108 protein-coding genes, 1 tRNA gene and 3 pseudogenes (2 of these 112 cut by a window edge) are annotated in these 111,847 nt (G+C 63.1%); 69 read left to right on the top strand and 43 right to left on the bottom strand.

The annotated features are described in order from the left end of the window. Positions 1-971, bottom strand: the 5' portion of a protein-coding gene (locus SS05631_RS15145) for an ABC transporter transmembrane domain-containing protein (RefSeq protein ID WP_095678008.1). It extends 829 nt beyond the left edge of the window; only the first 971 of its 1,800 coding nucleotides appear in the window; the start codon lies at positions 969-971; its stop codon lies beyond the left edge, outside the window. Positions 972-1,169: 198 nt separating this feature from the next. On the opposite strand from SS05631_RS15145, the gene rpmE reads away from it, so the two are divergent. Continuing rightward, positions 1,170-1,391 (top strand): 50S ribosomal protein L31, encoded by a 222-nt coding sequence (gene rpmE / locus SS05631_RS15140; protein ID WP_012709319.1) that lies wholly within the window; start codon positions 1,170-1,172, stop codon positions 1,389-1,391. A 565-nt stretch (positions 1,392-1,956) separates the two neighbouring features. Here the strand turns inward: rpmE and SS05631_RS15135 are convergent. The 3 genes from SS05631_RS15135 to SS05631_RS15125 all read right to left on the bottom strand — a co-directional run bounded on the left by SS05631_RS15135 (position 1,957) and on the right by SS05631_RS15125 (position 4,301). Next, the gene (locus SS05631_RS15135) at positions 1,957-2,475 is read right to left on the bottom strand and encodes a DUF1465 family protein (RefSeq protein WP_037420109.1); all 519 of its coding nucleotides are present in this window, start codon (positions 2,473-2,475) and stop codon (positions 1,957-1,959) included. Between the two features lie 349 nt (positions 2,476-2,824). After that, entirely contained in the window at positions 2,825-3,013 is a 189-nt protein-coding gene (locus tag SS05631_RS15130) for a DUF1192 domain-containing protein (RefSeq protein ID WP_037420106.1), read from the bottom strand. Continuing rightward, the gene (locus tag SS05631_RS15125) at positions 3,000-4,301 is read right to left on the bottom strand and encodes an MFS transporter (protein WP_037420103.1); all 1,302 of its coding nucleotides are present in this window, start codon (positions 4,299-4,301) and stop codon (positions 3,000-3,002) included. The genes SS05631_RS15130 and SS05631_RS15125 overlap by 14 nt, the downstream gene beginning before the upstream one ends. Before the next feature lie 179 nt (positions 4,302-4,480). On the opposite strand from SS05631_RS15125, the gene SS05631_RS15120 reads away from it, so the two are divergent. Continuing rightward, positions 4,481-4,636, top strand: coding sequence for a hypothetical protein (locus SS05631_RS15120; protein ID WP_083854097.1), 156 nt, complete (start codon positions 4,481-4,483; stop codon positions 4,634-4,636). A gap of 161 nt (positions 4,637-4,797) precedes the next feature. Continuing rightward, entirely contained in the window at positions 4,798-6,705 is a 1,908-nt protein-coding gene (locus tag SS05631_RS15115) for a tetratricopeptide repeat protein (protein WP_083854096.1), read from the top strand. 119 nt (positions 6,706-6,824) lie between these two features. Here the strand turns inward: SS05631_RS15115 and SS05631_RS15105 are convergent, their stop codons facing one another. The 6 genes from SS05631_RS15105 to tkt form a co-directional block, all read right to left on the bottom strand. Then, positions 6,825-7,742, bottom strand: coding sequence for a PhzF family phenazine biosynthesis protein (locus SS05631_RS15105; protein ID WP_037420100.1), 918 nt, complete (start codon positions 7,740-7,742; stop codon positions 6,825-6,827). Between the two features lie 274 nt (positions 7,743-8,016). Next, entirely contained in the window at positions 8,017-9,042 is a 1,026-nt protein-coding gene (locus SS05631_RS15100) for a class I fructose-bisphosphate aldolase (protein ID WP_037420097.1), read from the bottom strand. A gap of 344 nt (positions 9,043-9,386) precedes the next feature. Next, complete coding sequence (locus SS05631_RS15090) at positions 9,387-10,586, bottom strand: phosphoglycerate kinase (protein WP_037420094.1); 1,200 nt, start codon at positions 10,584-10,586, stop codon at positions 9,387-9,389. Further along, entirely contained in the window at positions 10,586-11,176 is a 591-nt protein-coding gene (locus SS05631_RS15085; RefSeq protein WP_037420091.1) for a putative glycolipid-binding domain-containing protein, read from the bottom strand. The genes SS05631_RS15090 and SS05631_RS15085 overlap by 1 nt, the downstream gene beginning before the upstream one ends. A 4-nt stretch (positions 11,177-11,180) precedes the next feature. Continuing rightward, positions 11,181-12,191: a type I glyceraldehyde-3-phosphate dehydrogenase gene (gene gap / locus SS05631_RS15080; protein ID WP_037420088.1), complete on the bottom strand. Its 1,011-nt coding sequence runs from the start codon at positions 12,189-12,191 to the stop codon at positions 11,181-11,183. A gap of 72 nt (positions 12,192-12,263) precedes the next feature. After that, positions 12,264-14,240, bottom strand: a complete 1,977-nt coding sequence (tkt, locus tag SS05631_RS15075) for a transketolase (protein ID WP_037420085.1) — start codon at positions 14,238-14,240, stop codon at positions 12,264-12,266. Between the two features lie 415 nt (positions 14,241-14,655). Between tkt and SS05631_RS15070 the strand changes: the two genes are divergently transcribed. Next, a complete protein-coding gene (locus SS05631_RS15070) occupies positions 14,656-14,925 on the top strand; it encodes a DUF4164 domain-containing protein (RefSeq protein ID WP_012709307.1) in 270 nt (89 codons plus the stop codon). 12 nt (positions 14,926-14,937) lie between these two features. Further along, the gene (locus SS05631_RS15065; RefSeq protein WP_037420080.1) at positions 14,938-15,315 is read left to right on the top strand and encodes a cell division protein ZapA; all 378 of its coding nucleotides are present in this window, start codon (positions 14,938-14,940) and stop codon (positions 15,313-15,315) included. Positions 15,316-15,577: 262 nt separating this feature from the next. Here SS05631_RS15065 and SS05631_RS15060 read toward each other — a convergent pair whose 3' ends face one another. Further along, entirely contained in the window at positions 15,578-16,477 is a 900-nt protein-coding gene (locus tag SS05631_RS15060; protein ID WP_037420077.1) for a LysR family transcriptional regulator, read from the bottom strand. A 73-nt stretch (positions 16,478-16,550) separates the two neighbouring features. Between SS05631_RS15060 and SS05631_RS15055 the strand changes: the two genes are divergently transcribed. Further along, positions 16,551-16,775, top strand: coding sequence for a hypothetical protein (locus SS05631_RS15055; RefSeq protein ID WP_097526654.1), 225 nt, complete (start codon positions 16,551-16,553; stop codon positions 16,773-16,775). Here SS05631_RS15055 and SS05631_RS15050 read toward each other — a convergent pair. Beyond that, positions 16,770-16,979 (bottom strand): hypothetical protein, encoded by a 210-nt coding sequence (locus SS05631_RS15050; protein ID WP_037420072.1) that lies wholly within the window; start codon positions 16,977-16,979, stop codon positions 16,770-16,772. The genes SS05631_RS15055 and SS05631_RS15050 overlap by 6 nt on opposite strands. Before the next feature lie 268 nt (positions 16,980-17,247). Between SS05631_RS15050 and SS05631_RS31685 the strand changes: the two genes are divergently transcribed. The 6 genes from SS05631_RS31685 to SS05631_RS15025 all read left to right on the top strand — a co-directional run bounded on the left by SS05631_RS31685 (position 17,248) and on the right by SS05631_RS15025 (position 25,155). Then, positions 17,248-17,829 carry a 5-formyltetrahydrofolate cyclo-ligase gene (locus SS05631_RS31685; protein WP_037420070.1) on the top strand — a complete coding sequence of 194 codons (582 nt, stop codon included), beginning with the start codon at positions 17,248-17,250 and terminating at the stop codon, positions 17,827-17,829. 6 nt (positions 17,830-17,835) lie between these two features. After that, on the top strand, positions 17,836-18,660 hold the full coding sequence (locus SS05631_RS31680) for a YmdB family metallophosphoesterase (protein WP_037420064.1): 825 nt from the start codon (positions 17,836-17,838) through the stop codon (positions 18,658-18,660). Between the two features lie 341 nt (positions 18,661-19,001). Then, complete coding sequence (locus tag SS05631_RS15040; protein WP_037388998.1) at positions 19,002-20,159, top strand: efflux RND transporter periplasmic adaptor subunit; 1,158 nt, start codon at positions 19,002-19,004, stop codon at positions 20,157-20,159. Then, the gene (locus SS05631_RS15035) at positions 20,156-23,332 is read left to right on the top strand and encodes a multidrug efflux RND transporter permease subunit (RefSeq protein WP_037420060.1); all 3,177 of its coding nucleotides are present in this window, start codon (positions 20,156-20,158) and stop codon (positions 23,330-23,332) included. Before SS05631_RS15040 ends, SS05631_RS15035 begins: the two co-directional genes overlap by 4 nt. 110 nt (positions 23,333-23,442) lie before the next feature. Further along, positions 23,443-24,282, top strand: coding sequence for an MBL fold metallo-hydrolase (locus SS05631_RS15030; RefSeq protein WP_037420057.1), 840 nt, complete (start codon positions 23,443-23,445; stop codon positions 24,280-24,282). A 126-nt stretch (positions 24,283-24,408) separates the two neighbouring features. After that, a complete protein-coding gene (locus SS05631_RS15025; RefSeq protein WP_037420167.1) occupies positions 24,409-25,155 on the top strand; it encodes a YebC/PmpR family DNA-binding transcriptional regulator in 747 nt (248 codons plus the stop codon). Between the two features lie 244 nt (positions 25,156-25,399). Here SS05631_RS15025 and SS05631_RS15020 read toward each other — a convergent pair whose 3' ends face one another. Continuing rightward, a complete protein-coding gene (locus SS05631_RS15020; RefSeq protein WP_037420054.1) occupies positions 25,400-26,401 on the bottom strand; it encodes an LLM class flavin-dependent oxidoreductase in 1,002 nt (333 codons plus the stop codon). A gap of 169 nt (positions 26,402-26,570) precedes the next feature. On the opposite strand from SS05631_RS15020, the gene ruvC reads away from it, so the two are divergent. From ruvC to SS05631_RS14995, 5 genes are all read left to right on the top strand, one after another. After that, a complete protein-coding gene (ruvC, locus tag SS05631_RS15015) occupies positions 26,571-27,083 on the top strand; it encodes a crossover junction endodeoxyribonuclease RuvC (RefSeq protein ID WP_037420052.1) in 513 nt (170 codons plus the stop codon). Between the two features lie 249 nt (positions 27,084-27,332). Next, positions 27,333-27,950, top strand: coding sequence for a Holliday junction branch migration protein RuvA (gene ruvA, locus SS05631_RS15010; RefSeq protein WP_037420048.1), 618 nt, complete (start codon positions 27,333-27,335; stop codon positions 27,948-27,950). Positions 27,951-28,097: 147 nt separating this feature from the next. Next, positions 28,098-29,138, top strand: a complete 1,041-nt coding sequence (gene ruvB / locus SS05631_RS15005) for a Holliday junction branch migration DNA helicase RuvB (protein WP_037420045.1) — start codon at positions 28,098-28,100, stop codon at positions 29,136-29,138. Between the two features lies 1 nt (position 29,139). Beyond that, on the top strand, positions 29,140-30,042 hold the full coding sequence (locus SS05631_RS15000) for a metallophosphoesterase (RefSeq protein ID WP_037420042.1): 903 nt from the start codon (positions 29,140-29,142) through the stop codon (positions 30,040-30,042). A 180-nt stretch (positions 30,043-30,222) separates the two neighbouring features. Beyond that, entirely contained in the window at positions 30,223-31,122 is a 900-nt protein-coding gene (locus tag SS05631_RS14995) for a metallophosphoesterase (protein WP_037420039.1), read from the top strand. 316 nt (positions 31,123-31,438) lie between these two features. Here SS05631_RS14995 and SS05631_RS14990 read toward each other — a convergent pair whose 3' ends face one another. Genes SS05631_RS14990 through SS05631_RS14980 form a run of 3 tightly spaced genes read right to left on the bottom strand, consistent with a single transcriptional unit; the run spans position 31,439 to position 34,421 of the window. Continuing rightward, positions 31,439-32,329: an NAD(P)-dependent oxidoreductase gene (locus SS05631_RS14990; RefSeq protein ID WP_037420036.1), complete on the bottom strand. Its 891-nt coding sequence runs from the start codon at positions 32,327-32,329 to the stop codon at positions 31,439-31,441. Beyond that, positions 32,326-33,204, bottom strand: coding sequence for a glycosyltransferase (locus tag SS05631_RS14985; RefSeq protein ID WP_037420034.1), 879 nt, complete (start codon positions 33,202-33,204; stop codon positions 32,326-32,328). The genes SS05631_RS14990 and SS05631_RS14985 overlap by 4 nt, the downstream gene beginning before the upstream one ends. Continuing rightward, positions 33,201-34,421 (bottom strand): NAD-dependent epimerase/dehydratase family protein, encoded by a 1,221-nt coding sequence (locus SS05631_RS14980; protein WP_037420031.1) that lies wholly within the window; start codon positions 34,419-34,421, stop codon positions 33,201-33,203. Before SS05631_RS14980 ends, SS05631_RS14985 begins: the two co-directional genes overlap by 4 nt. A 126-nt stretch (positions 34,422-34,547) precedes the next feature. Here SS05631_RS14980 and ybgC point away from each other — a divergent pair, with 126 nt between their 5' ends. Then, a complete protein-coding gene (ybgC, locus tag SS05631_RS14975; protein ID WP_037420028.1) occupies positions 34,548-35,012 on the top strand; it encodes a tol-pal system-associated acyl-CoA thioesterase in 465 nt (154 codons plus the stop codon). Here the strand turns inward: ybgC and ligD are convergent. Beyond that, positions 35,009-36,776 (bottom strand): annotated as a pseudogene (gene ligD, locus SS05631_RS14970) (DNA ligase D). The gene ybgC and the pseudogene ligD overlap by 4 nt on opposite strands. A gap of 314 nt (positions 36,777-37,090) precedes the next feature. Between ligD and tolQ the strand changes: the two are divergent. From tolQ to serA, 13 genes are all read left to right on the top strand, one after another. After that, the gene (tolQ, locus tag SS05631_RS14965; protein ID WP_037420024.1) at positions 37,091-37,810 is read left to right on the top strand and encodes a protein TolQ; all 720 of its coding nucleotides are present in this window, start codon (positions 37,091-37,093) and stop codon (positions 37,808-37,810) included. A 27-nt stretch (positions 37,811-37,837) separates the two neighbouring features. Beyond that, positions 37,838-38,290, top strand: coding sequence for a protein TolR (tolR, locus tag SS05631_RS14960; protein ID WP_037420021.1), 453 nt, complete (start codon positions 37,838-37,840; stop codon positions 38,288-38,290). A 9-nt stretch (positions 38,291-38,299) separates the two neighbouring features. After that, positions 38,300-39,370, top strand: a complete 1,071-nt coding sequence (locus tag SS05631_RS14955; protein ID WP_037420019.1) for a hypothetical protein — start codon at positions 38,300-38,302, stop codon at positions 39,368-39,370. 79 nt (positions 39,371-39,449) lie between these two features. Beyond that, positions 39,450-40,757 carry a Tol-Pal system beta propeller repeat protein TolB gene (tolB, locus tag SS05631_RS14950; protein WP_086022754.1) on the top strand — a complete coding sequence of 436 codons (1,308 nt, stop codon included), beginning with the start codon at positions 39,450-39,452 and terminating at the stop codon, positions 40,755-40,757. A 259-nt stretch (positions 40,758-41,016) separates the two neighbouring features. Next, positions 41,017-41,547: a peptidoglycan-associated lipoprotein Pal gene (gene pal / locus SS05631_RS14945; RefSeq protein WP_037420017.1), complete on the top strand. Its 531-nt coding sequence runs from the start codon at positions 41,017-41,019 to the stop codon at positions 41,545-41,547. Positions 41,548-41,739: 192 nt separating this feature from the next. Beyond that, the gene (ybgF, locus tag SS05631_RS14940) at positions 41,740-42,765 is read left to right on the top strand and encodes a tol-pal system protein YbgF (RefSeq protein ID WP_037420015.1); all 1,026 of its coding nucleotides are present in this window, start codon (positions 41,740-41,742) and stop codon (positions 42,763-42,765) included. 10 nt (positions 42,766-42,775) lie between these two features. After that, complete coding sequence (gene tilS, locus SS05631_RS14935; protein WP_095678007.1) at positions 42,776-44,113, top strand: tRNA lysidine(34) synthetase TilS; 1,338 nt, start codon at positions 42,776-42,778, stop codon at positions 44,111-44,113. Between the two features lie 98 nt (positions 44,114-44,211). Beyond that, positions 44,212-46,149 (top strand): ATP-dependent zinc metalloprotease FtsH, encoded by a 1,938-nt coding sequence (gene ftsH, locus SS05631_RS14930; protein ID WP_012709279.1) that lies wholly within the window; start codon positions 44,212-44,214, stop codon positions 46,147-46,149. A 468-nt stretch (positions 46,150-46,617) separates the two neighbouring features. Then, entirely contained in the window at positions 46,618-47,970 is a 1,353-nt protein-coding gene (glmM, locus tag SS05631_RS14925; protein ID WP_037420011.1) for a phosphoglucosamine mutase, read from the top strand. Between the two features lie 377 nt (positions 47,971-48,347). Next, positions 48,348-49,175: an outer membrane protein gene (locus SS05631_RS14920; RefSeq protein ID WP_037420010.1), complete on the top strand. Its 828-nt coding sequence runs from the start codon at positions 48,348-48,350 to the stop codon at positions 49,173-49,175. 257 nt (positions 49,176-49,432) lie between these two features. Then, entirely contained in the window at positions 49,433-50,269 is an 837-nt protein-coding gene (locus tag SS05631_RS14915; protein WP_083854091.1) for an outer membrane protein, read from the top strand. Between the two features lie 151 nt (positions 50,270-50,420). Then, the gene (locus SS05631_RS14910) at positions 50,421-51,599 is read left to right on the top strand and encodes a phosphoserine transaminase (protein ID WP_037420009.1); all 1,179 of its coding nucleotides are present in this window, start codon (positions 50,421-50,423) and stop codon (positions 51,597-51,599) included. Positions 51,600-51,677: 78 nt separating this feature from the next. Next, the gene (serA, locus tag SS05631_RS14905) at positions 51,678-53,273 is read left to right on the top strand and encodes a phosphoglycerate dehydrogenase (RefSeq protein ID WP_037420008.1); all 1,596 of its coding nucleotides are present in this window, start codon (positions 51,678-51,680) and stop codon (positions 53,271-53,273) included. A 103-nt stretch (positions 53,274-53,376) separates the two neighbouring features. Here the strand turns inward: serA and SS05631_RS14900 are convergent, their stop codons facing one another. Further along, on the bottom strand, positions 53,377-54,267 hold the full coding sequence (locus SS05631_RS14900) for a DMT family transporter (protein ID WP_037420159.1): 891 nt from the start codon (positions 54,265-54,267) through the stop codon (positions 53,377-53,379). Between the two features lie 205 nt (positions 54,268-54,472). Between SS05631_RS14900 and SS05631_RS14895 the strand changes: the two genes are divergently transcribed. Next, the gene (locus SS05631_RS14895; protein ID WP_037420007.1) at positions 54,473-55,771 is read left to right on the top strand and encodes an adenylosuccinate synthase; all 1,299 of its coding nucleotides are present in this window, start codon (positions 54,473-54,475) and stop codon (positions 55,769-55,771) included. A gap of 62 nt (positions 55,772-55,833) precedes the next feature. Further along, positions 55,834-58,191, top strand: a complete 2,358-nt coding sequence (locus SS05631_RS14890; protein ID WP_037420006.1) for a hypothetical protein — start codon at positions 55,834-55,836, stop codon at positions 58,189-58,191. A gap of 78 nt (positions 58,192-58,269) precedes the next feature. Here SS05631_RS14890 and rpoH read toward each other — a convergent pair whose 3' ends face one another. Continuing rightward, entirely contained in the window at positions 58,270-59,175 is a 906-nt protein-coding gene (rpoH, locus tag SS05631_RS14885) for an RNA polymerase sigma factor RpoH (RefSeq protein ID WP_037388791.1), read from the bottom strand. Positions 59,176-59,370: 195 nt separating this feature from the next. Continuing rightward, positions 59,371-60,399 (bottom strand): RluA family pseudouridine synthase, encoded by a 1,029-nt coding sequence (locus tag SS05631_RS14880; RefSeq protein WP_037420005.1) that lies wholly within the window; start codon positions 60,397-60,399, stop codon positions 59,371-59,373. Between the two features lie 29 nt (positions 60,400-60,428). Here SS05631_RS14880 and SS05631_RS14875 point away from each other — a divergent pair, with 29 nt between their 5' ends. After that, positions 60,429-60,812 (top strand): hypothetical protein, encoded by a 384-nt coding sequence (locus SS05631_RS14875; protein ID WP_037420003.1) that lies wholly within the window; start codon positions 60,429-60,431, stop codon positions 60,810-60,812. A gap of 4 nt (positions 60,813-60,816) precedes the next feature. Beyond that, positions 60,817-61,650, top strand: coding sequence for an RNA methyltransferase (locus SS05631_RS14870; protein ID WP_037420000.1), 834 nt, complete (start codon positions 60,817-60,819; stop codon positions 61,648-61,650). Between the two features lie 19 nt (positions 61,651-61,669). Here the strand turns inward: SS05631_RS14870 and SS05631_RS14865 are convergent, their stop codons facing one another. Further along, the gene (locus SS05631_RS14865; protein WP_037419992.1) at positions 61,670-62,827 is read right to left on the bottom strand and encodes a hypothetical protein; all 1,158 of its coding nucleotides are present in this window, start codon (positions 62,825-62,827) and stop codon (positions 61,670-61,672) included. 158 nt (positions 62,828-62,985) lie between these two features. After that, positions 62,986-63,579 (bottom strand): DUF1134 domain-containing protein, encoded by a 594-nt coding sequence (locus SS05631_RS14860; RefSeq protein ID WP_050988267.1) that lies wholly within the window; start codon positions 63,577-63,579, stop codon positions 62,986-62,988. Between the two features lie 311 nt (positions 63,580-63,890). Between SS05631_RS14860 and SS05631_RS14855 the strand changes: the two genes are divergently transcribed. Together SS05631_RS14855 and SS05631_RS14850 are read left to right on the top strand one after the other, a co-directional pair. After that, complete coding sequence (locus tag SS05631_RS14855) at positions 63,891-64,535, top strand: histidine phosphotransferase family protein (RefSeq protein WP_037419989.1); 645 nt, start codon at positions 63,891-63,893, stop codon at positions 64,533-64,535. A gap of 259 nt (positions 64,536-64,794) precedes the next feature. Then, positions 64,795-65,157, top strand: coding sequence for a response regulator (locus SS05631_RS14850; RefSeq protein WP_037388773.1), 363 nt, complete (start codon positions 64,795-64,797; stop codon positions 65,155-65,157). Positions 65,158-65,350: 193 nt separating this feature from the next. Here the strand turns inward: SS05631_RS14850 and ctrA are convergent, their stop codons facing one another. Next, positions 65,351-66,052: a cell cycle two-component system response regulator CtrA gene (gene ctrA / locus SS05631_RS14845; protein WP_012709262.1), complete on the bottom strand. Its 702-nt coding sequence runs from the start codon at positions 66,050-66,052 to the stop codon at positions 65,351-65,353. 443 nt (positions 66,053-66,495) lie between these two features. Between ctrA and SS05631_RS14840 the strand changes: the two genes are divergently transcribed. Next, complete coding sequence (locus tag SS05631_RS14840; RefSeq protein ID WP_037419987.1) at positions 66,496-66,846, top strand: hypothetical protein; 351 nt, start codon at positions 66,496-66,498, stop codon at positions 66,844-66,846. Positions 66,847-66,965: 119 nt separating this feature from the next. On the opposite strand, the gene SS05631_RS14835 is transcribed toward SS05631_RS14840, so the two are convergent. Further along, entirely contained in the window at positions 66,966-67,247 is a 282-nt protein-coding gene (locus SS05631_RS14835; RefSeq protein WP_037419985.1) for a GNAT family N-acetyltransferase, read from the bottom strand. 161 nt (positions 67,248-67,408) lie between these two features. Further along, positions 67,409-67,684 carry a DUF1153 domain-containing protein gene (locus SS05631_RS14830; protein ID WP_003527546.1) on the bottom strand — a complete coding sequence of 92 codons (276 nt, stop codon included), beginning with the start codon at positions 67,682-67,684 and terminating at the stop codon, positions 67,409-67,411. Between the two features lie 431 nt (positions 67,685-68,115). Between SS05631_RS14830 and mnmA the strand changes: the two genes are divergently transcribed. The 3 genes and pseudogenes from mnmA to SS05631_RS31900 all read left to right on the top strand — a co-directional run. Next, entirely contained in the window at positions 68,116-69,312 is a 1,197-nt protein-coding gene (mnmA, locus tag SS05631_RS14825) for a tRNA 2-thiouridine(34) synthase MnmA (RefSeq protein WP_037420153.1), read from the top strand. Between the two features lie 134 nt (positions 69,313-69,446). Next, positions 69,447-69,523 (top strand) — tRNA-Met (locus SS05631_RS14820). 175 nt (positions 69,524-69,698) lie between these two features. Next, a pseudogene (locus tag SS05631_RS31900) lies at positions 69,699-69,931 on the top strand (transporter substrate-binding domain-containing protein); the annotation flags it as partial. 7 nt (positions 69,932-69,938) lie between these two features. On the opposite strand, the gene SS05631_RS14810 reads toward SS05631_RS31900, so the two are convergent. The 4 genes from SS05631_RS14810 to SS05631_RS14790 all read right to left on the bottom strand — a co-directional run bounded on the left by SS05631_RS14810 (position 69,939) and on the right by SS05631_RS14790 (position 72,389). Continuing rightward, entirely contained in the window at positions 69,939-70,313 is a 375-nt protein-coding gene (locus SS05631_RS14810) for a VOC family protein (protein WP_037419983.1), read from the bottom strand. A 474-nt stretch (positions 70,314-70,787) separates the two neighbouring features. Continuing rightward, the gene (locus SS05631_RS14800; RefSeq protein ID WP_037419976.1) at positions 70,788-71,093 is read right to left on the bottom strand and encodes a hypothetical protein; all 306 of its coding nucleotides are present in this window, start codon (positions 71,091-71,093) and stop codon (positions 70,788-70,790) included. A gap of 369 nt (positions 71,094-71,462) precedes the next feature. Then, on the bottom strand, positions 71,463-71,804 hold the full coding sequence (locus SS05631_RS14795; protein ID WP_037419973.1) for a 4a-hydroxytetrahydrobiopterin dehydratase: 342 nt from the start codon (positions 71,802-71,804) through the stop codon (positions 71,463-71,465). A 150-nt stretch (positions 71,805-71,954) separates the two neighbouring features. Continuing rightward, positions 71,955-72,389: a pyridoxamine 5'-phosphate oxidase family protein gene (locus SS05631_RS14790; protein ID WP_037419970.1), complete on the bottom strand. Its 435-nt coding sequence runs from the start codon at positions 72,387-72,389 to the stop codon at positions 71,955-71,957. Between the two features lie 442 nt (positions 72,390-72,831). On the opposite strand from SS05631_RS14790, the gene SS05631_RS14780 reads away from it, so the two are divergent. The 3 genes and pseudogenes from SS05631_RS14780 to SS05631_RS14770 form a co-directional block, all read left to right on the top strand. Then, positions 72,832-73,233 carry a GFA family protein gene (locus SS05631_RS14780; protein ID WP_037420150.1) on the top strand — a complete coding sequence of 134 codons (402 nt, stop codon included), beginning with the start codon at positions 72,832-72,834 and terminating at the stop codon, positions 73,231-73,233. Positions 73,234-73,374: 141 nt separating this feature from the next. Beyond that, positions 73,375-74,106, top strand: coding sequence for an adenylate/guanylate cyclase domain-containing protein (locus SS05631_RS14775; RefSeq protein ID WP_037420145.1), 732 nt, complete (start codon positions 73,375-73,377; stop codon positions 74,104-74,106). Between the two features lie 193 nt (positions 74,107-74,299). Beyond that, positions 74,300-74,994: pseudogene (locus SS05631_RS14770) on the top strand (helix-turn-helix domain-containing protein); the annotation flags it as partial. A 108-nt stretch (positions 74,995-75,102) separates the two neighbouring features. Here SS05631_RS14770 and SS05631_RS14765 read toward each other — a convergent pair. Beyond that, complete coding sequence (locus tag SS05631_RS14765; protein WP_037419965.1) at positions 75,103-75,774, bottom strand: protein-L-isoaspartate(D-aspartate) O-methyltransferase; 672 nt, start codon at positions 75,772-75,774, stop codon at positions 75,103-75,105. Positions 75,775-76,104: 330 nt separating this feature from the next. On the opposite strand from SS05631_RS14765, the gene SS05631_RS14760 reads away from it, so the two are divergent. Then, positions 76,105-78,018, top strand: coding sequence for an adenylate/guanylate cyclase domain-containing protein (locus tag SS05631_RS14760; protein WP_037420142.1), 1,914 nt, complete (start codon positions 76,105-76,107; stop codon positions 78,016-78,018). Positions 78,019-78,072: 54 nt separating this feature from the next. On the opposite strand, the gene msrA is transcribed toward SS05631_RS14760, so the two are convergent. From msrA to SS05631_RS31675, 3 genes are all read right to left on the bottom strand, one after another. Next, positions 78,073-78,579 carry a peptide-methionine (S)-S-oxide reductase MsrA gene (msrA, locus tag SS05631_RS14755; protein ID WP_037419963.1) on the bottom strand — a complete coding sequence of 169 codons (507 nt, stop codon included), beginning with the start codon at positions 78,577-78,579 and terminating at the stop codon, positions 78,073-78,075. Then, positions 78,580-79,023: a peptide-methionine (R)-S-oxide reductase MsrB gene (gene msrB / locus SS05631_RS14750; protein WP_037419961.1), complete on the bottom strand. Its 444-nt coding sequence runs from the start codon at positions 79,021-79,023 to the stop codon at positions 78,580-78,582. It abuts the gene before it with no gap. A gap of 182 nt (positions 79,024-79,205) precedes the next feature. After that, positions 79,206-79,376: a hypothetical protein gene (locus SS05631_RS31675; RefSeq protein WP_176536628.1), complete on the bottom strand. Its 171-nt coding sequence runs from the start codon at positions 79,374-79,376 to the stop codon at positions 79,206-79,208. Between the two features lie 395 nt (positions 79,377-79,771). On the opposite strand from SS05631_RS31675, the gene SS05631_RS31670 reads away from it, so the two are divergent. The 4 genes from SS05631_RS31670 to SS05631_RS31660 all read left to right on the top strand — a co-directional run bounded on the left by SS05631_RS31670 (position 79,772) and on the right by SS05631_RS31660 (position 83,452). Beyond that, complete coding sequence (locus SS05631_RS31670) at positions 79,772-80,320, top strand: MFS transporter (protein WP_202947947.1); 549 nt, start codon at positions 79,772-79,774, stop codon at positions 80,318-80,320. Beyond that, positions 80,317-81,111 (top strand): hypothetical protein, encoded by a 795-nt coding sequence (locus SS05631_RS31665; RefSeq protein ID WP_202947946.1) that lies wholly within the window; start codon positions 80,317-80,319, stop codon positions 81,109-81,111. The genes SS05631_RS31670 and SS05631_RS31665 overlap by 4 nt, the downstream gene beginning before the upstream one ends. Positions 81,112-81,219: 108 nt before the next feature. Continuing rightward, the gene (locus tag SS05631_RS14735; RefSeq protein WP_037419957.1) at positions 81,220-82,668 is read left to right on the top strand and encodes an inorganic triphosphatase; all 1,449 of its coding nucleotides are present in this window, start codon (positions 81,220-81,222) and stop codon (positions 82,666-82,668) included. Positions 82,669-82,762: 94 nt separating this feature from the next. Then, the gene (locus tag SS05631_RS31660; RefSeq protein ID WP_176536627.1) at positions 82,763-83,452 is read left to right on the top strand and encodes a hypothetical protein; all 690 of its coding nucleotides are present in this window, start codon (positions 82,763-82,765) and stop codon (positions 83,450-83,452) included. A 26-nt stretch (positions 83,453-83,478) separates the two neighbouring features. Here SS05631_RS31660 and SS05631_RS14725 read toward each other — a convergent pair whose 3' ends face one another. Further along, a complete protein-coding gene (locus tag SS05631_RS14725; protein ID WP_037388718.1) occupies positions 83,479-83,832 on the bottom strand; it encodes a hypothetical protein in 354 nt (117 codons plus the stop codon). 141 nt (positions 83,833-83,973) lie between these two features. Here SS05631_RS14725 and ppk2 point away from each other — a divergent pair, with 141 nt between their 5' ends. The 4 genes from ppk2 (at position 83,974) to SS05631_RS14705 (ending at position 88,215) form a co-directional block, all read left to right on the top strand. Then, complete coding sequence (ppk2, locus tag SS05631_RS14720; protein WP_037419955.1) at positions 83,974-84,894, top strand: polyphosphate kinase 2; 921 nt, start codon at positions 83,974-83,976, stop codon at positions 84,892-84,894. A 218-nt stretch (positions 84,895-85,112) separates the two neighbouring features. After that, a complete protein-coding gene (locus tag SS05631_RS14715; protein ID WP_037419953.1) occupies positions 85,113-85,574 on the top strand; it encodes a truncated hemoglobin in 462 nt (153 codons plus the stop codon). A gap of 156 nt (positions 85,575-85,730) precedes the next feature. Then, positions 85,731-86,804 (top strand): polysaccharide pyruvyl transferase family protein, encoded by a 1,074-nt coding sequence (locus SS05631_RS14710; protein ID WP_037419950.1) that lies wholly within the window; start codon positions 85,731-85,733, stop codon positions 86,802-86,804. Beyond that, on the top strand, positions 86,791-88,215 hold the full coding sequence (locus SS05631_RS14705; RefSeq protein WP_083854088.1) for a Coenzyme F420 hydrogenase/dehydrogenase, beta subunit C-terminal domain: 1,425 nt from the start codon (positions 86,791-86,793) through the stop codon (positions 88,213-88,215). Before SS05631_RS14710 ends, SS05631_RS14705 begins: the two co-directional genes overlap by 14 nt. Here SS05631_RS14705 and SS05631_RS14700 read toward each other — a convergent pair. From SS05631_RS14700 to SS05631_RS14690, 3 genes are read right to left on the bottom strand one after another with little or no spacing between them, the layout of a single operon-like run. Then, entirely contained in the window at positions 88,155-89,132 is a 978-nt protein-coding gene (locus SS05631_RS14700) for a beta-xylosidase (RefSeq protein ID WP_037419944.1), read from the bottom strand. The genes SS05631_RS14705 and SS05631_RS14700 overlap by 61 nt on opposite strands. Positions 89,133-89,192: 60 nt before the next feature. Beyond that, positions 89,193-89,792, bottom strand: a complete 600-nt coding sequence (locus tag SS05631_RS14695; protein ID WP_037419941.1) for a histidine phosphatase family protein — start codon at positions 89,790-89,792, stop codon at positions 89,193-89,195. Beyond that, complete coding sequence (locus SS05631_RS14690) at positions 89,789-90,892, bottom strand: inositol-3-phosphate synthase (RefSeq protein ID WP_037419938.1); 1,104 nt, start codon at positions 90,890-90,892, stop codon at positions 89,789-89,791. Before SS05631_RS14690 ends, SS05631_RS14695 begins: the two co-directional genes overlap by 4 nt. 142 nt (positions 90,893-91,034) lie before the next feature. On the opposite strand from SS05631_RS14690, the gene SS05631_RS14685 reads away from it, so the two are divergent. After that, a complete protein-coding gene (locus SS05631_RS14685) occupies positions 91,035-92,792 on the top strand; it encodes a hypothetical protein (RefSeq protein ID WP_037420134.1) in 1,758 nt (585 codons plus the stop codon). Positions 92,793-92,801: 9 nt separating this feature from the next. Here SS05631_RS14685 and SS05631_RS14680 read toward each other — a convergent pair whose 3' ends face one another. After that, positions 92,802-93,827: a Gfo/Idh/MocA family oxidoreductase gene (locus SS05631_RS14680; protein WP_095678006.1), complete on the bottom strand. Its 1,026-nt coding sequence runs from the start codon at positions 93,825-93,827 to the stop codon at positions 92,802-92,804. Next, a complete protein-coding gene (locus SS05631_RS14675) occupies positions 93,820-94,812 on the bottom strand; it encodes a zinc-binding dehydrogenase (RefSeq protein WP_037419931.1) in 993 nt (330 codons plus the stop codon). Before SS05631_RS14675 ends, SS05631_RS14680 begins: the two co-directional genes overlap by 8 nt. 346 nt (positions 94,813-95,158) lie before the next feature. Between SS05631_RS14675 and SS05631_RS14670 the strand changes: the two genes are divergently transcribed. The 12 genes from SS05631_RS14670 (at position 95,159) to SS05631_RS14615 (ending at position 107,476) form a co-directional block, all read left to right on the top strand. Beyond that, on the top strand, positions 95,159-96,265 hold the full coding sequence (locus SS05631_RS14670) for an NAD-dependent epimerase/dehydratase family protein (RefSeq protein WP_037419928.1): 1,107 nt from the start codon (positions 95,159-95,161) through the stop codon (positions 96,263-96,265). Beyond that, entirely contained in the window at positions 96,262-97,389 is a 1,128-nt protein-coding gene (locus SS05631_RS14665; protein ID WP_037419925.1) for an NAD-dependent epimerase/dehydratase family protein, read from the top strand. The genes SS05631_RS14670 and SS05631_RS14665 overlap by 4 nt, the downstream gene beginning before the upstream one ends. Before the next feature lie 71 nt (positions 97,390-97,460). After that, positions 97,461-98,534, top strand: a complete 1,074-nt coding sequence (locus tag SS05631_RS14660; RefSeq protein WP_037420131.1) for a glycosyltransferase family 4 protein — start codon at positions 97,461-97,463, stop codon at positions 98,532-98,534. A gap of 3 nt (positions 98,535-98,537) precedes the next feature. Further along, a complete protein-coding gene (locus SS05631_RS14655) occupies positions 98,538-99,671 on the top strand; it encodes a glycosyltransferase (protein WP_037419922.1) in 1,134 nt (377 codons plus the stop codon). Then, positions 99,668-100,756, top strand: a complete 1,089-nt coding sequence (locus SS05631_RS14650; RefSeq protein WP_037419919.1) for a glycosyltransferase — start codon at positions 99,668-99,670, stop codon at positions 100,754-100,756. Before SS05631_RS14655 ends, SS05631_RS14650 begins: the two co-directional genes overlap by 4 nt. Further along, on the top strand, positions 100,753-101,871 hold the full coding sequence (locus SS05631_RS14645; protein ID WP_037419916.1) for a glycosyltransferase: 1,119 nt from the start codon (positions 100,753-100,755) through the stop codon (positions 101,869-101,871). The genes SS05631_RS14650 and SS05631_RS14645 overlap by 4 nt, the downstream gene beginning before the upstream one ends. Before the next feature lie 18 nt (positions 101,872-101,889). Beyond that, positions 101,890-102,930, top strand: coding sequence for a UDP-glucuronic acid decarboxylase family protein (locus SS05631_RS14640; RefSeq protein ID WP_037419913.1), 1,041 nt, complete (start codon positions 101,890-101,892; stop codon positions 102,928-102,930). Between the two features lie 2 nt (positions 102,931-102,932). After that, entirely contained in the window at positions 102,933-103,700 is a 768-nt protein-coding gene (locus SS05631_RS14635) for a TIGR04290 family methyltransferase (protein WP_037420129.1), read from the top strand. A gap of 112 nt (positions 103,701-103,812) precedes the next feature. Further along, complete coding sequence (locus tag SS05631_RS14630) at positions 103,813-104,802, top strand: PQQ-dependent sugar dehydrogenase (RefSeq protein ID WP_037420126.1); 990 nt, start codon at positions 103,813-103,815, stop codon at positions 104,800-104,802. A 171-nt stretch (positions 104,803-104,973) separates the two neighbouring features. Further along, on the top strand, positions 104,974-105,981 hold the full coding sequence (locus SS05631_RS14625; RefSeq protein WP_037419910.1) for an aldo/keto reductase: 1,008 nt from the start codon (positions 104,974-104,976) through the stop codon (positions 105,979-105,981). Between the two features lie 510 nt (positions 105,982-106,491). Beyond that, positions 106,492-106,728 (top strand): hypothetical protein, encoded by a 237-nt coding sequence (locus SS05631_RS14620; RefSeq protein WP_037419907.1) that lies wholly within the window; start codon positions 106,492-106,494, stop codon positions 106,726-106,728. 169 nt (positions 106,729-106,897) lie between these two features. Further along, the gene (locus tag SS05631_RS14615) at positions 106,898-107,476 is read left to right on the top strand and encodes a hypothetical protein (protein WP_037419900.1); all 579 of its coding nucleotides are present in this window, start codon (positions 106,898-106,900) and stop codon (positions 107,474-107,476) included. A 32-nt stretch (positions 107,477-107,508) separates the two neighbouring features. Here SS05631_RS14615 and SS05631_RS14610 read toward each other — a convergent pair whose 3' ends face one another. Next, the gene (locus tag SS05631_RS14610; RefSeq protein ID WP_244412178.1) at positions 107,509-107,814 is read right to left on the bottom strand and encodes a hypothetical protein; all 306 of its coding nucleotides are present in this window, start codon (positions 107,812-107,814) and stop codon (positions 107,509-107,511) included. A gap of 419 nt (positions 107,815-108,233) precedes the next feature. Between SS05631_RS14610 and SS05631_RS14605 the strand changes: the two genes are divergently transcribed. The 3 genes from SS05631_RS14605 (at position 108,234) to SS05631_RS14595 (ending at position 109,180) form a co-directional block, all read left to right on the top strand. Then, complete coding sequence (locus SS05631_RS14605; RefSeq protein WP_037419897.1) at positions 108,234-108,629, top strand: low affinity iron permease family protein; 396 nt, start codon at positions 108,234-108,236, stop codon at positions 108,627-108,629. A 79-nt stretch (positions 108,630-108,708) separates the two neighbouring features. Next, on the top strand, positions 108,709-108,897 hold the full coding sequence (locus SS05631_RS14600; protein WP_037419894.1) for a hypothetical protein: 189 nt from the start codon (positions 108,709-108,711) through the stop codon (positions 108,895-108,897). A gap of 34 nt (positions 108,898-108,931) precedes the next feature. Next, positions 108,932-109,180 (top strand): hypothetical protein, encoded by a 249-nt coding sequence (locus tag SS05631_RS14595; RefSeq protein ID WP_037419891.1) that lies wholly within the window; start codon positions 108,932-108,934, stop codon positions 109,178-109,180. Here the strand turns inward: SS05631_RS14595 and SS05631_RS14590 are convergent. The 3 genes in view from SS05631_RS14590 to SS05631_RS14580 are tightly spaced (each overlapping or abutting the next) and all read right to left on the bottom strand, a layout consistent with a single transcriptional unit that may run on beyond the window. Further along, a complete protein-coding gene (locus SS05631_RS14590; RefSeq protein ID WP_037419888.1) occupies positions 109,177-109,752 on the bottom strand; it encodes a HutD family protein in 576 nt (191 codons plus the stop codon). The genes SS05631_RS14595 and SS05631_RS14590 overlap by 4 nt on opposite strands. Continuing rightward, positions 109,749-111,236 carry a histidine ammonia-lyase gene (hutH, locus tag SS05631_RS14585; protein ID WP_037419885.1) on the bottom strand — a complete coding sequence of 496 codons (1,488 nt, stop codon included), beginning with the start codon at positions 111,234-111,236 and terminating at the stop codon, positions 109,749-109,751. The genes SS05631_RS14590 and hutH overlap by 4 nt, the downstream gene beginning before the upstream one ends. Beyond that, positions 111,229-111,847, bottom strand: the 3' portion of a protein-coding gene (locus tag SS05631_RS14580; RefSeq protein ID WP_050988266.1) for a betaine/proline/choline family ABC transporter ATP-binding protein. The gene runs 209 nt beyond the window's last position; 619 of the gene's 828 nt are visible here — the last part of the coding sequence; its start codon lies off the right edge, out of view; it ends in the stop codon at positions 111,229-111,231. Before SS05631_RS14580 ends, hutH begins: the two co-directional genes overlap by 8 nt.

The raw sequence follows: 111,847 nt of genomic DNA, 5'->3' as shown, positions 1-111,847 counted from the left end.
TCGTTCAGGCGCTCGGCGGCGCCTGCGGCCTGCGAGATCTCGCCCCAGACTTCCGAAAGCGCTCCGAGGCTGCCGGCGGCAAAGACGGAATAGAGTAGAAACTGGCTGAGCGTGCCAGCCGAAAGCGTGCCGTCCAGCACGTCGCGGGCTCCGAACCAGAGCACCGCAACGACGCTGCCGAACACCATGGTGATGGCAAAGGCGGTGAGCGCCGAGCGGGCTCGGATCGCCGCACGGGCGGCGCCATAGGCCTCCTCCACAGCGGCGCCGAAGCGGTTATTGGCGCTCGCCTCGCCATTGAAGGCCTGTAGCGTGCGGGTGGCGGCGATCGCTTCGCCGGCATAGGCGGAGGCAGCGGCGAGCGTGTCCTGCGCCTGACGGGCGCGGCGCCGGACGGAACGGCCGAAGCCGACGAGCGGGAAGACGATGAGCGGAATGGCGGCGATCACCAGGCTCGACAGCTTCGGACTGGTATAGACCATCATGCCGATCGCGCCCAGACAGAGGATCAAGTTGCGCAGCGCAACGGATGCCGTGGCGCCGACCGCCGACTTGATCTGCGTCGTGTCCGCGGTCAGCCGCGAGACGATCTCGCCGGACTGGTTGACGTCGAAGAAGGAGGCGGAAAGGCCCGTGACCCGGGAGAAGACGTCGCGCCGGAGATCGGCGACGATGCGCTCTCCCAGCGAAATGACGAAGTAGTAGCGGGCGGCGCTCGCCAGCGCCAACACGATCGCCAGCACCATCAACATGGTGAAATAGGTGTTGATGAAGGCGGAATCGGAATTGGAGAAGCCGTGATCGATCATCCGGCGGACCGCCAGCGGCAGCGTCAGCGTCGTCACCGCGGCGATCGTCAGCGAGATGGCGGCGCCGATCGCAAAGTGGCGATAGCGCCTGACATAGGGCAGCACGGCTGCAAGCGGCCGGACGGACTTGCGCTCTCGTACTTGGTTCTCTTGTCTTGGCACGTGACCCCCGATCGCCTGCCACGGAGGGTCGATTAGTCTTCCGCGCGGCACTTGTTATCCCGCAGACCTTCATGTATAGGCACGGCATCGAATTGAAGAAGCCGTGGCCGAGAGCGGTCCGCGGCTCCATTTACGTGTTCGGTCCCAAAGTCGCAATGCCTTGCGACAATTGGACCCTGGAACTTTAGGAAGATTGTTATGAAGGCAGGCATCCATCCCGAATACCACACGATCAAGGTGGTCATGACCGACGGCACCGAATACGAAACCCGCTCGACCTGGGGTTCGGAAGGCGCAACCATGCACCTCGAAATCGACTCGAAGTCGCACCCGGCCTGGACCGGCGGCAACCAGCAGCTCGTCGACCGCGGCGGCCGCGTCTCGAAGTTCAAGAAGCGCTTCGAGGGCCTCGGCCTCTGATCGCTCGCGATATCGCGTTTCTGGAGCCCGGCAATGCCGGGCTTTTTTGTTGGCTGTTGTTGCCTTCTGGACGAAAGAGTCAGATGCAGGCTTTACGCAGGCGATCCTCTCGCTCGGCGGCTTGTGCATGGATTCTCGGCAAGCCCGAGAATGACGAAGAAGAAGGGGGCCGTTTTCGTCGGAGACGAGCGAAGGTTGACAGCACCTGTCGCTTACCCTCGTCTCAACTTAAGACCGAGCGTTGTCAAGGGGGTCCTCCTCGGGCTTGACCCGGGTAAAACCCGAGGATGACGGGAGAGTGAACCGCTGTCGAAAAAGGGGAGCGCACCTGCCGGCATCATACACCGCTTGATTTGCACTGAGCATTACCCAGAAGCGTCATCCTCGGGCTTGCCCCGAAGATTCACACACACGCACTCCTTTGCGTGCTGGCTCGGACAGGCAAGTGCGTGAGAAGAGAATGCAAGGACCATGCAAGACAGACCGCTGGGAAATTCGCGTGCCGCACGCACGAAAAACCCGGCGCGTGGCCGGGCCTCGAACTCTGCCGTGATTACCGTCGACGTCAGTTGCCGCCAAACGCTGTCTGCAAGAGCTTGATCTGTGCCTTGACGCCGTTCTGGTTGTCTGGGACGAAGGTCGTGGCCTCCTGCGGCCGGTAGATCTCGCGGTCGAGCAGGGCGACGCGGTTCTGCAGGCGAAGCGAGCGTTCGATCAGGTCGCGGAAGCTGTCGGGCAGATCGTTCCAGCCGGGCGCGCTGCGGTCGACATTGAAGCTGTCGAGGCGAACTTTGCTTTTTTCCGACAGGACCTGTTCGCGGCTCATCTCGCCATTGTTGACAGCGCGCTGTAGGAGGAGCCAGGAGGCCATCTGCATCAGCCGCGTCGTCAGCCGCATCGACTCGGCGGCGTAAAGCACCGAGGCCATACGCGGCAAGACCTTGGAGGCAGCACGGCCAGGACCATCGAGGTAGCTCGCCGTTTCCTCGACGAGGCCCATCCCTTCGGCATAGAGCGCCTTGAACTGCGCCGAGGACGCAGCGTGTCCTGCGAAACTGACGGTATTCAATCCTCTCTCGGACATGGCCTGTTTTTCCCTGGTTCAAAACGCATCACGATCAGGTAACGAAGTGGCTTTGGGAAAAGTTTCCTTGAGGCCCCTCTATGCTCGAAGAATGATCTGATACCGCATTCCGCGCAAGGGTATTCTTAAGAAAGGGTTAATCTCCACAATTCTTTGAAAACAGCTGTCGCGAAACAAAAAAAGAGCCGCGCGGGGCGGCTCTCAAGGTAAAACAGGGAGAAATCAGACCCATTCGCCAATCGGTGAAAATGTCTGAGTCCGGAAGACCGGATGACGGGAGAATTACAGAAAATGCCTAATATCCCGTTAAGCGGCTGTCCGCCGGCGCTCTCTGAGGCTTGTCTAGCTCTCAGCGGAAGAGGCCTTCGGCGGCCGATCGGCTCGCCGATTTTCGGGTGCGCTCCGCCTCCAGCCGGGCGATTTCCTCCGACAGCAGCGCAATGCGCGCGGTGAGTTCGTCGACGGAGAGCTGCGAAAGGTCGCTGCCGATCTCATGCGCGGTCTTCTTCTTCGGCTGATCGTCGTCAAACAGGCTCATCGGCTCTTTCCTCCGCTTCGGGATCGTCGACGGTGTCTCCCCGCGTCTCCTCGAAGGGTGCCGCGCGCGGAGAGAGCTGCAGGCTTTCCGGCGTCGTCGGTGCACCGGCATTGACCGGCGAGAAGGTCTCGCGCTCGGCGACGGGCACGGGTGCGCGCCGGCGGCTGCGGACGATCGCATAGGCCGTGATCAGCATATGCGCACAGGCGGTGATCATGAAGAGGCCATAGGGGCCCGTCGCAGTCATCACCGGGCCGCCGATCGTCGGGCCGATGATCGTGCCGATGCCGTAGAGCAGAAGCAGGCCGCCGGAGACCTTGACGAAATCCTCCGGTGTGGCGAAGTCGTTGGCGTGCGAGACGGCGATCGGATAGAGCGCGTTTGCCGCGGCCCCGTAGACGGCAATCAGCGTCAGCACGATCCAGACTTGGCCCGGCTCGACCAGGAAGAGCATGAGCCCGGCAAGCGCCCCCACACCGGCCAGAACGGCGAGCACATAGCGGCGGTCGACGCGGTCGGAAATTCGGCCGGCGGGCAACTGCATGACCGCCCCGGAGAAGATCGCGACGCTCATCATCGCCGCGACGGTGCTGTCGGAAAGACCCGCCTGGCGGCCGAAGACGGCGCCGAGCGTGCCGAAGGCCCCGTTGGCGATGCCGATCAAGAGGATGCCGAGGAAGGACACCGGCGAATTGCGGTAAAGGCCGCGAAGGTCGAGCCGCACCTGCTTGAGCGGCGTCGGCGAGGCGGCCTTGGACAAGAGCGTCGGCAACATCGCGACGCAGTAGAGAATGCCGCAGATCATGAAGAAGAATGTGGTCGTCGTCTCGCCGAAGGGGATCATCATCTGCCCGCCGACGACGCCGAAGAGGGTGATGGCGATATAGAGGGAGAAGATTACGCCGCGGCTTTCATTGGTGGCGCGCTCGTTCAGCCAGCTTTCGATGATCATCGACGTGCCGGCGGTCGAGAAGCCGGTCAGCGCGCGCAGGACCAGCCACCAGATGGGGTCGATCATTATGCCGGTCAAAAGGGAAACGATGGCAATCAGCGCCGTGAAGACACTGAAGGCCCGAACGTGCCCAATGCGCTTCACGACATTGGGGGCGAAGAAGCAGCCGAGCACGAAGCCCGAAGCCCAGGACGTGCCGATCAGGCCGAGAATCGTGGTCGGGTATCCTTCCGCCGTGCCGCGCACCGGCAGGAGCAGACCCAGCAGACCGTTTCCTAGAAAGAGGAACAGAGTGCCGAGCAACAGCGCGGCGACGGGGAGCAGGTTGTTTCTCATTGTTCCATCCGAAATCGTTCTGCGACCGGCAATTCGCGGCGGCATGTCGTGCCGTTCAACTGGAATCGCTGCCGCCGGTCATTGCAAATCGGCGGCGAAAACAATAGCCCTCTATGCGTCGAAAAGTGACGGCCGTATGACGTTGCAACCGTGGCCGCGGAATTCTCCGGAATAAATGAATGTCGAAGGCACTGACGCTTCTCCTCTTCGTCGCCATGTGTGTGCACATCATCAAGCCGCTCGGATATCCCGGTCTCAGGCAGCGCCGGGATTTCTGGAAGATCGCCGTCTTCGCCATCGCCGTGATGATGGTCACGGTGTTCGTCCGGCCGTAGCCGCAGTTGCACTCACCTGCCGCGGATAGAACATGCGCAGGGAATGCGCGACCGCACGACGTTCCCTTAGAAACAGCTAACCTTTGAGGACAGGGCTACACTTGCGCGCAAAATGCCCGAAGTCTGCGCACGACATGTAGTCAAGAAAAGGTTAAATTACCGTGCTCGGCCACAAGATGAAAATCGAGGCACTCTTGGAACGCCGCCTGACCGCCATTCTCGCTGCCGATGTCGTGGGCTACAGTCGCCTGATGGGAACCGACGAGGCGGGGACGCTGGCCGCCTTGAAACGGCATCGCCGCGAGTGCCTGGAGCCGAAGATCGCCGAACACAAGGGGCGCATCGTCAAGCTGTCCGGCGACGGCATGCTGATCGAATTTTCGAGCGTCGTGAATGCGGTGGCCTGTGCGGCCGAGATCCAGCGCGGCATGCTCGTTCGCAACGAAGGCCTGCCGAGGAGCCGGCGCATCGAACTCAGGATCGGCATCCACCTCGGCGACGTGATCGTTGAGGAGGGCGACATCTTCGGCGACGGCGTCAACGTTGCGGCGCGGCTCGAGGGGCTCGCCGATCCCTCCGGCATTGCGGTATCCTCGTCGGTGCGCGACCAGGTCGGCTCGCGGTTGGACCTCGGCTTCGTCGACAAGGGCGAATACAGCCTGAAGAACATCGCGCCGAATATCCGCGTCTATACGGTCGCGCTCGGCGAGGCGGCCGCCCGGCAGGAAACGGAGCCGCCCGACGCGACGCTCGAGGCCGGCTACGAATTATCGATCGGCGTCCTGCCCTTCACCAATATGAGCCACGATCCGGAGCAGGAATATTTCTCCGACGGCATCACCGAGGACATCATTACCGATCTTTCGAAGATCTCGCGCCTGCATGTCGTCGCCCGCAACACCGTCTTTACCTACAAGGGCAAGCCGGTGAAGGTGAAGCAGATCGCCCAGGAACTCGGCGTCCGCTTCATTCTGGAAGGCAGCGTCCGCAAGGTCGGCGAACGTGTCCGCATCACCGGCCAGCTCATCGATGCGCATACGGGCGGGCACCTGTGGGCCGATCGCTATGATCGTGATCTCACCGATATCTTTACCATCCAGGACGAGATCACGCATGCGATCGTCGCCCAGTTGAAGATCAAGCTGCTGCCGGAGGAGAAGAAGGCGATCGAGAGCGATCCGACCACTTCCGTGGAAGCCTATACCTATTATCTGCGTGGCCGGCAGTTCTCGCATACCTGGACTCGGTCCTACCTGCTGCTTGCCCGCCGGATGTTCCTGAAGGCTGTCGAACTCGATCCGAACTATGCGCGCGCCTACGCGGGCATCGCCGAATGCGAATGTGCGATCAGGGATTGGCACGAAAAGGAGTTTCCGCTCGAGAGCATCTTCGAGATGAGCTCCAAGGCACTGGCGCTCGACCCAAACCTGGCGGAAGCGCATGCCTCACGCGGGCTGGCATTGACCCACGACGGGCAGACGGAAGAGGCCGGCCGCGAATTCCGCCAGGCTCTGGCGCTGAGTCCGTCGCTCTATGAGGCCAATCTTTATTATGGCCGCTTCCTATTTGCGCAGGGCCGGTTTCAGGAGGCGGTGCAGTTCTTCAAGCGGGCGGCGGAAATCCGCACCGACGACTATTTCTCACCAATTCATTTGATGAACTGCTATCTCTCGCTCGGAATGGAATCCGAGCGCCAGCGCTGGGCGCGGATCGGCATCGAGCGGGCGAAAACCGCGCTGGAGCGGCACCCGGAAAATGCGAGCCCCGCCCATCGCGGGGCCTTGGCGCTCGCGCATCTGGGCGAAGGGGAGCGCGCCAAGGAATGGGCGGCGCGAGCGCTGGCGGTCGATCCGGACGATATCGTCGCGCAATATAACGCGGCCTGCGTCCATTCCTTGTTGGGAGAGAGCGAGCGCGCGCTCGATCTGCTGGAAGCCGTCGTTCCGCAGAGCTCCAGCTACCATCTCCTCTGGTTCAAGCAGGACTCCGATCTGGATCCGATTCGCGATCACCCCCGATTTCGGGCACTTCTCAAGTCGATGAGGGATTGCACGCCCGAGACGCGCTGATCCGGCGGGCCTTCTGCATGTCTCCTTAAATCGACCTCGATCTGAGGACAAAGACATGCAGCAATTCAAAGTGCTACAGCGACCTTACGCGTCTGATAAGACGCGCGGCGCTGTAGTGCTCAGACCTCGATCGACCCGCGCATCACCGCCACGCAATTGCCCGAAACGCTGACCTCGCGGACCGTGCCGTTCTTCTTGTTGACGCGGACCGTTATGACGCTGCGGCGGCCCATTTCCACGCCTTGCTCGATGACAATCTCGATTTCCGCATCCGCCTGCGGCAGAAGCGAAGCGAGATAGGCGCCGAGCGCCGCCGAGGCGCTGCCGGTCGCCGGATCCTCGATGACATTGTCGAGCGGCGCGAACATGCGAGCCCTGATCTGCCAGGGGCGCTCGGGCGTGCGCGCATAGAGAAACAGGCTGAAGCTGTCATCGGCGAGTGGGTAACGCGCATTCGCTTCATGGAAGGCGCTGACATCGGGCCGTGCATTCGACAGGGCGGCGACATCCCTGACTTCGGCGGCGGCAAAGGCGAGGCCGACCGAGACACGCACGGCGGGATGAGTGCGTTCGCTCACGTCCTCCGGCCGGAGTGAGGCGCAGGCGGCGACGGTCGCAGCGTCGATGACCGGTCCGATGCTGAGCGGCCGGGGAGCGACGATGCGCGCGCCGGCAATGGCGTCACCGTCGCCGAGAAGGGCAACCTCGACCAGCCCGGCCTTCTCTTCGAAACGCAGTTTGTCGCCGGGCCTTCTGCCGAAGATCTCCCCCTGTTGACCGAGCACGAAGGCGGTGCCGACATTCGGATGTCCGGCAAAGGGAATTTCGGCGGTCGGCGTGAAGATGCGCACACGGGCGGTGTTCGCCGGATCATCCGGCGGCAGCACGAAGGTGACTTCGGAATAGCCGAATTCGGTGGCGATCGCCTGCATCTGCTCGTCGCTCAAGCCCCGTGCATCGGGGATGACGGCGAGCTGGTTTCCGGTGAAGCGTTCGGCGGTGAAGACGTCAACGGTGACATAGGAGACGGATTTCATTGCAGTTCCCCGGCAATCGGCAATGGCGCTGATGTAAAAGCGTTATCGGCCCGCCGAAACAGCAAACTTGTCTCCCTGACAATTGGCCCCGAATACTACAGCGCCGTGCGTCTTAGCAGACGCACAAAGGACGCCGTAGCACTTCGAATTGCTGCATGTTTTTGTCCTCAAATCGGCTACGATTTGAGGAAACATGCAGTAAGGCCCGGCGACATCGCTGCCGCCGGGCCTTCTCCTCGCTCCCTTTAACTCTTTGTCCGCTCAGGCTTACCCATCAGGCGGCCTGTTCGAGGTCCTTCTTCCAGCTGCCCTTGGCGGCGAGGCTGCACATCTTGGCGCGATGCGAGAAGGCGCGCTGGCCGGCGGCGACGTTCTCCGGCTTGCCGTTCCAGGCGTTGAGCGCTTCCTGCTGCAGGGCGCGGCCATACGAGAAAGTCAGCTTCCAGGGCAGGTCGTGCGCCGTGTTCATGGCCGAGAGATGCGCGGTCGCCTCTTCCGTCGACTGGCCGCCGGACAGGAAGGCGATTCCGGGGACAGCGGCCGGCACGGTGCGCTTTAGTACCTTGACGGTGCGCTCGGCAACGTCTTCGACCGAAGCCTTGCGGGCCTTCTTGCCGTCGATCACCATGCTCGGCTTCAGGATCATGCCTTCGAGCTTCACACGCAGGTCGCCCAGTTCCTCGAAGACGGTGCGAAGTACCCATTCGGTTACTTCTTCCGAACGCTCGATCGAGTGGTCGCCGGGGGCGCCGTCCATGAGCACTTCCGGCTCGACGATGGGGACGATCCCGGCCTCCTGGCAGAGCGTCGCATAGCGGGCAAGCGCATGGGCATTGGCCTTGATGGCGCCGAAGCTCGGCAGGGTTCCGGAGATTGCGATGACGCCACGCCATTTGGCGAAGCGGGCGCCCGCTTCATAATACTTGGCGAGGCGGGCGGCGAGGCCGTCGAGGCCCTCGGTGACGGTCTCATTAGGGAAATGCGGCAGGGGCTTTGCGCCGGTGTCGACCTTGATGCCGGGGATCGAGCCGGCGTTCTTGATGACGTCGACGAGCGCGGTGCCGTCGGCGGCCTTCTGGAACAGGGTTTCCTCATAGAGAATGACGCCGGAGATATAGTTGCGCATCGCCTCATCCGAGCGCAGCAGCATCTCGCGATAGTCGCGGCGCGAGGTCTCGGTGGACTCGAGGCCAATGCTATCGAAGCGCTTCTTGATCGTTGCGGTCGACTCGTCGGCAGCGAGCAGGCCCCGTCCGTTGGCGACCATGGAAACCGCAATATCTTCCAGTCTTTCGCTCATCTTTTTCTCCTACACAGAGCGCCGAACGCAGCGGAGCGGCGCAAGAAACCGTTTCGGTCTGAGGGCGCAAGAAACATCCTCGCGTCCGACTGCATGCCTCCGTAAGCCGTCGCCGATTTACGCAAGGAAACATGCAGGAATTCAAAGTGCTACAGCGGCCTTTGCACGTCCTAAAGACGCGCGGCGCTGTAGGTACGCAGCGCGCGATAACAGAAGATACTGTGCGGGAAAATGGCAGTAAAATCGACTAAAACGATTTAAAAAAATTTAATCGTTTGAAATGTCACAATTTTTTGAGGCGCCGACCCGGGCTTATCCATTTGCCCGGGTCGGCGCGCGTGCGGCTACTTCTGCTGGTGGAGGATATCGACACCGGGCAGCGGCTTGCCTTCCATCCATTCGAGGAAGGCGCCGCCGGCGGTGGAAACATAGGAGAAATCGTCGGCGACCTCGGCGTGGTTTAGGGCAGCGACCGTATCGCCGCCGCCGGCGACCGAGACGAGCGAGCCCTGACGGGTGCGGCTGGCCGCATGCTTGGCGGCGGCCACCGTCGCTTTGTCGAAGGGGGCGATTTCGAAGGCTCCGAGCGGACCGTTCCAGACGAGGGTTTCAGCGCGCGAGATCCAGTCGCTGATGGCAGTGACGGATTTCGGGCCGACATCGAGCACCATTGCGTCGGCCGGGATCGCCTTGATGTCGACGACCTCGTGGTCGGCGCCTGCCTTGAATTCGCGGGCGACGACGCCGTCTTCCGGCAGCACGATGGCACATCCGGCGGCTTCCGCCGCGGCGATAATCGACTTTGCCGTTTCGGCAAGATCGTGCTCGCAGAGCGACTTGCCGACATCGATGCCTTGGGCGGCGAGGAAGGTGTTGGCCATGCCGCCGCCGATGACGAGCGCGTCGACCTTCTTCACGAGGTTCTGCAGCAGGTCGATCTTGGTCGACACCTTTGCGCCGCCGACGATAGCGACGACCGGACGCTTCGGATTGCCGAGACCCTTTTCGAGTGCCTCGAGTTCGGCCTGCATGGTGCGGCCGGCATAGGCGGGCAGGTGCTGTGCCAGGCCCTCGGTCGAGGCATGGGCGCGGTGCGCTGCGGAAAAGGCGTCGTTGACATAGATGTCGCCATTGGCGGCCAATGCCGTGACGAAGGCCGGATCGTTCTTTTCCTCGCCCTTGTGGAAGCGGGTGTTTTCGAGCAGCAGCACGTCGCCGTCATTCATGTCGGCTATCGCATTGGCGGCCTTGTCACCGATGCAGTCGGCGGCGAAGTGGACGCGCTGGTCGAGGATTTCCTCGACGGCAGGGGCGATCGCCTTCAGCGACATGTCGGCGACCGGTTCGCCCTTCGGGCGGCCGAAATGGGCAAGCAGGATGACCTTCGCCCCTTTTTCGGAGAGTTCGCGGATCGTCGGCGCCACGCGCTCAATGCGGGTGGTGTCGGTCACCTGACCGTCCTTGACCGGCACATTGAGATCGACGCGCACCAGCACGCGTTTGCCGGCGATATCGGTCAGATCGTCAAGGGTCTTGAAAGCCATCAGTTCGTCTCCAGTGATAGTCTCTGAAAAAGGGTGGGATAGTCGGTGACGAGGCCGTCCTCGTCCAGCGGCAGGTCGGCGGTGAAGCTGCGGTCTTCCGCCTGGTAGCGATAGAGTTTGCCCTCCTCGATGCAGGTATAGTGCTGGCCATCGACCGTGGGCTCGAAGCTGTCGAATGGCACGTAAAGCATCTTGAGTTTTACGGTGCCCGACGCCCGCGTGAGGTCCAGACGGCGGATCGGCAGGGTGTTGGTGAAGGGCGTGCCGGCAAGGTCGATGTCGATGCAGCCGTCGAAGCGGGGAAGGGCGACGCCTTCCGCCGTGCGCCAATGGCCGCCGCCGTCGGAAAGCAGGTGCAGCCGGCGTCCGTCCGCCGTCCCGATGAAGAAGGAAGTGACACGCCAGCCGGCGTCGCAGTCAATGCGGTAGCGAACGCCATAGGCGGCTCCGCCGCGCGCGCCGATCAGCACGCTTTCGGCGCGGATTGCCGCGCCCACCGATGCGTCGAGAGGCCGGATCGTCAGATGTTCGAGCCCTTCCCCCTCGAGCGGACGCCAGCGCACCGTCGTTGAGGAAAGGGCCCGGAACATGGTCTTAGATGAGCTTGCTCAGGGCGACCGCCGTGTCCGACATGCGGTTGGAGAAGCCCCATTCGTTGTCGTACCAGGTGAGGATCGACACGAACTTGCCTTCCATCACCTTGGTCTGGTCCATGTGGAAAACGGAGGAATGCGGGTCATGGTTGAAGTCGATCGAGACGTTCGGGGCAAGCGTGTAGCCGAGAATGCCCTTGAGGGGGCCGTCGGCGGCTGCCTTGATCGCCGCGTTGATCTCCTCCTTGGTCGTGTCGCGCTTGGCGACGAACTTCAGGTCGACGACCGAGACGTTCGGGGTCGGCACGCGCATGGCGAAACCGTCGAGCTTGCCCTTGAGTTCCGGCAGGACGAGGCCGACGGCCTTGGCCGCACCGGTCGAGGTCGGGATCATCGACAGCGCCGCGGCACGGGCGCGGTAGAGGTCCTTGTGCATCTGGTCGAGCGACGGCTGGTCGTTCGTGTAGGAGTGGATCGTCGTCATCATGCCGTGATCGATGCCGATGGCGTCGTTCAGCACCTTGGCGACCGGTGCGAGGCAGTTGGTCGTGCAGGATGCGTTGGAGATGACCAGGTGATCTTTGGTCAGCTTGTCGTGGTTGACGCCGTAGACGACGGTGAGATCGGCGCCGTCGGCCGGTGCCGAGACGATGACGCGCTTGGCGCCGGCTTCGAGATGGGCGGCTGCCTTGTCGCGCGCGGTGAAGATGCCGGTGCATTCCATCGCGACGTCGACGCCGAGGTCCTTGTGCGGCAGTTCGGCCGGGTTGCGGATGGCCGTCACCTTGATCGGCTTGCCGCTGTTGATGACGATCGCGTCGCCGTCGACCTTCACGTCGGCCGGGAAGCGGCCGTGAATGGAGTCGAAGCGCAGCAGGTGGGCGTTGGTCTCGACGGGGCCGAGGTCGTTGATCGCGACGACTTCGATATCCGTGCGGCCGGATTCAACGATGGCGCGAAGCACGTTGCGGCCGATGCGGCCGAAACCATTGATGGCGACTTTGACTGTCATGTCGGGTCTCTCCCTATCAGGATGGCGTGGGTAAACGAATGGAGGGCGCCACAAGGGCGCCCTCCGGCTTGATCAGGACAGCTTGGCTTCGGCGGCCGCGGCAACCGCTTCCGGCGTGATGCCGAAGTGCTTGTAGAGTTCCTTGTAGGGACCGGAAGCGCCGAAGCTCGACATGCCGACGAAGGTGCCGTCGCTGCCGATGATATGATCCCAGCCCTGGCGGACGCCGGCTTCGATGGCGATCTTGACCGGCGAATTGCCGACGATCGCCTTCTGATAGTCGTCGCTCTGCTCCGCGAAAAGCTCGACGCAGGGCACGGAAACGACGCGGGCGGAAATGCCTTTCTCCTGCAGCGCCTGGCTGGCCTTGACGGCGATCTCCACTTCCGAGCCGGTGGCGAAGAGCGTCACCTTCGCATCCTTCGCGGGGACCAGGTCATAGGCGCCGCGGGCGCAGAGGTTTTCTTCCTTGAATTCGGTACGCACCGCCATCAGGTTCTGGCGCGTCAGCGCGATGGCGGACGGGCGATTGCGGCTTTCGAGTGCGAGCTGCCAGCACTCCGCCGTTTCCGTCGCGTCGGCCGGGCGAAACACCAGGAGGTTGGGGATGGCGCGCAGCGAGGCCAGGTGCTCGACAGGCTGGTGCGTCGGGCCGTCCTCGCCGAGACCGATCGAATCGTGGGTCAGGACGTGGATGACGCGAATGCCCATTAGTGCGGCAAGCCGGATCGACGGACGGCAATAGTCCGAGAAGATCAGGAAGCCGCCCGAATAGGGGATTAGTCCGCCATGCAGCGCCATGCCGTTCATGGCGGCGGCCATGCCGTGCTCGCGTACGCCGTAGTGGACGTAACGGCCGGAGAAATTGTCCGGCGTGATCGAATGGGTCTGGCTCGTCTTGGTGTTGTTGGAGCCGGTCAGGTCGGCCGAGCCGCCGATCGTCTCGTTGAGCACGCCGTTGATGACTTCCAGCGCATCCTCGGAAGCCTTGCGGGTGGCCGGCGACGGCTTGGTCTCGGCGAGCTTCTGCTTGTAGGCGCTGATCGCCGGGGCGAGGCCCGCTTCGAGTTCGCCGGAGAAGCGGCGCACGAATTCGGCCCTCTTCTCAGCGGCCTCGAGCTTTGCCTCCCATGCCCTGCGCGTCTCGGCCGAGCGCTCGCCGGCGCTGCGCCAGGCGTCGAGCACGTCGGCGGGAACGGTGAAGGCTTCGGCTTCCCAACCGAGCGCCTTGCGGGTCGCGGCGATCTCCTCGGCGCCGAGCGGCGAGCCGTGCACCTTGTGGGTGCCGGCCTTGTTCGGCGCACCGAAGCCGATGACGGTCTTGCAGGCGATCATCGTCGGCTTGTCGGACTTCTGCGCCTCCTCGATCGCCGCGGCGATCGCTTCCGGATCATGGCCGTCGACGGCGATCGTATGCCACTTGGACGCACGGAAGCGGGCGTGCTGATCGGTCGAGTCGGCGATCGAGATCGGCCCGTCAATCGAGATGTTGTTGTCGTCCCAGAAGACGATGAGCTTGTTGAGCTTCAGATGGCCGGCAAGCGCGATCGCCTCCTGGCTGATGCCTTCCATCAGGCAGCCGTCGCCGGCGATCACATAGGTGAAGTGCTCGATGAGGTCGCTGCCGAATTCGTCGCGCAGCTTGCGCTCGGCGAGCGCCATGCCGACGGCATTGGCAATGCCCTGGCCGAGCGGCCCCGTGGTCGTTTCGATGCCGGCGGCATGGCCGTATTCCGGATGGCCGGCGGTCCGCGAGCCGAGCTGGCGGAAATTCCTGATCTCGTCGATGGTGATGTCTTCGTAGCCGGTGAGATAGAGCAGCGAATAGAGCAGCATCGAGCCGTGGCCGGCCGACAGCACGAAGCGGTCGCGGTTCGCCCAGGCGGGGTTTTTCGGGTCGAAGCTCAGGTAGCGGGTGAAGAGGACCGTTGCTATGTCGGCCGCCCCCATCGGTAGACCCGGGTGGCCGGAATTTGCCTTCTCGACGGCGTCCATGGAGAGGAAACGGATTGCATTCGCCATCCGGTCGTGTTTTTCGCGAGAGATCATGACTGTTCCGTTGCGTTCGGTGGTCAGGGGACGGTCTCTATCCTCCAAAGACCGTATGAGAAGCGGCCGAACACATAGCAGGTGCGCCGCCCGAGTCAACAAATACAGGCCTTCCGGCGCCGGTGGCGGCGCGCTTTTTGCGACCTTGCCTGGGCCGAAGGATCGCGCCGCAAGCATAGCATCGGCGGATAAAATCGGCGATCCACAGCTTGCAGCGTGCAATTGGCGACGCCGCCATTGTTGAGCCTTACGGAATGGGTTTAAAAAGGTTGATCCGAACGGCCGGAACGCTGGACGATTCGGAGCGCGGAGCGAGAGAGGTTCAGGCGATAGGCGCGGGATCGGCTCCGCCCCTTGTTTCGGGCAATGAGAAAGCGTTCGGCCTTGCTCATCCCCTCTGGAGGTTTCGAAAGAGATGCCTGCAAAGACGGTCAATGCGGCGATCGAGGAATTGCGAAACGCGGTTCAGTCCCTTGAAATCGCAATCGACGGCCGCTTTGACAAGGAAAAGGACGTGAGCGAGTTCGAGGGCGAGGTGCGCCGGGTCAATACGGACCGGTCGCGGCTGGCGCAGGAGCTCGATCAGTCGCAGTTCCGGGCCAATCGTTTGGAAGAAGTCAATCGCGAAGTGTCCCGCCGTCTGGTGACGGCGATGGAGACCATTCGGGCAGTGCTGGATCGCTGAGGTTCTTGAAGCATGGCACAGGTGACGGTGACGATCGACGGCAAGGCCTACCGCATGGCCTGCGAGGAAGGGCAGGAGGATCACCTGAGCGACCTCGCCGCCCGGTTCGATCAATATGTCGGCCACCTGAAGGGGCAGTTCGGCGAAATCGGCGACCTCAGGCTGACGGTGATGGCGGGCATCATGGTCATGGACGAACTGAGCGAGGTCAATCGGCGGCTGAAGAACCTCGAGGCCGAGGTCGGAAACCTGAAGAACAGCCGCGACGCGAACCTTTCCGACCAGGCGAGAAGCGAGGAGGCGCTCGCCTCGGCATTGGCGGACGTGACGGCGCAGATCCAGGACATCACCGCCAAGCTCAACGGCCGCCCGGCCGCTCCGGCGAACTAGGCCGCCCCGGCTCGAGACCCCCAATTGTCGGTGCGGGTGCGATTTCCGCCGGACCGCTCTGGCGAAAACGGTGAAGACGTTCTATATCTGCGGGGCGGTCTGCGCTTCCCGACAGGAACCACAATCCCCGGGGCCATACACGATCTCAAGGGAGCTGTCCCTGTCCGGACCCGTGGGTCTGGACCACACGGCGCCCACCTACTTAGTAGGCACCCGGGATCGTAAACTCTCCACCGGTCGTCGTGGATCGCACTCCTTCCTTTCAATCGGCACCCCGAAAGGCGCGACGGATGGCGTCGGCCATTGCGTCCACCGTCGGGGAGCGATGGTCCGGTCTCGTGCGCAAGACGACGTTCGACATGTCGATGATGCCGAAGCCGTCGTCTTCGGTCAGTTCGCGGCAGCCATGGGGTATGGCGCTGCGCGACAGCGCGGCGATGGCGAGACCTGAAACGACCGCGGCGATCAGGCCGCTGCTCGTGCGGCTGACATAGGCGACGCGACTGTCTATGCCCCGTTTCTTCAGACTGCGCAGGGCCAGATCATCACACCACCCGCCTTCATAATAGGTATAAGTGGCAATTGGCACAGGTCGCCGCTCATGCGTGCCGTGCTGGTCCGAGACGGCCCAGACGGTCGGATCCACCATGAGGACTTCGTTCCTCGTTCGGCCGCCCGGCTCGAACACGACGGCGATGTCGATCTCGCCGGCATCGAGCGATTTCAGATTGGACATCGAGTGCCCCTGCTGCACCGTCACCTCGACATTCGGGTGACTGGCGGCGAAGGCGCCGAGCGCTCTCGGCAGCGTTGAGTTGATGTATTCCTCCGATATGCCGATGCGGACCGAGCCGTCGAGGGCGGGCTGGCGCAGGGCTGCCGCCGTGTCGTCGAGCAGGGCGACAATCCGCCGCGCATTGTCGACGAGGCGCCGGCCCTCAGCCGTCAGCACGACGCCGCGGGAATGCCGCTCGAAAAGCGGGAAGCCGAGCAGGTCCTCGAGCTTCTTGATCTGCATGCTGACGGCCGATTGCGTGCGTCGAACCGCATCGGCGGCCCGTGTCAGGTTGCCGGTATCGGCGACCGCGAGAAACGTTCTGAGCAAGTCGCTGTCGAGCGGAAGGGACATGGCGGCGCCATAAGAAATTCTGATGCCAGCCATGTTCGCAATTCGTTTGTCTCATGTCAACGAAAGCCGGAAAATCGGATTGTTCCTTCTTTCGCGAGGCCTTGTCATGCCTGTACTGGTTGCGCCCGCTTCTCCGACTTCCCGGCAATCGTCGCTGTTCGGCGCCGCGGTCGAGCGTTTGCGGCTGCGGTGGGCCATCGAGGCCCATTGGAGGCTGGTGATGGATCGCGGCGACCCGCATCTCATCAGCGACGGCGGCCTCGTCGGGATCGAGTCTTCGCCGGACGGATGGTGGCCGGATCCGGTCCGGCATTCACACTGGATGCTATGAGATAAGGTCGAGCCTTGCGGCGCGGATGACGGCTTCGGCGAGATTGTTCGCGTTGAGCTTGCGCATCGCCTCTTCGAGGGCCCGATCGATCCGTTCCACCGGAATATCGGTTTCGCGCATCATCTCCAACCGAGTCCGGCCGCGGGCTGCCAGCGAGAGGCAGCGCAGTTCCAAAACGCCGAGCTGGTCGATCCTGTCCGTCATGGACACGGGCCTGTTCTCCGAGAGCTACCGGCACGCCGGATCGCAGCTCGTCCAATCATTTGAAATCATGAAGGTAATTGCACGAGCAAAGCGTCGCGCGAAGCCGAACCGCGGCAAAAGGTGAAGATCCGGTTAATGCTGTTTCGTTTTGGGAGGGGTGGAGGACTGTCGCGAAATGTTGCAAAAGCGACGGAGACACGGGTTCAGTTCGCCTGTGAACTGCACTACCTCGTTGCAGGTTCGAACCGTTTGATGGAAGGGATGCTTGATGTCGCCGAGGGACTTGAAAGCCGCACTGCGGACGGAGCGTCTGGCGATGCGCGACGCCATGCCGGCCGAGGCCCGCATCGAGGCGAGCCTCGCCATGGCGGATCATGCCAGCGACATCATCGCGCTTGATCCCGGGCACGTGGTTTCCGGCTTCTGGCCGATCCGTTCGGAGGCGGACATCCGGCCGCTGATGGTGCGGCTCAAGGACCGCGGGGCGCGCCTCTGCCTGCCGGTGATCCTCGACAAGAAGACCATTGTGTTTCGCGAGCTCGCCGACGGCGTGGCGGTCGTAGAGACCGGCTTCGGCACGATGGGCCCGGGGCCGGACGCGCCCGAGCTCGATCCGGACATTATGCTTGTGCCGCTTTCGGCCTTCGATGCGGTCGGCCACCGGATCGGCTACGGCGCCGGTTATTATGACCGGGCGATCGACCGCTTGCGCAGCAAAGGCCACATGCCGCGCCTGATCGGGATTGCATTCGACTGCCAGGAAGTGGCATCAGTGCCGGCGGAACCGCACGACGTGGCGCTCGACGCCGTGTTGACGGAGAGCGGTTTCCGACATTTCGAGCGGGATTGAACGGGTATGCGACTTCTGTTTCTGGGAGATATGGTTGGCAAGACGGGCCGCACGGCGGTCTGGGAGCGCCTCCCGGGGCTGGTGAGCGATCTCAAGCTCGATTTCGTCGTCGTCAATGGCGAGAACGCCGCCGGCGGCTTCGGCATCACCGAGGACATCTTCCTGGAGACGATCAGCGCCGGTGCCGATGTGGTGACGACCGGCAACCACGTCTGGGACCAAAAGGAGGCCGTCGTCTTCTGCGAGCGGCATGACCAGTTCCTCCGCCCGGCCAATTATCCGGCCGGCACGCCCGGTCGCGGCTCCAATCTGTTCTTTTCCCGCAACGGCGCCCGCGTGCTGGTCGCCAACGTCATGGGCCGGGTCTTCATGCATCCGGAACTCGACGACCCGTTCAAATGCGCCGAGGCAATCCTCGAAGCCTGCCCGCTCGGGGAACAGGCCGATGTCGTCGTCTTCGACTTCCACGCCGAGGCGACGAGCGAGAAGCAGTGCTTTGGCCATTTCGTCGATGGCCGCGCCAGCCTTGTAGTCGGTACGCATACCCATGTACCGACGGCCGATCACCAGATCTTGAACGGCGGCACCGGCTATATCAGCGACGCCGGCATGTGCGGCGACTACGATTCCTCGCTCGGCATGGACAAGGAAGAGCCGCTCAACCGTTTCATCTCCAAGATGCCCAAGGGCCGCTTCGAAGCGGCCTCCGGTCCCGCAACGATTTGCGGCGTCGGCGTCGAAATTTCCGACCGCACGGGACTTGCCGAAAAGATCGCGCCGCTCCGGCTCGGCCCGCGGCTTGGCGAAACGATGCCGGAATTCTGGTCCTGAGAATCGGCCGGCTTCGGCCGATTTCTCGGCGGACATCCGACTAGCCTGCAATCCGACGACCGCCTGCAACGCCGTGGGAGACGCTTTTTTTCAAGTGACAGGCTTTGAAAATGGTGGCAGGTTAGCGCGCAAATCAGAGCCGTTTTGAGCGGCCGCTATCGCAAGTTCCCATGTCGATCTAGAAGCCAGAGCAAAATGCGTGCGGGAAAACCGCAGGCACTCTTCCTTTTCCCGCTCTGGCACCACTCGGTGGCAATGCCCCGGGCTCGAGACTGTCGCCACGGCAACTGGACGCAAGCCGCGCCGGGCGATCTTGATATTCAAGTGCCTGGAGAACGTGCATGTTGCGAAAGTGGCGTCTGCCGGCGATCGCCGGCGTTTCCATCTCCCTTCTCATGTCGACACCAGCAGCGGCGCAGGACCCGCAACTGCCGGCGGTGACCGTCGCCAAGCCGGTGGTACGGGACGTCATCGACGCCGATGAGTTCATCGGACGCTTTCAGGCGGTGGACGAGGTCTCGGTCCGTTCGCGTGTTGGCGGCTATCTGGACCAGGTGTTCTTTACGGACGGCGCGCTGGTGAAGAAGGGCGACAAGCTCTTCGTCATCGACCAACGACCTTTCCGCCTGGCTCTCTCCCAGGCGGAGGCGTCGCTTGCCTCGGCGCAGTCGACGCTCTCCTTCGCCGAGGCGCAGTTCAAGCGAACCGAGTCCCTGACCGGAACCGGCACGCTTTCGATTTCCAAGCTCGACGACGACCGCCGCGCGCTGCTTGCCGCACAGGCGAATATTCGGGGCGCCGAGGCGGCCGTCGATCGGGCCAAGCTCGATCTCGAATACACGACGATCACCGCGCCGCTCAGCGGCCGCGTCGACCGGCGCTGGATATCGCCCGGCAACCTTGTCCAGGCGGACGAGACCGTGTTGACGACGATCGTCTCCCTCGATCCGATCGATTTCTATTTCGACGTCGACGAGCGGCGGCTGCTTTCCTATGCGCGCACCGCCCGCGACCGCGGCAGCGCGCTGCAGGAGGGCGCGGGCGCGCTCTCCGTGCACGTGACAATCGCCGATGCCACGGAACCGCCGTTCGAGGGAAAGCTCGATTTCTCCGAGAACAGGGTCGACACCCAAACAGGTACGATGCGCCTGCGCGCACGCTTCGAGAACCCCAACTTCATTCTGCAGCCGGGACTTTTCGGGCGTGTCGAGGTCGAAGGCTCCAACACCTACCAGGCGATCCTCATTCCCGATGAGGCGATCGCCGCCGACCAGAACGAGCGCGTCGTCTATGTGGTCGGCGAGGATGGCAGCGTTGCGACCAAACCGGTGCGCCTCGGGCCGCGGTTGCATGGCTACCGGGTGATCCGCAGCGGCCTGACCGGCGATCAGACGATCATCGTCAACGGGATCATGCGCGCGCGACCGGGCGTCAAGGTGAAGCCTGAGCTTGTCGTGCTGCCGCAGGAAGCGGCGCAAGCGGCGGAGAACGCCCAATGAGATTTGCGCATTTCTTCGTCGACCGGCCGATCTTCGCTTCGGTGCTGTCGATCGTGCTGCTGATCATCGGCGGCATCGCCTATTTCCAGCTGCCGGTGGCGCAATATCCGGAGATCGCGCCGCCCACCATCGTCGTCAGGGCTTCCTATCCGGGCGCGGATGCGGAGACCGTCGCCAATACGGTCGCCACGCCGCTCGAGCAGGAAATCAACGGCGTCGAGAACATGCTCTACATGTCCTCCTATTCGACCGCCGACGGCTCCATGTCGCTGACCATTACCTTCAAGCTCGGCACCGATCTCGACGAGGCGCAGGTGCTGGTGCAGAACCGGGTCTCGATCGCCGAGCCGCGCCTGCCCGAGGACGTGCGGCGCATTGGGGTCACCACCACCAAGAGCTCGCCGGACCTGATGATGGTCGTTCACCTGCTCTCGCCGAACGACCGCTACGACCAGCTCTACGTCTCCAACTATGCTCGCTCGCGTATCCGCGACCTTCTCGTCCGGCTCGACGGCGTCGGCGACGTCATCCTGTTCGGCGAGCGCGAATATGCGCTGCGTGTGTGGCTCGACCCGCAGAAGCTCTCCGCTTACGGCATGACATCCGGCGACGTCGTCGAGGCGCTGCGCCAGCAGAACGTTCAGGTCTCCGGCGGCTCGATCGGCGGTCCGCCAATGTCGGGCGACAGTGCCTTTCAATATACCGTCACCACCGACGGCCGCTTCAGCGACGCGCGACAGTTTCGCTATGTGATCGTCAAGGCGACCGAGGATGGCAGGCTCGTGCAGCTGCAGGACGTCGCCCGCGTCGAGCTCGGAGCGCGCGAATATGTCACGAACAGCTACCTGAACGGCAGCCCGGCCGTGGCGCTCGGCATCTTTTCGCGTCCCGGCACCAACGCGCTCGCGGCGGCGGACGCGATCCAGGCGACGATGACCGACCTTTCCAGGGACTTTCCCGATGGGCTCGAACACCGCATCATCTACAATCCGACCGAGTTCATTTCGGAATCGATCGACGAAGTCTATTTGACGATCGGCGAGGCGGTGATCCTCGTGGCGCTGGTGGTGATCGTCTTCCTCCAGTCCTGGCGCACCGCAATCATCCCGATCGTCGCCATTCCGGTCTCGCTGATCGGCACCTTCGCGCTGCTCTTCGCCTTCGGCTTCTCCCTCAACATGCTGACGCTGTTCGGCCTGGTGCTGGCAATCGGCATCGTGGTCGACGATGCGATCGTTGTCGTCGAGAATGTCGAACGCAATCTGGCGCAAGGCATGACGCCGAGAGAGGCAGCGCATGTGACGATGGACGAGGTCGGCGCGGCAGTGATCGCCATCTCGCTGGTCCTCACCGCCGTCTTTGTGCCGACGGCCTTCATTCCGGGCATTGCAGGGCAGTTCTACCTGCAGTTCGCCGTGACGATCGCGGTGGCGACGGTGATCTCCGCCGTCAATTCTCTGACCCTTTCGCCGGCGCTTGCGGCCATCCTGCTGCGTCCGCATGACGACCACGAGCATGAAAGCCGCAACCCCGTGACCCGCTTCGGCCGAGCGCTTGCCAACGGCTTCAACAACGGTTTCGACCGGATGGCCGACGGTTACGCTTGGACGGTGCGCCGTCTGGTCCAGACGCGGCTGGCGCTGGCCGCCGCCCTGCTCGTCTTCGTCGCGCTGCTCGGGGCCACCTGGTACATGGCGCAGATGGTACCGCGCGGCTTCATTCCGACGATGGATCAGGGCTATGCGATCGTCGTCGTGCAACTCCCGGATGGCGCCTCGCTGGAACGGACCGATGCCGTGATCCAGCGCGCATCGGCCATGATCCGGGAAGTCCCGGGGGTAAGGGACGCCGTCGCCTTTGCCGGTTTCAACGGAGCGACCTTCACCAATGCCTCGAACTCCGGCGTGATCTTCACGCCTTTCGACAGCTTCGACGAGCGGCTCGAACATGGCCAGAGTGCCAACCAGATCATCGGCCAGATCTTCGGTGCGATGCAGGGCATCCAGGAGGCCTTCATTATCGCCGTGCCGCCGCCCTCGGTACGCGGCATCGGCAATTCGGGCGGCTTCAAGATGCAGATCATGGACCGCCAGAGCGCCGACATGCGGCGCGCCTTGGGTCTTGCCTTTCAGATGATGGGAGCGGCGAACCAGACCGACGGGCTGACGGGGGTGTTCACCACCTTCTCGGCCTCGAGCCCGCAATTCTTCCTGGCGATCGACCGCGACAAGGCGCGGGCGCTGAACGTGCCGATCCCCAACATCTTCGAGACCCTGTCGATCAATCTCGGCACGTCCTACGTCAATGATTTCAATGCATTCGGCCGGGTCTATCAGGTCCGCGCCCAGGCCGACCAGCAATACCGCGTGGAGCGCGACGACATCCTTGCGCTCAAGGTCAGATCGGCTTCGGGCGCGCTGGTACCGCTCGGCACGCTCGTCGAGATTCGCGACACGAGCGGCCCCGCGCTGGTGCAGCGCTACAACATGTATGTATCCGTTCCTGTCCAGGGCAATCCGGCGCCGGGTGTTTCGACCGGCACGGCGCTCGACAAGATGGAGGCGCTTGCCGGCCAGATCCTGCCGCAGGGGACGACCTTCGAGTGGACCGAACTTGCCCTGCAGGAGCGCCAGACCGGCAACACCGCCGCATTCATCTTCGCGCTGTCGGTAATCTTCGTCTTCCTGGCGCTGGCCGCGCAATATGAGAGCTGGGTGCTGCCGCTGGCGATCATCCTGATCGTGCCGCTTGCCGTTCTCGCCGCCCTCATCGGCGTTTCGCTCAGGGGAATGGACAATAATGTCCTGACGCAGATCGGCCTCATCGTGCTGATCGGCCTTTCCGCCAAGAACGCGATCTTGATCGTCGAATTCGCGCGCCAGGGCGAGGAGGAGGGCAGGTCGCCGATCGAGGCGGCGATCGAGGCAAGCCGGCTCCGGCTGCGGCCGATCCTGATGACCGCCTTTGCCTTCATCCTCGGCGTCGTGCCGCTGGTGATCGCGACCGGTCCCGGCGCCGAAATGCGCCAGTCGCTCGGCACGGCGGTCTTTTCCGGCATGCTCGGCGTCACCTTTCTCGGTCTGTTCCTGACCCCGGTCTTCTATGTGACGCTGCGTTCGTTCCGCCGCAAGCGGGCGCCGGTGCCGGAGGCGGCGGGCGCTCCGGCGGAGTGACGCAAGGCCCCGCAATGACGCGATTGTGAGCGGAGGGCGACCTTTGTAAGTGGACGGCGCCGCGGGCTTGAATGATCCTGCGCGGCGCTTGATTGCGTGAGAGGTGGAGGATGCTGCTGCGATACCTTGCCTACGCCCTGGTCGCCATCTGGTTCATCCATGCGCTCTGGCCGGAGCCGGCCCATGCGCAGGATACCTCCGCCCCGATCAGCCAGTGCCAGGCGATCGCCGCAGCCACGCCGGCGGCGACCTTCGTCAGCTTCGCAGCACCCGAGGTCGCGCCCGTCGCGGCGGCGGCCGACGGCGAAGTCACCATCACCTATGTCGGCCACTCGACCTTCCTGATCGAAACGCCGGGCGGGATTTCGATCGCCACCGATTACAACGGCTGGTTCCGGACCGCGACGCCGCCCGACGTCGTGACCATGAACAAGGCCCATTCGAGCCACTATACGCTGACGCCGGACCCGGCGATCCGTCACGTGCTGCATGGCTGGGGCGAGGACGGCGAGCCCGCCGACTACGATCTCGTCGTCGGCGACACCTATATCCGCAACGTGACGACCGACATCCGCTCCGGCTTCGATGGCATGGAGCCGGACGGCAATTCGATCTTCATCTTCGAGGTTGCGGGTCTCTGCATCGGCCATCTCGGCCATCTGCACCACGAGCTCGACGACAGCCATTACCGGCAGATCGGCCGGCTCGACGTTTTGATGGTGCCGGTCGACGGCGGCCTGACGATGGGGGCGGAAAGCATGAGCCGCGTCACGTCGCGGCTGCGCGCCGCGCTGATCCTCCCGATGCACCGGCGCGGACCGCCGATCGGCGATTTCCTGGCGATGTTCGGCGACGACTATGACAAGAGCTTCGCCACCGGTCCGAGCATCACGGTTTCGCTGCGCACTCTGCCGAGCAAGCCGCTGATCCATGTGCTCCAGGGGGTTTGACGGGCGGAACTGCATTTGCGCGTGAGTCGAATTCCGCGTGCCGGAACGGTGGCCCTGCTGGACGAAAAGCGGCAATGAAACTATAAGGCGCCCGATCCCAACAAATTCATGCATGCAGAGGGCGTCATGGCTGGCCATTCACAGTTCAAGAACATCATGCACCGCAAGGGCCGTCAGGATGCGGTGCGCTCGAAAATGTTTTCCAAGCTCGCACGCGAAATCACCGTCGCTGCGAAGACTGGCCTGCCCGACCCGGGCATGAACCCGCGCCTCAGGCTCGCCATCCAGAACGCCAAGGCGCAGTCGATGCCGAAGGACAATATCGAGCGCGCCATCAAGAAGGCTGCCGGCGGCGACGCGGAGAACTACGAGGAAGTCCGCTACGAGGGCTATGGCCCGGGCGGCGTCGCCGTCATCGTCGAGGCATTGACCGACAACCGCAACCGCACCGCCTCCAATGTCCGCTCGATCTTCACCAAGGCCGGCGGCGCACTCGGTGAAACCGGTTCGGTGTCCTTCTCCTTCGACCGCGTCGGCGAAATCACCTACCCGCTTTCGGCCGGCGACGCCGACAAGGTGATGGAAGCGGCGATCGAATCGGGCGCCGACGACGTGGCGACGGACGAGGAAGGCCACACGATCATCTGCGGTTTCGAAGATATCGGCGACGTTTCGAAGGCGCTCGAAGGCGTGCTCGGCGAAGCCGAGACCGTCAAGGCGATCTGGAAGGCGCAGAACACAGTGCCGGTCGACGAGGAAAAGGCACAGTCGCTGATGAAGCTCATCGACAACCTCGAGGACGATGACGACGTCCAGAACGTCTATTCGAACTTCGAGGTGTCCGAGGAAGTGCTGGCGAAGCTTTCCGCCTGAGGTCTGTTCGGCGCTGGGCAAGCGGGCGTAATACCCCCCTCTGCCCTGCCGGGCATCTCCCCCGCAGGGGGAGAGATCGGCAAGCGGCGATGTTCCGCTCAATCAATTGCTCGTCACGCGAACCGTGAAAACTGGTCTCTTTGACATTCGCAAACTCAGTGCCAGGCAGCGCTTTGCTTCTGGCCGATCTCCCCCCCCTTGGGGGAGATGCCCGGCAGGGTAGAGGGGGTGGCACCCTTTGCGGTCAAGCAGCCCGCGCCAAATCCGCTTGCGCCTGTGCGAATAGCTTCAGCGAGTGCAGCCGCTTCTCCATGTCGAAGATCGGCATGGAGACGATCAGCTCGTCGGCCCTGGTGAGATCGACGAAGGACGCGATCTTGCGGCGGATGGTTTCGGGACCGCCGACGACCCCATAGCTCATCGCATGGTCGACGAAGATTTTTTCGTCCGGAGTCCACAGCCCCTCCATCGACCGGACGGGCGGCGGGAAGCGACCACGCGCATTGCGGCGAAGCGCCACGAAGGATTGCTGCATCGAGGTGAAAAGATAGTTGGCCTCCTCGTCCGTGTCGGCCGCAACGCCCATGACGCCGACCATCACCTGCGGCTTGTCGAGCTGCGGCGACGGCGTGAAGCGCTCGCGATAGATCTCGAGCGCGGAGAGCAGCATATCCGGCGCGAAGTGCGATGCGAAGGCGAAGGGAAGGCCGAGCATGCCGGCGAGATGGGCGCTGAAGTGGCTCGAGCCGAGCAGCCAGATCAGCACGTTCGAATCGGCCCCCGGCACGGCGATGATTTTCTGATCTTCGCTGACGGGCCCGAGCAGCGCCTGAAGCTCCACGACATCATTCGGGAAATTGTTCGAGCTTGCTTCCATATTGCGCCGGAGCGCCTGCGCCGTCCGCATGTCGGTGCCGGGCGCACGGCCGAGGCCGAGATCGATACGGCCGGGATAAAGGGCGGCAAGCGTGCCGAATTGCTCGGCAATGACGAGCGGCGAATGGTTGGGGAGCATGATGCCGCCGGAGCCGACGCGGATGCTCTGCGTCGCCGAAACCACATGCGAGATGACGATCGAAGTGGCGGCGCTGGCAATTCCCTTCATGCCGTGATGCTCGGCCAGCCAGAAGCGCCTGTAGCCATTCTCCTCCGCTGCGATCGCCAGCCGGCGCGAGTTTTCCAGCGACTGGGCGACGCTGCCGCCTTCGGTAATCGGCGACAGGTCGAGAACGGAAAAGGGCAGCATGGCAAACGCTTTCAATTAAGAGAAATTGATCGATCGCAATGTAGGTTCAAGTTTCTTTGCGCCAAGGCCCCGCCTGCGTTTTTCCTTCGGCGGATGTCGTTTCTGTGTAATGTTTTTGTTTTGTTCACTTTTTGCTGGCAGCGTCCCGTTGACCGACATAGGGTGAGCCATGCAGACGACGATTCGCATCATCGGCATCGATCCGGGCCTGAGACGCACAGGCTGGGGCATTATCGAGACGCTCGGCAATTCGCTGCGTTTCGTCGCTTCCGGCACGGTGACCTCCGACGGCGAGATGGACCTTGCCTCGCGCCTCTGCCAGTTGCACGACGGGCTTGCCGAGGTGGTGCATGGCTACCAGCCGCACGAGGCGGCGGTGGAACAGACCTTCGTCAACAAGGACGCGACGGCGACGCTGAAGCTCGGCCAGGCGCGCGGCATCGCCATGCTGGTTCCGGCGCGCGCCGGCCTCCGGGTCGCCGAATATGCACCGAATGCGGTGAAGAAGGCGGTAATCGGCGTCGGCCATGGGGAGAAGCAGCAGATCCATATGATGTTGAAGGTGCTGATGCCCAAGGCCGAGTTCAAGGGCAACGACGCCGCCGACGCGCTTGCCATCGCCATCTGCCATGCGCACAACAGGCAGGCGATCACCAACCGCCTTGCGGCGCTTGCGGGGTAGGGCAGGCAATGGCGGCTAAGCCCATCCCCCTCTGGCCTGCCGGCCATCTCCCCCACAAGGGGGGAGAATATTGCCGCTGGCCACTGGTTCCTACCGAAAGGTTTCAGCAAGTGGAACGCTGCCGTGGAGGCACGGATCGTGCCACTCCTTTTCTCCCCCCTTGTGGGGAAGATGGCCGGCAGGCCAGAGGGGGTGCGCGGAACGCAAGCCTCAAAGGGACGTACAGGGACCCAGAAAGACGGAAGCCAGATGATAGGCAAGCTCAAAGGCACCATCGACGAAATCGGCGAGGACTATGTCGTCCTCGACGTTCAGGGGGTCGGATATGTGGCCTATTGTTCGGCCCGCACGCTCGCCAGGCTCGGCTCGGCCGGTGAGGCTGCGGTGCTTTTCATCGAGACCTATGTGCGCGAAGACCAGTTGAAGCTTTTCGGCTTTCTGTCGGTCCTCGAGCGCGAATGGTTCCGCCTGCTGCAGACCGTCCAGGGAGTGGGCTCGAAGGTGGCGCTGGCGCTGCTTTCGACGCTGACACCCGGCGAACTCGCCAAAGCCATCGCGCTGCAGGACAAAACGTCGGTGGCGCGCGCGCCAGGCGTCGGACCGAAGGTGGCGGTGCGCATCGTCACCGAGCTGAAGAACAAGGCTCCGGCCTTTGCCGGCGACATGGCCCCGACGATCGGCCTCAAGCAGGAACTGAGCGAGGGAGTTGCCTCTGCTCCCGTCGCCGATGCGGTGTCGGCGCTCACCAATCTCGGCTATTCACGCGACCAGGCGGCGAACGCGGTCGCCGCGGCCTTGAAGAATGGCGGCGAGGGGGGTGACAGCGCCAAGCTGATCCGCCTGGGATTGAAGGAGCTGGCGCGCTGAGGCGGGAAGCCTTTCTGCAGCCACAATGGAATAGGAGTGAGGGTGTGCGCGATCGCACTGGATTGACTGCCGCCCGCGCACTAAGGTTGGGACACGCGGGGGCGAAATCGAGCGGCCGCGCGATCCATCCCGCAACGGAAGTTTGAGATGACTGAAGCCGCACGCCTGATTGCGCCGGAAAAGCGGGGCGAGGACCTCGATGCGACGCTGCGCCCGCAGTCGCTCGACGATTTTACCGGCCAGGCGGAAGCGCGCGCCAATCTGAAGATCTTCATCGAGGCGGCCCGCAACCGCGGCGAGGCGCTCGATCACGTTCTCTTCGTCGGCCCGCCCGGTCTCGGCAAGACGACGCTCGCGCAGATCATGGCGAAGGAACTCGGCGTCAATTTCCGCTCGACCTCCGGCCCGGTCATCGCCAAGGCCGGCGATCTCGCGGCGCTGCTCACCAATCTCGAAGAGCGCGACGTGCTGTTCATCGACGAAATCCACCGGTTGAACCCGGCGGTCGAGGAAATCCTCTATCCGGCCATGGAGGATTTCCAGCTCGACCTGATCATCGGCGAAGGGCCGGCGGCGCGCTCGGTGAAGATCGATCTTGCCAAGTTCACGCTGGTGGCGGCGACGACGCGCCTCGGTCTCTTGACAACGCCGTTGCGCGACCGCTTCGGCATCCCGGTGCGGCTCAATTTCTACACGGTCGAGGAACTGGAACTGATCGTCCGTCGCGGCGCGCGGCTGATGGGCCTCGGCATGACCGATGAGGGCGCGCGCGAAATCGCCCGCCGGGCGCGCGGCACGCCGCGCATCGCCGGCCGGCTGCTGCGCCGGGTGCGCGACTTCGCCGAGGTGGCGCGGGTCGAGGCCGTGACGCGGGAGCTTGCCGACGAGGCGCTGACGCGGTTGCTGGTCGACAATATGGGACTTGATCAGCTCGATCGCCGTTACCTGACGATGATCGCCCATAATTTCGGCGGCGGCCCCGTTGGCATCGATACGATCGCGGCCGGCCTATCGGAGCCGCGTGATGCGATCGAGGATATAATCGAACCCTATCTGATCCAGCAGGGTTTCATCCAGCGCACGCCGCGCGGCCGCGTGCTGACGGCGAACGCCTGGAAGCATTTGGGGCTCAATCCGCCGAAGGATGTCGAGGCGGCCCAATTTCGTCTGACACTCGAGGAGGATTGAGATGATCACCCGCCGCGACTTCATGAAAGTTCTCGGCGGCGGTTTCGCCAGCGCCATGGCAATCGGCGGCTATGCCTTTGCCTTCGAGCCGCTGGCGCGGCTGAACGTGACCCGCTACGAGCTGACGCCGCCCGGCTGGACGCCGGGCTTGAAGCTGCGTGTCATCGCGCTCGCCGACATCCATGCCTGCGAGCCCTGGATGTCGGCGCGGCGGATTGCTTCCATATGCGAGCGCGCCAATGCGCTTGGCGGCGATATCATCGTTCTTCTTGGAGACTATGCGTCCGGCATGAATCTCGTCACCCGCTATGTCCATTCGAGCGAGTGGTCGAAAGCGTTGTCGACGCTTCAAGCTACGCTCGGCGTCCACGCGATCATGGGCAATCATGATTGGTGGGAGGACAGGAACGCCCAGAGGAACGGCGGCGGCGAAACCTTCGGACATCGCGCCCTGGCCGAGGTCGGCATCCCGGTCTACAGCAACCGCGCCCTCCGGCTGGAGAAAGATGGTTTCGGCTTCTGGATCGCCGGGCTCGAGGACCAGCTTGCGCTTCTGCCGGGCAAGAAATGGAAGCGCAGCACAATGGGCGGGCTCGACGATCTCGGCGGGACGCTGGCGCAGGTGACTGACGAGGCGCCAGTCATCCTGCTTGCGCATGAGCCCGACATCTTCCCGACGGTACCGCCGCGGGTTTCTTTGACCCTTTCGGGACATACCCATGGCGGGCAGGTGCGGTTTATCGGCCACTCCCCGGTCGTGCCTTCCCGCTTCGGCGATCGCTACGCCTATGGCCATATCGTCGAGGAGGAGCGCAATCTGATCGTTTCGGGCGGACTTGGTTGCTCGATCGCGCCTGTTCGTTTCGGCGTACCGCCGGAGATCGTCGTCGCCGACCTGGGCTGAGGGGGCCCGACCGCATGGCTTAGGCGCGCGGCCGAATGGTGTATTTCGGTGGCGCCGCGTGCTCGCAATGATTCAGCAAGGATAGAGCCGGCGGCGACGATGGGCGAACTTTCCTTTGCCTGGGCCGCCTCCGTGAAGGCGGCCGGACGTTTGAAGTCCATCTGAAGGAGGGAAAAGTGCATGCTGGCGCGGCGTGGATTCCTCAAGCTCCTGGGCGGACTGGTGATGGCGGGATTTGGGACGACCGCCTATGCCATCGGCATCGAACCGTTGCAGCGGCCGCTTGTCACGTCCTATGCCGTGAAGCCTGCCAACTGGCCGACAGGGCTAAAGCTCAGGATCGTCGTTCTGGCGGACATCCATGCCTGCGAACCGTGGATGCCGGTACGCCGGATTGCCAGCATCTGCGATCAAGCCAGTGCGCTTGGTGGCGATATCATCCTCCTACTCGGCGATTACATGAGCAGTCTGCGTCTGACCGGTTTCGTCGAACCAGCCCGTTGGGCCGAGGCATTGGCGCGACTGAAGGCGCCGCTCGGGGTCCATGCGATCATAGGCAATCACGACTGGCTCAACGATCCGGTGGCCAGCCTAGCCGGGCACGGTCCGACCCTGGCGCACACGGCGCTCGCCGGCGTCGGTATCCCCGTCTACGACAATCGCGCGCTACGCCTCGAAAAGGACGGGCATCCCTTCTGGCTTGCCGGTCTGTCGGATCAGCTCGAGCCCTCCTATCCGGCGTCGGACGGTGCCGGTATGATCGACGGGCTCGATGACCTGCCCGGCACTCTGGCGGGCATTGACGGTGGCGATCCGATCATTCTGATGGCGCACGAACCCGATATCTTCGTCGACGTGCCCCGGTGCGTATCGCTGACGCTCGCCGGCCATACCCATGGCGGGCAGGTGAGGTTTTTGGGTTATGCGCCGCTCGTTCCGTCGCGATACGGCAACCGCTACGCTTATGGGCATATCATCGAGGACGATCGCCATATGATCGTCTCAGGCGGATTAGGTCTTTCGAATTTGCCGGTGCGGATCGGATCGCCGCCGGAGGTCGTTGCCATCGACATAGGCTAGGGCATCGGCCCGAAAACCGGACTAGATTTTCGGAAGGCTCGTAGATTCAAAGGGTTACAGCGACCTTTGCGCGTCTGAAAAGACGCGCGGCGCTGTAGCGCCATCAGGAAGGTGTCGGGCTGCCATCCCCGGCCCGGTTACGGTTGCGAGTGAGCGCAGCGTCTCCAGTATCGTGGGAAGCGGCTGTTTCCGCTGCGCCTCTTCGGTGCCGGTATTGACGAGGGACTGATAGATGAGGACGATGCCGGGGGTGAACGACCGCTTGCAGATGCCGCGCGTCAGGCATCGTGTGGCTCCTACCCTGGCGTTTCCAGCGTCAGGCGAGCAGACTTCTGACCGTTGCCTGCAATCGCTCCCGTCCGCCCGGCTGCCAGCCAAGGGCCCGGATCTTCTCGGTATTCATGCTATTGAATGCCGCCAGCGCGGCCGGGCCCGGAAGGGGGTGAGGACACCCGATGATATTCTGAACCATTGCCAGGATGCCACGATTGTCGATGAGGACATCGGAGACGTTCATCACGCCGCCCTGCAGGCGATCCAGTGGTGTTTGGAGGGCAAGGCGCACGGCAGCGGCCACATCCTCACCATGCACTTCCGTGCCGGCACGTGGCGCGATGACGCGGCCCGAGAGATAGTCATCGAAAAGCGGCTGCCATTTGTGAGCAGCGCCTTCGTCGGGTACGCCGTAGACGCCGGTCACACGCAGGCTCACAGTCTTGAATGCGGCTGTGCCCAGTGCGTCGAGTTCGTTTTCGGCTTCCAGCTTGAGCGCGCCATAGAGGCTATCGGAATTGCAGGGCGTATCTTCAAAGAGGTCTGCTCCCGGCGGCTGCTCGCCATAGACGGCCCGGCTCGACAGGAAGACGCAACGCTTCACCCCCTCATTGCGAGCCGTCTGAAACAGTCGGACGGAGCCATCGAGATTGCTGCGGCGAAAACCCTCGGGATCATTGCCTTCACCGCCACGATAGCGACCGGCGACATGCTGGAAGGCGGCATGGACGAAATGGTCGATGTGGCGGAAGGCGCCGCCCTGGTCGATATCCGGGGCGAGCGCGAGCGGGACGAAGGCGACAGGCTTCGAAAACAGGGCGCTTGCGGGTGGCGTGCGGCCGCCGACGACCACTTCATATCCGCTCGCTATCAGGTGCTCGACGATGAAGCGGCCGACGAAGCCGGTGCCGCCGGAGACGAGGACGCGGGTCATGGCAGCGTGGAGCCGGTTTGCGGCGGGCTCGGCAGAGTGGCTAGGTGAGGAACATTCTCGCCCGTCAGGTAGGCATGCCAGAGGTCGATCAGCGGCCGCAGCACGTCCGCACGCGGATGGTCCTTCTCCCAAGGCTTCTCGTATTGGTAGTGCAGTACGCCGATCGATCGCCAGTCCCACAGTTCCGGCAGGTTGAACCAGACATATTGCAGCATGTTCATCGTCACCGGCAGGCCGTGCCAGTCGGGAAAGAAGCTCTGCAGGAAGGTCTGGTCGGTGCGCGGCCAGAAGGCACCCGGCGCGTCGAGTGCCGCCAGCATGTTTTCGAAGGTCTCGAGCGACGGCTTTGCGACGAAAACGCCTGAATTCAGCCGATAAAAATCGGCGAGGCTCTCATAGACGTTCGGCGCGGCGGAAAACTCCGGATAGAGGAAGAGCTTGTCGATATTGCGCAGCACGAGCGCGTCGGCATCGATGAAGACGCAGCGCTGATATTCGACCAGCTGCCAGAGGCGAAGCTTGCAGAAATTGTCGAGCGGCGAGTGGAAGTCGGGCTTGCGTCCCTTGGTGAAGGGCGCAAGCTCGTGGACGTTGCGGCGCTGATGCCGGGCGTTGAATTCGTCCGAGAGCGGCAGCAGCTCCGTTTCGATCAGGCGACAGTCGAATTCCGTCAACGGTTCGAGGGCGACGGGCTCCACGCCGCCCGTGTAGAGCACGACGATATCCGCCGGCGTCCGCGTCAGGCGGATCGACCGCAACAGGGCCCGCGCGCCGAGCGCATAATCGGCATTGGTGACCAGCGTCACGAAAGCATCCTGGGCGGCGGCCGGGGAACAGGGGAGGCCTCCCTCCGGATGGGGCGTCGCAGGGTTCATGAGACGGATTTCAGCCGTTTGCCTTCGGGATCATGGTTGATCAAGGGGGCGATGTCCTTCGTCCAGGCGGAGACGGCCGGCACGCGCGAACGGTCGACGCGGTAGGCGAATTTCTTCGCCACGTCGACGATCTCGGAAAGCAGCCCGTCCTGGAGGCGGATCGGATCGAGCCCGAGCGCCAGGAACTTCTCGTTGTGCACGACGAGATCATTTTCGGCCGCTTCCTTGCGCGGATTGGGCAGCCAGGCGATCTCCGAGCCGGTCATCCTGGCGATCATCTCGGCGAGATCGCGGACGCGGTGCGTTTCGGTCATCTGGTTGAAGATTTCCACCCGGCTGCCGCGCGCGGGCGGGCTGTTGAGCGCAAGCTCGATGCAGCGCACCGAGTCCTGAATGTGGATGAAGGCACGGGTCTGGCCCCCGGTGCCGTGAACCGTCAGCGGGTAGCCGATCGCCGCCTGGATCAGGAAGCGATTGAGCACCGTCCCGTAGTCGCCGTCATAATCGAAGCGGTTGATGAGCTGCGGATGACGGCGCGTCTGCTCGGTATGGGTGCCCCAGACGATGCCCTGGTGCAGGTCGGTGATTCTGAGGCCGTCATTCTTCGCATAGAACTGGAAGAGCAACTGATCGAGGCACTTGGTCATGTGGTAGATCGATCCCGGATTGGACGGGTAGAGGATCTCCTGGCTGACCGTCTCGCCGCCCATGGTCTCGATCCCGACCGGCAGGTAACCTTCGGGGATCGCCGCGCCGATCGTCGAATAGCCGTAGACGCCCATGGTGCCGAGATGGACGAGATGGGCGTCGAGGTCGAGTTCGACCAGCGCGTTCAGGAGGTTATGGGTTGCGTTGACGTTGTTGTTGACGGTGTAGTTCTTGTGGCGGTCGCTCTTCATCGAATAGGGCGCGGCGCGCTGCTCGGCGAAATGCACGATCGCGTCGGGGCGATGTTCGGAAAGCCAGTTCTTCAGGAGCTCGTAGTCGCGGGCGAGGTCGATCAGGTTGAAATGGATGCGACGGCCGGTCTCCGCGTGCCAGATGCGGGTGCGCTCCTGGATGGAATCCATCGGGGTCAGGGATTGCACCCCGAGCTCCGTGTCGATCCAGCGGCGGGAGAGGTTGTCGAGAATGTGGATGTCGTGGCCCGCATCGGACAAATGCAATGCGGTGGGCCAGCCGACAAAACCGTCGCCGCCGAGGATTGCCATCTTCATGCACGATTCTCCTGATCGGGAAGGGACACGGTGACCTGATAGGATAGGATTGTGACAAAGCTGCAATGCTTGCAAATGTCTTTTTGTTCCTGCACAGGAAAAGCGAAAATCCTCCCGGAGAATGCCATGTCACTGATTTCGCTTGCCGGCGAGCTGACCGAGACCGGCCACAGTTTGATCCAGCGGGTCTATTACGAGGACACCGATTTCTCCGGCGTCGTCTACCACGCCCGCTACCTGCATTTCATGGAGCGGGCGCGAACGGATTATCTGCGGTTGCTGGGCGTGGAACAGGCCTCACTCGCCATCGAGGGGGATGCGGAAGGCCTCGTTTTCGTCGTTCACCGCATGGAAATCGACTTCAAATCGCCGGCCCGGATGGACGACATCCTGACGATCGAGACCACCACCGAGAAAGCCGGAGGCGCCAAGATGGTGCTGCAGCAGGAGATCCGTCGCGCCGGCGTGCTGCTGATCGCCGCCAAGGTGATCATCGCCGTTATCAATGGACAGGGCAAACCGCGGCGCCTGCCGGAGGCGCTGGCGACGAAGTTCCTGGCGGCGCAGAGAGCGCCCGCGCAACCGGGCTAACCGATTGCCGAGCCCAGCATCTTCTTCGTCAGCGACTGCTTGATCTCGCCGACTTCCCGCCACGGATCGGTGCCCGTCTCGATGCGCTCCAAGATGTCGGCGATGTGGAAGCTGTTGGCGGCCCCAAGCCGCTCGAGCTCGTCCCAGCCGACCGGCGTGGCGACGGGCCCGCCGGCGCGGGCGCGGGTGGAATAGGGGGCGATCGCGGTCGAGCCGCGGTCATTCCTCAGCCAGTCGATGAAGATCCGTCCCTTGCGCTTCGCCTTCGACATGGTGGCGACGAAATGCTCCGGGTCGCGCTCGGCAAACGTTTGTGCAATGCGCTTGGCGAAAGCTTTCGCCTCGTCCCATTCGGCATTAGGTCGAAGCGGCACTATGACATGGACGCCCTTGCCGCCGGTCACCATGGCAAGGGTCTCGAGGCCAATGCCGGCAAGTTCGTCGTGCAGCGTGGCGGCGGCCGCCTTGACCGTGGCGAAGTCGACGCTCGGATCGGGATCGAGGTCGAAGACGAGGCGATCGGGTTTTTCCAGCCGACCGATCGTCGCCCCCCAGATGTGAAATTCGAGCGTGCCCATCTGCACGGCGGAGACCAGGCCCTTGGCGTCGTGGACATACATGTAGTTTTCGGTCTCGCCCGATGCCTCGGTGATCGGCACTTCGCGGATCGCCTCCGGGAAGCCGTCGCTGGCGTGTTTCTGATAGAAGCAGTGCCGCTCACCGCCCTGCGGGCAGCGCACCAGCGAAAGCGGATGATCTGCTGCAAACGGCAGCATCTGATCCGCGACGACGGCATAGTAGCGGGCAAGATCGATCTTGGTGATGCCCTGCCCTTCGAAAAGGATGCGCTCGGGGTGCGAGATCCGGACGCCGAGGACGTCGGCGTCGCCTTTGCTGGACGACGCCTTACTCGTCTCGGCGGTGGATTTGCGCTTTGCGGCTTTCGGCGCGGCGTCTGTCGGCTTCGTTGTTTCCAGTTTCACGGCCGTGGCCTCCTTGTCCTCGAGCAATCCCGCGAACGAGCGTTGCGAATGTGTCCGTCGGCAATGCGGCGAAATCCACCTCCGCCACCAGCCGGCATCAGCGCTTGCGAGCTTCGCCCTTCTCGGCAATCGCGCCTGCCTTTAGATTTGCGGCGGTGCTCCTGTTGGAATGCCAGACGCGGGCCTTTTTCTCGCACTTGCCTCGAGCGATCTCGTCCATTGTGCGGCCGGTGACCACGCTAGTAAGATTCCCCTGGATCAGGCTCTCGCCGTCCTCAGAGGCGATCTCGTCGGTTTCCTTGACGAGCAGCCAGTTTTCCCGCTTGTCGCCGTCGCGCTTCCGCATGCGCTCGAGCGCCCAGCCACCTTTCATCCGGCCGCCGTGCAATTTGAAGGAAAGCTTGCCCTTCCTCAGAGCCTTCGTCGGGTCGTCTTCCGGCTCCCACCAGCCTGTGTCCCAGAGCATCACCGTGCCGCCGCCATATTCTCCTTCCGGTATCGTGCCCTCGAAGTCTCCATAGGCGAGGGGGTGATCCTCGGTGCGCACGGCAAGGCGCTTGTCTCCCGGGTTGAGACTGGGGCCGCGCGTGACCGCCCAGCTCTTCAGCACGCCCTCCCATTCGAGGCGAAAGTCGTAGTGCAGGCGTGTGGCGTCGTGCTTCTGGACCAGGAAGCGCTTCCGGTCACCGCTGGTCCGCGCGACCTTGCCCTTGGGCTCGCGTGTCTTGGTGAAGTCGCGGCGCCGGTTGTATTCGGAGAGCGGTTCGTTTCGAGCGGCCATGGGTGATCCCAAACCGATTCCGGTTCGGCTCCGAAACGTGCAAGAGCCGGCGAAGTTCCTTGCCGTGCCGCCGGCAAGCATCGCTTCGGTAACACTCCCTTAACGATAATAGTGTCTTTATCTGTGTATCAGGATTTGTGCAGTGCACGTCATCCTTTGACCAAAATTGACGGCAAGAAGGCAAGCTGAAGCGAGTATATCGCAATCGCCGCGAATGGCAGCGATGCCGGGGCATTTTGCAGCAGGACGTTTGGGCGACCCGGTCATGAGCATGCGTTGCTCTGCCGGGTGTTTGGATTCGGGGACTGAGATCGATGGAACAGGTTGGATTGGCCGCGACGAGCGATGTGACCCTCTGGTCGCTGTTCATGCAAGCAGGCTTGGTGGTCAAGCTGGTCATGCTGGGGCTGATTGCAGCTTCGGTCTGGACTTGGGCGATCGTCGTCGACAAGTCGCTGAACTACGGGCGCGTTCGCCGCCAGCTGGACAATTTCGAGCAGGTCTTCTGGTCCGGCCAGTCGCTCGAGGAGCTCTATCGTACGCTCTCCGATCGGCAGACGACCGGCATGGGCGCGATCTTCGTCTCGGCGATGCGCGAGTGGAAGAAGAGCTTCGAACGCGGCGCCCGCTCGCCGATCGGCCTGCAGATGCGCATCGACCGCGCCATGGATGTGACGCTCGCCCGCGAATCCGAAACGCTCGAGGCGCGGCTCGGTTCGCTCGCGACGATCGGTTCGGCGGCTCCGTTCATCGGCCTCTTCGGCACCGTCGTCGGTATCATGACCTCGTTCCAGGCGATCGCCGGCTCGAAGTCGACCAACCTCGCCGTCGTTGCGCCGGGTATCGCCGAGGCGCTGCTGGCGACAGCCATCGGCCTGCTCGCCGCTATTCCCGCCGTCATCGCCTATAACAAGTTCACTGCCGACGCCGGCAAGCTGACCGCCCGCATGGAAGCCTTCGCCGACGAGTTCTCCGCCATCCTGTCGCGGCAGATCGACGAGAAGCTGCAACCTTCGCGCCAGGCCGCGCAATAACGACCTTCGGGCACGGAGACGACGCTGATGGGTATGGCAGTAGGCGGAGCCAAGGGGTCGGGCGGCGGGCGCCGTCGGCGCAGAGGCAGGAACGGCACGATCAGCGAAATCAACGTGACGCCGCTGGTCGACGTCATGCTGGTGCTGTTGATCATCTTCATGGTGGCGGCGCCGATGATGACGGTGGGCGTGCCGATCGACCTGCCGGAAACGCAGGCGAAGGCGATGAACGCCGACACCCAGCCGATCACCGTCTCGGTCAATCCGGCCGGCGAGATCTTCCTGCAGGAAACGCCGATCGGCATCGACGAAGTCGTTCCGAAGCTCGAGGCGATCGCCACAACCGGCTACAACGAGCGCATCTATGTGCGCGGCGACACCAATGCCGACTACGGCACGGTGATGAAGGTCATGGCGCGCATCTCGGCGGCCGGCTTTAAAAATCTCGGGCTGGTAACGCTTCAAGAACAGGAAAAGTGATCCCCGGACATGAAGGGCGGTCTTGCTACATCTGCTGTCCTCCACGCCCTGGTCCTCACCTGGGCACTGGTGTCGCTTGGCAGTCCGGCCGAATTCGAGGTCGCGGATGTCGAGGCGCTGCCTGTCGACATCGTGCCGATCACGGACATGACCCAGATCCAGCAGGGCGACAAGAAGGCGCCGGCCAAGGAAAAGGCTTCGCCCGTCCCGACCAAGAAGCCGACGCCGGTCGAGAACGCCGAGAATATCGGTGACAACGACGTCGACCTGAAGACGCCGCCGAAGCCTGCCAGCAAGCCCGTCGAAAACGAATCCGCTGCTGCCCCGGAAAAAACGGAAAAGGCGCCTCCGACACCCGATCCGGTGAAGGAGGAAATCCAGAAGGTCGAGGAGACCAAGCCGGCTTCGGAGCCCGCGACCGAAGTTGCCGCGCTCCCGGAACCGAAGCAGGAAGTCAAGCCGGAGACCAAACCGGAGCCTGCGCCGGCCGAGGAACAGCCCGCCGAGAATCCGGAGGCCGAGGCTTTGCCTGACAAGGTGCCGACGCCCCAGGTCAAGCCGAAGGTGGAAAAGCCGGCCCAGACGGCAAAAACCCCGGAACGAAAGAAGGAAGAGACCAAGAAGGAGCAGAAGAAGGCGTCCTCCCAGAAGGAGAGCGACTTCAACGCCGACGAGATCGCGGCGCTGCTCAACAAACAGGAGTCTTCCGGCGGCGGCGCCAAGCGCTCGACCGAAGAAGCGGCGCTCGGCGGCAAGAAGACAACCAGCGGCAACACGCTTTCGCAGAGTGAAATGGACGCACTGCGCGGCCAGATCCAGAACAATTGGTCGATCATTCCCGGCATGGCCGATGCGGCGGACGTGCGCATCAAGGTGACCTTCCAGCTCGATCAGAACGGTGAGTTGATCGGAGAGCCGGAAGTCGAAGCGACCGGCGGCTCGGAAGCGGCACGCCGGGCGCTTGCCAGCGGTGCGCGACGCGCCGTTCTTAAATCAGCTCCTTTCACAGGGCTGCCCCCAGACAAGTACGATTCGTGGAGCGAGGTGGTCGTCAACTTCGACCCAAGCTCAATGCTCTAGACAGGTTGGGCGCGATGTGAGCGGAAGCCGCGCACAGTTTTCCTCGCCCGCCCAGAAGGATGAAAGGCTGAAAGGCTTTATGGAAATGCTGAGACGCAATCTTCTCCGTCTTTTCACGTTGATGTTCGCAGGCGCGCTTTTTGCTGCGCCGGCAAACGCGGTCGTGGAGATCGACATCAACAAGGGCAACGTCGAGCCGCTGCCGATCGCGATCACCGACTTCCTGCAGGGCGAACTCGCCCAGAAGATTTCCGATGTCGTCGCCGCCGACCTGAAACGCTCCGGGCTTTTTGCACCGATCGACAAGGGTGCCTTCATCGAGAAGATCGCCAACCCCGATGCGGCACCGCGCTTCGAGGACTGGAAGGTGATCAATGCGCAGGCGCTGGTCATCGGCCGCGTGACCCAGGAAGGCGACGGCCGGCTGAAGGCGGAGTTCCGTCTCTGGGACACCTTTGCCGGGCAGCAGATGCTCGGCCAGCAGTTCTACACCCAGCCGGAAAACTGGCGACGCGTCGCTCATATCATCGCCGATGCGATCTATGAGCGGATCACCGGCGAGAAGGGCTATTTCGACACGCGCATCGTCTATGTCGCCGAGAGCGGCCCGAAGAATGCCCGCAAGCGGCAGCTGGCGATCATGGACCAGGACGGCTTCAATGCCCGTGCGCTCACCAATTCCAACGACATCGTGCTGACGCCGCGCTTCTCGCCGAACCGCCAGGAAATCACCTACATGTCTTTCGAGAACCAGCAGCCGCGCGTCTATTTGCTGCAGCTCGAAACCGGGCAGCGCGAAGTTGTCGGCAATTTCCCGGGCATGACCTTTGCGCCGCGCTTTTCGCCGGACGGCCAGCGCGTGATCATGAGCCTGCAGCAGGAAGGCAACGCCAACATCTATACAATGGACCTGCGCTCGCGGACGACAACGCGGCTGACCAACACGGCGGCGATCGACACCTCGCCGTCCTATTCGCCGGACGGCAGCCGGATCGTCTTCGAAAGCGACCGCGGCGGCAAGCAGCAGCTCTATGTCATGGGCGCCGACGGCTCCGGCCAGACCCGCATTTCCTTCGGCGACGGTTCCTATTCGACGCCGGTCTGGTCGCCGCGCGGCGATCTGATCGCCTTCACCAAGCAGTCGGGCGGCAAGTTCTCGATCGGCGTGATGAAGCCGGACGGCTCCGGCGAGCGTATTCTCACGACCGGCTTCCACAACGAGGGCCCGACCTGGGCGCCGAACGGCCGCGTGCTGATGTTCTTCCGCCAGAATGCCGGTGCCGGCGGGCCGCAGCTCTATTCGATCGACCTGACCGGCTATAACGAGCAGCTCATCCAGACCCAGGGCTTCGCCTCCGACCCAGCCTGGTCGCCGCTGATGGAATAGATTGGCCGAAAAGGGATGCGAGCGGCTTTCGCCCGCATCCCGCCTCTCGCATCATTCGTCCACAGGTGCGGCGGGTTTCGTCCACAGGCATGGCGGCAATTGTGGCCGATGTGCCGCTTTCTCGCCGCAAAGTGCTGGTCTAGCAGGCGCCCGACGCAGATTCTCGATTTGTTAACCATAACTGTTGAAAAGCAATTAACCGCTTCCGGTTACAGTCTGGCAACCGTGAATTCAGACACTTCTCAAGGAGACCCGGCCCATGAGCCGAATTGACACCCCGGCAGCAAGCCGCATGCAGACCCTCGCCCGCAATCCCGTCATGCTCGCTCTCGTGATGACACTTGCCGTCGCCGGCTGCGCTTCCAAGAAGAACATGCCGAACGATGCCGCCGGCCTCGGCCTTGGCGCAGGCGCTGCGACGCCGGGCTCGCAGCAGGACTTCACCGTCAATGTCGGCGACCGCATCTTCTTCGATACCGATTCTAGCTCGATCCGTGCCGACGCCCAGGCAACGCTCGACCGCCAGGCGCAGTGGCTGGCGAAGTACCCGAACTATGCCATCACCGTCGAGGGCCATGCCGACGAGCGCGGCACCCGCGAATACAACCTGGCGCTCGGCGCCCGCCGCGCCGCTGCGACGCGCGAGTACCTCATCGGCCGCGGCGTTCCCGCGAACCGCATGCGGACGATCTCCTACGGCAAGGAAAAGCCGGTCGCCGTCTGCGACGACATTTCCTGCTGGTCGCAGAACCGCCGCGCCGTCACCGTTCTCGGCGGTGCGGGAAGCTGATAGCCGGCGATTTGAAACGGTTTTTTGAAGGGGCGGCCGCGGGCCGCCTTTTCTTTTTTACCACACTTTGGCCGAACTCCGTTGCTTTTTCACGGCAATTGGAAAACTGTGCGGCACTCGCCCTATGGAATCGTTGGATGTACTGCGGAGCGTGGTCCGGGTGAGAACAATCTATCGAACAGGACAAATGAGATGAAGAAATTTGTCGTGGCAGGGCTGGTTGGTCTTGTGGCCCTTGCGGGTCTCGGCCAAACGGCAAATGCCATGCCGCTCTCGGGGCTCTTGCCCCGCGCGACCCATGCCGCTGCCGCCAGCAAGGGCGACCTGCCGATGGTGAAGGTGCAATCGACCGACGTCGGCCGGATCGGCCAACTCGAGGAACAGATCCGCTCGCTCAACGGGCGTATCGAGGAAATGAGCTTCCAGCTTCTGCAGATGCAGGAGCAGATCCGGAAGTTCCAGGAGGATAACGAGTTCCGCTTCCAGGATCTGGAAGGCGGCAAGTCCTCTTCAAAGAAAAGCGGCGCACTTGAAACGCCGAAGTCCAGCGATCAGGCGTCCGTCACCCCCGAGGTGACGGATAGCCCGGCGACGACTGCCCCCGCGGACGGCACCGGCATGGCAAGCGCCGATCCGAATGCCGCAGGCGCGGCACCGCCGCCAAGCACGCTCGGCACGATCATCTTCGATGAAAACGGCAATCCGGTCTCGACGACGACGGGTACTGAGCCCGGCGCCAACGCCACGCTTCCGGGCGTGGATAGCGGGATTGCCACTCAAGACGATGGCGGCCTCAACGCCAATCCCGGAAACGAGCAGCAGACCGCTGCCCTCGGCAATCCGGGCGATCTTTATCAATCGGCCTACGGCCATGTCCTCTCCGGCGATTATGGCATGGCGGAGCAGGAGTTCCGCGACTACCTCGCGGCTTTCCCGGAGGGCGACAAGGCGGCCGACGCAAGCTTCTGGATGGGCGAAGCTCAATATTCCCAGGGCAAGTACAACGAGTCCGCGAAGACCTTCCTGAATGCCCATCAGACTTACGGCAAGTCGCCGAAGGCGCCCGAAATGCTGCTCAAGCTCGGCATGTCGCTCGGGGCGCTCGACAACAAGGAAACCGCCTGCGCCACCTTGCGCGAGGTGAACAAGCGTTATCCCAAGGCATCGGCTGCGGTTAAGGCGAAGGTGACGAGCGAACAGAGCCGCTTCGGCTGCTGAGGCCATCCCTATGCCAGAGGCCGTCATCGCTGCGGCAAGACGTTTTCTCAAATCCTTTATCAAGCCAGGGCGGATTCTCGTCGCCATTTCCGGGGGCAGCGATTCCAAGGGGCTGCTCATTGCGCTTCACGAAGCGCTCGATACTCATGAATTCAACGGGTTCTCACTCGCCGCCTGCACGGTCGATCATGCCTTGAGGCCGGAGTCCGCCGGTGAGGCTGCGGCCGTCGGGGCATTCTGCGCCGGGCTTGGCATTCCCCACCGGATCGGTCATTGGCAGGGCGACAAACCACGCTCGGGCATTCAGGCGGCGGCCCGTCGGAAGCGCTACGACTTGCTGGCCGAAGCGGCAGCCGCTTTCGCTGCCGACTGTATCGTCACCGGCCACACGCGCGATGATCAGAACGAGACGATTGCCATGCGCGCTGCGCGCGACGAGGGTCGGGGCCCCGGCAGCGCCGGAATGGCGGCGGCCATGCTCTTCGGGCGCCGCATTTGGGTGCTGCGACCATTCATTCGGGTGCGCCGTGCCGATATCCGCACCTTCCTGGAGGCGCGCGGCATTGGCTGGCTCGACGATCCGAGCAATGAAAATCCCTTGTTCGAGCGCGCCCGGGTGCGTGCCCGCCTCGCGGTTGCGGAGCATGCGCCGGGCTCTCAGCGGGACGGCCTGCTGCGTGCCGCCTCCTCGGCAAGAGCGGCTGCCTTGCTACTGGAGCATCTGCGCGTTCACGAGGGACTCGTCGCCGAGGTCGCGGCGGCGCAGGCCGGACGGATGGACGATGCCGACTGGCGCCGCGCCTTGATGACCGTCGCAGCGGTGATCGGCGGCCGCGAACATCCGCCGGGGCGGGCAACGGTCGAGCGGCTGTCAGGCTTTCTGCGATCGGGCGAGGTGGGACGGATGACCGCGGGCCGCGTCGTTTTCGACCGGCGCCGAGACGGCCTTTATCTTTATCGCGAGGAGCGCGATCTGCCGCTCCTGAGGTTGGGCGCAGGGGAGAGCGGTTCCTGGGACGGCCGGTTCACCATAGCGAGCCTCGGCCCGGCCCTGACGATCAGCGCGGAGGGCGAGGGCGGCATGTGGCGGCAGAGGCTTATTGCCGCAGGACTGCCGGAGGGGATTGCCAAGAGGGCGTCGCTGGTGGCACCTCGCGCCGAGCCAGCGGACAGCGCCGGCTCCGGCGCCGAGACCGCAGCGGCGAGGCTCGAATGCCGGATCGGCCCCTACGACACCTTTTTGCCGGGTTTCGACAGGAGCATGGCAGATACGATCGCGCTGTTGTTCGGGCGCGACAGATATGCCCCGCCGCCGGTTGAAGACGTTTTGACAGAAATGGAAGGGTGACCGGCGGTTTTCCTTGGCAAGGCGATGCCGGAACCCTATGTTAAGGGCATACAGCAGCCCGGCGAAAGCGCGGGCTGTCACAGGTTCCGGGGAGTTCGATGAACCCTAATTTTCGAAATTTTGCCCTCTGGGCAATCATAGCGCTTCTCCTGATCGCGCTGTTCAGCATGTTCCAGCAGCCGACAGAGCGCACGGGCTCGCGTGAAATTCCCTTCTCGCAATTCCTGAAGGACGTCGACGCCAGCCGCGTCAAGGAAGTTGTGATCACCGGCTCCAAGGTGATCGGCAGCTACACCGAAAGCGGTGCGACGTTCCAGACCTATGCCCCCGCCGTCGACACCGCCTTGACCGAGCGGCTCGAGGCGAAGGATGTAACGGTGACGGTGCGTCCGGAAACCGACGGTTCTTCCGGCTTCCTGAGCTATATCGGCACCCTGTTGCCGATGCTTCTGATCCTCGGCGTCTGGCTGTTTTTCATGCGCCAGATGCAAGGCGGCTCGCGCGGCGCTATGGGCTTCGGCAAGTCCAAGGCCAAGCTGCTGACGGAGGCGCATGGCCGCGTGACCTTTGACGACGTCGCCGGCGTCGACGAGGCCAAGCAGGACCTCGAGGAAATCGTCGAATTCCTGCGTGATCCGCAGAAGTTCCAGCGGCTCGGCGGCCGCATCCCGCGCGGCGTGCTGCTGGTCGGCCCGCCCGGTACCGGCAAGACGCTGCTTGCCCGCTCGGTTGCGGGTGAGGCGAACGTGCCCTTCTTCACCATCTCCGGGTCCGACTTCGTCGAAATGTTCGTCGGTGTCGGTGCCTCGCGCGTCCGCGACATGTTCGAGCAGGCGAAGAAGAACGCGCCCTGCATCATCTTCATCGACGAAATCGACGCGGTCGGCCGTCATCGTGGCGCCGGCCTCGGCGGCGGCAATGACGAGCGTGAGCAGACGCTGAACCAGTTGCTCGTCGAGATGGACGGCTTCGAGGCCAATGAAGGCATCATCCTGATCGCCGCGACGAACCGCCCCGACGTGCTGGATCCGGCGCTGTTGCGTCCCGGCCGCTTCGACCGCCAGGTCGTCGTGCCGAACCCGGACATCAACGGCCGCGAGCGAATCCTCAAGGTACATGTCCGCAATGTGCCTCTGGCGCCGAATGTCGACCTCAAGGTTCTGGCGCGCGGTACGCCCGGCTTCTCCGGCGCCGACCTGATGAACCTCGTCAACGAGGCGGCGCTGATGGCGGCGCGGCGCAACAAGCGCCTCGTCACCATGCAGGAGTTCGAGGACGCCAAGGACAAGATCATGATGGGTGCGGAGCGTCGCTCCTCCGCCATGACCGAAGCCGAGAAGAAACTCACCGCCTATCACGAGGCCGGTCACGCGATCGTCGCCCTCAACGTTCCTTCGGCCGATCCGCTGCACAAGGCGACGATCATCCCCCGCGGCCGCGCGCTCGGCATGGTGATGCAACTACCCGAAGGCGACCGCTATTCGATGAGCTACAAGTGGATGATCTCACGCCTTGCCATCATGATGGGCGGGCGCGTCGCCGAGGAACTGACCTTCGGCAAGGAGAACATCACCTCCGGCGCATCGTCCGATATCGAGCAGGCGACGAAGCTTGCGCGGGCAATGGTCACGCAATGGGGCTTCTCCGACCAACTCGGCCAGGTTGCCTATGGCGAAAACCAGCAGGAGGTCTTCCTCGGCCACTCCGTGGCGCAGCAGAAGAACGTCTCCGAAGCGACCGCCCAGAAGATCGACAACGAGATCCGCCGCCTGATCGACGACGCCTATGAAGCGGCGCGCAGCATCCTGACCGAAAAGCACCATGAGTTCGTGGCGCTCGCGGAGGGACTCTTGGAGTACGAGACGCTGACCGGCGACGAGATCAAGGCGCTGATCCGCGGCGAGAAGCCGGCACGCGATCTTGGCGACGACACACCGCCGCATCGTGGGTCGGCGGTGCCGTCGGCCGGCACGAAGAAGGAAGTCGGCAACAAGGGCGAGGAACCCGAAGGCGGCTTCGAGCCGCAGCCGCAGTAATTCAGCCGGCGTCCACGGCCATGCCAATCAAAACCGCCGCTTCCGAAGGGAGCGGCGGTTTTTTGCGGCCTCATGCATGTCGCCCAAAAGTGTGCAGCAGTTTTGGGATAACGACTGTACAAGACAAAGACCTACAGCGCGCCGCGTGAATACGTTTGAAACGCGACGCGTTTAGAGTCATCGCCAAGCACGGCGCGCTTGGTAACGCCCTGTAATGATTTCTGATGGTAGTGTTGCTGCCGTTTGTTGTGCATTTGTGTCAAAGATGGCGCAAAGCCGCCCCATTTACCGTTTCGACGGGTAGGGGCTTACTATAGTTGAAGCGAGGGGAGGAAGCGCGGCCGCGTTTCCAGTCCCTCTTCGAAAGACCCGCAGGCGAGGTCCGGGGACATGAAGACTAGTCGCGGAACACGCAACCAGACGCGCCCGGCAAAAGAGATCCTGCCGAAGCAGGACGATGGAGTTCTTATGAAGCGCAAGTATTTCGGCACCGATGGTATTCGCGGCCAATCCAATATATTCCCGATGACCGCCGATCTCGCCATGCGCGTCGGCGTTGCGGTCGGAACCATTTTCCGCAACGGCGCGCATCGTCACCGCGTGGTGATCGGCAAGGACACGCGACTTTCGGGCTATATGCTGGAAAACGCCATGGTGGCGGGCTTCACCGCCGCCGGTCTCGACGTCTTCCTGCTCGGGCCGATCCCGACGCCTGGCGTTGCGATGCTGACGCGGTCGCTCCGCGCCGATATCGGGGTGATGATCTCGGCCTCGCACAACCCGTTCCGCGACAACGGCATCAAGCTGTTCGGGCCGGACGGCTACAAGCTCTCCGACGACATCGAGGAAAAGATCGAGGAGCTCATCGACCAGGACATGTCGGGGCAGCTTGCCAAGCCTGAGGACATCGGCCGGGCCAAGCGCGTCGACGGTGACATCTATCGCTATATCGAGCAGGCGAAGCGCACGCTGCCGCGCGACGTCACCCTGAAGGGACTGAGGATCGCCATCGATTGCGCGAACGGCGCCGCCTACAAGGTCGCTCCCCTGGCGCTTTGGGAACTCGGTGCCGAGGTGGTATCGATCGGCACCGAGCCGAACGGCGTCAACATCAATCTCGAATGCGGCTCGACGCATCCGGAGGCCCTGCAGAAGAAGGTTCACGAGGTGCGGGCCGACATCGGCATTGCACTCGACGGCGACGCCGACCGGGTGCTGATCGTCGACGAGAAGGGCACGGTGATCGATGGAGACCAGCTGATGGCGGTGATTGCCGACAGCTGGGCGGCCGACGGCATGCTGCAGGGCGGCGGCATCGCGGCCACCGTCATGTCGAATCTCGGTCTCGAGCGCTATCTCCAGACGCGACGGCTGAAGCTCCACCGCACCAAGGTCGGCGACCGCTATGTCGTCGAACAGATGCGGCAGGACGGGCTGAACGTCGGCGGCGAGCAGTCCGGCCACATCGTCCTTTCCGATTTCGGCACGACGGGGGATGGCCTCGTCGCGGCGCTGCAGATCCTCGCCGTCGTCAAGCGGCAGGGCAAGGCCGTGAGCGAGGTTTGCCGACGCTTCGAGCCGGTGCCGCAAGTCTTGAAGAATGTCCGCGTTTCGACGGGCAAGCCGCTGGAACATGAGTCGGTACGCCAGGCGATCGCCGACGCCGAAGCGGAGCTCGCCAAGGGCGGCCGGCTTCTGATCCGCCCTTCCGGCACCGAGCCCCTAATCCGCGTGATGGCGGAAGGCGACGACCGCGGCAAGGTCGAGCGCATCGTCGACGAACTGGTCAACGTGATCGGCAGCGTGCGCAACGCCGCCTGACCGAAGCCGCCCGTTCCGGATCGACGAAGGCGCGGCCTTCGCTGGCCGCGTCTTCACTGATGCATGCCGCCCAAAACTGTGCCGCGGTTTTGGGATGACGACATGCACAAAACAAAGACCTAAAGCGCTCCGCGTGACTACGCTTGAACGCGACGCGCTCTAGTCTCATGTCCAGGTCGCACGTACGTCCTGCACGCGGGCATTGTCACCGATTCATGCCTGAGTGCCGCGAATACTTCAAATCGTTAATATTCACGGTAAATTTTTGTAGTTAATCGAGGCTTAACCTTTCCCGGGCACTATCCTGCCGAGCATCTCGTCTGATTGTATCTATTCGGATCGGCGAGCGAGGGTATTCCAGCGTATTGGGGTGGGGCATGAAGAGGATTTTTGGTGGCGTTGCTGCTGCTTTGCTCAGTGGCACGTCGGTTTTCGCCGCAGACGTCTATCAGCCGCCAGCAGAGCCGCCTTATGTCGAGCAACCGGTTGAAGTCGTCGAGACGAGTGGCTGGTATTTGCGAGGCGATGTCGGCTACGCTTGGAACGATCTGCGCGGCGCGCATTTCTTCCAGGGCTCCAACGCAAGTCTGGTCGACTTCGACAGGGCCGATCTCGATGACTCCTACGTCCTCGGCGGCGGTGTCGGCTATCAGATCAACAACTATCTGCGCGCAGACGTGACGCTTGATTACCTCGGCGAGGCGGATTTCACGGGCTCGACCAGCGGCAGCTGCGGTGTCGCTGCCAACTGCGTGTCGACCGATATCGCTTCGATGTCGGCATGGAGCCTGTTGGCCAATGCCTATGTGGACCTTGGAACCTACGGCTCCTTCACACCCTATGTCGGGGCCGGTATCGGCGGCACGCGCGTGAAATGGGGAACGTTGCGCAACACGAGCTGCGACGCCACCGATCCGACGAACTGCGATCCGACCGTCGAGCATGACGGCCGGGCCAAGTGGCGCTTTACCTATGCGTTGATGGCCGGCACGGCGGTGGACCTCACCTGCAATCTCAAGGCAGACGTCGGATACCGTTTTCGCCATATCGACGGTGGCGACATGTTCGGTTTCAATCTCGGCAGCGGTCCCGGTTTCGACAAGGACATCTATGTCCACGAGGCGCGGGCCGGTCTTCGCTACACGTTCGGTAGCCCATGCGAAGCCGCCTACGTGCCGCCGGCCGAACCCATCGTGTACAAGTAGGAGCCACAACCGGCGGTTAAGGGGCTCCGGCCGGAGCCCCTTATCAGCATTAATAAGTTGAAGCTTCGTCTTCGCCACGCGCGCCCATGCTGCCCCGCCAGCTGCTGTGTAGTACCTGGAATTGCTGCATGCCGTGCGACGAGAGGCATTCGTTAAAAGTTTCCCAATCAACATGCTTAACCGCTAGTTAACTTGTGCCTGCCAATAGTTAACGAGGCACTTACGGGTGGCGTTGACGACTGGCGAGGGCATGCGACATGGACTGGCGGAACGGAATTCTCGGTATCGCTCTGAGCGCTGGCCTGCTCTTGGCCGACGCAGCCGCGGCGAACGACGAAGATCTGCTCGACGCGCCGGAGATCACGATCTCCACCGAGAAGGAAGTGGGCAGCCGCCTCTATCTGCGCGGCGACATCGGCTATGCGGGCTGGACAGGCGAGGGCGATCCCCTCTATCGCAATTTCAATAGTGGCACCGGCAGCTACAGCAATGTTCCATTCGACGACGCCCGTTTCGATGAGCCGGTCTCCGGCACGATCGGCGTGGGCTATCGGATCACCGACGTCTTCCGCGCCGATCTGACAGCCGAATATTTCGAAGGCCGTTTCAACGGCTCGTCGCTTACCGCAGGCCCTTGTGCGGGCGAGGGGGCCGGAACGTCCTGCGCGCTTTCCCAAAGCGGCAATTTCTCCGCTCTCGGGCTGATGGCGAACGGCTATGTCGATCTGGCGACGCTCGCCGGTTTCACGCCCTATGTCGGCGCCGGCATCGGCGCGACGCATATCGAATGGAAAACGGTTCGCGAAAGCTCGACCTGTATCGCCGGCGGCGGTGCCTGTTCCGGGGCGGCGGCGGGAGGGTCCTTTGAGGGTCGCGACAGTTGGCGGTTCACCTATGCGGTGATGGCGGGTCTCTCCTACGACGTTACCGACCGGCTAAAGTTCGACATCGGCTATCGCTATTCCCGCATCGCTGAGGGCGACATGTTTGGCTTCGGCGCCGAGGCGCTTGCCGGTGCAAGCGGCAGCAAGGGCCATGATGACGGCCTTTCCCGCCACGAAATCCGCGCAGGCTTGCGGTTCGCACTCTGGTAGGGCTCCGTCTGCAACACCGCACGATGTGCTCGAAGCGCCAAAAATCGTGTCATACGCGACACAAGCCGCTTGACATCCTCTCTGCGCCACAATATTTCGGACGGCGGGACACCCCTCCCCAACGAGGGGCTTCTATCTGAGAGGATAGCATATGACGAAACCTGCCAAGCCGGACGTGCGCCCGGCAAATACCCATTTTTCTTCTGGTCCTTGCGCCAAGCGTCCCGGATGGACGCTCGAAGCTCTCTCCGATGCGCCGCTCGGTCGTTCGCACCGCGCCAAGATCGGCAAGACGAAGCTCAAGCAAGCCATCGATCTTACCCGTGAAATTCTCGAGGTGCCCGGCGACTACCGCATCGGTATCGTGCCCGCTTCTGACACCGGCGCCGTCGAGATGGCGCTGTGGTCGCTGCTTGGCGCGCGAGGCGTCGACATGCTCGCCTGGGAAAGTTTCGGCGCCGGCTGGGTCACCGACGTGATCAAGCAGCTGAAGCTTCCCGACGTCCGCCGCTTCGAGGCCGACTACGGCGAACTGCCGGATCTCTCAAAGGTCGATTTCGACCGCGACGTCGTCTTCACCTGGAACGGAACGACTTCGGGCGTCCGCGTCCCGAATGCCGATTTCATTCCCGCCGACCGCAAGGGCCTGACGATCTGCGACGCGACCTCGGCCGCATTCGCGCAGGAACTCGACTTCGCCAAGCTCGACGTCGTCACCTTCTCCTGGCAGAAGGTTCTGGGCGGCGAGGGCGGCCATGGCGTGCTGATCCTCAGCCCGCGCGCGGTCGAACGGCTGGAAAGCCATGTACCGGCCTGGCCGCTGCCGAAGATCTTCCGCATGACCAAGGGCGGAAAGCTGATTGAGGGCATCTTTACCGGCGAGACGATCAACACGCCGTCGATGCTCTGCGTCGAGGACTATATCGACGCGCTTCTCTGGGCGAAGTCGGTCGGCGGCCTCAAGGGGCTGATCGCGCGGGCCGATGCCAATGCCGACCTGATCCACCGTTTCGTCGCCGCCAATGACTGGATCGCCAACCTGGCCGTCAAGCCGGAGACCCGCTCCAACACCTCTGTTTGCCTGAAGATCGTCGACCGCGACGTGACGGCCCTTGATGCCGATGCGCAGGCCGCCTTCGCCAAGGGCCTCGTCGCGCTTCTCGACAAGGAGGGCGTCGCCTTCGATATCGGGCACTATCGGGATGCTCCCTCCGGCCTCCGCATCTGGTCCGGCGCGACGATCGAGGCGGCCGATATGGAAGCGCTGATGCCGTGGCTCACCTGGGCATTCGAGAGCCAGAAAGCGACGCTCTCGCAGGCCGCCGCCTGATCCGACGCGACCGTTTCGCTCTTCTTAAGGGCGAAGCCACTCCAATTCCGTTCAGACACTGTTCCAAGGAGGCCTTTCATGGCACCTCGCGTTCTCGTATCCGATGAACTTTCGGAAACCGCCGTTCAGATCTTCCGCGATCGCGGCGTCGAAGTGGATTTCCAGCCGAAGCTCGGCAAAGACAAGGAGAAGCTTGCCGAGATCATCGGCAATTACGACGGTCTCGCCATCCGCTCCGCCACCAAGGTGACGGAAAAGCTGATCGCCGCGGCGGCCAATCTCAAGGTCGTCGGCCGCGCCGGCATCGGCGTCGACAATGTCGACATTCCGGCCGCCTCGCGCCGCGGCATCATCGTCATGAACACGCCCTTCGGCAACTCGATCACCACGGCCGAGCACGCGGTCGCGCTGATGTTCGCGGTCGCCCGTCAGCTTCCCGCCGCCGACAATTCCACCCAGGCCGGCAAGTGGGAAAAGTCGAAGTTCATGGGCGTCGAGATTACCGGCAAGGTGCTCGGCGTGATCGGTGCCGGCAATATCGGCTCGATCGTCTGTGCCCGTGCAATCGGTCTCAAGATGCACGTGCTCGCCTATGATCCGTTCCTGTCGAAGGAGCGGGCGGAGGAAATGGGCGTCGTCAAGGTCGAGCTGGACGAACTTCTCGCGCAGGCCGACTTCATCACCCTGCACGTGCCGCTGACCGACAAGACGCGCAACATCCTCAGCGCCGAGGCGATTGCCAAGACCAAGCCGGGTGTGCGCATCATCAACTGTGCCCGCGGCGGCCTCGTCGACGAGAAGGCGCTCGCCGATGCGCTGAAGTCCGGCCATGTCGCCGGCGCGGGCTTCGACGTCTTTGAGGTGGAGCCCGCCACCGAAAGCCCGCTCTTTGGCCTGCCGAACGTCGTCTGCACGCCGCATCTCGGGGCCTCGACCACCGAGGCGCAGGAGAACGTGGCGCTGCAGGTGGCCGAGCAGATGGCGGACTATCTCGTCAAGGGTGCCGTCACCAACGCCATCAACATGCCGTCGATCACCGCCGAGGAAGCGCCGATCCTGAAACCCTTCATCCGCCTCGCCGACGTGCTTGGCGCCTTTGTCGGGCAGGCGACGGAAAGCGCCATCAAGGAAATCGAAATCCTCTATGACGGGTCGACCGCAACAATGAACACCAAGGCGCTGACCAGCGCCGTTCTCGCCGGCCTGATCCGTCCTCAGGTGGCTGACGTCAACATGGTCTCCGCACCGATCATGATCAAGGAAAAGGGCATCATCCTTTCCGAGGTCAAGCGCGACAAGACGGGCGTCTTCGACGGCTATATCAAGCTGACGGTGAAGACGGCGAACCAGACCCGATCGGTCGCCGGCACGGTCTTCTCCGACGGCAAGCCGCGCTTCATCCAGATCAAGGGCATCAACCTCGATGCCGACGTCGGCAACCACATGGTCTATATCACCAACACCGACGTTCCCGGCATGATCGGCTTCATCGGCACGACCCTCGGCGATGCCGGCGTCAACATCGCCAACTTCCAGCTCGGTCGCGAAAAGCAGGGCGGTGACGCGATCGCGCTGCTTTACGTCGATGGTCCGGTTTCCGAGACGGTGCTCGACAAGCTGCGCGCCAACGCGGCGATCCGCCAGGCGAAGCCGCTGGTGTTCAACGTCGATTGAGCAGCCACGCTGTTCCAGCTTGGATATGAAATGCAAACGCGCCGGCCCCATCCGGCGCGTTTCTCTTTTGAGCGCTCACCATGGGCCGCGATAAAGCGTGCCGTCACTTCGGCGGCCTCGGCCGGCCGTGTTCGGCGATCGCGATGCCGCCGAGGACGAGCAGCAATGCCACCAGATGATAGGCGTGAAACGTCTCGCCGACGAGCAGAACGGAAAGCAGCGTTCCATAGACCGGGATGGCGTTGATGAACAGGCCGGCGCGGTTGGCGCCGATCATTTCGACGCCGCGGACATAGAGAACCTGTGACATCAGCGACGGAAATATCGCGGCATAGAGCACGATCGCCCAACCGGTCGCGTCCGGCACGATGGCGCTGCCGCTTTGAGCTTCCCAGACGAGCAGCGGGATGGAACTGATGAGCGCGCCGAAGGCGGGTGCCGCGATGAAGCTCTGCCAGTGCATCGCCGGTTTCCAGCGAAGAGTGACCGTATAGACGGCGTAGACGATGCAGGCGAGGATCATCAGCCCGTCGCCGAAATTGAACTTGAGCCGCATCAGGCTCGTGAAGTCGCCATGGGCGGCTGTCGTGAGCACGCCGATCAGCGTCACGGTGAAGCCGACGACCTGCGCGATCGAAACCTTCGTCCGGAAGAACACGAAATTGAACAGGAAGATCAGCATCGGAATGCCGGCCTGAAGGATCACGGCGTTGATTGCACTGGTATATTTCACCGCCGAATAGAGGAAGGCGTTAAACATCGTGAAACCAACCGCGCCATAGGCGAGCAACTGCAGCCAGTGGCGGCGAATCTTGTCCCAGTCACGGCGGATCTGCGGCGTCATCAGCGCAAGAATGACGCTGAGCGCGACGAGCCAGCGCAGCGTCGTCAGCATCATCGGGCTGACGTGCCCGACGGCCATCTTGCCGGCAACCGAATTCCCGCCCCAGAAAAGCGCGGTGATGGCGAGATAGAAATAGGCTTTGGAATTCACGGCGCTGCGATCCGCATGGAGGTGAAATGGATTGCCGAACCGGCGGGAGAGTTCGCAGATATAGGCGCTAACGCCATATCTTGTCATGCAAAAAGGGCCGGGCCCCGGGCATAACGGGGTCGCTTTCCGAAAGACAACACAGTATAGATGCGCGGGTTTGAGAACAGCGCAACGTCCTCGTGTGCGCGTGAACAGGAAGAGAAATATGACGAACGTCGTGGTGGTCGGATCCCAATGGGGTGACGAAGGCAAAGGCAAGATCGTGGATTGGCTCTCGGAGCGCGCCGACATCGTAGTGCGCTTCCAGGGCGGCCACAATGCCGGCCATACCCTGGTGATCGACGGCGTCAGCTACAAGCTGTCGCTGCTTCCCTCCGGCGTCGTCCGGCCCGGCAAGCTAGCCGTCATCGGCAATGGCGTCGTCATCGATCCGCATGCGCTGATCGCGGAGATCGACAAGCTCGGCAACCAGGGCGTCAAGATCACGCCGGACAACCTGCGCATCGCCGACAATGCCACGCTCATCCTGTCGCTGCATCGCGAACTCGACGGCTTCCGCGAGGACGCTGCCTCGAACAGCGGCACCAAGATCGGCACGACCCGCCGCGGCATCGGCCCGGCCTATGAGGACAAGGTCGGCCGCCGGGCCATCCGCGTCATGGATCTCGCGGACCTCGACACCCTGCCGGCCAAGGTCGACCGGCTGCTGACGCACCACAACGCGCTGCGCCGCGGGCTCGGCGAAGCGGAAATCAGCCACCAGGCGATCATGGACGAACTCTCCTCCGTCGCCGCGCGCGTGCTGCCGTTCATGGACACGGTCTGGCTGTTGCTCGACAGGCAGCGCCGCAAGGGCGCGCGCATCCTGTTCGAGGGCGCGCAGGGGACGCTGCTCGACATCGACCACGGCACCTATCCCTTCGTCACCTCCTCGAACACGGTCGCCGGTCAGGCGGCCGCCGGTTCCGGCATGGGACCGGGCGCGCTCGGCTATATTCTCGGGATCACCAAGGCCTATACGACGCGCGTCGGCGAAGGACCGTTTCCGACCGAACTCAACGACGAAATCGGCCAGTTCCTCGGCGAGCGCGGCCACGAATTCGGAACCGTCACCGGCCGCAAGCGCCGTTGCGGCTGGTTCGATGCCGCCCTGGTGCGCCAGTCGGTCGCCGCCAACGGCATCACCGGCATCGCGCTCACCAAGCTCGACGTGCTCGATGGCCTCGACGAGCTCAAGATCTGCGTCGGCTATACTCTGGACGGACAAGAGATCGATCATCTTCCCGCAAGTCAGGCGCAGCAAGCTTCGGTAAAGCCAGTCTATATTACGCTCGAAGGCTGGAAGGAATCGACGGTCGGCGCCCGCAGCTGGGCCGATCTTCCGGCACAGGCGATCAAATATGTTCGCCAGGTCGAGGAACTGATCGGCGCGCCCGTCGCACTGCTTTCGACGAGCCCGGAGCGCGACGACACAATACTTGTGACCGACCCGTTTGAGGACTAGTGTCGGCGCAAGGAAGCGGCGCCGCATTGCGGCTGCATGACTAGGATTTGAGAAAGCATCTGATGGCGGATTTTGTTGCAGTTATTCGCAGGACCGTTGACGGCCTGTCGGAAAACACACCCGAAATGCGGGGCAGGGTCTACGAGAAGGCGCGCAGTGCCGTGCGCCGCCAGCTCGAGAACATGTCCCCGCGGCCATCGGACGACATGATCAATCGCCAGTTGAACAAGCTGGAACTGGCGATTTCCGAGGTCGAAAACGAACACGCCGAGGCCCTGCCGGCAATCGAAGAAGCCGAAGCACCCGAACAGCCCGAAGTGCTCGAGCCGGATGCAGCCGAAGCGTCCGCCGAACAGGAGGCTGCCGCTCCGGTCTCGCCGGAGCCGGCGCCGGTTCCGGCCGAGGCTGCCGAAGTTGAGCAGGCCGTCGCCGAGGAATCCGTAGAAGAGGCGGCGCCGGAGGCTCCTCAAGCCTTCGAAGAACCGGTCCCGGCCGATGAGGTCGTTCCCGCCGCTGCGCAAGAGGTGCCGGAGCACCGGGAAGCCGAGCCCACCCTGGCCGCCGCGGGCGAGCACGAACAGGAACCGCCTGCCACAAGCGAGGAACCGGAAGCCGTCTCGGCCGAGCCGCAGTGGGGCGCACCGGTAGAGGAATACGTCCCGGCGGAGGAACTCTCTCCGGCCGAGGAAGCCCCGCCGGTGGCGGAAGTCGATAGCTGGCAGCAAGCGCCCGCCGAGGAGGCAACCGCCTCCGAGCCGCAGACGGAGGAATTCGACCGCGACGAGCCGCCGGTCGAGCCCGAGCCCGTGGCAATTGGAGGCCCTGAGGAAGAGAGGGTTCCGGAAGAGCCGGTCGGCGAAGAGGCTCCACCGGCTGAGGCGGCACCGGCGAAACAGGAACCTTCGGAATGGGCGCTGCCGGAGTGGGAGGACGTCCCGCCCGCCGCAAGCGCCGGTGAAGAGCCTCCGGCATCCGAGGCGCCGCGCCAGGAGGCGGCCGGCCCCGAGCGGCTCGGCATGCATCCGGTGGAGCCCGAGACAAGCGCCCCGGCTCCGCGGCCGGCTGAGGCGGAGACGGCGCAGGCCTGGTCCTTCGACGACAGCGATCCCTTCGCTGCGCCCGCCGACACCAGAAAGGACAAGCCGGCTGAGCCGGAGGTCTCTGAATGGGCCTGGCCCGTGGAGAAAGCGCCGACCGCTTCGAACGAAGAGGAGCGCGCCGGCACCGCATGGGATCACATCGATGATCTGCTCGGCCTCGATGAGGCCGGCCGGAGGGCGAACGACTCGGACGCTGCCGCCAAGGAAGACGACCAGGTCGGCGACGTGGCGCCGGCGGCCGTATCGCCGCGGCCTGCCTCCTACCGCGTTGCTCCCAAGCCATCCCGCTTCAACGTGAAAAGCCTGGCAATCGCTGCGGTGATCCTGCTTCTCCTTGGCGGTGGCGGCTTTGCCTATTGGGTGAACAGGGAAGCGGGCAATGCCTGGCTTTCCGCAATGCTCGCGAAAATCATCCCCGCCGGTCCGGAGACGCAAACGCCGCCCGGCCGCGAGGGCGAGCCTGCCGTGCAGCCGGGCGAACAGTCCGGCGCCCAGGAAGGTACGGCATTGCCGGACGACAAATCGAGCAAGTTTACCCAGCGTTTGCTTGCCGATGGCTCCGAGCGCGACGAAGGGCCCGCCGGCGCGAACGGCAGCGAAATAGCGCAGGAGGGCAAGTCCGTCGCCCCGCAGACGGAGGCCGGCCAGCCGCAGGGCGTCGCGGCGGGGCCTGAGCAGGCCGCCGCCCAGCCCCAACAGCCCGCCACCAACCAGGACAGCGGAGCGCCGCAGACCGAAGTTTCCATCGCCGACGGCGAGAAAATGTTCCTCTATGAGGAGCGGCTTGGCCAATCTTCGCCCACGGCGGTTCCGGGCGCTGTCGCCTGGTCCATCAAGGAGGAGTCTCCAGGCGGCGACGCCAAGCCAGAGCCGGCGATCCAGGCCCAGATCACCGTTCCGGACCGGGGCATGACGGCGCTGATGACGATCAAGCGCAATGTCGATCCGTCGCTGCCGGCAAGCCACGTGATCGAATTCGTCTTTTCGCTGCCCGAGAACTTCGAGGGCGGTGCCATCGAGGGCGTGCAGCGCGTATCGATGAAGCGCACAGAGCAGGATCGCGGTGACCCGCTCATTGCCGTCCCGGCGAAGATCACCGACGACTTCCACATGATCGCGCTCAACGATTTCGCGGAAGCCGTCGGCAGCAACACCGAACTCTTGCGCAGCCGCAGCTGGATCGACATCCCGATCACCTACCGCAACGGCCGCCGCGCCCTCTTGACCCTTGAGAAAGGCGCCAGCGGCACGGAGGCCTTCAGTAAGGCCATGCAGGCCTGGAGTTCGCTCGGCAGCGCGGCCGCGGCGAGCGGCCAGTAAGAAGACCGAGACAAACACAAAGGTCCGGCTGGATGGCGTCCAGCCGGGCCTTTGTTTGTTCTGAAGGCGTGAGGTCGGTCAGGCGCCCTCGACAACCCGGAGCGAATTGGCGCGCTCGAGTGCCGCCTTGCGGACTGCTTCCTGGACCTTCTCGAAGGCGCGGACCTCGATCTGGCGGACGCGCTCACGGCTGATGTCGAATTCGGTCGAAAGATCTTCCAGCGTCACCGGATCTTCGGTCAAGCGACGCGCCTCGAAGATGCGGCGCTCGCGGTCGTTCAGGACCTTCATCGCGTTGGCGAGCAGGGCGCGGCGACTTTCGAGCTCGTCCTGCTCGATCAGGATTTCCTCCTGGTTGTCGTGCTCGTCGACCAGCCAGTCCTGCCACTGTCCGGAGTCGCCTTCGCTGGCCTTGATCGGCGCGTTGAGAGACGCGTCGCCGGAGAGGCGCCGGTTCATCGAAACGACCTCGTCCTCGCTGACCTTCAGGGTCGTCGCGATTTCCTTCACCTGCTCCGGCTTGAGATCGCCTTCGTCGAGAGCCTGAATACGGCCCTTCAGCCGCCGCAGATTGAAGAACAGGCGCTTCTGGTTGGCGGTCGTGCCCATTTTCACCAGCGACCAGGAACGCAGGATATATTCCTGAATGGCCGCCTTGATCCACCACATGGCATAGGTCGCCAGGCGGAAGCCGCGATCGGGCTCGAACTTCTTGACGGCCTGCATCAGGCCGACATTGCCTTCCGAAACGACTTCGCCGATCGGCAGGCCGTAGCCGCGGTAACCCATTGCGATCTTGGCGACGAGGCGCAAATGGCTCGTCACCAGCTTGTGGGCGGCGCTGCGGTCGTCATGCTCCTGATACCGCTTGGCGAGCATGTACTCTTCCTGCGGTTCGAGCATCGGAAATTTGCGGATTTCGTCGAGGTAGCGGTTGAGGCCGCCCTCTCCAGCGGCAATGGTCGGCAGCGTGTTGCGGGCCATGAAGCACCCCCTTTGTGCATCTCCGGCCTCCGGGACGGCAGGCCGGGCGTGGGTCTTCGTCCAGACCCCACGAGGCTAGAAGATAAGTACGGCGAAAGCATGATTCAAGGAGTCCGGTTTCACGCTATCGTGAGACCGGAGGAAGGAAGATTTCCTATTGAAGCGTCCCTAAAATCGGGATTCTTCGCAGCGATTTCAAGAGGCTGCGCGAAGGGCGGCGACCAGTTCCTGCATGTCCGCCGGCATCGGTGCTTCGAAATGCATCGTGTCGCCGCTGGCAGGGTGCTCGAACTGCAGCATGAAGGCATGCAGCGCCTGCCGGGAGAAGCGGTTGACCACGCCCTTGGCGGCTTCGGGCAACAGGTTAGCCTTCGTCCGGAAGGCGGCGCCATAGTCGGGATCGCCGATCAGCGGATGACCGATATGGGCCATGTGGACGCGGATCTGGTGCGTCCGGCCGGTTTCCAGATGGCATTCGACGATTGAAGCGAGACAGGTGCCGTCCGGCTTCTCGTGATAGCGCTCGACCACTTCGTAGTGGGTGATCGCTTCGCGCGCATCATCGCTCTCCTCGCGCTTGACGGCGCGTTTCGTGCGGTCGCCGGCCCGGCCGAGGGCGGCATTGATCGTGCCCTTCAATTGGCGGGGGCGGCCCCAGACGACCGCCTGATAGGCGCGCTCCAGCGGCCCGGTGCGGCCGTGGTCGGCAAACTGGTCGGAGAGATGCCGGTGGGCGGTGTCGTTCTTGGCGACGACCATGACGCCGCTCGTTTCCTTGTCCAGCCGGTGAACGATGCCCGGCCGTCTGACGCCGCCGATGCCGGAAAGGCTGTCGTCGCAATGGTGAATGAGGGCGTTGACGAGCGTTCCCGTCCAGTTCCCGGCACCCGGATGGACGACGAGACCGGCCGGCTTCACCAGCACGATCAGATCATCGTCCTCGAATAGAACCTCGAGCGGAATGTCCTCGCCCTTGGGTTCCGGATCCTCGGGCGCGGGCAGGGCGATCTCGAAGCTGTCGCCCGGGTGCACCTTGCGCTTGGGTTCGAGCACCGTGATGCCGTTGATCGAAACGGCACCCTGTTCGATCAGGGCCTTGATGCGGTTGCGGGAGAATTCGCCCGAAAGCGCCTCCGTCAGAAACGCATCCAACCGCCCGGCGGCATTCTCGTCGGCGCTCAGGACTTTCCTATTGCCGGTCGCTTGTTTAAAGGGATCGTTCATTCCGTTTCAATTCCGACAGAAAGCCAGCCATGACCGCGATCGAGCCCGACGAACAGGAAGACAAGCCGCTTGACCCGGCGATGGAGAATGTCCGCCGCAAGATGGTGCGCCTGCAGCTCGTTTCGGCCGGCGTGATGTTGATCATGCTTATGGCCGTCCTCGGAACGATTGTCTACAAGCTGACGCGGAGCGACGGCGCTGCGGAGGCGACGCCGCCGGCGGTCAGCGTGCCGGGCGATGCGCCGCTGACCGCGATTGCGGCGCTGCCGGCCGGCTTTTCGGTGACCAATGTGGCGCTGTCCGGTTCGCAGGTGCTGTTCTATGGCAGCCTGCCGGGCGCAGAACCCCGTGCGATCGTTTTCGACATAAAGGCGGGACGCATCGTCGCCGACGTCACCGTCAGGACGCAGTGACGAGATGGTCGCGGCACCGCCTCCGATCCGCATCGAGGATCCGTCGGACCCGCGCATCTCCGCTTTCCTGTCGATCAAGGAACGGGATCTCACTGGCCGGCAGGGCCGCTTCATTGCCGAAGGCACGGTCGTCCTGCGGATGCTGGCGGCCGCGCACCGCTCCGGGCGCGGCATCATCGCCGAGGCAATCCTGCTGCTCGAAAACCGGTTTGACGGCGTCGCAGAGCTGCTTGCACAATTCCCCGCCGATGTGCCGGTCTACGTGGCCGATGCCCGGGTCTTCGACGCGATCGCCGGCTTCAACATGCATCGCGGTGTTCTGGCGCTCGGCCGATCCGATGCGATGCCCGGCCGTGACGCCCTCATCGCCGCCCTTCCTACCGCAAGCCTCGTGCTTGCCGCCTGCGGCATATCGAACCATGACAATATGGGATCGCTGTTCCGCAATGCCGCCGCCTTCGGCGTCGACGCAGTGCTGATGGATGCATCGAGCTGCGATCCGCTGTACCGCAAGTCGATTCGGGTGTCCGTCGGATCGGCGCTGACGCTCCCCTTCGCGCGCGAGGGGACGGCCGCGGACCTGATCGAAAGGCTTCAGGCCGCCGGGTTCGCGATATGGGGCCTTTCGCCGCGCGGCGAGACGGACGTCACAAAAATTCCGCCGTCGCCGCGCACGGCATTGCTGGTCGGGACGGAAGGCGAGGGGCTGCCGGCGGTGATCCTTTCCGCGGTCCGCACCGCGCGTATCCGCCAGCGTCCGGGCCTCGACAGCCTGAACGTCGCCATGGCCGCGGGCATCGCGCTGCATCAGGTCGCCAGCGCCAACGGTCGAATCTGAGGGGAAGCCCGAGCCGCCTTCATTCAGGCGGCAGCATTTCCTTGGCCCGCGTCGCCAGGCTCTTGCCGGCTCCCGGCTGCCCCGCCTCCTCTCGGCCGAGAAGGCCGTGGATCGGCGAGGACGAGCCTTCCCGCGCAGCCGTGAGCGCCACCATGCCGGCGGCGATCTGCGCCATCTCCTCGCGCAGCGCCTCGTCATGGGTCGCAGACTTCGAATTGGCGAGGCGTTCCGATAGCGCCGTCGCGCGGTTGCGCAGGTCGTCGGAGAGGACGGTGGGATCCACACTATGCTGCGCGTCATGCGCCCCCTCGATCGGTACCCCTTGCGCGGCAGGGTGCTGTTCCACGCGCTTCGGCGGCTTGGCGCCGGCCAGGCGCAGCGCTTTCGTCGCATCGCGGATTTCCTGGTTTGCCGCCTTCACCCGCGTTTTCAGCCGCTCGATTTCTTCCGCTCGCCGCTCGAGCGCGCTTTCGCGGTCGGCATTGGCGGCCGCTTCTCGGGCGAGCTTGGTTTCGAGCTGGCGTACGCGGTTTTCTTCGCGGCCGAGGCGCAGCTCCATTTCGCGAGCCCGGGCGTTTTCGCCCTTGAGACTGGCGCGTAAGGCTTCGCGCTCGTCGCTCAGGCTGGCGGCCCGGCTCCTCAGATGCTCGATCTGCGTTTCGCGCGCCGCGAGGTCGATGCGCAGGTTGTCGAGTTCGGTCGCCTGCCTGTCGAGCTGGCCGTTCAAGGCGCGGATTATCTCGTTCTTGGCGCCGGTGTCGCGCTGCAGGTTGTCGAATGTCGCCCGCATGTCGGCGATCCGCAGCTCGAGCTGGCGGATGGTCGACCGCATGTCGGCGGCCTCGACGTTCATGTCTGCAAGTTGCGTGTGGAGGTCGGTATTTTCGCCAGCCAATCGCTGTGCCTCGGTGAGCGCCCTTTCCTTCTCCAGCATCAAGGCCACGCCCTTGTCGCGCTCGCGGCGGAGCGTCTGCGACATCTTCGCGTTCTCGACGGCGAAGGTGGCGCGCGCGGCGTCCCTCTGGGCGCGAACTTCCTGTGGGCTGAGCGGCATCGTCGCTTTCAAACGGTCCTCGGCGAAGCGGACGATGCGCTTTTGGATGGCCGGCGCGACCAGCAGGCCGATAATGGCCGCCGTCAGGAAGCCCAGGGCAAAGAGGAGCGCATATTCAATCACGTGCTGGCCGTTTCAAGTCTGGACCGATGCATCCATGGCGGTTGGGCAGTTTCCTTCCGTCTTCTGCAGTAAACACGACGGCCCGAAAGCTGCAACAATTACTGCAGGATTGCACGCCCGCTACGCGCTCCAGAGAACTTACATGCGGCCTTTTGGTATCAGAACGGGTTCCAGGTCGGCTGCTGTGTCAGCTTCAGATAGCCGACATTGAGGCCGAGCCTTGCGCCGATTCCGGTGCGGATCGGCACGACGACGACGTGTTCGTCGGTCAGCACCGTCATGCCGACGCCGGCGACGACGTAGGCCGAGCCGGAAACGCCGCCGAAGCGCTTGTAGAGCGCCGGGACGCTCGACAGGTTGTAGACGAGCATCATCGCCCGGCTGCCCTGCCCGCCCCAGTCGAGCCCGAGGGAGGGGCCCTGCCAAAACACACTATGCTGGCCGACATTCTTGGTGTGGAGCTCGCCCTCGCCATAGGTGAGGCCGGCGATGAAGGCGCCGGACCCTTCCTGGCCGAGGATATAGCCGTTCGGCAGGCCGTAGCGCTCGAAGGCGCGCTCGACGACCTTGGCAAGCCCGCCGGAGGTCTCGCCGAAGAAGCCGTGGCCAGCGTCGACGATCTCCTGCATCGTGTACTGGCTGCTATTTGGAGATTGGGCGAGCGCGGCGGACATCAGGGCGCTGCTGAACAGCAGGATTGTCGTCAGAATGGCGCGGACGGCCATTGCGGTTGCCTTCATGATCGGCTGCATCGTTTCCTCCGTCAGGCGCGAATGCGGCTCGCGGGCCGGCCGTCATGACCAGCTCATGCATCGGTTGCGCGGGCCAGCGCGGGTCTCGAACGCGTGCACCTGATCCGCTTTCCGTAGTTCCACTCGAAATCCGGGGGTGCCCTGACAATTTGAACCGATCCTCTTAATAATCGGTTTACCAAATGTGATGTCATTATGGCCTATTGATCGGCGCGGGCCGCGTGGCTATGCCGGGCCCGGGCGAAGACCTCGCCGGGCGTGGCGGGGAACGCAAGGCGTCGATATGCTGATGGAACCGAACGGGAAGAATGATGGCAAAGAATCCGAACCTGACGTTGACGGGACCCGATCTGGCGGCGCTGCTCTGCAGCCGGGTGTGTCACGACATCATCTCGCCGGTCGGCGCCATCAATAATGGTCTCGAACTCCTGGACGAGGGCGGCGCCGACGCCGATGCGATGGACCTGATCCGTACCAGCGCGCTCAATGCCTCGGTGCGGCTGAAGTTCGCGCGGCTTGCCTTCGGCGCCTCCGGCTCGGTCGGAGCCTCGATCGACACCGGCGAAGCGGAAAAGGCCGCCAAGGACTTCGCCGCTGCGGAAAAGAAGACCGAGGTGACTTGGAACGGCCCGCGGGCGATCATCGCCAAGAACCGCGTCAAGCTGCTGCTGAACCTCTTCCTGATTGCCTATGGTGCAATCCCGCGCGGCGGCTCGATCGACATCACCCTGGAAAACCCGGAGTTCGATGCGGTATTTACCCTTGTCGCAAAGGGGCGAATGATGCGCGTTCCGCCGCGGCTGACCGAAATCCTTTCCGGCACCCCCGAGGAAGCCGTGGACGCGCACTCGATCCAGCCCTATTATACGGTCCTGCTCGCCGAGGAAGCCGGCATGCTGATCGATGTTACGTCGACCGGCGAGGAGATCGTCTTCACCGCTCGCACTGAGGCCTGAACCACTCCGCCCGCCGATCACGCCCGTGACATGAAAAGAGGCCTCCATCGTCCGCGACGGAGGCCTTTCTCTTTTCTCGGGTGCCGAAGTCCCGCTGCTCTCAACTCCGGCGAGGGTTTCACAGGTCTCGGCGGATTATTGCTTTGCGAGAAATGAAAATCGGCCGTCAACCGTGGCGGTAACGGTTTCTTTGCCAAATCTCTCTAGTTTTGCTTCATGGACGCCTTTTGGCGTCCGATGAGGCCTGAAGGAGTTGGACATGCGGCGCTTGATGATTGCCGATGGCTCGGATGTGGTGAGGAAGGTCGGGAAGCGCATACTGTCGGGCATGGGTTTCCTGGTGTCCGAAGCGCCGAGCAGCCTCGAGGCGCTCGTCCGCTGCGAGGCCGAACTGCCGAACATCCTGATCGTCGACTCCGGGCTCGAGGGCGCCCTCGACCTCATCGCCAATATCCGCCGGCTGCCCGAGGGCGCGTCGGTGCGCATCTATTATTGCGTCGTCGAAGCGGATCTCAGGAAGATGATGGCCGGCAAGCGGGCCGGGGCGGACGATTTCCTGCTGAAGCCCTTCGACCGGAAGATTCTGACGAGCGTCTTTGCCAGTCAATCCATGGCCGCCTGACGCATTCGCATAGCGCAGATCCGAGCGTCGCAGCCGCGGTATGTACCGCGGCTTTTTGCATTCGCGGAAAATGAAATGGGCGAAGGCGGTTTTTCGAACAGGACCAAATCCTGTCTCACAACGCAAAAACCCGCCGTGCGGCGGGTTTGCGGGGGAATAGGTCTGTGTTCGGCGGTGACACCCGCCCCGGAAATCAGGCGGTTTCCAGGTAATCGTTGCCGTCGGGCTCGCGCAGCACATAGCCGCGGCCCCAGACCGTCTCGATATAATTGGCGCCGCCAGCGGCATTGGCGAGCTTCTTGCGCAGCTTGCAGATGAAGACGTCGATGATCTTCAGTTCCGGCTCGTCCATGCCGCCATAGAGGTGGTTCAGGAACATTTCCTTGGTGAGCGTCGTGCCCTTGCGCAGCGACAGGAGCTCGAGCATCTGGTATTCCTTGCCGGTCAGATGCACGCGCTGGCCGCCGACTTCCACCGTCTTGGCGTCGAGGTTGACGATCAGCTCGCCGGTGGCGATGATCGACTGGGCGTGGCCCTTGGAGCGGCGAACGATCGCATGGATGCGGGCGACCAGCTCGTCCTTGTGGAAGGGCTTGGTCATGTAGTCGTCGGCGCCGAAGCCGAGGCCCCGGACCTTATCCTCAATGCCGGCCATGCCGGAGAGAATGAGGATTGGGGTTTTGACCTTCGACAGGCGCAGCGTTCTCAACACCTCGTAGCCCGACATGTCCGGCAGGTTGAGGTCGAGGAGAATGATGTCGTAGTCGTAAAGCTTGCCGAGATCGACGCCCTCTTCCCCGAGATCGGTGGTGTAGACGTTGAAACTCTCGGACTTGAGCATGAGCTCAATGCTTTGCGCCGTCGCGCTGTCGTCTTCTATCAGTAGAACCCGCATAGTCTTCCCCTTTTCCGCCGCCCAAGGTCGTCGTGGCCCCCTTACGCGATACGGATCCAGTCGTTGCCTGATTTGGAGGCTGCCACCAAATGGTTAACAAATTCTGATTCACTCTGGCAAGATGTATCGAAAATGTTAAATATTTTTAGCAGTCTCCTGATTTCAAAGGTGAATCTGAAACGGCACTCTTCATCCGAAAGATGAGGAAATGCCGCTATCTGACTCTTTCGACTCGTAAATGCCGCAGGCGCCACATTTCGTACCTCAGCATTTACGGAGCCTTAAATCATCGTACCTATGATTAATGATGCCCGTAAACGAAAGGTTACCAGCGGTAGGTATTTGTTAAGACCGCAGTCGTTTTTTGTTTCCGGCCCGCGCGGGCCGGTATTCGGGCGCAGGAATTGGTAACCGGGGTCTCGCTATCCACGGGAGTATTGCGTATGAAAGCACGTGAGAGCCTTACCCGCCTGAAGGAATTTCAGGTGCGGGAGAAGCAGCGTCAGTTGACCCAGCTTCAGATGATGATGTCCGAGTTCGAGCGGATGACCAAGGAACTCGAAAGCCAGATCGTCTTCGAGGAAAAGAAGTCGGGAATCTCCGATCCGTCGCATTTTGCCTATCCGACCTTCGCCAAGGCGGCGCGCCAGCGTGCCGACAATCTCCAGGTGTCGATCCGTGAGCTGAAGGTGCAGCAGGACGCGGCCGAACTGGCGCTTGCCGAGGTTCAGGCCGAGTATGCCAAGGCCGCAGCCCTTGAGGAGCGGGATTCGTCGGCCCGGCTTCGCGCCTGAGAAGAGGCGGCCGCTCGGCGTGAGCCTCGACCGCACCGACGGAGGGCCTGCTTTGGGAAACACAAAGGCCCGCTTCCCTTTCGGGAGGCGGGCAATCGTCTTACCAAAGATGCCGGCGGCTATGCCTGGACGGCGTCCTGCCAATCCGGATGACGCATGACCTGTGCGCGCATGAACGGGCAGAGCGGAATGATCTTCCAGCCGCCCCGGCGCGCTTCCTCGACCGCGTGTCTTGCAAGCGCCTGTCCCACGCCCTTGCCGCGCAATTCGTCCGGCACGAAGGTGTGATCGATGATCACGAGCTGCGGCGACGATCTGGAATAGGTCATTTCGCCGGTGTGTCCTTCGACCGTCGCCGCATAGCGGCCCTTGGTATCCGTCTTCTCCTCAGTGATCTCCATATAGGCTTCCTTTGCCTTGGCCGCTCTTCGAGCCGATGCTAAGCGATAATCCCGCAAGATACAGCTGACTTTCGACTGCGGCGGCGCATCTTAGAAACGGAACCGGCGGCTGCGGGAGGTCCCGAGCCGCCGGTTCGATGTATGGCCCTGTCGCGGATGGATCAGTGGCGATATTGCTGGATGCGGGTGGTGCGCAGGCCGGCGAGACCGTGGTCGTTAATAGAGGACTGCCAGGAGAGGAATTCCTCGACGGTGAGGGTGTAACGCTCGCAGGCCTCTTCGAGGCTCAAAAGGCCGCCACGCACGGCAGCGACGACCTCGGCCTTCCGGCGGATTACCCAGCGCCGGGTGTTGGCCGGCGGCAGATCCGCAATCGTCAGAGGACTGCCATCGGGGCCGATGACATATTTCACGCGTGGACGCATCATTTCGGTCATGGGACTCTCTACACAAACTCAAGACCATATGGAGGCGACCTTAGCTTGCCACATTTAACATTTGCCTAAGTGGCCGGTAACAATTTGCTCATAATTTGAGACACCTCGGAGCCACTGAGAGCCGCGGAGAACGTCAGGCAGGCGTGCGGCCTCGGTCGGCAGCCTGCACGGCCCGCACGCCTGCGCTCTTGCCCCGCGAAGCACAAGTTTCTATATGTCGCGGCACAGAAAGCCGAAGCAAGGCCGCCGGCACAATCGTGATCAGCGCGCCGCCTCTAGGTGCGGCGCGTCATTGGACGCGCAAAGGCCGCTGTAGCACTTTGAATTGCTGCATGTTTATCCTTAAGCCGACTATGATTTAAGGAAGCATGCGATAGGTAAAACAGGACGTCTGCAGGAACAGGCGGCGTCCGGATGCCGGATTGGATCCCGTGAACAGTCTCGATTTTGACCGCAAGCCCGAAGATACGCGCGTCGTCGTCGCCATGTCCGGCGGCGTCGATTCTTCCGTCGTGGCCGGGCTGCTCAAACGCGAGGGCTACGACGTTCTCGGCATCACGCTGCAGCTCTACGACCACGGTGCGGCGGTGCATCGGGCCGGCTCCTGCTGCGCCGGCCAGGACATCGACGATGCGCGACGCGTCTGCGAGACGCTCGGCATCCCGCATTACGTCCTCGATTACGAGGCCCGTTTCCGCGAGACGGTGATCAATCCCTTCGCCGAAAGCTACATTGCCGGCGAAACGCCGATCCCCTGCGTTGCCTGCAACCAGACCGTCAAATTCGCCGATCTCCTGACGACCGCCAAGGAGCTCGGCGCCGACGCGCTTGCGACCGGCCATTACATCCGTTCGCGGCCGAGCCCGAAGCCGCGCTATGCCGGGCAGCGCGCCCTTTATCGGCCGACCGACGCGGAGCGCGACCAGAGCTATTTCCTCTTCGCGACGACCCAGGAGCAGATCGACTATCTGCGCTTTCCGCTCGGCAGCCTCTCCAAGCCCGAGACGCGCGCGCTCGCCGAGGAGATGGGCCTCGTCGTTGCCAAGAAGGCGGACAGCCAGGACATCTGTTTCGTGCCGCAGGGCAAGTACAGCGACATCGTCTCTAAGCTGAAGCCGAATGCGGCGCTCGCCGGCGAGATCGTCCATCTCGACGGGCGCGTGCTCGGCACGCATGAAGGCATCCTGCACTACACGATCGGCCAGCGGCGCGGCATCGGGGTGGCGACCGGCGAGCCGCTCTATGTCGTCTATCTCGACGCCCGCTCGCGCCGCGTCATCGTCGGCCCGAAGGAGGCGCTCGAGACGCGCCGCATTTATCTGCGCGACGTCAACTGGCTCGGCGACGAGGAAATCGACGAGGCGGCAGTCCGCGGATTCGCATGCTTCGCCAAGGTCCGCTCTACCCGCCAGCCAGCGCCGGCCGTCTTGAGGCGCAATGCCGACGGCATCTATGTCGAGCTTGTCGACGGCGAGGCGGGCGTGGCGCCCGGCCAGGCCTGCGCGCTCTATTCCGGGACCGGCGAGAACGCCCGCGTCTATGGCGGCGGATTCATCCGCAAGTCCGAACGCGAGCCGACTGCCGAGGCGGCCCTCCAGGCGCTCCTGCGTGAGCCTGCGGCGGCCTGAACGGCCCCGGTCCGGCGCATCGGCAAAAGTTCACACTTTACCGAAGACATTGCTTGACACTAGCCGGAACAGCACCTTATAAGCCGCCCGTCCAGCCGAGACGGGCTTCTCCAAGAAGCTTCCACGGCACCGGCGGCGGAGTAGCTCAGTAGGTTAGAGCAGAGGAATCATAATCCTTGTGTCGGGGGTTCGAATCCCTCCTCCGCTACCATTCAGTTCCTTGTACGACCCGGAGACATAGGTAGCAGAACTTACCTAAGACATGGGTGACAATCTCGTTGTAGCTCGCGGCGAATTTCCGGAGTTTTGACGCCGGAGCCGGAGAATGGAAATTCCGCTTTCGTGACAAAAATGGTCTAGGCGGCTATCGCGGCTGCCCGCCTGACTTCTACGTCGATCTCTGCAGCGCGATCACCCGCGAACTCGGCGTCAAGGCCGAGATTAACCCTCTCGGACGGTGCGCGCGTTTACAAGGTGAAGCTCGGCATGTCGATATCGAAGTGGCCAATCTAGCCCATGCGCTCAGCCGTGCCGAACAGATCCAGTTCAGCCATCCCACTATCTCGCCAAGGAAATGCTGATCATGAAGGCCGATGACCAGGGTCAGAAGAAGGCCGAGCGATGGGTCAGGCATCGGGTTCGTGGCAAACTGCTTCGATGTTGTGCCCGTCCGGACCGATGACGAAAGCTGCATAGTAGTTCGCGTGGTAGTGCGGCCGCAGGCCGGACGCACCATTGTCTTTGCCGCCCGCAGCCAGAGCCGCGCGATAGAAGGCTTCGACTTGCTGGCGATTCTCGGCGGTGAACGCCAAGTGAAGGTGCGCCGGCTTTTCCTTGGTTTGGTACAGGCACAATGAAGCCTTACCCTTTGGGCTAAGCTCGACACCGTAGGTCGGCGGCCCCTCCGAGACAACAGCTACGCCGAGCGGTTCGAGTGCCTTGAGGAAGAACGCCTTGCTCGCTGCATAGTCGCTGACTCCGAACTTGACATGGTCAAACATGAGTTCTCCTGAAGTGCCCGTGGCTGTCTCACCGATACGTCGCGCGTCATATCAGACGCGCAAAGGTCGCTGTGGCGCTTTTGAATTGCTGCATGTCTTTGTCCTTAAATCGAGGTCGATTTAAGGACAGGCAGTAGTCCTTGCCAAAGCGACCGGCGCCCTATTGGTTACCGATTGGCGTCGAGAGTAAACGTACCTGACCTGGATCGGGCGGCCCTTTTACCGAGTGCCGTTGATTTCCAGATAGAGTTCTTCATAGAAGCGAACAGCTCAGAGCTCGAGGAGGCGCCCCCCGTGCCGCATACTCCCTGCCTTCAGCCCAGGCGCGCTGATCGCACGCCAATGCCAGTTGAGTCGGAGGCTTCACGGGATCGAGATTGAGGCGATCCAATGCAAGCGCACGTCTCGAGAGTTCCCTTGATCCGTCCTATACGAGAAAGTCAGCCAAACACGAACAGATGGCGAGAGCCTCTCTTAAATCCCTGACCCGTCGAGCTCTTTGTCGTCGTCGCCTTCCCAGGGTGAGGGCATCGAGGTGCGATTGAGATTGGCCGAGGGCATCGGCATCCAGCACTTCAATTCCGGCTCGGAATATTCGACGATGCGGCCGGGCGAGGAATCAGAGGCGCGCCAGCCTTCTGCACCGAACTGATCGCCCTTCGACCAATACACGAGGTCAACTTCTGCCGCCCCCTGTTCGGACGGGCGAATCGTCACAAGGATCCGAGTGCCGTTTTTTGGCGCGCTTGCCATTTGACGCCAGCCGTCTGGCTCGGCCATCGTTTTTCCTCCCGCCTTGCTGCAGGTTGCAAGTGTCGCCTCGTCATCCAAAACGGTCAACTCAAACGTTGCGCATCCCATCGCCTATCGAGCGACTGTCCCATCGCTCCTCGGGCGGCATTTCGTAGTGCTCCGCCGTGCTCGCCACATCAATTGCCACAGCAGCAATCCGGTCGATGTGCGCGTGGGAATGGGGGCGGCGTTAGGAGGACGATCTCTGCCGACATTCTAGCTGCGTACCAATGATGTGCTGCGTACGCAGCCGTGGTGTGTTCATGATCTGTGCTTCGAAGATCGGCCATAGATCCGCGTCTTTCGAGATTGGCCATCCGGTTCCAGGGACGGTGGCAAGGTCGATGCTGTCTGAATTCAAGATGACCTCGGCAGGTGGTTGACCTTCGCCGCCAAAATGAAATCGTTCTCGTGCAGTCCCTTGATCTTGTGGGTTTGCAGCGAAACCTCCGCATAGCCCCAGCCGAAACAGAGGTCGGGGTGATGCCCCTCCTCTTCCGCCAGCCGCCCAACTTCATCGACGAAGGTCAGCGCCTGTTTGAAATCGGCGAACTTGAAGCTGCGGCGGATCAGATGCCCGTCGTCCAGCAACTCCCAGCCTGGGATCTGGGAAAGATATCCGGCGGCTTCGTCCCTCGTCAGCGGCGGTATGCCGCCGCGGCAGGGGGTGCAGGACTTTTCAGCGATATTTTCGGTCATGAGTTCCTCCCTTCTGAAGCCGGCTGCCGTCATCGCCCGGTGCAGCGTGATCGCACAAGATCGTTGCGAAGTGAGCCGTCAAGCCTTCCGCAGTGTACCTGAAATTCACAGGGCCGACTTTCACTCCCCCACTCGCCATGAACGTGCCGCTTATAGCTGGACGATACCGTTTTTCTCGCCGTCCCAATATTGAATTCGGTCGGCATGCACCTTGATGAGCACGAGACCGGGTGTGTCGACACCCTGGGCAAACCAGCGCTCCAATCCCTCCACCCAATGCTTCTGAAACTGCGTTCTATCGCGGATGACCGTCGCACGGCCCTCGATGGAAACGAAGATGCCGGGCTTTCCGAGAAGGCCTGGTGGTTCGGTAAACGATAGTGTCACCCGCGGATCGCGACGGACGTCGGCTACCTTGTTGGTATCGTCATGGGAAAAGAACCACGAGTCGCCATCATATTCGACATCGCCATTGTTGCTCATCGGGCGATGGGAAATCGCACCCGTCTCTGCCTTCGTCGCCAACATGCAGAAATCGATATTCCCGATCTTCTTGGCGATATCGGAAAGCGTCATTGTGGTCATGGCGGAGCTCGTCCGAACAAAGGGAAAAATCTCGGGTGAGGCGTCCGGTTGCCGCGACCCACCCTCGGGTGGAAATGTGCCCCGGACGGAAAGGTTCCGCTGGGTAAGCAAGCTCGGCGACCTATGTTGCAGTCTTCTGCTTCAACGACGCGATAAACGCGTGAAGTCCAGCCCGCAGCGGATTGAACAAGGGGTTCTTCTTTCCGTTATCATGACTTCGCCGCGTGAAGCGCATTTCCTTCGGATTTGATACATCGCATTCGCGATCCGAATAGGAGTGATCGCCCTCGCCTCGCCAAATTGCCGCAAGTCAATCGCGGCCTACATTTTTTGCTGCCGGACCACCCACAGGGTGGCTCGGCCCGAAACGGTCGTTGCTGCCATGGCCCGATTGAGGCAGGATGCCGCCGTTGAACAGGCAGCGCGACTGAACGGCGGGCTCATGCTGATCGGCTCATGTCATTGCGGTAAAGCGAGCTGGACCCTGGAGGGTGATCCCCGCTCGATCACAGCGTGTAACTGCACGCTCTGCCGGCGCTATGGGGCGCTGTGGGCCTATGGCTACGAAGGAGAGCGCATCGCCGTCACGGGGGAGACGGCCTCCTACACGCGCGCCGGCCGCGACAGATCATCGCTTGAGATATTGTTTTGCCCCTCCTGCGCCTGTGTCCTGAGTTGGCGCGGCCTGCGGCTTGACGGGGATGGCCGGCGGCGCATGGCCGTGAACCTGCGGCTTGCGCCGCCGGATGCCGTTTTTGACCTGCCGATTGATCATTTCGACGGCCTCGACACGTTTGAGGACCTGCCGTCCAAGGGGCGATGCGTGGGCGATCTCTGGTTCTGACGAGAATGACGCGTGCCGGCCTGGGCCAAAACCGTCACGACCTCAAAAGCCTCCTTGCCGGAGCCTTCGATTGATATTCGAAAGATTTTCCGACTGAGATGTGAGAAAATCGCGGCGACCTATATAGGGAGCCGCGGCGACATGTCGTTTTCTCAATCGAGAATCTGCAAGGGCTGCTGGGAGCAGATGCGTCTGCCCGTGCCTCTGCGCGGACCGGCGTCCATACCCTTCCGCGCCTTCGGGATCCGCCCGAGCCGGATGAATCCGAACACCTGCACCATTTGCGAACTCATGTTCACACGCGTGATGAAGGCCCGCAAGATCACCGTTGACGTGACCGTGCTTTTTGCAGACTTGAGGGGCTATACCACGCTGTCGCAGTCGCTTTCGGCGGATGCGGTCTCGTCCCTGCTGGATGATTTTTACGATGAATGTGCCGAGGCCATCTGGGAATTCGACGGTCTTCTCAACAAGACGGTCGGAGACGCGGTCATGGCAATTTTCAACTTTCCGATCCCCCGCCAGGACCATGCGGAATGTGCCGTTCTGGCTGCACGGGAGATCCAGCGCCGCTGCCAACTGCGTCGCGAACTGCACGCGGGCGAAGGCCTGGATGGAAGCGAATTCGGCGTCGGGATCGGCATCGACTCGGGCAAGGCCAGCTTTGGAGAGTTCGGTCGGTCGCATCGTGACCTGACGGCGATTGGAACGGTTGTGAATACTGCCGCTCGCGCCCAGGCAGCCGCCGAAGCGGGCGGGATTCTCGTAACCCGGGCCGTTCTCGAGCGGGCGCAGAGTCAGACGGCCGACAGCATAGGTCGGGAATATCATCTCAAGGGCTTTGAGAAGCCGGTCGAGCTTTACGCCGTCTGAGGATCGATCGGTCGGGGCGGATGCTGCGAAGGTGCGCAGCGACCGGGGAGGCGAAGAGCATCTTTTGCGCGATTCGACTTCGAAGTTCGCGGCTACCGCATGTTTCCATGACTCGCAGCCGAGTTAGAGCAGGCAGCGAGCAAAGTGCTGCAGCGACCTTTGCGCGTCTGACGCTGTAGATCGCTCCCGAAAACTCGAGCAGCCGGTCGGCCATGAAACGATCCGGTTTCTGAAGCGGGCCGCTTCGAAAAGCGTTCCGTTGATCGGCCTGTGCACCGGCTCCCCCTTCATTCTGGCAGAGGCAGGCTTGATGAAGGAACATCAGACCTGCGTGAGCTGGCTTCACTACCACGAGTTTCGCGAACGATTTCCCGATCATGACGTCCGACCGGATCGGCTGTTCAATCTCGACCGCAAGCGCGGCTCCTGTGCGGGGGAAGCAGTGCCGCCGATCTTGCCGCCGCCCTGGTCAGGCGCCACATCAGCCGGGACGCCGAGCGCAACGCGTTCGAAGGCCTGCAGATCGAAAAGGCCCGGTCGCAGTTCGATATCCAGACGCGGCAGCCGCTGCACGACTACGTCAACGACAACCGCGTCATGGCCACGCTGATCAATATGGAACAGCATCTCGAAGGTGGGATCACCATCGAGCAGCTTGCGGCCTCGGTCGGCCTGTCGCGTCGCCAGCTTGAACGGTTGTTTTCCGAGAAGGCTGGGATGTCTCCCGCGCTTGCATTCCGACGCCTGCGATTGGACCGGGCAAGGCAGATCCTGCTGACGAGCTGGAAACCGATAATCGAGGTCGCGCTTGACGTCGGTTTCGTGAACACCTCGCATTTTACCAGGGAGTTTCGGCGCACCTACGGCCGAACGCCCGCGGAGATCAGAGATTCCGAGCACGCGATCGGCAAGGGGTTGGCGAAAGTAGCCCGCCGAGGTGAGCTCTTTGGGCTGTGTATCACGTCTTCCCTTGCGCCGGATGCCCAGACGCTAGCGTCACGCGGCCTCGAGCCGACTGAACCGAACCGGAATCAGTTTCCGCGCCTTGAGTTGTCCCGTCGCATTCTTGTCGATGACTGTCAGCACCTGTTCTTCGGATCCGAGAGGAAGAACCATACGGCCCATCGGCTTGAGCTGCTCGAGCAAGGCGGGCGGCGCCTCCTCGGCCGCCGCCGTGACCAGGATCTTGTCGAATGGGGAGTGCTCGGGCCAGCCGCGAGAGCCGTCGCCGACCCGAATGCCGATGTTCGACAAGCCGAAGCCCTCAAGGAGAGCCTCGGCATGGTTTGCGAATTCCTCGATGATCTCGACGCTCCAAACTTGCCCGGCGAGTTCGGCGAGGATTGCGGTTTGGTAGCCTAGGCCGGTGCCGATCTCGAGCACCGCCTCATGCGGTTGGGGATCGAGAAGATCGGTCATAAGGGCGACCATGAAGGGCTGCGAGACGGTCTTGTCGAAGCCGATCGGCAAGGGCGTGTCCTGATAGGCAAGAGGCGCCACCGGGGCGGGCACGAAGAGATGCCGGGGCACCCGCAGCATCGCCGCCATCACCCGTTCATCGAGCACCGACTTGCCGAGTTCCTCGCTTGCAAGATCGACATAGATTGCAATCACCTCCACCATGTGCCTGCGCAGAACGGCCAGGTGCTCTTCGTTCATCGGCTTCATGAGGACGGCCTTTCCTCAGCTCGTGGGCACTCGGGTAAGCATCTTAGCATCAAGGGGCACGGAAACACCCGTTGCCGCACTGGTCGCATTTGGCCATCGCTATATCCTCCTGCTCAGTCCGACCAACCTCGCGAGCCGCGATAGGTTCCGTCCTCGTTCCGGGTGAAGGCTCGTGTCCGGTCGTTTGGCAAGCGATCCGCAAACCACCGCCGGTTGACGGACGGCGGCGCTGTGGTCGCAAGACGCCCGGCGAGGGAACGCGTGCGCACACGGAGTTTTGAGTGGACGGGCAAGGACGGTGCCATATAGATGCGTCTGACGAGGCTCGTGATGGAACGCAAACTAGCAGCAATCATTGCAGGCGACATCGTAGGCTACAGCCGGCTGATGTCCGAGGACGAGTCCTCGACCTACGCGGCCCTGCGCGCCACCTTCAGCGAACTGATCATACCGACCGTCGAGAAACATGGCGGTCGCACCTTCAAGACCACCGGTGACGGCTTTCTCGCGACCTTCCCGAGCGTCAACGAGGCGCTCGATGCGGCGATCGAGATCCAAAACGGCTTTGCCGAGCGGCCGTTCCAAATGCGGCTCGGCATCAACCTCGGTGACGTCATAGAAGACAATGGCGACATGTTCGGCGATGGCGTCAACGTCGCTTCCCGACTGGAGGCCATGGCAGCGCCGGCGAGCATATTCGTCAGCGAGGCCGTGGTCCGCAGCGCCGACCGGAGTCGCAGCAAGCTTTTCTACAGTGTCGGGCGAAGGCAGGCCAAGAACATCGCCGAGCCGCTCGCCGTCTACGCCGTTCGGCTCGAGCCGGAAGAGGCGAGCGGCCGGGGCTGGACACGGAGGTTTACGCTCCGCCGGCGTGCCGCTTTGCCTTTTGCGGTGGGGGCTGCGGCGCTCGTCGCCGTCGCCGCTTTCACTCAGGTGCCCGCATTGCGGGCGATCGGTGCGGATGTGACCGGCAGAATTGTGCGTCTGACAGGCGCCGGGCCCGCAGATGCGCGGCCGACCGTTGCGGTGCTGCCTTTCGACAACATGAGTGGCGATACCGACCAGGCCTACTTCGCCGACGGGCTGACCGAGGACATCATCGCCAACCTAGCGCGAAATCCCGACCTTCAGGTCATCGCACGCAACTCGACCTTTGCGCTGCGCGGTCAGGCGGAGGACATCCGCAGGATCGGAGAAAGGCTCGGGGCCGGCTATGTGGTGGAAGGCAGCGCCAGGCGCGCCGGCGACCAGCTTCGCGTGGTGGCACAGTTGATCGACGCGCGCAGCGGCGCCCATCTCTGGTCGCGCACCTACGACCGCCGCGTCGAGGACGTCTTTGCGCTGCAGACCGATCTGACGGCCGAGATCGTCTCGCATCTCGTGTCCTATGTGCGCGAGTCGGAAGTATCGAACGCGGCTGAACGGCCGACCGAAAATCTTCAGGCCTACGATCTCGTGCTGCAGGCGCGGGACCGCTATAAACACGGATCGAGGGATGCCGAGGCGCTGCTTGCGGCGCGTGCGCTGCTTCATCGTGCCCTCGAACTCGATCCCCGCTATGCCACAGCGCGCGCCAATCTCGGCATGACCTATATCGTCGACTTCGCACAGAACCTCAGCGGCAGGGCGACTCGGATCGACGTGGAAACGGGGCTCAGCGAGGCGCGCCAAGCCGTTCGCCTCGACCCCAATCTCGCCGTAGGCTATCAGGCCCTGAGCTTCGGCCTTTCGGTCGCCGGCGACTACGCCAGCGCCATTCAGGCCGCGGAGCGTGCGGTCGAACTCAACCCGAACGACCCGGACAGCCTGATGGCGCTGGCCAAGGCGCAGGTCCGCTTCGGGAGCTATGAGGAGGCGGTCAGCAACGCCGAGCGCGCACGGCGGCTGCATCCGATGGCGCCCGAGTATTACACCTATGTCTACGGCCAGGCTCTCTATGCTGCCGGCCGCATCGACGAGGCCGACCAGGTCTTGCGGGAATGCCTAATCCGCGCGCCGCGCGAGGCGGATTGCCTCCTGATACATACGGCAGTCCTGACCCAGCGCGGAGACGCGCCAGGCGCGCAGCGGGCGATGGCGCAGCTGACGAACGTCAATCCTCAGTTTTCACTCGCCGAAGAGCGCGTCTATCGTCGCTTCGGCGCTTCCCCGCTCATGGATCGTTTCCTGTCGCAGCTTGCGGAAGCCAAAGCGCCAGACGCGACAAGCGGCTTGCCACAGCCTCGCTCCGGACCATTGTTGTAGGCGATCAGCCTGCGCGCCCGCGCTCGGATGCGGCGGCGGGAGCTACACGGCCGCCTATTCGGCCGCCGAGCGACGGGGCAAGACCCAGTCGGAGCGCGGGAAGTGGCAGGTGTAGCCGTTCGGGTAGCGCTCCAGATAGTCCTGGTGCTCCGGCTCCGCCTCCCAGAAGTCCCCCGCCGGTTCGACTTCGGTCACCACCTTTCCCGGCCATCGGCCGGAAGCGTCGACGTCTGCGATGGTGTCCTCGGCAATGCGCTTCTGCTCGTCGTCGGCATAGTAGATCGCCGAGCGGTAGGACATGCCGATGTCGTTGCCCTGCCGGTTTTTCGTGGTCGGATCGTGGATCTGGAAGAAAAACTCCAGAATCCGCCGGTAGCTGATCTTACCCGGATCGAAGATGATCTCGATGCCCTCGGCGTGGGTGCCGTGGTTGCGGTAGGTCGCATTCGGCACATCGCCGCCGGTATAGCCCACGCGGGTCTCGACGACGCCGGGGAGCTTGCGAATGAGGTCCTGCATTCCCCAGAAGCAGCCACCAGCCAATACAGCTTTCTCGGTCATTCAGATGTCCTCCACCTGGTTGAGATAGGCGCCGTAACCCGCGGCCTCCATCTCCTCGCGCGGAATGAAGCGCAGCGCGGCGGAATTGATGCAATAACGTAAGCCGCCGCGATCCTTCGGGCCGTCGGGAAAGACATGGCCGAGGTGACTGTCCCCATGCTTCGAGCGCACCTCGGTGCGGACCATGCCATAGGAATCATCCCTCAGTTCCTCGACATTCTCCTCCACGATCGGCTTGGTGAAGCTCGGCCAGCCGCAGCCGGAATCGAATTTGTCGGACGAGGCGAACAGCGGTTCGCCGGAAACGATGTCGACATAAATCCCCGGCCTTTTGTTGTCATTGTACTCCCCCGTGAAGGGCCTCTCGGTGCCGTTCTGCTGGGTCACACGATACTGCTCGGGTGTGAGATTCCTGACCGCCTCGGCAGTCTTAGCGTAGGTCATTGCCCTGTCTCCGTCATGGATCTGCTGCCTGAATATGGCGTTGGGCCGTGCAATTTCCCAGTAAGGGCATGCAGAGATTCGATAGCCACGCGAGTTCGGCTTTCCGAGCATCGAGGTTCCAACATCATAAGAACCCAGGCGGGGGCGCAGAATGGTCGGCCTGCCAGGGAAAGGTTGCCCGCTCAGCCGCGAAGGGCGGAGGCTGGAGACTGGCGGTAGGCAAGGATGGCGGGCACGGATGCGATCAGTGCCGAGAAGCCGAGCAACGTCACTGCGAAGGCGATGTCTTCGCGAGCGAATCCGACCGGCATGGCAATGCCGCTACCATCGACCACCGCCTGGGAAATGACCATTGCCGCGGCGTACCGATGCGAATCCGGCGAGGATGCCGATGGACACCAGCACGAAGAGTTCCGGTCAGACGACCGCACGCAAGGTGCCGCGCGGCGCGCCGAAAGGCCCTCAGGCCGTCGCACGTCGGCGTCCCAGATTTCACTGATCGCGGCGTCCGGGTCGGCATGAGGCTGGAGTTAGCCGAACTGCTGACGCCTCGCCGTGGCGGACTGTGGCCATCCTGGCAATGGATTGAACATCGGGGTTCCACACCCTAGCTACGCAGGGCCGGGCCAACAGGGAGAGGCCGATGCGTCCGTTTTACCATCTTCTCGGCAACAACCTGATCGCCAACATCACCAACTTCACGGTCTGGTTCGCGCTGACCTTCTGAGTCTATATCGAAACGCAATCCGTGTTTGCGACCGGCATGATCGCCGGTGTCTACCTCGTGTTCACATCCGGCTTCGGCTTCTGGCTCTGCAGCATAGTCGACCACAACCCCAAGAAGCTGGCCATGCTCGGCTCGAGCGTGGTGTCGGCGGGCTTCTATGTACTGTCCCTGGCGCTGCTCTTGATGTCGCCGCAGGCGGCCTTCGCCAATCCCTATGGCTTTCACCTTTGGGTTTTCGTGCTTTTGGTGATGCTCGGCGTCATTGCCGGCAATATTCGCTCCATCGCCCTGCCGACACTGGTCACCGTGCTCATTCCCGAGGATAGGAGGGACAAGGCCAATGGTCTCGTCGGCATGGTGACCGGTATCGGCTTTCTCACCACCTCGGTGATCAGCGGCTTTCTGGTCGCCTGGGGCGGAATGGTGGCGTCGCTGGCTTTCGCCCTCGTTTTCACCTTCCTGGCCTTTGCGCACCTTGCCTTCATTCATGTCGATGAGCGGCGTTTGGGAGCCGCGCCCGGTCACCCCGCCGAACCCAAGCGCGTCGACATCGAGGAACGATTGCGGTGATTGCCGCCGTGCCGGGGCTATTCGCGCTGATCTTCTTTGCCACGTTCAACAATTTCCTGGGTGACATTTTCATGGCGCTGCTGGATGCCTATGGCCTCTCGCTCGTATCGGTGCAGATGTGGGACTGCTGTTCGGCGTGCTCTCGACCGCTTTCATCATCAGCGGCATCGTCATATCGAAGAGGGTTTGGGCAAGAATCCGCTGCGCACATTGCTGCTGGTCAATCTCATCACCTGGTCGGTGTGCTGCGTCTTCACGATCCAGTCCTCGGTCTGGCTGCTGGCGGGCGGTTGCTTCATCTGGATGCTGTTGGCGCCCTATGCCGAAGCGGCCGAGCAACCGTCCTGCAGAAAGTGGTGCCCCTGGAACGCCAGGGACGCGTCTTCGGCTTTGCCCAGTCGGTCGAACAGGCCGCTTCGCCGCTGACCGCCTTCCTGATCGGTCCGCTGACCCAGTTCGTGGTCATTCCGTTCATGACCGACGGGGCAGGGGCCGATACCATAGGCGGATGGTTCGGGATGGGTCCGGCGCGAGGCATCGCGTTTGGTCTTTACACTTGCGGGTGCGATCGGCGTGGTGGTGACGATTCTTGCGCTGAGATTCCCATATTACCGACGGCTATCGACAGCCTATGCGGCCGGTACGGCCGACGAGGCCGGGAATGCCGCGACAATTCATCCTTGACCAGCATCGAGAGCTGTCGACGTGCCCCTTGTCTTATCTGCCAGACGAATACCCGGATGGCCTCGCCGTTTTCGGGTGTCGAAGCGGAGCAGCATCGCGGCGAGTGATGCCCGCGCCAGAGCTGGCACGGGCCGGAAGGATTGTTTGTGACAGCTTTTTAACGGACTATCCAATGCTTGCCAGCTTTGCAGAGGGAAGCCGCACCGAGGGGGACTATGCAGGAAACGGAACTCAAGCTTGAGCTGGCCCAAGGGGGGGCATCGTTGCTTCTGAAGGAGAATCCCTTCGCCTGCACCCCCACCATTCGTCGGCAGAGGTCCGTTTATTATGATACCGACGAATGGGACCTGTCTCAGCGCGGGTTGTCGCTATGCATCCGGCAATGCGGGAATGAACGGACCCAGATCGTCAAATCCGGCGACGGCTCGGCGGCCGAAGCTCTCACGCGTGAAGAATGGTCACGGCCAATTGCCGACGACACGCCTGTTCTCGACGATCCGCAGATACAGGCCCAGCTTGCCGGGGTGGCCGAAAGGCTCGCGCCGCTGTTCGAGGTTTACGTCAAGCGGCATCGTTGGAGCATCACGGAAGGCGACGCGACGATCGACGTCGCCATGGACGTCGGAAAAGTCCTTGCAGCGGATCGCGAGGCACCGCTCTGCGAAATCGAGTTGGAAAGGAAGGCGGGTTCCCCGACGGCGTTGTTTGCCCTGACCAGAAAACTCAATCTGATCACGCCGGCTTCGATCGGGGTGCTGACCAAAGCGGATCGCGGCTACCGTCTGATTGGTCCTGCGCGTGGTGCCGTCAAGGCGAGTGTTACGCCACTCGCTGCCGATATGAATACTGCGACGGTGTTCGTGCGCATTGCGTCAGCCTGCCTCAAGCAGTTTCGCCTCAATGAAATGGTCCTGTCATGGTCTCGCGATACCGAAGCTTTGCATCAGGCGCGTGTGGCCCTGCGTCGACTGCGCTCGCTTTTCTCCATCTGTAAATCGCTTTTCACGGATAGCAGGTTCGATCATCTGCGCGATGAGCTACGCTGGCTTGCCTCGGAGCTTGGCGATGCGCGCAATATCGACGTCATGATCAAGAACACGACAGGCGAAGAGCTTTTGCGCTGTCTGCAGGAGGCCCGCAGCGACGCCTATGGCGCGGCAGGAGCCGCGCTTTCCTCCGTCCGCGCCCGCGCCCTGATGATCGACCTAGTCGAATGGATTTCGATCAGAGACTGGCGAAGCGACGAGGCCGGCCAGGCCTTGCTCGCCCAGCCGGCGAGGCAATTCGCCTCCAGGATGCTCGACAAGCTTTGGAAGAAGGTGGCGAAAGGCGGCAGCAATCTGATCGATTTGGATGATGAGACCCGCCATGAAGTGCGCATTGCGGCAAAGAAACTGCGCTATGCGGCGGAGTTTTTTGGCCCCCTTTATGAAAGCAAGCAGGAAACCAAGCGCCACAAGAGGTTCATCGTCGCGATGGGGGGACTTCAGGATCACCTCGGCAGTCTGAACGATCTCGCCACCGCTCCCGACATGCTGTCGAAGCTGCAGCTTTCAGAGGTCGCGGATACAGAACCGTTCAGTGCGGACGACAAGGAAAAGCTCCTGCATGCTGCCGGTGAAGCCCACGATATATTTGTCGACACGAGGCGTTTCTGGCGCTGAGGCATAGCGTTCCGAGCGACGCGAATTTCCTTATCCGGGCCTGCGGCTGGAACCCCGATCGTCTCTCTTCGTTTGTGAGAGCAAGGAGGCGACGATGGGCAAGAAGAAGCGGCTTCCCAAAGAGATCGCGGGTGTGAAGATCCCCAAGGCTTGGCGCAAATCAAAGATGCTCCGCAGCTTGATGAAGACCAGCCCCGGGCGTGACCTGCTCGCCCACTCGTTGACTGCCGGCGCGGGTGCGGCGGCGGCAGTGCTGATCGGAAAGCAGCAGAAGGTGACCGCGGTCGCCAAAACCGTGACCCGAAAGGGTGCCCGATCCGCGGGGCTTTGGGCGAATGCTTTGGAGACCGCGTTTTCGGCTGCAAGGGAAGTGATCCGAGACGCCGATCCGCCGAAACGGCGCTACAAACCGGCGCCCTTGCCAGCGGACGGCGCCGATCAGGATGAGGCGTGGCGCGATGACGAAGAAAAAGGGGGCGGGCTTAAGTCCATCGAAGGGTTCCTGGTACGCCAGTACGGCGACAAGTTCACCTCGCGCGTCATCGTCGCGGCGAGCGTGCGAGCAATTTCCGTGCTGATCCGCGAACACCCGCTGATCGCGGCGCGGCTGTTGGGCGTCGGCCTGGCGCGGGCGGCACAAGTGGGTGCAGCCGACGTATATGACTATGTGAGCGGCGGCGAGCGGCAAGATGACCCCGAACTCCCCTCGGGACTGATCGTGCCCCGACAGTCCCTGGTGCCGGAAGTCAACAGCAAGGGTAACCGGACAAGCGATGACGACTGAGCACAACTTTGCTCGTCGACGCCGGTCTAATGGACAACTGCCCGCCTTTGGGTTTTGCTCTTGGCTTTCTTCGGCTTGTGAGTCTCGGGAAATACGGAATCCTTCATCGCGTCCATCGCTGCCGAAAAGCCGCTTTGCATTGCCCGGCGCGCCAACCCGACTGCCTTCCTACCCTTCTTCGCGGTTCTGGCGTCGAAAACGTCGTCACGGTGGTCGACCAGTACCGCTGCGGCGGCTCCGGCCCCGGCGGTGATGGCCTTGGCCAGTACATCCCTGCCCACGTCGCTGCGTACCATGCTCCTCAATATCTTCGACCGACGAAGCCCCTTCGGAACCTTCACGCCTGCGATCTTCTTGGGAAGCTGCTTCTTCTTGGCCATTGTCGTACTCCTCGATGCCAGTCGGGAAACGTCGGAGGAGAAGTCCTGGTTCCTGCGGGCTTTAGCGAGTTCATGGCGCGGTCAAATCAGTCTCATAAGAAAATGCTATGCTGCCGCACCGGTTGAAGGATGGAGGATAGCATGGGGAAGCTGAACGACGAAACTGAGCGCCTGGATTGGCTCGAAGCGGAGCTCACCGATACGCTCGACGAGGACTATGAGCTGGAACTGTCCGAACCGGCCTTGACGGAGGAGATCCGCAAGATTTATCGCAAGGCGCGTCCCCCGACGATTCCGCGAGCCGATTATTTCCGCGCCCTCCTGTCCCTGCAGGCGGAACTCATCAGGCTCCAGGATTGGGTCGTCTATCACAAAGAGAAGGTCGTGGTGATTTTCGAGGGCCGCGATTCGGCCGGCAAGGGCGGCGCGATCAAGCGCATCACACAGCGGCTGAACCCGCGCGTCGTGCGGGTGGTGGCGCTTCCGGCACCGTCCGACCGCGAAAAGACGCAATGGTACTTCCAGCGATACGTTCCGCATCTGCCGGCCGGCGGCGAGATCGTGCTTTTCGACCGCTCCTGGTACAACCGCTCCGGTGTCGAGCGGGTGATGGGCTTCGCGACGGAAGGCGAGGTGGAGGAATTCTTCCGAGACGTTCCGGAATTCGAGCGAATGCTGGTGCGCTCCGGCATTCGGCTTGTGAAATACTGGTTCTCGATCACCGACGAGGAGCAGCAGTTGCGGTTCCTGATGCGCATTCATGATCCGCTGAAGCAGTGGAAGCTTTCGCCCATGGACCTGCAGTCGCGGGTGCGCTGGGAGGGCTACACCAAGGCCAAGGAAGAGACTTTTGCCCGCACCAACATCCCGGAAGCGCCATGGTACATCGTCGAGGCAAATGACAAGAAGCGGGCGCGTCTGAACTGCATCGACCACCTGCTGACGAAGATCCCGTATGAGGATGTGCCGCATGCGGATATCGCGTTGCCGGAGCGGGTCTTCAATCCCGACTACGAGCGGAAAGTACTGCCACCGGAACTGTATGTGCCGTCGAAATACTGATAGGGCAATCAAGGAAATGCCCGTCGACTTCCCCCGAGAAGCAAATCCGCAGATTGCGATGGGCGCCGCTTGCGACCACGTTGGAACGCGCGCGACGCTGCGGCCGGAGGGGCCCGGCCGTCGCCGGACAGATTGCCGCATGTCCCGGTTCGACTTTTGGAGTGACATCCGCAACGTCTATATAAGGGGGCGCAGACACGGCTGAACAGGGCGACGGAATGGAATTGCAGGGCAAAGCCGCGCATTCAGCGGCCATCCGCGAACGGGCGGAGGCAGAGATGAAGGCGATAGGTATCGATGAGGCGTTCATCGGCACTTTGGTCGACACGTTCTATGCCCGTGTGCTCGCGCATCCGGAGCTTGGGCCCGTCTTCGACGCAAGGCTGTCGGGACGTTGGCCGGAGCACATGGAGAAAATGAAAAGCTTCTGGTCCGCCGTCGCCTTCCGCAGTGGCGCCTATGGCGGCAAGCCGGTCCAGGCGCATCTCGGCGTCGCCAACATGTCACCGGAGCTTTTTCCAAAATGGCTGGCGCTCTTTGCTGTCACCCTTGACGACATTGCACCGAACCCGGAGGCGAAGGCCTGGTTCACGAGCACGGCAGAGCGCATCGCGCGCAGCCTGACGCTCTCGCTCTTCTACAATCCGGCGCTCGACGACCCGGCGCTCAAGCGTTCCTGACGTCGGAACCCCGCACCCCCGGCCGCCGCAGCGGTTAGCGCATCAATCGATAGTCCCCAGCCAATACCCGCTGTTGCCTGCTCCGCTTCAGCAGCGGGCAAGTGATGGCGGGAACCTACTCCTGCGCGGTCGGTTAGGTGCGAAGAGGATCGACCATTGGCGAAATTGGGTGTCCTGACATTTCACCGCTGCATCAACTACGGCTCCTTCTGGCAGACGCGATGTCTGGTCGAAGGGTTGCGATCTCGCGGCCACGAGCCGATCGTTCTCGACCACCGTTCCGATCGCGTCAGCCGGGCCGAATGGCGCTGCGCCTTGCAGCCGCTGCTGCCGGTCAGGACCTCGGCTGCCGATGGTCCGCTCTATGCGGCGAAAATCAGAAAGTTCTTGAAGGCCATTGAAGCACTTCCGCTCAGCCGAGCCTTTGCGCTGGATGATCCGGCGGGCAGCGAGAGCTGCGACCTTGTCATCGTCGGCAGCGACGAGGTCTGGAACCTGCGTCACCCCTGGTATGGTGGATGCCGATTGTTCTACGGCGATCAACTCGCCACGCGGCGGCTCGTTTCCTATGCCGCTACATTCGGGAACCATCCGGCTGCAAACGGGCTCGAGAGCTTCTGGGCGGAGGGGCTGCGGAAGTTCGAAAGCATTTCCGTGCGCGATGGGAATTCCAAGACGATCATCGAGAACGCGGTCGGCTGCGAGGCGACGCTCGTCCTCGATCCGTGCCTCCAATTTCCCGAGGCAATTGCTTCCGACGAGGCAGTTTACGGAATGGCAATGCCGCGCCCCTACGCTGCCATTTATGGCCATTCCTTTCCGGACTGGTTCATGGACCCGGTTCGACGCTGGGCGCGATCACGCGCGATCAAGCTTGTCAGCGTCGGCTATCGCAACGATTGGGCCGATGAACAGTGGATCGACGCCGGGCCACATGATTTCGCCGGCTTCATTGCCGGTGCTGCGGCGGTGGTGACGAATTTCTTTCACGGCTGCGTCTTCTCCCTGATCAATTCCAAGGCTTTTGCCTGCGTGATGTCGGACTACCGCTGGAACAAGATCCACGACCTGACCGCACTCTTGGGCGCAGAACGCCACGTCATTTGGCAAGGAGCGGGCGAGCGGGACTATGGAGCGGCTCTTGACGAAGCACCGGATCCAGCCACCGCAGCCCGGCTCGCCGAGCATCGCCTCCGCTCACAGGCATATCTGGATTATGTCCTCAACTGATCCGCCGAAACTTCCGCCTGACCATCCCAGGCTCACGCCGCGGCGGATCGGAAAGTCTGGCCTGTGCATCGGGTGTGGAGCCTGCGTGGCGCGCTCAAGCGCCAGCGATGTGACCATGCGCCTCGACCGCTATGGCCACTTCAAGCCGAAAATTTCCGGTCTGTCGGCGGATAACAATCCACCAGACTTCGCCGCCCTCTGTCCCTTCTCTCCGCATGCCCGGAACGAGGACGAAATCGCCTGCGAGCGGTTCCCATCGGCCAAATACCGGGATCCGCTGATCGGGCGCTTCCAGGCAGCCTTTGTCGGTCACGTGCGCGAGGCGAGCTTTCGGGCGGACGGCAGCTCCGGCGGCTTGGCAAGCTGGACGGCCGCCGAGCTTCTGGCGAGGAAGTTGGTCGACGGGATCGCTCATGTGGTGCCGCGCTCCGACGGCGAGGACGATCGCCAACCGCTCTTCCGCTACCGGATCTCGCGAACGGTGGAAGACGTGCGCGATGGCGCCAAGTCGCGTTACTATCCCGTGGAGATGTCCGCGATCGTCGACGAGATCAGGCGCCAGCCCGGACGCTATGCGGTGGTCGGCATCCCGTGCTTCGTCAAGGCCGTGCATCTCCTTTCTCGGCAGGATCCGGTCCTGAGCGAGCGCATCACCTTCACGCTCGGCCTTTTTTGCGGACACATGAAAAGCGCTCGTTTCGTCGAAAGCTTCGCCTGGCAGATGCAGGCGAGGATGGGAGACGTTGCGGGTGTCGATTTCCGGCTGAAGGATGTCCGCCGGCCGGCGAACTGGTACACCGCTCAGTTGCGGCTCAGGGACGGAGGGACCAGGAGCAAGGACTGGTGGCATCTCGTCGACGGCGACTGGGGGGCTGGATATTTTCAGAATTCCGCCTGCAACTTCTGCGACGACGTGGTCGCCGAGACGGCGGACATTTCATTCGGCGACGCCTGGGTCGAACCCTACTCGTCCGACGGACGGGGCACGAATGTCGTTGTGGTTCGCTCTCCATTGCTGCAACGGCTCATCGCCGATGCCGCCGACGAAGGAAGGCTGGCTCTCGACGAGGTCGACGCCGATTTCGTTGTGCGAACCCAAGCGGCGGGATTCAGACAGCGACGCGAGGGGCTTGGCTTTCGCCTGAGCTGGCCGCGATACGGAATAAGGCCGAACAAGCGCGTGGCGCCGAAATGGAGCGGGCTGCCGGCCCGACGCATGCTGGTCTACTGGCTGCGCAGTTCGATCAGCGCCCACAGCCATCGCATCTTCCTCCTGGCAAGGGCACTCCACCTGCCAATCATCTATACCCGTTGGGCTTCGACGATGCTCGCCCTTTATCAGGGCGTCACCTATTCGCGCGGCTGGGTCGGGAAACTCGTCGATCGCATCGGCGGTCGCGGTGAGAGCTGAGGCTGATCGAGGACACCTACCGGCGACGGGTGAGGAGCATAGCGCTCGGTCATCTCGGCGCAGAATTCGGCAAATTCCTCCGGCACGATCGGCGCGCTCGTATGGTGCGGGGCAAGGCCCCGGTGTTCCGGCGTGAAGCAATAGGTGACGGTCACGTCGAAATCCTCGAGCGCCTCCATCTGCCGATCGAACCATGCCAGCGCATCCGGCCGGAATCGGTCGGCCCAGGAGAGGCCGGTGCGCAGGCAGGTGATCCCGAGGCGCTTCATCCATTCTACGGCGTCCTCAAGCCGCGGGTCCTCGAAATGGAACCATTGCACCAGCCCGATGTCCGGCGTGTGCCGGGCAAATTCCTCGAGCGCCAGCTTCGGCGTGCCGTCTTCGCGCAGAAGTCCCATGTAGAAATGCCGGTAATAGGAAGACCCCTCCGCCTCCTTGTGCCGGGTCGTGGCCGGCCAGGCGCTCGGCAGATCGTAGAGGCTGTACCACTGAATTCGTTCGACCTTGCCCTTCAGCAATTCGGCGGTTCTTTTCAGTCCCCATAGCTGCACTTCCTCGGCACCGAAACTCGAGACGCCGACCTCGCTTACCCAGATCGGCAGATCGGTGACGTTCTGCAGTTCCGCGATCTTCTGCGGCCATTCGTCAATTTGCCAGAGGTTCCAGTCGAGCGGAAAGCCATGGGCGGCCACCGCATCGACGTGATCGAGCACGCCATAGGTATCCATGAGAGCCAGGAAGCCCGGGTCGATCGGCGAGATGCCGCCGAGCACCCTTGTCAGATTGGGGTTCACGCCATGAATGGCGTCCGCGGCGAGCTTCGCCATATGCGCAAAGCGGCTCCAATCGGGGTCGATCTCCGGATCCCAATGGGACTTGTTGTTCGGCTCGTTCCAGATCATTGCGGCTTCGATCATCAATTCCTCCGAACTGCCGGAGACCGGCTGGTTGATTGCGCTGTTCGAGGTCTTCGGCGCTCACGACCCGTTTTCGTTCAACGTGACGATCTTCGCCCCCCAGTCGCCCGCGACCAGGGTCGAGATGGAGGCGGGAGCGATCTCGAAACGGGACCAGGCGTCCGCCGAAAGGCCGAGGACATGGCAGACCAAGGCCTTGATGACGTCCGCATGGCTGACAAGGACGATTTTACCGTCGTCCCCATGCCGTCCGAGTGTTTCGACGAGCGAGATCACTCGCGACTGGACCTCCAGCATCGTCTCTCCGCCCGGCGCGCGGGCAAGGCTCCTTTTGGAATTCCAATGACGCCAATGCGGGTCCCCGTTCAGCACTTCGAACGTCTTGCCGGACCAGGTGCCGAAATCCACTTCGTCAAGCGCATCGGCCGTTTCGACTTCCGGAATGTCCGAGGCAGCGGCGATCGCCGCGGCCGTTTCCTGGGTTCGCTTACGCGGGCTGGCATAGATCGCACCGATATTCTCGCCGGCAAGCCGCGTTGCCAGACGCTCGGCCTGTTCACGGCCGGCCGGGCCGAGCGGAACGTCTGCCGTGCGCCCAGCGAGGAAATTCCCGATCTTGTCGTGGGCGGCGTGCCGCACCAGCAGGAACGTGGTCGTCACTCGGCCGCTCCCCGGAGTGCGTCCGTTTCGCCTGCGATGAATTCCTCAAGGCGTATGCGCGCCTCGGCATCGGTGAATTGCCGCGGCGGCGATTTCATGAAGTAGCTCGAGGGTGCGATAAGCGGACCCCCGACGCCGCGGTCCATGCCGAGCTTGGCGCAGCGAACCGCATCGATGACCACGCCGGCCGAGTTCGGCGAGTCCCAGACCTCCAGCTTCAGCTCGACATTCAGCGGGACGCTGCCGAATGTGGTGCCCTCAACACGGATATAGGCGAACTTCCGGTCGGCGAGCCAAGGCACATGGTCGCTGGGGCCGACATGGATGTCTCCGGGAGCAAGGGGCATGTCCATCTGGCTAATGACCGATTGGGTCTTCGAGATCTTCTTCGATTCCAGCCGCTCCCGTTCGAGCATGTTGAGAAAGTCGGTATTGCCGCCGAAATTGAGCTGATAGGTCCGGTCGATCCTGACGCCTCGGTCGCGGAAGAGATTGGCGAGCAGCCGGTGCACGATGGTGGCGCCGACCTGGCTCTTGATGTCGTCGCCGATCAGCGGCAGGCCTCGCTCGGCGAACTTTCGTTGCCAGGATCGGTCGGAGGCGATGAAGACGGGAATGCAGTTGACGAAACCGCAGCCGGCGGCGAGCGCCTGCTCCGCGTACCATCGCGTCGCCACTTCCGAACCGACCGGGAGGTAGGAGACCAGCACGTCCGTATCGCTTCTTCGCAGGACCTCGGCGACATCGACGGCCGGAGCCTCCGATTCGGGGATTTCCTCGCGCAGATACCGGCCGATCCCGTCGAGCGTTCTGCCGCGCTCCACTGTGACCCCGGTCGAAGCGACCTCTGCGAAACGGAACGTGTTGTTCGGAGGGGCATAGATCGCCTCGGAGAGATCGCGGCCGACCTTCGAAGCGGCAACGTCGAAGGCGGCGGACACTTCGATATCGCTGATGTGATAGCCGCCGAGATTGACATGCATCAGCCCCGGCACCGGCTCGTCTTCCTTGGCGTCACGGTAGAAAGTAATTCCCTGGACGAGGGAAGATGCGCAATTGCCAATTCCGACCAGCCCGATTCGAATGGATTTCGATCGCATCGCCGCACTCCCGCAAGGCATCTACAATGCTCGCCAAACCCACGCACGCCGGAATGGTTCCCGCGGTTGGTTCCGCACGCATTCCGCGGATCGAAATGAGCCGCCGCGCGTTCAACGCCGATGAAGAGCAATGGGCGGAGCAATGCTGGTCTACGGTGACCCGAAGCGCAGCGACCGGGCCGACACTTTGTGCGAGGCAATTGCCGCACAGTTGCGGACGTTCGATCGACGTTCGCCGGGTCTCGAGCGGCACGCCGCTTTGGTCGGTATCTTCATCAAGGCGGGCGAACTGGTGCAGGGACTGTCGGACGCCGAGTTCGACACGCTTGGTGCGGACGAGCTGTCGGCAAGGCGCGAAAAGTGCGGCGCTCTGCTTCTCGAGCTTGCGCGGCTCGTCGCCCAGTCCTGGTCTTCGGGGTTCTCTGCTCGCCTAGCCCCGCCGAAGCATATCTGGGCACTGCTCCGCGACCTTCGGGCGCCATGGGACCTGTCGATCAAGGAGGGGGAGGGCTATGCCTTCTACGCGCTCTATCCGGAATGTTACATGGAAGCGGCCCGGCGCTCCGGGCTTGCCGCAAACACGGTCGTTATCGGCCTCCGCTCGATCGGCACCAGCCTTTCGGCCGCGGTCGCCGCTGCGATCGGGGCGGCGGCGCCGGTCACCCTGCGCCCGGTCGGTCATCCTTTTAGAAGGGAAATCCGCGTCGGCCCGCATCTTTCGCGACGGCTACTGCAGGACGGGACGGCCGATTTCGCGATCGTCGACGAGGGGCCCGGCCTTTCCGGCAGTTCCCTCGGAAGCGTGGCGGATTGGCTCGAGGAGCACGGCGTCCGCGAAGACCGCATCCACTTCTTTCCCGGCCATAGAGGAGAGCTCGGACCGCAAGCGAGCGAGGATCACCGCAAACGCTGGGCAGAGCGCCCCCGCCACGTCGTCGAGCTGGACGAGCTTTTCTTCGCGGCACACCCGCCGCACCGGCTCGCCGCTTGGGTGAGCGAGCTTGTCGGCCCTCTACGGCAGCCGCTGCAAGAGATTTCCGGCGGAGGCTGGCGTAGCGTGCTTGCGTGCGGACGCGACTCCTGGCCGCCCGCCGATCCGCGGTTCGAGCGGCGCAAATTCCTGGCGCATGCTTCCGACGGGACATGGCTCGTCAAATTCGCGGGCCTGGGCGACGTCGGACAACGGAAGCTCGAAAAGGCACGGTTGCTGGCGAAGGCCGGTTTCGCGCCGCCGGTCGCCGGCCTCTGCCATGGGTTCCTGGTCCAGAAGTGGATTGCGGCGGCGCCGCTTGCGCCAAGCGAGTTTCACCGTGCGGAATTCATTGGACATCTCGGCCGCTATCTAGCATTTCGGGCAAGCCGGCTGCCGCGGCCCAAGACGAATGGCGCCTCGATGGCAATGCTGTACGAGATGGCCATCGCCAATTCGGAGGAAGCGCTCGGCGAAGCCGTTGCGACCCGGCTGAAATCTCGGCTTTCCAATGGTGATGATCTTCCGGTGGTGCCCGTCGATACGGACGGCCGCCTTCACCCGTGGGAGTGGCTGGCCGGCGCCGAGGGGTTCCTGAAGGCAGATGGGCTCGATCATAGTGCTGGCCACGACCTCGTCGGACCTCAGGATATCGCCTGGGACATTGCTGGTGCGACCATCGAGTTCGATCTCTCACCGGATGAAGCGGCCGATCTTCGCGCGATCGTGTCCGACGGCTGCTCGCGCGCCGTAGACGCTAAGCTGCAGGACATCCTCGAGCTTTGTTATCTGGCTTTCCACCTTGGCCTTTGGAGCTCTGCAAAGTGCGGTGCTGCCGCCGAGGAAGTGCAGCGGCTGGACTCGCTCGTGGCGCGCTATCGAGGCCTGTTGCTCCGGCGCCTCGAAGAGGGCGCCGGACAGGGTGCGTAGCCGTCACCGCTATCTTCCGTAGATCCTGTCGAGAACGTCGGCGACGGTGACGAAGCAATCGTTTTCCGGATCGAAGCGCTCGCCTGCGGCAAGGCGCTCGGCCCAGATCGCCGCGGCGCGTCCGCCCCAATCGTCCGGGGGAAGAGCCAGCACCTCCCGCTGTGTGCCGCGATACCGTTCGGCCCGGAAGTCGAGATAGGAGCCGTCGACGTTTCTGAGGCTGGCACCGCCTTCGGTGCCGTAGAAATCGGCACTGATCACCGCGTCGCATCCCGCCTGCAGGTGCCAGGAGCAAGCGATCCGGGCAAAGACTCCGTCAGCCAGTTCGAGTGTCGCGACGGCATAGTCCTCGACCTCGCCGCCATCGCGGCGGATGGGAACGCCCTTGGCAAACAGCCGGCTTTCGACGCGGGCCACCTCCGGAAATCCGAGGACCCAGAGCAGGAGGTCGACGAGGTGCACGCCGAGATCGATGACGCAGCCGCCGCCGGAAAGCGCCTTGTCGTAGAACCACGGCTTGCTGGGACCGTAGGCGTTGTGAAAGGTCAGATCGACTGCGAATACGGTGCCGAGTTCGCCCGAAGTGATCAGGTCCCGAATCCGCTGCATGCCGACGGTATGACGATAGGAGAGATCAACGCCCAGCAGCCTGTCGGCGTGCTGCGCCGCTTCGACGACCGCCAGGGTCTCGTCGCGTGTTCGACCGAGCGGCTTCTGGCAAAAGACCGCCAGGCCCTGCTCCAGCGCCACGATCGACTGGGCGGCATGGAGGGCGCTCGGAGAGGCGATGACGATGCCGTCGAGGCGCTGGTCGAGCAGGGCTTCAAGGGAATTGACCAAGACGGCGTCGGGCGTCAGCTCGCGCGCCGCAGCCGCCATTTCCGGCGTGGGGTCGAATATGGCAGCCGTTTCGACGGCGCCGGTTTCGACGATCGCCCGCATGCGGTGCAAGCCGATTCGCCCCACGCCGAGGAAGCCGACGCGTGGGCGGGTCGTGGCGTCCAGTTTCGTTGCAAGTGGCATCGCGTCACTCATCGTAGATCACCAGTGCCTTGATGAAGCCTTCGGGACGATCGCGCGTCATGTCGAGCGCAGGGCCGAGCTCTTCGAGCCGGAACCGATGCGTATAGAGCCTTGAGGGCGACAGGCGGCCGGCTGCCGTCGCCTCGATCGCTTCGCGAATGCCGCGCATGTAGACGGCCGGGTCCCGTTCATGCGCATTGATCACGTCGAGGCCGCGCCAGTTCCAGAGCTGCATGTTCACCTGCCGCGGTCCGTCCTGGTGGTAGCCTGCAATGATGAGGCGGCCGCGCTCTTTCGTCAGTTCGGCGGCGAGGTCGAGCGGCCATTGCTTGCCCACCGCCTCGACGACGCAGTCGCAAAGCGCGCCGGAGGTCAGTTGCTTCACCTTGTCGATGATCTGCCAATGGTCGTCCATGGCGATGACCTCGCTTGCGCCGGCCTGTTTGGCCGAAGCGAGCGAAGACGGTCTGCGCGATATGGCGATGACCCTTGCGCCCGCCGCGCTTGCGAGCTCCGTCAGGAGGATGCCGAGGAAGCCGATGCCGATGATCGCCACGGTCTCGCGGGGCCGGATTGCGCTCCGCCGGAAGATGTTGAAGGCGCAGCCGAGCGGCTCGCCCGGAAAGGGCTCATCCGCGAGCGCGGCGGGAAGGGATGCGATCGCGGTCTGGTCCGCAATGTCGTGGGTCGCGTAGGCGTGATAGGAGAGCGCCGCGACGCGGTCGCCCGGTGCGAAACCATGCACGTCTTCGCCAATCTTGTCGATGATCCCCCAGCCCTCATGCCCGAGCGCGCCGGGTTCGGTCGGAAACCGCATCCATTCCGGCCCGGCCCAGGGTACGAGATTGGATGCGCAAACGCCGCAGCCTTGCAGCTTGATGCGGACCTGCCCGGGGCCGGGCTCAGGCACCGGCAATTTCTCGAGCCGCAACTCGCCTGGCCCGGTGATGATCGCCGCGGACATTGTGTCTGTCCTCGGCTGCGTTCTGATGTTCATGCCTGCCTCCCGCTGTTGACATGGAGCATGTCCGGCGGCTCGGCACAGCGTGGGCGTTGAGTGGAAGAATATCCCCCGCCATACCCTCGTCGCGGCGCCCCAAGAAAGACGCTCGGCCGCCTTGGGCCCTTAACCTCATGTTCCGGCTTTTGTTCCTGCCCGGCCGATTGTCATGGAACCTCATGGGAAGAGCGAGGTTTGTAGCTTGGGCGTGCGCGGGCGATAGCCAGCACAATCATCAGCTATATAGATGTTCAAAGAAGAAGTCATAGATGAAGGAACCTTTGCTGCAGACGTTTGTTGGAGCTTTGTCTCTATCTCTGATTGGTCATAGTCAGGAGCGGTTATGACAAAGGTACTTGTCACCGGCGGCTGCGGGTTCATTGGCAGGCATGTAGTCGATGAACTTCTCTCGAGGAACTATGAGCTCTCCGTGCTGGACTCGTTTCACGAGCAGGTCCACGCGGATGCACAGATCACCTTGCCGCCGGACGTCGACATGCGCCGGGGCGACATTCGCGATCCGGACGCCGTCAAGGACGCGCTGACGGAGATCGATTGCGTCATCCATCTCGCCGCCGAGGTGGGCGTCGGCCAGTCGATGTACGAGATCGCCCGTTATGTCGGTGTGAACGATCTCGGGACGGCCGTGCTGCTCGAGGCGATGATCGAAAGCCCGGTCCAGCGGATCGTCGTCGCGTCGTCGATGAGCGTCTATGGCGAAGGTCTTTACGAGTCCTCGACGGGCGAGCGCATGCCGAATGCCAGGCGCTCACCTGCCCATATCCGGGCCGGCGCATGGGATCTGCTCGGACCGAACGGAGAGACGCTCAGGCCCGTTGCCACGGACGAGCACAAGCCTGTCGACCTCGCCTCCATTTACGCCCTGACGAAATACACCCAGGAACGACAGGTGCTGATCTTCGGTGAAGCCTATGGCAGGGAGGCCGTCGCACTCCGCCTCTTCAACGTGTTCGGTGCCGGGCAGGCGCTTTCCAATCCCTATACCGGCGTCCTCGCCAATTTCGCGTCACGGCTTGCCAACGGGCAGTCGCCGATGGTGTTCGAGGACGGCCGGCAGCGGCGCGATTTCGTTCACGTGCGCGATGTGGCGCGCGCCTTCCGGCTGGCGCTCGAGCAGCCGCAGGCGGCGGGCCACGTCATCAATGTGGGCAGCGGCCATGCCTACGCCATTGCCGACGTCGCTTCGCTGCTGGCGGAAGCCATGGGTGTCCCCGAACTCGAGCCCGAGATCATGAACAGGGCGCGTTCCGGCGACATCCGCAATTGCTTCGCCGATATCTCCAAGGCGCGCGACCTGCTCGGTTTCCAGCCGACGCACAGGCTCGAGGACTCGCTTGCGGAATTCGCGCATTGGGTGCTGAGCGTCGGTGCGATCGACCGTGGCGCCGAAATGAAGCGTCATCTCGAAACGCGGGGGCTCGTCCGATGAGCGCCCGGTCGGTTGACAAGCGATCAGGCGTGGCGGCGCCCGCCCTTTCCGGGAAAGCGGCAGCGACCCTTGTTGTCGGCGGCAGCGGGTTTCTGGGCTGCAATCTCGCGGACAGCTTTCTGCGCGACGGCGAGAAGGTGATCGTCCTCGACAATCTGAGCCGCCCGGGCGTCGAGCGCAATCTAGAGTGGCTCGTGGACAATCATGGCGGGGCCGTCGAGGCCGAGATTGCGGATATTCGCGATCTTGCCGCTATCGAGCCGGTTTTCAAGGACGCCAAGGCGATCTTCCATTTCGCCGCGCAGACGGCTGTGACGACCAGCCTGCTGCAGCCGGTCGATGACTTCGAAACGAATGCGCGCGGTACTCTGAACGTCCTAGAAGCGGCCAGGCGTGCCGGGCGCCGCGCACCGGTGATATTCGCCAGCACCAACAAGGTCTATGGGGGATTGGCAGGCCTGGAGATGGAAGAGGCAGGAGATCGCTACCTGCCGGCCGATGCCGTAACGCGCCGATACGGAGTCGGAGAGGCGCAGCCGCTCGATTTTTCTACGCCCTACGGCTGCTCGAAAGGCGTCGCGGACCAGTACGTGCTGGACTATGCGAAGTCCTTCGGCCTGCCGACAGCCGTGCTCCGCATGAGCTGCGTTTATGGTCCGCGGCAGTTCGGCACGGAGGATCAGGGGTGGGTTGCGCATTTTCTCATTCGCGCGCTCGCCGGTGAGCCGATCTCGATCTACGGCGACGGCAAGCAGGTGCGCGATATTCTCCATGTCGGCGACGCGGTGGCAGCCTATAGGGCACTGCTGACGTCGATCGACCGCTTTCATGGCCGTGCCTTCAATTTGGGCGGTGGTCCCGACAATGCGGTGAGCCTCGCCGAGGTCCTGCACGAGATCGAACTCCTGACGGCACGCAGGCTGATGACCGAAAAATGCGACTGGCGCGCCGGCGACCAGTTGTATTTCGTCGCCGACACGCGCGTACTTGCGGACGCTGTCGGCTGGAGACCCCACACGGGCTGGCGCGCCGGCCTGCGCGACCTTCATGCCTGGCTTCTGCAGGATTGGGCGGAGGTCAGCAAGTCTCGGTTTCGGGACCGGCCGCGGAGGGTCACCGCATGATCGCCCGCGCTCCAGCCGTCTCGCGCCCATTCACCCATGAGGGCCCGGCGCGGCTGCCGCGCCGCATCCTGATGAGCGTCGATGCGGTCGGCGGTGTTTGGCGCTACGCGATGGATCTTGCCGAGGCTCTCCGCAAGGCAGGCATCGAAACAGTCTTTGCGGGTTTCGGTCCCGCGCCCTCCATGGTGCAAAGTCGGGAAGCTGCCCGGATGGGCCGCCTCGAATGGCTTGGCGTGCCGCTGGATTGGATGGCCGACGAGGAAAGTGCACTCGAAGCCGCGGCGGATGGGCTCGGCGAACTGGCGCTCCGGCATTCCGTTGATCTCATTCATCTGAACCTGCCTTCGCAGGCGGCCGGCCTGGCTGTGCAGGTGCCCGTCGTCACCGTCTCTCATTCCTGCGTCGTCACCTGGTTCGAGGCCGTGCGCAATGGCGGCCCGCCGGAGGAGTGGCACTGGCAGAAGCGGCGCAACCGGCTGGGTTTCAATCGCGCTGACGTGGTTCTGGCCCCCAGCCGGAGCCATGCGGCGGCGCTTGAGCGCTGCTATGGCCCGATCGACAATCTTGCCGTCGTCCACAACGCCAGCCGCGAGCAGCCTGCAATGATCTCAAAGCGGAATTTCGTCTTTGCAGTGGGGCGGTGGTGGGACGAGGGCAAGAACGGCGCGGTGCTGGACAGGGCTGCCGCCACGATCCGCTGGCCGGTCGTCATGGCGGGGGCGTGCAGCGGGCCGAACGGCCAGCACCTCGCCATCGCGCACGCCGATCACAGGGGCGAGATCAGTCACGAGCGGGTGATGGCGCTGATGTCGAGCGCTGCGGTCGTCGTTTCGCCGTCGATCTACGAACCGTTTGGCCTGGCGCCGCTTGAGGCGGCCGGCGCCGGAGCGGCGCTGGTGCTTGCCGATATCGCAACCTACCGTGAACTCTGGGATGGTGCGGCACGCTTCTTCGATCCGCGCGATCCGGAGGCGCTGGCGGATGCAGTCAACGATTTGACCCGGGATGCCGCGCATCGCGCAGAGCTTGGCCGCTTGGCCCGATCTCGGTCGCAATGCTTCACAATCGAAGCGCAGCGCGACCGGGTGCTCGATGCCTACAGCCTGGCGATGCACAAATCCTCCCGATTGACGGCAGCGGAGTGAGCGATGCGGTTCCTGTTCTACACCCAATCCCTCGTTTCCGACTGGAACCATGGCAATGCCCATTTCCTGCGCGGCGTGATGCGCGAACTCGTTCGCCGCGGACATCAGGCGACGGCTCTTGAGCCGCGCGATTCCTGGAGCCGCCTGAACCTGATCGCCGACCAGGGTGTCGCGCCGATCGCCGCCTTTCGCAAGCAGTTCCCCGAACTGCGCGCGGAGAACTACGACCCGAACTTCGATCACGAGGCGGCAGTCGGTGACGCCGACGTGGTCGTTGTGCACGAGTGGACCGAGCCGACCCTAATCGCCCGGCTCGGGCGCCTCCGACGCAATGGCGGCCGGTTCACGCTCGCCTTTCACGACACGCATCATCGGGCCGTCAGCCAGCGGCGCGAGATCGCCCGGCTCGATCTGACCGATTATGATTTCGTACTCGCTTTCGGGGAGGCGCTTCGCGAACGGTATCTCAACGCCGGTTGGGGCAAGCATGTCTTCACCTGGCACGAAGCGGCCGACACCTCGCTGTTTCACCCGATGCCGGAGGTGGAAAAGACCGGCGATCTGGTCTGGATCGGCAACTGGGGCGACGACGAGCGGAGCAGCGAGATCGCCACCTTCCTCATCGAGCCGGCGGGACGGCTGAGGCTCAAGACCGCGGTGCGCGGCGTCCGCTATCCCGGCAGCGCGCTGAAGGCGCTGCGGGCGGCGGCAATCGCCTATGGCGGCTGGATCGCCAACGCCGCGGTGCCGCGTGCCTTCGCCGAGCATCGGGCAACGGTGCACATCCCGCGCCGACCCTATGTGGAGGCCTTGCCCGGAATCCCGACCATCCGCGTGTTCGAGGCGCTTGCCTGCGGCATTCCGCTGATCTCGGCGCCGTGGAACGATGCGGAGGGGCTTTTCCGCGCCGGCAAGGACTTTCTCTTCGCCCGGAATGGATCGGAGATGACGCGTCTCCTGCGCCAGGTGCTCGCCGAGCAGGCCGTTGCCAAAGAGATGACGGCAAGCGGGATGGAGACGATCCGGACACGCCACACCTGCGCGCATCGCGTCGACGAGCTCCTTGAGATCGTCGCTTCCTATCGGCCGATAGGCGCTGCGGGTGATCTCGTCACGACGAAGGAGGTGGCGCTATGAGGATCGCATTTTACGGATCGAGCCTCGTTTCGGCCTATTGGAACGGTGCGGCGACTTATTACCGCGGTCTGCTGCGGGCGCTGGCCGCGCGTGGTTATCAGATCACCTTTTATGAGCCGGACGTCTATGACCGCCAGAAGCACCGCGACATCGAGCCGCCGGATTGGTGCAGGGTCGTCGTCTACGAAGGGAAGGTCGCGGCGCTGAAGCGGGTTGCTGCGGCGTCGGCCGAGGCCGACATCGTCATCAAGGCGAGCGGCGTCGGCTTCGAGGACGACGACCTGCTCGAAAAGGTGATGTCGGCAGCACGTCCGGCCGCGCTCAAGATCTTCTGGGACGTCGACGCGCCCGCGACGCTTCAGGAGCTCCGGGCCTCGCCGGATCATCCGCTGCGGCGCGCCCTCGCATCGCTCGATCTCGTCTTGACCTATGGCGGCGGCGATCCGGTCGTCGGATCCTATCGCGCGCTTGGCGCCCGCCAATGCGTGCCGATCTACAATGCGGTCGACCCGCAGACGCATCATCGCGTCGCCGAAGACCCACGCTTTGCGGCCGATCTTGCCTTCCTCGGCAATCGCCTGCCGGATCGCGAGGCGCGGGTGGAGGCGTTCTTCCTCGAGCCGGCAGCGCAACTCGGCAATCGGCGCTTCCTGCTCGGCGGAGCCGGCTGGCACGACAAGCCGCTGCCTGCAAACGTCGCCTATCTCGGCCATGTCCCGACTGCCGACCACAACGCCTTCAACGCGACGCCGCGCGCGGTCCTTAACATTTCGCGCGACAGCATGGCTGAGAACGGTTTCTCGCCAGCCACACGCGTCTTCGAGGCGGCAGGCGCCGGCGCTTGCCTGATCACCGATGCCTGGGAAGGCATCGAACTCTTCCTGAAGCCGGGCGAGGAGGTGCTGGTCGCCCGCGACGGTCGCGACGTGGCGGAACTGATGCGGACCTTGACGGCTGAGGTTGCGAGGGAGGTCGGGGAGCGGGCGTTCCAGCGCGTGCTCGGCGAACATACCTATGCACATCGGGCGGCCGAAGTGGACCGCATCTTCCGCGAGCGGTCGCGTCGGGTGGAGGCAGCCGAATGAACCGTTCGCTCGATATCGCGGTCCTCGGCCTTTCGCTATCCTCCTCTTGGGGCAACGGCCATGCGACGACATTTCGAGCGCTGCTTCGGGGCGTCCACGCCGCCGGCCATCGGGTGACTTTCCTCGAACGAGACGTCCCCTGGTATGCAAGCCACCGCGACCTCATCAAGCCGGAGTTCTGCGAGCTTGTTTTGTATGGCAGCGTCGACGAACTGCTGACGCGGCATGGCGGCAGGCTGGCCGGTGCGGACGGCGTCGTCATCGGGTCCTACGTGCCGGACGGGGTGGAGGTGATAGACGCGGTCCTCGATCTCGGCCCGAAGCGGCTGTGCTTCTACGACATCGACACGCCGGTGACGCTTGCAAAGCTCGGGCGCGGCGACGAGGAATATCTGGCGCGCCGGCAGGTGCCGTTCTTCGATCTCTATTTCTCCTTTTCCGGCGGCCGGATGCTCGATCGGCTTCGGAGCGACTTCGGGGCGAGGCGACCCGTGCCGCTCTATTGCGCCGTCGACCTGGACATTTATCGCAACACCGGTGCGCCGAGAAAATGGGATCTCGGCTATCTCGGAACCTTCAGCCCCGACCGGCAGCCGATACTCGAACGTCTGCTGATCGAGCCGGCGCGGCGATTGCCTGAAATGCGCTTCGTCGTTGCCGGGCCGAACTATCCGCTCGGGATCGATTGGCCGGGCAATGTGGAGCGCATCGAGCATCTGCCGCCTGCCGAACATGCCGAGTTCTACAGCCGCCAGCGGTTCACGCTGAATGTGACCCGTGCCGACATGGTGGCGGCGGGCTGGTCGCCGAGCGTCCGGCTCTTCGAGGCGGCCGCCTGCCGCACGCCGCTGATCAGCGATTGGTGGAGGGGCCTGGACAGCTTCTTCCCGCCGGGACAGGCCGCCATCGTCGCAACGAGCAGCGACGACGTCGTCGCGGCACTGACGAGCCTCGACGATCGCCAGTGCCGGGCCGTCGCCGACCGCGCCTACCAGCGCGTCGCAAGCGCGCATAGCGCTGCGGTGCGTGCCAGAACCTTCGTCGAGGCCATCGAAAGCGTCGCGCCCAAGACCGATCTCGCCACGAGACATTCCGAGCGGCGGCTTCGGGTATAACCCAAAGGAGAACGGCCTATGGCAAAGAGAAACGGAGCCAATCGCGCAAAGGTCATCCTGGTCGCCGGCGGGGCCGGCTTCGTGGGATCCCATCTTTGTTCAGCCCTGCTTGATGCCGGCAACCGGGTGATCTGCCTCGACAGCTATCTGACGGGCTCTCCGGCGAATGTCGCCGAACTTCAGCGCAACCCCTATTTCACCATGGTCGAACAGGATGTCTGCGACGAAATCGCAAGCGATGAGCCGCTTGACGAGATCTACAATCTCGCCTGCCCGGCTTCGCCGCCCTCCTACCAGGCCGACCCGATCCATACGATGATGACAAGCGTCACCGGAACCGGAAATCTGCTGCGGCTTGCCGCACGGCACGGTGCCAGGTTCCTTCAGGCCTCGACGAGCGAGATCTACGGCGATCCGCAACAGCATCCGCAGCAGGAGGAATATTGGGGCCATGTCAACTGCACCGGGCCGCGGGCCTGCTACGACGAAGGCAAGCGGGCGGCCGAGGCGCTTTGCTTCGACAGCCTGCGGGCCGGCAGCGTCGACGCGAAAGTGGCGCGTATCTTCAACACTTACGGCCCGCACATGCGCCCGAACGACGGCCGGATCGTCTCGAACTTCATCGTCCAGGCGCTGAACAACGAGCCGCTGACGGTCTATGGCAGCGGCGAGCAGACGCGGTCCTTCTGCTATGTGTCCGATCTCGTCGAGGGCTTGATCAGGCTGATGAATCGCGATCCCAATCCGGGGGTGCCGGTGAACCTCGGCAATCCGGGCGAGTTCACCGTCATCGAGCTCGCCGAGCTCGTGCTTTCGAAAGTCAGGACCGCGTCGACGATCGTCCACGCACCCTTGCCGCCCGATGATCCGCAACGCCGCCGCCCCGACATTGCCCGGGCAAAATCGCTTCTCGGCTGGGAGCCGAAGGTTCCGCTACACGAGGGGCTGACTCATACGATCGGCTGGTTCCAACGGATGCTCCCGGAGCAAAGGCCGGTCCGCCGGCGCGGCCGTCCCACGCGTCAGCCGGAAATGTCGGCTCTTTCGCAGGATCTCTGATGATGGTTCAGCAGACGAAATACCGAACGACGATCGAGGATGAGATCGCCGCGCTCGGACCCTGGTTCCACAACATGCGGATCGCCGGCGTCGAAACGTCTCCCGATCATTTCCTCGGAGACTATCCCGCCGTGAAATGGAAGGCGTTCAAGCATGTCGTGCCGGAGGACCTCGGCGGGCGCAGCGTGCTCGACATCGGCTGCAATGCCGGTTTCTATTCACAGGAAATGAAGCGCCGCAATGCCGGTCGGGTGCTCGGCATCGATTCCGATCCGCGCTATCTGCGGCAGGCGAAATTCGCCGCCGAGCAGGCAGGGATGCGGATCGAGTTCCGGCTGATGAGCGTCTACGACGTAGCGCAGCTCGGCGAACGGTTCGACCTGGTGATCTTCATGGGTGTTCTTTACCACCTGCGCCATCCGCTTCTGGCGCTCGATCTCCTCTACGAGCACGTGGTCGGCGACGAGATGCTGTTCCAGTGCATGCAGCGCGGCTCGAGGTCGGTCTCGCCGGTCGAAACCAACTACGATTTTCCGGAATGGGATGTTTTCGATCGTCCGGACTATCCCAAGCTGTTCTTCGTCGAACACCGCTTCGCCGATGATCCCACCAACTGGTTCATCCCGAACCGCGCCGGCGTCGAGGCGATGCTGCGCAGCGCAGGCTTCGTAATCGAAGCCAATCCGGAGCGCGAGGTTTATCTGGTGCGGAAAGGGGAGCGTCCCTTCATGAGCGAGCCAACGCCGCGTGTCGGCTCGCCGAACCGGTAGTTCCACAACGGCTTCCGACGATCACTTCGCCGTGAGGCCGGCGCTTCCGCTTGAAACGACAGTGGGCCGCTCCAATTCCTTCCAGCAATTCAGCTTGCATTCGGAGCCGCCTATGGTCGTCTTTGCCGCCAAAGCCGGATTTCTCGCGCTCGCCGCTGTCGCGACCGTCGCCTTCGGCGTCGCTGCCGCCGCCCAAGCCGAACTGCTTGCCCGCGTCCCCGCCGCGCGCGAAATGGCGGTCTGCGGCGACACGTTGTTTGTCGGTACCAAGGGGTCCTCGGTCTATGCCGTGCCGTTATCCGGGGGCCGCGCCCGGCGGGTGGCGTCCGGGTTCTCCGCTCCGAACGGCGTCGCGTGTTCCCGCGGCCGCCTGTTCGTCGCCTCGAGGGACAGCATCACCGTTTTCGATATCGGGCGCGGCGGCGCTCTGAGCGGCCGGCGCGATATTCGCCGAGACCTGCCGAATTCGGGCGCCCACAGTTATCGCTACATCGCAGTCGGCCCCGATGCCCGGCTGTATGTATCGTTTGGATCGCCCTGCAACATCTGCTCGCCGCGCGGGCTGCAGGGAACGATCGTCAGCATGAACCAGGACGGGTCGGACCTTCGACGCGTCGCCTGGGGCGTTCGCAACTCTGTCGGCTTCGACTGGCGAGGCGGCACCATGTTCTTCACCGACAATGGTGCCGACCGGATGGGCGACGACGTCCCGCCCGACGAGTTGAATGCGCTTCGGCCGGGCGGCTTCTACGGCTTCCCCTATTTCGGCGGCCAAATCCGTCTCACAGGATTTGAGGACGCGACGCCGCCCGCCCGTCAGATCGCGCCCGTCTTCAATTTCCAGGCTCATGTCGCAGCCCTGGGAATCCACTTCTTCCGCAGCCTCGGCGGCGACGCGCTGGTCGCCCAGCACGGCAGTTGGGACAGGTCCGTGCCGGTCGGCTATCAGGTCGTGCGGCTGCGCTTCCGGGGCGGACGGCCGGTCTCGGCGACGACCTTTCTAAGGGACGTCGGCCGGCCGGTCGATGTCAAGGAGGCGCCGGACGGCTCCGTCCTCGTCTCCGACGACGCCGGAGGTGCGGTTTACGTCTTTCAGCGATGAGGCCCGAGGGCTCGTTTTCAGGGCACTTCTCTGACGGCTCGCTCGCCCACGTGATCCTCCCACTCGTCAATGACGTTTTTCATTGTTGAAAAACATCCTGCGGAATTCGGGCTTCTGATCGCCGGTTTGCGATGACATGGTTGATGAGCACCGCATCGTGAAGAGAATACCATGCTTGCCACCGACATGCCCGCGACTCTACGCAGACAATTGGGCCGGTCCGGCCTTTCGGCCGCGGCTATCGGCCTGGGCGGCTGGGCGATCGGAGGCTTTTTCACGCTCAACGGAAAGCCGGATGGCTGGGGCGAGGTCGACGACGAACAGTCGATCCGTGCCCTCCGCCTCGGGCTCGAAATGGGTGCATCGCTGATCGACACGGCCGATGCCTATGGAACCGGTCACAGCGAAGAGGTGATCGGCCGGGCGCTGAGCGGACGAAGGGGCGAGGCAATCATCGCAACCAAGTTCGGCTATACCTATGATCGCGCCGCCCGGGCTCTCGTCGGCACCGATGTCACTCCCGCCTATATCAAAGAGGCCTGCGCGGCTTCGCTCAGGCGTTTGGGCACCGACTATATCGACCTCTATCAAATCCACGTCGGCGAGCTTTCAAGCGATCAAGCGGATGCGGCCGCTGAAACGCTCGAGAAATTGGCGGAGCGGGGCGCCATTCGTTTCTGGGGCTGGAGTACGGACAATGCCGCCGCGGCGAAGCGCATGGTGAAGTTCCCGCATTTCGTCGCCGTGCAGCAGGAGCTGAACGTCTTCACGGATGGGCCGGAGATGCTTGCGATGTGCGAGGGCAACAATCTGGCCAGCCTCAATCGCTCGCCGCTGGCGATGGGATTCCTGACCGGCAAGTTCAGGCCGGATACGCGCTTGCCACCCACTGACGTCAGGGCGGCCGGGCACAGCTGGGTGCGGTTCTTCGAGGACGGCCGGCCGCGTGCCGAGCATCTGCAACGCCTCGCCGCGGTGCGGGAACTCCTCCAGACCGGCGGCAGGACCTTGGCACAGGGGGCCCTGGGCTGGATCCTCGCCCGTTCCCCCAATACCTTTCCGATCCCCGGCTTCAAGACGGAGGCGCAGGTGCGCGAGAATCTCGCCGCACTCGAAAAGGGCGCTTTGTCGGCCGCAGCGATGGGGGAAATCGCCGCGCTTCTCGGCAGCGATCAGTAGCCGCTCTTGCCGATAGAGAGCTGCGGCGTCTCCGGAGCGGCGGCGACGACCCGCCAGCAGAAGGCACCGCTGGACCGGTCATATCCCGCAGGGACCGGCGAGAGACGATCACCGGCATGCTGTCACTGGAGCGCCAAGCTGTTGCTGTCTTGCAACGAATTGTCGGCAATTGCTACAATCCGAAATTGTGTGTTTGCCAATCGGCCGGACTCGTGTATGTTGGCATCACTCTTAATTCAAGCCAGAGGAGGCGTGCAATGAATTCCACTCTCGTGACCATGCGCCCCTCTTGCGGAACGGCTGCCGTGGCATCGATGCATCGCGCATTTGGCCCGAGCCGATTTGGTGTCCAGGGCTATTAAACCCCGGATTTCCGCCGATTGGCGCTATCTCCACCTGATCTGACGTGACCGGCTGACGAAGCGATTTTCGTATCTTCGCCTTCGCATCCGCGCGTTTTCTGACCTTCGAAAGGACCTGGCCGCCTCGATGCGCCGGGATGGAAAAATCATGCGTGAAGCACAATTTTTAGTTGTTGATACCCTCGCTCGGACGGTCGATGACCTGTGCCGGAAATTCGGCGCCTGGAAGACTGCGCGTGCGCTTCTGATTGCCATCTGGAGGCATCGTCAAACGACGAACCGGGTCTCGCATTTGTCAGATCGCATGCGCCGCGACATCGGTCTTCCGGAGAACGAGGATCGGCTCTTCGAAGCCAAGTTTACCCTGTGGGATGTTCGGCTTTGAGTGCCGCCTGGTCGGGCGTCCGCGGGTCGAGGAGGAGCGTCATCGGCGCTCCTCATCCTTGATCTGCCGGCGGGCACTAACTATCGCATGAATAGCGCGCGGAAAGGCGCCGCTGTATCATGTCGCGCGCTCCTCGCGGGAGGCGAGTGGAGCGAGGGAGGACCGAGCCATGCCTATGTCTCCGGTGCTGCGCCGCCTATGGACGAACTGTCTGGCGGCAGCCATTGCTTTCATGTACGCACATCTGGTCAACGCGTCCGACAAGCTTCCGCCGGAGCTCGAGAAGCTCAAGGCGTCGCTTGAAAAATACCAGGATCCGGTGGTTGCCGTGCGCGACGGCTATTTCTCGACGCTCGGCTGCGTCACCTTCGCGACCGGCACGATGGGGGTGCATTTCCTGAACCCCGCCCTGATCGGCCCGATGCCCGACCCGATGAAGCCCACTTTGCTGGTCTACGAGCCGGTTGGGGACAAGCTGCAGCTCGTTGCCGTCGAGTGGCTGATCCCGCTCGCCACCGGTGTTAAGTCAAAGCCCGAGCTGTTCGGGCAGCCTTTCGACGGGCCGATGGAGGGCCATGAGCCGCTTCTACCGGCGCAACTGCATCATTACGACCTGCATGCCTGGATCTTCAAGCCGAACCCGCTCGGCCTGTTCCATCCGGTCAATCCGGACGTCAAATGCCCGGAGGGGCCTTATACCTTCCTGGAAGAGGCGCCGAAATCCGTGCCGCATCATGGGGCGCAATGAGGCGAAATATGCCGGGTCTTTCCGGCATAGCCTCAGGGATCACGGGCGGCCGCGCTCAACCGCCCGTCTTGAGCGGATGTGAACGAAGGGAAGTGATATCCTTCCACCGGTGAGACGCCCTTGGTCTCGCCGGACACGCGCTTGCGGCTTCGCGGAGCCAGCATCTCGGCGGCCAAGTTGTCGAGATAGTCCAGAGCTTCCTGGGCCGCCTCCGCCGTGACCCGGCTGCCATCGGCCCCGGCCGCGCTCCTCAGTTCTTCTCGCATATCCTCCATGACTTCCGCAATGAAACGCTGGGGGTCGTCGGTCTGCGCAGCAACCCAGTGCAGCAACGGCATGTCACCATCTCATTGACACGCATCGCGGCGACAGTCTGGCCGAGCATCAGTGTCAGTTTCTGAAGCTTGTTGTCTTTCTGAGGCATCGGGTCCTTCTTCCGTTCTACAGCGCCGTGCGTCTTATCAGACCCACAAGGGCGCTTTAGCACTTTGAATTCCTGCATGTTTTTGTCCTCAAATGGGCGATTTGAGGAAACATGCAGAGGATTGTCTCTCCTTCGCCCTGCAGCATTCCGGGGAGACGACATCCAAAGGACGAGGAACGAAGCACGGCGCGCAATACGTGTCGCACGCGATGCGCCCTAGGCTGAACGGCAAGCAGTGCGATTTGTTCCCTCGGTTCGGCTGGCCGTCATCCTCGCCGGCAGGAACCAAGCAGGCCGTCGCCGCGTTGGCGGCTTTCGGAAGGAGCACGCCAGATGCAGCCATTCTTTACCCAATTCTCAAAGCAAATTTCCGAGCTCGCCGGAAGGCCGTACACTTTTGCCGTGGCGTCCTCGGCGATCGTCATCTGGGCGATATGTGGTCCGCTCTTCGATTTCTCGGCAAAATGGCAGCTCGCCGTCAATACCTGTACGACGATCACGACATTCCTGATGGTCTTCGTGCTTCAGAACTCACAGAACCGCGACGGTGTCGCGCTGCAGGCCAAGATCGACGAGCTGATCCGAGTGAGTGACGCCGAGAACCGCTTCATCGGAATAGAGAAGCTGGACGAACAGGAGCTGAAGGACGTTCGCCGCGACTGCATGCAAGAGGGAACGCAAGCGCGGGACGCGGAAAACGGCGTCACGGGTGCGCATCGCAGCGCGTGACGCGCATTCGGTGCCTTGCCGAGGCGGTGGAACCAAAATCGGGGCGGCGACGTTTCTCGCCTGAGGTGGGAGGTGCAGAATGAGACACATGGACATCCGCAAGCTCGAAAAGACCGATGCCAAGCATGTCTGGGACGTGGCGGAGTATTGCAGGCGAAGCGGTCTGCACAAGGCAGAGGAGCAGCGCCTGATCAAGGTGCTGGGCAGATACGCTTCGGCCCACGAGCTGCAGATGAATGTCGTGCGTCCTCAGACACGTACACGCTGAGGCGTGATCGCGCAGTGAATTGCGGAGCAAGCGCGTGTGGCCAGTCCTCGCCGGTGCATTCCTGTTTATATGCGGCGTTCTCGTCATGACCTGGGAGGCGCTTGGCCGAAGGCGGCTGAGCGAGCCGCCGCATCCCCTCGACAATGACCCCCAGACGCTGGAGCCAAGACATCAGAGCCTGCGATTCCTCGGGCTGACGCGGAACTGGCACGGGGTGGCAATGATGGCGCTCGGCGCCTTGCTCCTGCTTTTCGGTGCAATCCGCTACGCCTTGGTGCTCTAGGCGGAACTGATCTCGACAAGAAAGACTTCCGAGGCGATGTCCGCCGAAAGCGTGACGGCGAGCGGCTGCTGCAGCACTGCCGTATCCAGCGCGTGCAGCGTCGCCGAGACGCCTTCGGTCGACAGCGCGACGCTGCCGCGGTGGCAGAAAAGGATGAGTTCGCGGGCATGGGAGGTGATCGGCTGCGAGTGCTCGACATGGAGCTTTCGCACCCGGTGCCTGAGTGTCTGCCGGCGGCTCATCACATTCAGGTCGGTGATCGGGCCATTGGTGAGCTTGGCCGAGGTCGCGACATCGGCAGGGAAGGAGAGCGGGGCGTCGGCCGTCGTCAACAGCTTCGGGGGGCGGCCCTCGATCGACAGTGTCATGCCGGCGCCTTCGAGAATGGAAAGGCTCCGGTCGATGCCGGGAAAGCTGGAAAACAGGCCGTCATTGGCAACCGTCGCCATGCTGACGCGCCAGTCGAAATCGGAAAGCGGCGCGCGATCCGGCGACACGGCGATTTCGATTGTCTCGCCGCCGCCGTTCTTCCAGGGCATGTGCCTGTAGTCGTTTGAGCGCAGGATTTTCATGGTGCCACTCCTCGCATGAGGTCGCGCATCCGGTCGAAGTCCTCGTTCATCGGCCGGTCGTCGGCATAGGTTGAGATTGCTCCGCGAATGCGGCCATAAAGAGCATCGGTGCGCGGTGCCCTGCCGCGCGACTTGGGCTGCATGTCATAGGCCTGGGCGGCGGCCAGCAATTCGATCGCGACGATCCGTTCGAGATTGTCGAGGATCGACAGGACCTTCCATGCGGCAGGCGTCGCATGGGTCAGGATATCCTCCTGCAGCGCGGAGGTGATACCGCCGTCAAGGCTTGCCGGTGCTGCCAGCCGGCGGTTCTCGGCGACGAGGGCCGCGGCGGTATACTGGGCGATCATGAAACCGGAGGAGACGCCGCTGTCATCGGCAAGAAACGCCGGAAGGCCGCTCACCAGCGGATTGACTAGACGGTCGATGCGGCGCTCCGAAATCGCGGCGACCTCTGACACGGCGACGGCGAGAGTATCCATTGCAAGTCCGAGCGCGGCTCCGACGGCATGCGCCTGTGAGTGGACCTGGGGTGCCTCGGGCGAACCGAACACGGCCGGATTGTCGGTAACGCTTGCTAGTTCCCGGTCGACGATCTCGGCTACCTGGTAGAAGGCGTCGCGCGCCGCGCCATGCACCTGCGGCACGGCTCTCAGACTTAACGGATCCTGCGTGCGGCTGCCCGCTGTCTCGGCAAGCATCGGGCTTTCCGCGAGCCAGCGACGCAAGGTCTTGCCGACCGCCTGGAGACCTGGCGATTGGCGCAGTGTCAGTGGTGCCTCGGCAAACGGCTCCGCCTGGCTGCCGAGATTTTCATAGGTCAGCGACGCGGCCGCGTCGGCCCAGCCGAAGAGCCGTTCCGTGCGGGCCAGCGCCAGCGCAGCCTGCCCGGTGGCGCAAGGCGTGCCGTTGACCAGGCTGAGACCCTCCTTTGCTTCGAGCCGCAAGGGCTCCAGCCCCACCCGAGCGAGCGCCTCCATGCCGCTGAGCGTTTCGGCCCCGTGCGCGGCCGCGCCATGACCGATCAGAACGAGCCCGATCGCGGCAGCGTGGGTGAGATAACCGACCGAACCGCGCGAGGGGATGAGCGGAATGATATCCGCATTCAGAAGGGCGATCAGCGCCTCGACGGTCTCGATCCGAACGCCGGAGTAGCCATGCGAGAAATTGGCGATCTGCGCTGCCATCACGGCACGGGCTTCGGCCTGCCCGAGAGGTTCGCCGACGCCGCAGGCGTGGCTTAGAATGATGTTGCGCGACAGAGCCTCTTGGTTCTCGCGACTGATGACGACATCGCAAAGCGCACCGACGCCGGTATTGATACCGTAACCGCGGATGCCGCGCTCGACCAGCGCATCGACGATCCGGCGGGCATCGACGATCCGCTGACGCGTCCGCTCGGACAAGGCAAGGCGAACGCCACCGGCGATGACGGCGATCTCGCGCCATGTCAGCGGTCCATCGATGAGGATCGTCTCAGTCATGCTTCTCGGGTCTTCCCTGCCGGCGCTGGACGAAGCGCGCGACATAGTCGTTTGCCGGATTATCGAGAATATCACTGGGCGAGCCGACCTGCACGACCTGACCGTCTTTCAAGATCGCGATCTCGGATCCGATGCGCAGGGCCTCGTCGAGATCGTGAGTGATGAAGACGATGGTTTTTGCAAGGTTCTGCTGCAGTTGCAGCAACTGATCCTGCATATCGGCGCGGATCAGCGGATCGAGGGCGCTGAAAGCCTCGTCCATCAGGATCACGTCGGTGTCCGCGGCCAGCGCCCGCGCGAGACCGACGCGTTGCTTCATGCCGCCCGAGAGCTGGTGCGGGAACTTCGCGTCATAGCCTGACAGGCCGACGGTCTCGATCCATTTCATGCCGATTTCGCGGGCAACGGCTTTCGACACGCCGCGTACGCGCTGGCCGTAGACGACATTCTGCAGCACGGTCCGGTGCGGCATCAGCGCGAAGCTCTGGAACACCATGCTGACGCGCCGCATGCGGAAGGCACGCAGCGCCTTTGCGTCGAGATCGAGGATATTGCTGCCGTCGAACACGACCTTGCCGCTCGTCGGCTCGATCAGCCGGTTGATATGACGC

The organism is Sinorhizobium sp. CCBAU 05631, assembly GCF_002288505.1.
Lineage (GTDB): Bacteria > Pseudomonadota > Alphaproteobacteria > Rhizobiales > Rhizobiaceae > Sinorhizobium > Sinorhizobium fredii_C.
This window is presented reverse-complemented; position numbering and strand designations above follow the sequence as displayed.

What these genes read in the sequence shown, in the direction of transcription:
- rpmE (WP_012709319.1), top strand. Translation starts at nt 1,170, where the DNA reads ATGAAGGCAGGCATCCATCCCGAATACCACACGATCAAGGTGGTCATG.
- SS05631_RS15135 (WP_037420109.1), bottom strand. Translation starts at nt 2,475, where the DNA reads ATGTCCGAGAGAGGATTGAATACCGTCAGTTTCGCAGGACACGCTGCG.
- SS05631_RS15130 (WP_037420106.1), bottom strand. Translation starts at nt 3,013, where the DNA reads ATGAGCCTGTTTGACGACGATCAGCCGAAGAAGAAGACCGCGCATGAG.
- SS05631_RS15125 (WP_037420103.1), bottom strand. Translation starts at nt 4,301, where the DNA reads ATGAGAAACAACCTGCTCCCCGTCGCCGCGCTGTTGCTCGGCACTCTG.
- SS05631_RS15120 (WP_083854097.1), top strand. Translation starts at nt 4,481, where the DNA reads ATGTCGAAGGCACTGACGCTTCTCCTCTTCGTCGCCATGTGTGTGCAC.
- SS05631_RS15105 (WP_037420100.1), bottom strand. Translation starts at nt 7,742, where the DNA reads ATGAAATCCGTCTCCTATGTCACCGTTGACGTCTTCACCGCCGAACGC.
- SS05631_RS15100 (WP_037420097.1), bottom strand. Translation starts at nt 9,042, where the DNA reads ATGAGCGAAAGACTGGAAGATATTGCGGTTTCCATGGTCGCCAACGGA.
- SS05631_RS15090 (WP_037420094.1), bottom strand. Translation starts at nt 10,586, where the DNA reads ATGGCTTTCAAGACCCTTGACGATCTGACCGATATCGCCGGCAAACGC.
- SS05631_RS15085 (WP_037420091.1), bottom strand. Translation starts at nt 11,176, where the DNA reads ATGTTCCGGGCCCTTTCCTCAACGACGGTGCGCTGGCGTCCGCTCGAG.
- gap (WP_037420088.1), bottom strand. Translation starts at nt 12,191, where the DNA reads ATGACAGTCAAAGTCGCCATCAATGGTTTCGGCCGCATCGGCCGCAAC.
- tkt (WP_037420085.1), bottom strand. Translation starts at nt 14,240, where the DNA reads ATGATCTCTCGCGAAAAACACGACCGGATGGCGAATGCAATCCGTTTC.
- SS05631_RS15070 (WP_012709307.1), top strand. Translation starts at nt 14,656, where the DNA reads ATGCCTGCAAAGACGGTCAATGCGGCGATCGAGGAATTGCGAAACGCG.
- SS05631_RS15065 (WP_037420080.1), top strand. Translation starts at nt 14,938, where the DNA reads ATGGCACAGGTGACGGTGACGATCGACGGCAAGGCCTACCGCATGGCC.
- SS05631_RS15060 (WP_037420077.1), bottom strand. Translation starts at nt 16,477, where the DNA reads ATGGCTGGCATCAGAATTTCTTATGGCGCCGCCATGTCCCTTCCGCTC.
- SS05631_RS15055 (WP_097526654.1), top strand. Translation starts at nt 16,551, where the DNA reads ATGCCTGTACTGGTTGCGCCCGCTTCTCCGACTTCCCGGCAATCGTCG.
- SS05631_RS15050 (WP_037420072.1), bottom strand. Translation starts at nt 16,979, where the DNA reads ATGACGGACAGGATCGACCAGCTCGGCGTTTTGGAACTGCGCTGCCTC.
- SS05631_RS31685 (WP_037420070.1), top strand. Translation starts at nt 17,248, where the DNA reads ATGTCGCCGAGGGACTTGAAAGCCGCACTGCGGACGGAGCGTCTGGCG.
- SS05631_RS31680 (WP_037420064.1), top strand. Translation starts at nt 17,836, where the DNA reads ATGCGACTTCTGTTTCTGGGAGATATGGTTGGCAAGACGGGCCGCACG.
- SS05631_RS15040 (WP_037388998.1), top strand. Translation starts at nt 19,002, where the DNA reads ATGTTGCGAAAGTGGCGTCTGCCGGCGATCGCCGGCGTTTCCATCTCC.
- SS05631_RS15035 (WP_037420060.1), top strand. Translation starts at nt 20,156, where the DNA reads ATGAGATTTGCGCATTTCTTCGTCGACCGGCCGATCTTCGCTTCGGTG.
- SS05631_RS15030 (WP_037420057.1), top strand. Translation starts at nt 23,443, where the DNA reads ATGCTGCTGCGATACCTTGCCTACGCCCTGGTCGCCATCTGGTTCATC.
- SS05631_RS15025 (WP_037420167.1), top strand. Translation starts at nt 24,409, where the DNA reads ATGGCTGGCCATTCACAGTTCAAGAACATCATGCACCGCAAGGGCCGT.
- SS05631_RS15020 (WP_037420054.1), bottom strand. Translation starts at nt 26,401, where the DNA reads ATGCTGCCCTTTTCCGTTCTCGACCTGTCGCCGATTACCGAAGGCGGC.
- ruvC (WP_037420052.1), top strand. Translation starts at nt 26,571, where the DNA reads ATGCAGACGACGATTCGCATCATCGGCATCGATCCGGGCCTGAGACGC.
- ruvA (WP_037420048.1), top strand. Translation starts at nt 27,333, where the DNA reads ATGATAGGCAAGCTCAAAGGCACCATCGACGAAATCGGCGAGGACTAT.
- ruvB (WP_037420045.1), top strand. Translation starts at nt 28,098, where the DNA reads ATGACTGAAGCCGCACGCCTGATTGCGCCGGAAAAGCGGGGCGAGGAC.
- SS05631_RS15000 (WP_037420042.1), top strand. Translation starts at nt 29,140, where the DNA reads ATGATCACCCGCCGCGACTTCATGAAAGTTCTCGGCGGCGGTTTCGCC.
- SS05631_RS14995 (WP_037420039.1), top strand. Translation starts at nt 30,223, where the DNA reads ATGCTGGCGCGGCGTGGATTCCTCAAGCTCCTGGGCGGACTGGTGATG.
- SS05631_RS14990 (WP_037420036.1), bottom strand. Translation starts at nt 32,329, where the DNA reads ATGACCCGCGTCCTCGTCTCCGGCGGCACCGGCTTCGTCGGCCGCTTC.
- SS05631_RS14985 (WP_037420034.1), bottom strand. Translation starts at nt 33,204, where the DNA reads ATGAACCCTGCGACGCCCCATCCGGAGGGAGGCCTCCCCTGTTCCCCG.
- SS05631_RS14980 (WP_037420031.1), bottom strand. Translation starts at nt 34,421, where the DNA reads ATGAAGATGGCAATCCTCGGCGGCGACGGTTTTGTCGGCTGGCCCACC.
- ybgC (WP_037420028.1), top strand. Translation starts at nt 34,548, where the DNA reads ATGTCACTGATTTCGCTTGCCGGCGAGCTGACCGAGACCGGCCACAGT.
- tolQ (WP_037420024.1), top strand. Translation starts at nt 37,091, where the DNA reads ATGGAACAGGTTGGATTGGCCGCGACGAGCGATGTGACCCTCTGGTCG.
- tolR (WP_037420021.1), top strand. Translation starts at nt 37,838, where the DNA reads ATGGGTATGGCAGTAGGCGGAGCCAAGGGGTCGGGCGGCGGGCGCCGT.
- SS05631_RS14955 (WP_037420019.1), top strand. Translation starts at nt 38,300, where the DNA reads ATGAAGGGCGGTCTTGCTACATCTGCTGTCCTCCACGCCCTGGTCCTC.
- tolB (WP_086022754.1), top strand. Translation starts at nt 39,450, where the DNA reads ATGGAAATGCTGAGACGCAATCTTCTCCGTCTTTTCACGTTGATGTTC.
- pal (WP_037420017.1), top strand. Translation starts at nt 41,017, where the DNA reads ATGAGCCGAATTGACACCCCGGCAGCAAGCCGCATGCAGACCCTCGCC.
- ybgF (WP_037420015.1), top strand. Translation starts at nt 41,740, where the DNA reads ATGAAGAAATTTGTCGTGGCAGGGCTGGTTGGTCTTGTGGCCCTTGCG.
- tilS (WP_095678007.1), top strand. Translation starts at nt 42,776, where the DNA reads ATGCCAGAGGCCGTCATCGCTGCGGCAAGACGTTTTCTCAAATCCTTT.
- ftsH (WP_012709279.1), top strand. Translation starts at nt 44,212, where the DNA reads ATGAACCCTAATTTTCGAAATTTTGCCCTCTGGGCAATCATAGCGCTT.
- glmM (WP_037420011.1), top strand. Translation starts at nt 46,618, where the DNA reads ATGAAGCGCAAGTATTTCGGCACCGATGGTATTCGCGGCCAATCCAAT.
- SS05631_RS14920 (WP_037420010.1), top strand. Translation starts at nt 48,348, where the DNA reads ATGAAGAGGATTTTTGGTGGCGTTGCTGCTGCTTTGCTCAGTGGCACG.
- SS05631_RS14915 (WP_083854091.1), top strand. Translation starts at nt 49,433, where the DNA reads ATGGACTGGCGGAACGGAATTCTCGGTATCGCTCTGAGCGCTGGCCTG.
- SS05631_RS14910 (WP_037420009.1), top strand. Translation starts at nt 50,421, where the DNA reads ATGACGAAACCTGCCAAGCCGGACGTGCGCCCGGCAAATACCCATTTT.
- serA (WP_037420008.1), top strand. Translation starts at nt 51,678, where the DNA reads ATGGCACCTCGCGTTCTCGTATCCGATGAACTTTCGGAAACCGCCGTT.
- SS05631_RS14895 (WP_037420007.1), top strand. Translation starts at nt 54,473, where the DNA reads ATGACGAACGTCGTGGTGGTCGGATCCCAATGGGGTGACGAAGGCAAA.
- SS05631_RS14890 (WP_037420006.1), top strand. Translation starts at nt 55,834, where the DNA reads ATGGCGGATTTTGTTGCAGTTATTCGCAGGACCGTTGACGGCCTGTCG.
- rpoH (WP_037388791.1), bottom strand. Translation starts at nt 59,175, where the DNA reads ATGGCCCGCAACACGCTGCCGACCATTGCCGCTGGAGAGGGCGGCCTC.
- SS05631_RS14880 (WP_037420005.1), bottom strand. Translation starts at nt 60,399, where the DNA reads ATGAACGATCCCTTTAAACAAGCGACCGGCAATAGGAAAGTCCTGAGC.
- SS05631_RS14875 (WP_037420003.1), top strand. Translation starts at nt 60,429, where the DNA reads ATGACCGCGATCGAGCCCGACGAACAGGAAGACAAGCCGCTTGACCCG.
- SS05631_RS14870 (WP_037420000.1), top strand. Translation starts at nt 60,817, where the DNA reads ATGGTCGCGGCACCGCCTCCGATCCGCATCGAGGATCCGTCGGACCCG.
- SS05631_RS14860 (WP_050988267.1), bottom strand. Translation starts at nt 63,579, where the DNA reads ATGCAGCCGATCATGAAGGCAACCGCAATGGCCGTCCGCGCCATTCTG.
- SS05631_RS14855 (WP_037419989.1), top strand. Translation starts at nt 63,891, where the DNA reads ATGGCAAAGAATCCGAACCTGACGTTGACGGGACCCGATCTGGCGGCG.
- SS05631_RS14850 (WP_037388773.1), top strand. Translation starts at nt 64,795, where the DNA reads ATGCGGCGCTTGATGATTGCCGATGGCTCGGATGTGGTGAGGAAGGTC.
- ctrA (WP_012709262.1), bottom strand. Translation starts at nt 66,052, where the DNA reads ATGCGGGTTCTACTGATAGAAGACGACAGCGCGACGGCGCAAAGCATT.
- SS05631_RS14840 (WP_037419987.1), top strand. Translation starts at nt 66,496, where the DNA reads ATGAAAGCACGTGAGAGCCTTACCCGCCTGAAGGAATTTCAGGTGCGG.
- SS05631_RS14835 (WP_037419985.1), bottom strand. Translation starts at nt 67,247, where the DNA reads ATGGAGATCACTGAGGAGAAGACGGATACCAAGGGCCGCTATGCGGCG.
- SS05631_RS14830 (WP_003527546.1), bottom strand. Translation starts at nt 67,684, where the DNA reads ATGACCGAAATGATGCGTCCACGCGTGAAATATGTCATCGGCCCCGAT.
- SS05631_RS14810 (WP_037419983.1), bottom strand. Translation starts at nt 70,313, where the DNA reads ATGTTTGACCATGTCAAGTTCGGAGTCAGCGACTATGCAGCGAGCAAG.
- SS05631_RS14800 (WP_037419976.1), bottom strand. Translation starts at nt 71,093, where the DNA reads ATGGCCGAGCCAGACGGCTGGCGTCAAATGGCAAGCGCGCCAAAAAAC.
- SS05631_RS14795 (WP_037419973.1), bottom strand. Translation starts at nt 71,804, where the DNA reads ATGACCGAAAATATCGCTGAAAAGTCCTGCACCCCCTGCCGCGGCGGC.
- SS05631_RS14790 (WP_037419970.1), bottom strand. Translation starts at nt 72,389, where the DNA reads ATGACCACAATGACGCTTTCCGATATCGCCAAGAAGATCGGGAATATC.
- SS05631_RS14780 (WP_037420150.1), top strand. Translation starts at nt 72,832, where the DNA reads ATGCTGATCGGCTCATGTCATTGCGGTAAAGCGAGCTGGACCCTGGAG.
- SS05631_RS14775 (WP_037420145.1), top strand. Translation starts at nt 73,375, where the DNA reads ATGTCGTTTTCTCAATCGAGAATCTGCAAGGGCTGCTGGGAGCAGATG.
- SS05631_RS14765 (WP_037419965.1), bottom strand. Translation starts at nt 75,774, where the DNA reads ATGAAGCCGATGAACGAAGAGCACCTGGCCGTTCTGCGCAGGCACATG.
- SS05631_RS14760 (WP_037420142.1), top strand. Translation starts at nt 76,105, where the DNA reads ATGGAACGCAAACTAGCAGCAATCATTGCAGGCGACATCGTAGGCTAC.
- msrA (WP_037419963.1), bottom strand. Translation starts at nt 78,579, where the DNA reads ATGACCGAGAAAGCTGTATTGGCTGGTGGCTGCTTCTGGGGAATGCAG.
- msrB (WP_037419961.1), bottom strand. Translation starts at nt 79,023, where the DNA reads ATGACCTACGCTAAGACTGCCGAGGCGGTCAGGAATCTCACACCCGAG.
- SS05631_RS31675 (WP_176536628.1), bottom strand. Translation starts at nt 79,376, where the DNA reads ATGGTCATTTCCCAGGCGGTGGTCGATGGTAGCGGCATTGCCATGCCG.
- SS05631_RS14735 (WP_037419957.1), top strand. Translation starts at nt 81,220, where the DNA reads ATGCAGGAAACGGAACTCAAGCTTGAGCTGGCCCAAGGGGGGGCATCG.
- SS05631_RS31660 (WP_176536627.1), top strand. Translation starts at nt 82,763, where the DNA reads ATGGGCAAGAAGAAGCGGCTTCCCAAAGAGATCGCGGGTGTGAAGATC.
- SS05631_RS14725 (WP_037388718.1), bottom strand. Translation starts at nt 83,832, where the DNA reads ATGGCCAAGAAGAAGCAGCTTCCCAAGAAGATCGCAGGCGTGAAGGTT.
- ppk2 (WP_037419955.1), top strand. Translation starts at nt 83,974, where the DNA reads ATGGGGAAGCTGAACGACGAAACTGAGCGCCTGGATTGGCTCGAAGCG.
- SS05631_RS14715 (WP_037419953.1), top strand. Translation starts at nt 85,113, where the DNA reads ATGGAATTGCAGGGCAAAGCCGCGCATTCAGCGGCCATCCGCGAACGG.
- SS05631_RS14705 (WP_083854088.1), top strand. Translation starts at nt 86,791, where the DNA reads ATGTCCTCAACTGATCCGCCGAAACTTCCGCCTGACCATCCCAGGCTC.
- SS05631_RS14700 (WP_037419944.1), bottom strand. Translation starts at nt 89,132, where the DNA reads ATGATCGAAGCCGCAATGATCTGGAACGAGCCGAACAACAAGTCCCAT.
- SS05631_RS14690 (WP_037419938.1), bottom strand. Translation starts at nt 90,892, where the DNA reads ATGCGATCGAAATCCATTCGAATCGGGCTGGTCGGAATTGGCAATTGC.
- SS05631_RS14685 (WP_037420134.1), top strand. Translation starts at nt 91,035, where the DNA reads ATGCTGGTCTACGGTGACCCGAAGCGCAGCGACCGGGCCGACACTTTG.
- SS05631_RS14680 (WP_095678006.1), bottom strand. Translation starts at nt 93,827, where the DNA reads ATGAGTGACGCGATGCCACTTGCAACGAAACTGGACGCCACGACCCGC.
- SS05631_RS14675 (WP_037419931.1), bottom strand. Translation starts at nt 94,812, where the DNA reads ATGAACATCAGAACGCAGCCGAGGACAGACACAATGTCCGCGGCGATC.
- SS05631_RS14670 (WP_037419928.1), top strand. Translation starts at nt 95,159, where the DNA reads ATGACAAAGGTACTTGTCACCGGCGGCTGCGGGTTCATTGGCAGGCAT.
- SS05631_RS14665 (WP_037419925.1), top strand. Translation starts at nt 96,262, where the DNA reads ATGAGCGCCCGGTCGGTTGACAAGCGATCAGGCGTGGCGGCGCCCGCC.
- SS05631_RS14660 (WP_037420131.1), top strand. Translation starts at nt 97,461, where the DNA reads ATGAGCGTCGATGCGGTCGGCGGTGTTTGGCGCTACGCGATGGATCTT.
- SS05631_RS14655 (WP_037419922.1), top strand. Translation starts at nt 98,538, where the DNA reads ATGCGGTTCCTGTTCTACACCCAATCCCTCGTTTCCGACTGGAACCAT.
- SS05631_RS14650 (WP_037419919.1), top strand. Translation starts at nt 99,668, where the DNA reads ATGAGGATCGCATTTTACGGATCGAGCCTCGTTTCGGCCTATTGGAAC.
- SS05631_RS14645 (WP_037419916.1), top strand. Translation starts at nt 100,753, where the DNA reads ATGAACCGTTCGCTCGATATCGCGGTCCTCGGCCTTTCGCTATCCTCC.
- SS05631_RS14640 (WP_037419913.1), top strand. Translation starts at nt 101,890, where the DNA reads ATGGCAAAGAGAAACGGAGCCAATCGCGCAAAGGTCATCCTGGTCGCC.
- SS05631_RS14635 (WP_037420129.1), top strand. Translation starts at nt 102,933, where the DNA reads ATGGTTCAGCAGACGAAATACCGAACGACGATCGAGGATGAGATCGCC.
- SS05631_RS14630 (WP_037420126.1), top strand. Translation starts at nt 103,813, where the DNA reads ATGGTCGTCTTTGCCGCCAAAGCCGGATTTCTCGCGCTCGCCGCTGTC.
- SS05631_RS14625 (WP_037419910.1), top strand. Translation starts at nt 104,974, where the DNA reads ATGCTTGCCACCGACATGCCCGCGACTCTACGCAGACAATTGGGCCGG.
- SS05631_RS14620 (WP_037419907.1), top strand. Translation starts at nt 106,492, where the DNA reads ATGCGTGAAGCACAATTTTTAGTTGTTGATACCCTCGCTCGGACGGTC.
- SS05631_RS14615 (WP_037419900.1), top strand. Translation starts at nt 106,898, where the DNA reads ATGCCTATGTCTCCGGTGCTGCGCCGCCTATGGACGAACTGTCTGGCG.
- SS05631_RS14610 (WP_244412178.1), bottom strand. Translation starts at nt 107,814, where the DNA reads ATGCCGTTGCTGCACTGGGTTGCTGCGCAGACCGACGACCCCCAGCGT.
- SS05631_RS14605 (WP_037419897.1), top strand. Translation starts at nt 108,234, where the DNA reads ATGCAGCCATTCTTTACCCAATTCTCAAAGCAAATTTCCGAGCTCGCC.
- SS05631_RS14600 (WP_037419894.1), top strand. Translation starts at nt 108,709, where the DNA reads ATGAGACACATGGACATCCGCAAGCTCGAAAAGACCGATGCCAAGCAT.
- SS05631_RS14590 (WP_037419888.1), bottom strand. Translation starts at nt 109,752, where the DNA reads ATGAAAATCCTGCGCTCAAACGACTACAGGCACATGCCCTGGAAGAAC.
- hutH (WP_037419885.1), bottom strand. Translation starts at nt 111,236, where the DNA reads ATGACTGAGACGATCCTCATCGATGGACCGCTGACATGGCGCGAGATC.